Origin of the sequence: Paenibacillus sp. Marseille-P2973 (genome assembly GCF_018101095.1) — a bacterium.
GTDB classification, from domain to species: domain Bacteria; phylum Bacillota; class Bacilli; order Paenibacillales; family Paenibacillaceae; genus Fontibacillus; species Fontibacillus vini.
This window is the reverse complement of record NZ_JAGQEH010000001.1, coordinates 421,925-537,267: the sequence shown is the minus strand read 5'-3', so window position 1 is coordinate 537,267 and position 115,343 is coordinate 421,925. Positions and strand designations below refer to the sequence as shown.

General features: G+C 50.3%; 91 protein-coding genes and 1 pseudogene (1 of these 92 cut by a window edge). 78 read left to right on the top strand and 14 right to left on the bottom strand.

Annotated elements, in window-relative coordinates:
- The 7 genes and pseudogenes from KB559_RS02430 to KB559_RS02400 form a co-directional block, all read left to right on the top strand.
- A protein-coding gene (locus tag KB559_RS02430) for a sn-glycerol-1-phosphate dehydrogenase (RefSeq protein ID WP_211019984.1) crosses the window boundary here: on the top strand, window positions 1-151 show its 3' end. Its footprint begins 980 nt before the window's first position; the window shows 151 of its 1,131 coding nt (coding positions 981-1,131); its start codon lies off the left edge, out of view; its stop codon occupies window positions 149-151.
- 260 nt (window positions 152-411) lie between these two features.
- Window positions 412-1,742, top strand: a pseudogene (locus KB559_RS02425) (ABC transporter substrate-binding protein).
- Window positions 1,743-1,810: 68 nt separating this feature from the next.
- Window positions 1,811-3,880, top strand: coding sequence for an alpha-glucuronidase family glycosyl hydrolase (locus KB559_RS02420; protein WP_211019983.1), 2,070 nt, complete (start codon window positions 1,811-1,813; stop codon window positions 3,878-3,880).
- A 140-nt stretch (window positions 3,881-4,020) separates the two neighbouring features.
- Window positions 4,021-4,995: a carbohydrate ABC transporter permease gene (locus KB559_RS02415; RefSeq protein ID WP_211019982.1), complete on the top strand. Its 975-nt coding sequence runs from the start codon at window positions 4,021-4,023 to the stop codon at window positions 4,993-4,995.
- On the top strand, window positions 4,992-5,837 hold the full coding sequence (locus tag KB559_RS02410; RefSeq protein ID WP_211019981.1) for a carbohydrate ABC transporter permease: 846 nt from the start codon (window positions 4,992-4,994) through the stop codon (window positions 5,835-5,837). Before KB559_RS02415 ends, KB559_RS02410 begins: the two co-directional genes overlap by 4 nt.
- 105 nt (window positions 5,838-5,942) lie before the next feature.
- On the top strand, window positions 5,943-7,682 hold the full coding sequence (locus KB559_RS02405; protein WP_211019980.1) for a sensor histidine kinase: 1,740 nt from the start codon (window positions 5,943-5,945) through the stop codon (window positions 7,680-7,682).
- Between the two features lie 96 nt (window positions 7,683-7,778).
- Window positions 7,779-9,395: a response regulator transcription factor gene (locus KB559_RS02400; protein ID WP_211019979.1), complete on the top strand. Its 1,617-nt coding sequence runs from the start codon at window positions 7,779-7,781 to the stop codon at window positions 9,393-9,395.
- Between the two features lie 82 nt (window positions 9,396-9,477).
- On the opposite strand, the gene KB559_RS02395 is transcribed toward KB559_RS02400, so the two are convergent.
- Window positions 9,478-10,395: an ArsR/SmtB family transcription factor gene (locus tag KB559_RS02395; RefSeq protein ID WP_211019978.1), complete on the bottom strand. Its 918-nt coding sequence runs from the start codon at window positions 10,393-10,395 to the stop codon at window positions 9,478-9,480.
- A gap of 374 nt (window positions 10,396-10,769) precedes the next feature.
- Here KB559_RS02395 and arfA point away from each other — a divergent pair, with 374 nt between their 5' ends.
- The 11 genes from arfA (at window position 10,770) to KB559_RS02340 (ending at window position 26,644) form a co-directional block, all read left to right on the top strand.
- A complete protein-coding gene (arfA, locus tag KB559_RS02390) occupies window positions 10,770-12,296 on the top strand; it encodes an arabinosylfuranosidase ArfA (RefSeq protein WP_211019977.1) in 1,527 nt (508 codons plus the stop codon).
- Window positions 12,297-12,496: 200 nt separating this feature from the next.
- Window positions 12,497-13,891, top strand: a complete 1,395-nt coding sequence (locus KB559_RS02385) for an ABC transporter substrate-binding protein (protein ID WP_211019976.1) — start codon at window positions 12,497-12,499, stop codon at window positions 13,889-13,891.
- 115 nt (window positions 13,892-14,006) lie between these two features.
- Entirely contained in the window at window positions 14,007-14,894 is an 888-nt protein-coding gene (locus KB559_RS02380) for a carbohydrate ABC transporter permease (protein WP_211019975.1), read from the top strand.
- Between the two features lie 25 nt (window positions 14,895-14,919).
- Window positions 14,920-15,762, top strand: a complete 843-nt coding sequence (locus KB559_RS02375) for a carbohydrate ABC transporter permease (RefSeq protein ID WP_211019974.1) — start codon at window positions 14,920-14,922, stop codon at window positions 15,760-15,762.
- A gap of 68 nt (window positions 15,763-15,830) precedes the next feature.
- Window positions 15,831-17,234 carry an arabinan endo-1,5-alpha-L-arabinosidase gene (locus tag KB559_RS02370; protein ID WP_211020243.1) on the top strand — a complete coding sequence of 468 codons (1,404 nt, stop codon included), beginning with the start codon at window positions 15,831-15,833 and terminating at the stop codon, window positions 17,232-17,234.
- Window positions 17,235-17,265: 31 nt separating this feature from the next.
- Window positions 17,266-18,747 (top strand): alpha-N-arabinofuranosidase, encoded by a 1,482-nt coding sequence (locus KB559_RS02365; RefSeq protein WP_211019973.1) that lies wholly within the window; start codon window positions 17,266-17,268, stop codon window positions 18,745-18,747.
- A gap of 65 nt (window positions 18,748-18,812) precedes the next feature.
- Complete coding sequence (locus tag KB559_RS02360; RefSeq protein ID WP_211019972.1) at window positions 18,813-19,778, top strand: glycoside hydrolase family 43 protein; 966 nt, start codon at window positions 18,813-18,815, stop codon at window positions 19,776-19,778.
- 167 nt (window positions 19,779-19,945) lie between these two features.
- Window positions 19,946-21,037: an ArsR/SmtB family transcription factor gene (locus KB559_RS02355; protein WP_211019971.1), complete on the top strand. Its 1,092-nt coding sequence runs from the start codon at window positions 19,946-19,948 to the stop codon at window positions 21,035-21,037.
- A 64-nt stretch (window positions 21,038-21,101) separates the two neighbouring features.
- The gene (locus KB559_RS02350; protein WP_211019970.1) at window positions 21,102-22,916 is read left to right on the top strand and encodes an ABC transporter ATP-binding protein; all 1,815 of its coding nucleotides are present in this window, start codon (window positions 21,102-21,104) and stop codon (window positions 22,914-22,916) included.
- Window positions 22,913-24,817 (top strand): ABC transporter ATP-binding protein, encoded by a 1,905-nt coding sequence (locus KB559_RS02345; protein WP_211019969.1) that lies wholly within the window; start codon window positions 22,913-22,915, stop codon window positions 24,815-24,817. Before KB559_RS02350 ends, KB559_RS02345 begins: the two co-directional genes overlap by 4 nt.
- A 279-nt stretch (window positions 24,818-25,096) precedes the next feature.
- The gene (locus KB559_RS02340; RefSeq protein ID WP_211019968.1) at window positions 25,097-26,644 is read left to right on the top strand and encodes a response regulator transcription factor; all 1,548 of its coding nucleotides are present in this window, start codon (window positions 25,097-25,099) and stop codon (window positions 26,642-26,644) included.
- Between the two features lie 910 nt (window positions 26,645-27,554).
- On the opposite strand, the gene KB559_RS02335 is transcribed toward KB559_RS02340, so the two are convergent.
- Entirely contained in the window at window positions 27,555-28,457 is a 903-nt protein-coding gene (locus KB559_RS02335) for an AraC family transcriptional regulator (protein ID WP_211019967.1), read from the bottom strand.
- A gap of 138 nt (window positions 28,458-28,595) precedes the next feature.
- Here KB559_RS02335 and yicI point away from each other — a divergent pair, with 138 nt between their 5' ends.
- From yicI to KB559_RS02305, 6 genes are all read left to right on the top strand, one after another.
- Complete coding sequence (gene yicI / locus KB559_RS02330; RefSeq protein WP_211019966.1) at window positions 28,596-30,914, top strand: alpha-xylosidase; 2,319 nt, start codon at window positions 28,596-28,598, stop codon at window positions 30,912-30,914.
- A gap of 155 nt (window positions 30,915-31,069) precedes the next feature.
- The gene (locus KB559_RS02325) at window positions 31,070-32,848 is read left to right on the top strand and encodes a cache domain-containing sensor histidine kinase (protein WP_211019965.1); all 1,779 of its coding nucleotides are present in this window, start codon (window positions 31,070-31,072) and stop codon (window positions 32,846-32,848) included.
- Window positions 32,849-32,941: 93 nt separating this feature from the next.
- Entirely contained in the window at window positions 32,942-33,922 is a 981-nt protein-coding gene (locus tag KB559_RS02320) for an ABC transporter permease (protein ID WP_211019964.1), read from the top strand.
- 16 nt (window positions 33,923-33,938) lie between these two features.
- Window positions 33,939-34,844, top strand: a complete 906-nt coding sequence (locus tag KB559_RS02315) for a carbohydrate ABC transporter permease (RefSeq protein ID WP_211019963.1) — start codon at window positions 33,939-33,941, stop codon at window positions 34,842-34,844.
- A 258-nt stretch (window positions 34,845-35,102) separates the two neighbouring features.
- Window positions 35,103-36,836 carry an ABC transporter substrate-binding protein gene (locus KB559_RS02310; RefSeq protein ID WP_211019962.1) on the top strand — a complete coding sequence of 578 codons (1,734 nt, stop codon included), beginning with the start codon at window positions 35,103-35,105 and terminating at the stop codon, window positions 36,834-36,836.
- A 94-nt stretch (window positions 36,837-36,930) separates the two neighbouring features.
- Window positions 36,931-39,300, top strand: coding sequence for a glycoside hydrolase family 95 protein (locus tag KB559_RS02305; RefSeq protein WP_211019961.1), 2,370 nt, complete (start codon window positions 36,931-36,933; stop codon window positions 39,298-39,300).
- A gap of 71 nt (window positions 39,301-39,371) precedes the next feature.
- Here the strand turns inward: KB559_RS02305 and KB559_RS02300 are convergent, their stop codons facing one another.
- Window positions 39,372-40,208 (bottom strand): AraC family transcriptional regulator, encoded by an 837-nt coding sequence (locus KB559_RS02300; protein WP_211019960.1) that lies wholly within the window; start codon window positions 40,206-40,208, stop codon window positions 39,372-39,374.
- 124 nt (window positions 40,209-40,332) lie between these two features.
- On the opposite strand from KB559_RS02300, the gene KB559_RS02295 reads away from it, so the two are divergent.
- The 3 genes from KB559_RS02295 to KB559_RS02285 all read left to right on the top strand — a co-directional run bounded on the left by KB559_RS02295 (window position 40,333) and on the right by KB559_RS02285 (window position 47,473).
- Window positions 40,333-42,366, top strand: a complete 2,034-nt coding sequence (locus KB559_RS02295) for a beta-galactosidase (protein ID WP_211019959.1) — start codon at window positions 40,333-40,335, stop codon at window positions 42,364-42,366.
- Window positions 42,367-42,573: 207 nt separating this feature from the next.
- On the top strand, window positions 42,574-46,377 hold the full coding sequence (locus KB559_RS02290; protein WP_211019958.1) for a glycoside hydrolase family 9 protein: 3,804 nt from the start codon (window positions 42,574-42,576) through the stop codon (window positions 46,375-46,377).
- Between the two features lie 124 nt (window positions 46,378-46,501).
- Complete coding sequence (locus KB559_RS02285; RefSeq protein ID WP_211019957.1) at window positions 46,502-47,473, top strand: phosphotransferase family protein; 972 nt, start codon at window positions 46,502-46,504, stop codon at window positions 47,471-47,473.
- A gap of 295 nt (window positions 47,474-47,768) precedes the next feature.
- Here KB559_RS02285 and KB559_RS02280 read toward each other — a convergent pair whose 3' ends face one another.
- The gene (locus tag KB559_RS02280) at window positions 47,769-48,842 is read right to left on the bottom strand and encodes a M42 family metallopeptidase (RefSeq protein WP_211019956.1); all 1,074 of its coding nucleotides are present in this window, start codon (window positions 48,840-48,842) and stop codon (window positions 47,769-47,771) included.
- Window positions 48,843-49,309: 467 nt separating this feature from the next.
- Here KB559_RS02280 and spoVAC point away from each other — a divergent pair, with 467 nt between their 5' ends.
- The 19 genes from spoVAC to KB559_RS02185 all read left to right on the top strand — a co-directional run bounded on the left by spoVAC (window position 49,310) and on the right by KB559_RS02185 (window position 66,725).
- Window positions 49,310-49,816, top strand: a complete 507-nt coding sequence (spoVAC, locus tag KB559_RS02275) for a stage V sporulation protein AC (protein WP_211019955.1) — start codon at window positions 49,310-49,312, stop codon at window positions 49,814-49,816.
- Window positions 49,816-50,841, top strand: coding sequence for a stage V sporulation protein AD (spoVAD, locus tag KB559_RS02270; protein WP_211019954.1), 1,026 nt, complete (start codon window positions 49,816-49,818; stop codon window positions 50,839-50,841). Before spoVAC ends, spoVAD begins: the two co-directional genes overlap by 1 nt.
- Window positions 50,838-51,188, top strand: a complete 351-nt coding sequence (spoVAE, locus tag KB559_RS02265; protein WP_211019953.1) for a stage V sporulation protein AE — start codon at window positions 50,838-50,840, stop codon at window positions 51,186-51,188. Before spoVAD ends, spoVAE begins: the two co-directional genes overlap by 4 nt.
- 231 nt (window positions 51,189-51,419) lie before the next feature.
- Complete coding sequence (locus tag KB559_RS02260) at window positions 51,420-52,376, top strand: AAA family ATPase (protein ID WP_211020242.1); 957 nt, start codon at window positions 51,420-51,422, stop codon at window positions 52,374-52,376.
- A gap of 3 nt (window positions 52,377-52,379) precedes the next feature.
- Window positions 52,380-53,630 carry a DUF58 domain-containing protein gene (locus KB559_RS02255; protein ID WP_211019952.1) on the top strand — a complete coding sequence of 417 codons (1,251 nt, stop codon included), beginning with the start codon at window positions 52,380-52,382 and terminating at the stop codon, window positions 53,628-53,630.
- Window positions 53,627-55,900, top strand: coding sequence for a transglutaminase TgpA family protein (locus KB559_RS02250; RefSeq protein WP_211019951.1), 2,274 nt, complete (start codon window positions 53,627-53,629; stop codon window positions 55,898-55,900). The genes KB559_RS02255 and KB559_RS02250 overlap by 4 nt, the downstream gene beginning before the upstream one ends.
- 150 nt (window positions 55,901-56,050) lie before the next feature.
- The gene (locus tag KB559_RS02245) at window positions 56,051-56,578 is read left to right on the top strand and encodes a YqeG family HAD IIIA-type phosphatase (protein ID WP_211019950.1); all 528 of its coding nucleotides are present in this window, start codon (window positions 56,051-56,053) and stop codon (window positions 56,576-56,578) included.
- Window positions 56,575-57,702: a ribosome biogenesis GTPase YqeH gene (gene yqeH / locus KB559_RS02240; RefSeq protein ID WP_211019949.1), complete on the top strand. Its 1,128-nt coding sequence runs from the start codon at window positions 56,575-56,577 to the stop codon at window positions 57,700-57,702. Before KB559_RS02245 ends, yqeH begins: the two co-directional genes overlap by 4 nt.
- A gap of 41 nt (window positions 57,703-57,743) precedes the next feature.
- Window positions 57,744-58,610, top strand: coding sequence for a shikimate dehydrogenase (aroE, locus tag KB559_RS02235; RefSeq protein WP_211019948.1), 867 nt, complete (start codon window positions 57,744-57,746; stop codon window positions 58,608-58,610).
- A gap of 67 nt (window positions 58,611-58,677) precedes the next feature.
- On the top strand, window positions 58,678-58,968 hold the full coding sequence (gene yhbY, locus KB559_RS02230) for a ribosome assembly RNA-binding protein YhbY (RefSeq protein ID WP_211019947.1): 291 nt from the start codon (window positions 58,678-58,680) through the stop codon (window positions 58,966-58,968).
- 38 nt (window positions 58,969-59,006) lie between these two features.
- The gene (locus tag KB559_RS02225) at window positions 59,007-59,600 is read left to right on the top strand and encodes a nicotinate-nucleotide adenylyltransferase (protein WP_211019946.1); all 594 of its coding nucleotides are present in this window, start codon (window positions 59,007-59,009) and stop codon (window positions 59,598-59,600) included.
- Window positions 59,584-60,165, top strand: a complete 582-nt coding sequence (gene yqeK / locus KB559_RS02220; protein WP_211019945.1) for a bis(5'-nucleosyl)-tetraphosphatase (symmetrical) YqeK — start codon at window positions 59,584-59,586, stop codon at window positions 60,163-60,165. Before KB559_RS02225 ends, yqeK begins: the two co-directional genes overlap by 17 nt.
- A 33-nt stretch (window positions 60,166-60,198) precedes the next feature.
- Window positions 60,199-60,546, top strand: a complete 348-nt coding sequence (gene rsfS, locus KB559_RS02215) for a ribosome silencing factor (RefSeq protein WP_211019944.1) — start codon at window positions 60,199-60,201, stop codon at window positions 60,544-60,546.
- Window positions 60,543-61,481 (top strand): CvfB family protein, encoded by a 939-nt coding sequence (locus KB559_RS02210; protein WP_211019943.1) that lies wholly within the window; start codon window positions 60,543-60,545, stop codon window positions 61,479-61,481. Before rsfS ends, KB559_RS02210 begins: the two co-directional genes overlap by 4 nt.
- Window positions 61,482-61,516: 35 nt before the next feature.
- Window positions 61,517-62,290: a class I SAM-dependent DNA methyltransferase gene (locus KB559_RS02205; RefSeq protein WP_211019942.1), complete on the top strand. Its 774-nt coding sequence runs from the start codon at window positions 61,517-61,519 to the stop codon at window positions 62,288-62,290.
- Window positions 62,291-62,471: 181 nt separating this feature from the next.
- Entirely contained in the window at window positions 62,472-63,140 is a 669-nt protein-coding gene (locus KB559_RS02200; RefSeq protein ID WP_211019941.1) for an SGNH/GDSL hydrolase family protein, read from the top strand.
- A gap of 260 nt (window positions 63,141-63,400) precedes the next feature.
- The gene (gene rnjA, locus KB559_RS02195; RefSeq protein ID WP_211019940.1) at window positions 63,401-65,116 is read left to right on the top strand and encodes a ribonuclease J1; all 1,716 of its coding nucleotides are present in this window, start codon (window positions 63,401-63,403) and stop codon (window positions 65,114-65,116) included.
- 168 nt (window positions 65,117-65,284) lie between these two features.
- The gene (locus KB559_RS02190; RefSeq protein WP_211019939.1) at window positions 65,285-65,815 is read left to right on the top strand and encodes a hypothetical protein; all 531 of its coding nucleotides are present in this window, start codon (window positions 65,285-65,287) and stop codon (window positions 65,813-65,815) included.
- Between the two features lie 13 nt (window positions 65,816-65,828).
- On the top strand, window positions 65,829-66,725 hold the full coding sequence (locus KB559_RS02185; protein WP_211019938.1) for a sugar kinase: 897 nt from the start codon (window positions 65,829-65,831) through the stop codon (window positions 66,723-66,725).
- Between the two features lie 123 nt (window positions 66,726-66,848).
- Here the strand turns inward: KB559_RS02185 and kduD are convergent, their stop codons facing one another.
- Genes kduD through kduI form a run of 3 tightly spaced genes read right to left on the bottom strand, consistent with a single transcriptional unit; the run spans window position 66,849 to window position 69,254 of the window.
- Window positions 66,849-67,601 (bottom strand): 2-dehydro-3-deoxy-D-gluconate 5-dehydrogenase KduD, encoded by a 753-nt coding sequence (kduD, locus tag KB559_RS02180; RefSeq protein ID WP_211019937.1) that lies wholly within the window; start codon window positions 67,599-67,601, stop codon window positions 66,849-66,851.
- A gap of 37 nt (window positions 67,602-67,638) precedes the next feature.
- Window positions 67,639-68,388, bottom strand: coding sequence for a DeoR/GlpR family DNA-binding transcription regulator (locus tag KB559_RS02175; protein WP_211019936.1), 750 nt, complete (start codon window positions 68,386-68,388; stop codon window positions 67,639-67,641).
- A gap of 32 nt (window positions 68,389-68,420) precedes the next feature.
- Entirely contained in the window at window positions 68,421-69,254 is an 834-nt protein-coding gene (kduI, locus tag KB559_RS02170; RefSeq protein WP_211019935.1) for a 5-dehydro-4-deoxy-D-glucuronate isomerase, read from the bottom strand.
- Between the two features lie 211 nt (window positions 69,255-69,465).
- On the opposite strand from kduI, the gene KB559_RS02165 reads away from it, so the two are divergent.
- On the top strand, window positions 69,466-71,163 hold the full coding sequence (locus KB559_RS02165) for a hypothetical protein (RefSeq protein WP_247681500.1): 1,698 nt from the start codon (window positions 69,466-69,468) through the stop codon (window positions 71,161-71,163).
- Between the two features lie 45 nt (window positions 71,164-71,208).
- Window positions 71,209-71,874 (top strand): bifunctional 2-keto-4-hydroxyglutarate aldolase/2-keto-3-deoxy-6-phosphogluconate aldolase, encoded by a 666-nt coding sequence (locus tag KB559_RS02160; protein ID WP_211019934.1) that lies wholly within the window; start codon window positions 71,209-71,211, stop codon window positions 71,872-71,874.
- 79 nt (window positions 71,875-71,953) lie between these two features.
- Here the strand turns inward: KB559_RS02160 and KB559_RS02155 are convergent, their stop codons facing one another.
- The 4 genes from KB559_RS02155 to KB559_RS02140 all read right to left on the bottom strand — a co-directional run bounded on the left by KB559_RS02155 (window position 71,954) and on the right by KB559_RS02140 (window position 75,983).
- Window positions 71,954-73,057, bottom strand: a complete 1,104-nt coding sequence (locus KB559_RS02155) for a Gfo/Idh/MocA family protein (RefSeq protein ID WP_211019933.1) — start codon at window positions 73,055-73,057, stop codon at window positions 71,954-71,956.
- Between the two features lie 16 nt (window positions 73,058-73,073).
- A complete protein-coding gene (locus tag KB559_RS02150) occupies window positions 73,074-73,817 on the bottom strand; it encodes a ThuA domain-containing protein (RefSeq protein WP_211019932.1) in 744 nt (247 codons plus the stop codon).
- A gap of 36 nt (window positions 73,818-73,853) precedes the next feature.
- Complete coding sequence (locus KB559_RS02145) at window positions 73,854-75,023, bottom strand: Gfo/Idh/MocA family protein (protein ID WP_211019931.1); 1,170 nt, start codon at window positions 75,021-75,023, stop codon at window positions 73,854-73,856.
- A gap of 132 nt (window positions 75,024-75,155) precedes the next feature.
- Window positions 75,156-75,983, bottom strand: a complete 828-nt coding sequence (locus KB559_RS02140) for an AraC family transcriptional regulator (RefSeq protein ID WP_211019930.1) — start codon at window positions 75,981-75,983, stop codon at window positions 75,156-75,158.
- A gap of 190 nt (window positions 75,984-76,173) precedes the next feature.
- Here KB559_RS02140 and KB559_RS02135 point away from each other — a divergent pair, with 190 nt between their 5' ends.
- The 21 genes from KB559_RS02135 to KB559_RS02035 all read left to right on the top strand — a co-directional run bounded on the left by KB559_RS02135 (window position 76,174) and on the right by KB559_RS02035 (window position 106,292).
- Entirely contained in the window at window positions 76,174-77,229 is a 1,056-nt protein-coding gene (locus KB559_RS02135; protein WP_247681499.1) for an ABC transporter ATP-binding protein, read from the top strand.
- Window positions 77,230-78,036: an ABC transporter permease gene (locus KB559_RS02130; RefSeq protein WP_244861665.1), complete on the top strand. Its 807-nt coding sequence runs from the start codon at window positions 77,230-77,232 to the stop codon at window positions 78,034-78,036.
- Window positions 78,037-78,040: 4 nt separating this feature from the next.
- Window positions 78,041-78,862 carry an ABC transporter permease gene (locus KB559_RS02125; RefSeq protein WP_247681498.1) on the top strand — a complete coding sequence of 274 codons (822 nt, stop codon included), beginning with the start codon at window positions 78,041-78,043 and terminating at the stop codon, window positions 78,860-78,862.
- Window positions 78,863-78,981: 119 nt separating this feature from the next.
- Window positions 78,982-80,019, top strand: coding sequence for a LacI family DNA-binding transcriptional regulator (locus KB559_RS02120; protein WP_211020236.1), 1,038 nt, complete (start codon window positions 78,982-78,984; stop codon window positions 80,017-80,019).
- Between the two features lie 277 nt (window positions 80,020-80,296).
- Window positions 80,297-81,658, top strand: coding sequence for an ABC transporter substrate-binding protein (locus KB559_RS02115; protein ID WP_211019929.1), 1,362 nt, complete (start codon window positions 80,297-80,299; stop codon window positions 81,656-81,658).
- A 139-nt stretch (window positions 81,659-81,797) separates the two neighbouring features.
- Window positions 81,798-84,704 carry an extracellular solute-binding protein gene (locus tag KB559_RS02110; RefSeq protein WP_247681551.1) on the top strand — a complete coding sequence of 969 codons (2,907 nt, stop codon included), beginning with the start codon at window positions 81,798-81,800 and terminating at the stop codon, window positions 84,702-84,704.
- A 12-nt stretch (window positions 84,705-84,716) separates the two neighbouring features.
- On the top strand, window positions 84,717-85,625 hold the full coding sequence (locus tag KB559_RS02105; protein WP_211019927.1) for a carbohydrate ABC transporter permease: 909 nt from the start codon (window positions 84,717-84,719) through the stop codon (window positions 85,623-85,625).
- 20 nt (window positions 85,626-85,645) lie between these two features.
- Entirely contained in the window at window positions 85,646-86,548 is a 903-nt protein-coding gene (locus KB559_RS02100; protein ID WP_211020235.1) for a carbohydrate ABC transporter permease, read from the top strand.
- A gap of 13 nt (window positions 86,549-86,561) precedes the next feature.
- Window positions 86,562-88,088: an NHL repeat-containing protein gene (locus KB559_RS02095; protein ID WP_211019926.1), complete on the top strand. Its 1,527-nt coding sequence runs from the start codon at window positions 86,562-86,564 to the stop codon at window positions 88,086-88,088.
- Complete coding sequence (locus KB559_RS02090) at window positions 88,075-88,695, top strand: Yip1 family protein (protein ID WP_211019925.1); 621 nt, start codon at window positions 88,075-88,077, stop codon at window positions 88,693-88,695. The genes KB559_RS02095 and KB559_RS02090 overlap by 14 nt, the downstream gene beginning before the upstream one ends.
- A gap of 11 nt (window positions 88,696-88,706) precedes the next feature.
- Window positions 88,707-91,280 (top strand): DUF5696 domain-containing protein, encoded by a 2,574-nt coding sequence (locus KB559_RS02085; RefSeq protein ID WP_211019924.1) that lies wholly within the window; start codon window positions 88,707-88,709, stop codon window positions 91,278-91,280.
- Window positions 91,277-92,176 (top strand): carbohydrate ABC transporter permease, encoded by a 900-nt coding sequence (locus tag KB559_RS02080; protein ID WP_211019923.1) that lies wholly within the window; start codon window positions 91,277-91,279, stop codon window positions 92,174-92,176. Before KB559_RS02085 ends, KB559_RS02080 begins: the two co-directional genes overlap by 4 nt.
- A gap of 15 nt (window positions 92,177-92,191) precedes the next feature.
- Window positions 92,192-93,187 carry a carbohydrate ABC transporter permease gene (locus KB559_RS02075; protein WP_211019922.1) on the top strand — a complete coding sequence of 332 codons (996 nt, stop codon included), beginning with the start codon at window positions 92,192-92,194 and terminating at the stop codon, window positions 93,185-93,187.
- Window positions 93,188-93,190: 3 nt separating this feature from the next.
- Window positions 93,191-94,243, top strand: coding sequence for a glycosyl hydrolase (locus tag KB559_RS02070; protein ID WP_211019921.1), 1,053 nt, complete (start codon window positions 93,191-93,193; stop codon window positions 94,241-94,243).
- Window positions 94,244-94,479: 236 nt separating this feature from the next.
- Window positions 94,480-95,451, top strand: coding sequence for a glycosyl hydrolase (locus KB559_RS02065; RefSeq protein ID WP_211019920.1), 972 nt, complete (start codon window positions 94,480-94,482; stop codon window positions 95,449-95,451).
- Window positions 95,452-95,583: 132 nt separating this feature from the next.
- A complete protein-coding gene (locus KB559_RS02060; RefSeq protein WP_211019919.1) occupies window positions 95,584-97,392 on the top strand; it encodes a sensor histidine kinase in 1,809 nt (602 codons plus the stop codon).
- Window positions 97,370-98,920, top strand: a complete 1,551-nt coding sequence (locus KB559_RS02055) for a response regulator transcription factor (protein ID WP_211019918.1) — start codon at window positions 97,370-97,372, stop codon at window positions 98,918-98,920. Before KB559_RS02060 ends, KB559_RS02055 begins: the two co-directional genes overlap by 23 nt.
- Window positions 98,921-99,140: 220 nt before the next feature.
- Window positions 99,141-102,377, top strand: a complete 3,237-nt coding sequence (locus KB559_RS02050) for a glycosyl hydrolase (protein WP_211019917.1) — start codon at window positions 99,141-99,143, stop codon at window positions 102,375-102,377.
- 190 nt (window positions 102,378-102,567) lie between these two features.
- A complete protein-coding gene (locus KB559_RS02045; RefSeq protein ID WP_211019916.1) occupies window positions 102,568-103,527 on the top strand; it encodes an ABC transporter permease in 960 nt (319 codons plus the stop codon).
- Window positions 103,528-103,554: 27 nt separating this feature from the next.
- Window positions 103,555-104,484 (top strand): carbohydrate ABC transporter permease, encoded by a 930-nt coding sequence (locus KB559_RS02040; RefSeq protein ID WP_211019915.1) that lies wholly within the window; start codon window positions 103,555-103,557, stop codon window positions 104,482-104,484.
- Window positions 104,485-104,588: 104 nt separating this feature from the next.
- Window positions 104,589-106,292: an ABC transporter substrate-binding protein gene (locus tag KB559_RS02035; protein WP_211019914.1), complete on the top strand. Its 1,704-nt coding sequence runs from the start codon at window positions 104,589-104,591 to the stop codon at window positions 106,290-106,292.
- 79 nt (window positions 106,293-106,371) lie between these two features.
- Here KB559_RS02035 and KB559_RS02030 read toward each other — a convergent pair whose 3' ends face one another.
- The 3 genes from KB559_RS02030 to KB559_RS02020 all read right to left on the bottom strand — a co-directional run bounded on the left by KB559_RS02030 (window position 106,372) and on the right by KB559_RS02020 (window position 108,436).
- Window positions 106,372-106,935, bottom strand: coding sequence for a DUF2812 domain-containing protein (locus tag KB559_RS02030; RefSeq protein ID WP_211019913.1), 564 nt, complete (start codon window positions 106,933-106,935; stop codon window positions 106,372-106,374).
- Window positions 106,932-107,252: a PadR family transcriptional regulator gene (locus tag KB559_RS02025; protein WP_211019912.1), complete on the bottom strand. Its 321-nt coding sequence runs from the start codon at window positions 107,250-107,252 to the stop codon at window positions 106,932-106,934. Before KB559_RS02025 ends, KB559_RS02030 begins: the two co-directional genes overlap by 4 nt.
- Window positions 107,253-107,437: 185 nt before the next feature.
- Window positions 107,438-108,436, bottom strand: coding sequence for a hypothetical protein (locus tag KB559_RS02020; protein ID WP_211019911.1), 999 nt, complete (start codon window positions 108,434-108,436; stop codon window positions 107,438-107,440).
- Window positions 108,437-108,594: 158 nt separating this feature from the next.
- Between KB559_RS02020 and KB559_RS02015 the strand changes: the two genes are divergently transcribed.
- From KB559_RS02015 to KB559_RS01975, 9 genes are all read left to right on the top strand, one after another.
- On the top strand, window positions 108,595-108,828 hold the full coding sequence (locus tag KB559_RS02015; RefSeq protein ID WP_211019910.1) for a hypothetical protein: 234 nt from the start codon (window positions 108,595-108,597) through the stop codon (window positions 108,826-108,828).
- Window positions 108,829-108,930: 102 nt separating this feature from the next.
- Window positions 108,931-109,353 (top strand): hypothetical protein, encoded by a 423-nt coding sequence (locus KB559_RS02010; RefSeq protein WP_211019909.1) that lies wholly within the window; start codon window positions 108,931-108,933, stop codon window positions 109,351-109,353.
- Between the two features lie 92 nt (window positions 109,354-109,445).
- On the top strand, window positions 109,446-110,243 hold the full coding sequence (locus tag KB559_RS02005) for a helix-turn-helix transcriptional regulator (RefSeq protein WP_211019908.1): 798 nt from the start codon (window positions 109,446-109,448) through the stop codon (window positions 110,241-110,243).
- 100 nt (window positions 110,244-110,343) lie between these two features.
- The gene (locus KB559_RS02000; protein WP_211019907.1) at window positions 110,344-111,363 is read left to right on the top strand and encodes a S66 family peptidase; all 1,020 of its coding nucleotides are present in this window, start codon (window positions 110,344-110,346) and stop codon (window positions 111,361-111,363) included.
- 524 nt (window positions 111,364-111,887) lie between these two features.
- Window positions 111,888-112,367, top strand: a complete 480-nt coding sequence (locus KB559_RS01995) for a GNAT family N-acetyltransferase (RefSeq protein WP_211019906.1) — start codon at window positions 111,888-111,890, stop codon at window positions 112,365-112,367.
- 18 nt (window positions 112,368-112,385) lie between these two features.
- The gene (locus KB559_RS01990) at window positions 112,386-112,904 is read left to right on the top strand and encodes a phage tail protein (RefSeq protein ID WP_211019905.1); all 519 of its coding nucleotides are present in this window, start codon (window positions 112,386-112,388) and stop codon (window positions 112,902-112,904) included.
- A gap of 20 nt (window positions 112,905-112,924) precedes the next feature.
- Window positions 112,925-113,419, top strand: a complete 495-nt coding sequence (locus KB559_RS01985) for a phage tail protein (RefSeq protein ID WP_211019904.1) — start codon at window positions 112,925-112,927, stop codon at window positions 113,417-113,419.
- A gap of 10 nt (window positions 113,420-113,429) precedes the next feature.
- On the top strand, window positions 113,430-113,951 hold the full coding sequence (locus KB559_RS01980) for a phage tail protein (RefSeq protein WP_211019903.1): 522 nt from the start codon (window positions 113,430-113,432) through the stop codon (window positions 113,949-113,951).
- Window positions 113,952-114,052: 101 nt separating this feature from the next.
- A partial coding sequence (locus KB559_RS01975) for a DNRLRE domain-containing protein (protein WP_211019902.1) occupies window positions 114,053-115,343 on the top strand: 1,291 nt, incomplete at its 3' end.

Genomic DNA, 115,343 nt, shown 5'->3' with positions numbered 1-115,343 from the left:
TGAAATCCGCGAACTGCTCCGGCAGGCCGGCGGCCCGTCCAGCCTGGAGGAGCTCGGCATCGACGGCGAGCTGTTCGGGCGCAGCCTGAACGAAGCTCATCTTGTGCGAATGAATCGGCACACGCTGCTGCGTGCGCTGAACGAAGCCTAGAAAACGCATAACAAAGAAGCCACCCCGTAGGAGCTGGTCTAGCCCCCATTTGGCGGACATCAATAAAAAGCCCTAGGCAACAAGCTGACTTCGGTACTCAACCGGAGTCAGCTTATTTAGTTTACGCTTTGCTCGATTGCACGCTTGCATTTTCGTGAGATTTTAAAATAAATCGTGCATCATCCACATATAAACTCTATTTCCAAGATGGTACGATAACGAATGAGCAAGATAATTAGAGTTCAAGTAGGAGGGTTAAAATGATTAAATGGAAGCGTTCTCTTTCCCTTTTGGCGGCGACAGCTTTGATTGGAATCCTGGCTGCCTGCGGAGGAAACGGAGAGACAAAGAACAGTGCTGATTCCGCTGGAAAACCCGCTAACAATACGTCTACAGAACAGCAGGCGCCAAGTGATGAACCTGTAAAATTGCGCATTATGTGGTGGGGGTCACAACCGCGGCACGAGGCTACCTTGGCTGCGTTGGATTTGTACACCAAGAACAATCCGAACATTACTTTCGAACCGGAGTATTCGGGGATGGACGGATATTTGGACAAACTTTCCACTCAGGCTGCCGCTAAAAACGCACCGGATATCGTTCAGCTGGATCCGGGCTGGATCCCGGACTGGATGTCCCGTGGTCAATTGCTGGATCTGGCTCCCGAAGTGGATGTAAGCAAATTCGACGAGAAGTTGGTGTCCGCCGGCCAGCTTGACGGCAAACAGTATGCCATGCCTCTGGGTTCGGTAGCATTTGGGATGGTATATGACAAGGCCGCTATGGATAAGCTCGGAATCAAAAATCCGCAAAATGGCTGGACTTGGGATGAGTTTTTCGCTCTGGCCAAAGAATCCAAATCCAAACTGCCGAAAGGCCAATATTTTCTCTGGACTATGGCGGTAATTACTTCATGTACTCGGCTTATCAATACGCCAAGGGCAAAGGACAGGTGATCACGGATGAAGGCCATTTTAACGTGGATCAAGCGACTTTCGTGGAATGGGCAGCCAAATTCGAAGAGCTTCGTAAGGAAGGATTGGTTCCGCCTGCAGATGTGAATGCCTCCGACAAAGAACACGATCCGCAAATGGATTTGATGGCCGCAGGCAAAGTGTTGATGCGTTACAGCTTCTCCAACAACCTGGGGACTTGGGATAGCATCAAGCCGGGGGCGTATGCACTCGTAACCATGCCGCGTGCCGAGGAAGCGGGCGGATGGCTGAAGCCATCCATGTTCTTGGGAGTGACGAACAACTCCAAACATGCCGTGGAAGCGAAGAAATTCGTGGATTGGTTCGTGAATAGTCAAGAAGCGGGAGATATACTGCAAACGTTCCGCGGGCTGCCGGCTAACAAGGAAATTGCCACCGCTCTGGAAGCGAACATGAGCGATTTGGATAAGGTTGGTCTGGGACTTCTGCGCGCGACGGAGCCGGACGGACAAAAATGGTCGGCCGGTGCGGGCGGATGGACGAATTTTATCGATAAAGACTGGGTACTTGTCCGAGATCAGCTGATGTTTGGCAAAGTGTCGCCGGAACAAGCCTTTGAACAGTTAAAGGAAGCTTCGCAATCCTACGAAAAATAAATTAATGATTGCGGCCCGGGACAGTTTTGCCCCGGGCCTTATATTTTTCATCATGAGGAGGACTATGAATGAGCCGTTATTTTGAGTACCGTCCGGGTGATGGTTATGAGGCTTGGCTGCAGTACCGCCGAACGGATCAGGGGACTAAATTCGAACAGTATGCGCCCTATTGTCATATCGCTGCCGTGATTCAAGATGAAGTGATGCGGACGGCCGTGAACGAGCTGTCACAAGGTCTGGAAGCCATTACAGGCCATTCGGTTGCCGTTACGGAAACTTTGGGAGAGTCTTCAGGCATCCTATTGGGTATCTTTGGAGCAAGCCAAGCGATTGACGAGGCTATCCATGCCGATGCTGCCCGTTCCGTCAAAACCGAGGGCTATGCGATTCAAATCGACGACGGGGCGGAGCAAATAGCGATCGGCGCAGCGGACTCCGCAGGCTTGTTGTATGGAGTGTTCCATTTGCTGCGGATTATGGCGACGGGCGGCGACGTGAAGTCTTTGAATCGGGTCGAAAATCCGGTCAATTCGCTGCGCATGATCAATCAATGGGATAATATGGATGGCAGTGTGGAACGGGGGTATGCCGGGTCGTCGATCTTTTATCAGGATAACCGGGTTGCCAAGGAGCATCAACGAATTCAGGATTATGCCCGGTTGCTGGCTTCTTGCGGAATCAACGCTATTGCGATCAACAATGTCAATGTTCATCGGGTGGAGAGCCGCCTCCTGACCGATTTCCTGCCGGATGTGACTAAACTGGCAGCGATCTTTCGTCAATATGCCATCAAGCTCTACCTAAGCATTAATTACGCCAGTACTATGGAATTGGGAGGCCTCTCAACCGCGGACCCGCTGAATCCGTCCGTCCGTGAATGGTGGCGTGAAGCCGCAGCGAAAGTTTATGAAGCAATTCCGGATTTCGGCGGATTTTTGGTGAAGGCCGACTCGGAGCATCGCCCGGGACCGTTTACCTACGGACGGGATCATGCCGACGGCGCCAATATGCTGGCCGAGGCCGTGAAGCCGTATGGCGGTGTCGTGATCTGGCGGTGCTTCGTGTATAACTGCAAACAGGACTGGCGCGATCGCTCCACCGACCGGGCAAGAGCTGCCTATGATCATTTCCGGCCGTTGGATGGGCGTTTCTTGGATAATGTTATTCTGCAGATCAAGAACGGACCGATTGATTTTCAGGTTCGGGAACCCGTCTCTCCGCTGATCGGGGCCATGCCGCATACCAATCAAATGATCGAGTTCCAGATTGCCCAGGAATATACCGGACAGCAAAGACATGTCTGTTATCTGGTTCCCCAATGGAAAGAGGTTCTGGACTTCGACACATACCTTCAAGAGGAAGGTACCCCCGTTAAACGCATTGTGGATGGTACGGTGCACGGAAATCCCTGCAACGGCTTTGCCGCTGTTTCCAATATCGGAAGCGACGCCAATTGGACCGGTCACTTGTTGGCACAGGCCAACCTGTTCGGTTACGGCCGATTGGCCTGGAATCCGGAGCTGTCCGCAGAGGAAATTGCGAAGGAATGGATTAGGCTAACTTTTGGCAGCCGGGAACCGCTATTCCAAACCATTTATGATATCCTCATGAATTCGTGGGAGATTTATGAATCTTATACTACTCCGCTGGGGGTCGGTTTTATGGTCAATCCGGACCATCATTACGGACCAAACGTAGAGGGATATGAATACTCGCCATGGGGGACCTACCACTATGCGGACAACCATGGTATAGGGGTAGACCGGACGACGGCCACCGGAACCGGATATACTGCGCAATATGCAAATGCCAACAAGCAGAGGTATGAATCGCTGGCGACTTGTCCGGATGAACTGCTGCTTTTCTTCCATCATGTTCCGTATACCCATAAGCTTCATTCCGGCAAAACCGTAATTCAGCATATTTATGATACTCACTTTGAAGGAGCGGAACGGGCAGGCCAGTTGCTGGCGGTTTGGGAGCGGATGCGGGAGCAGTTGGACGAACAAGCATACCGGCAAGTGGCGGACCGTCTTGAGGAACAGGCTGAGCATGCCAAGGAGTGGCGTGACCGAATCAACACGTATTTTTATCGAAGGAGCGGAATTCCCGACGAACTGGGAAGAACGATTTATTAATGGAGCAAGTAAAAAAGGGGCGAGTTGATCGCCCTTTTTTTCGTTATATTTTGAAAGAAATCGAGCATTGCCCTCATTTAGCAGGAATTGTGCCGGCGGTATACTTGATCTATACCATATTGACACACGAGGTGACTGTCATGAATCGTACCACAGCGGCTATAATCCCAGCTTCCCCGGAAACGAAGAAGCCGAAGAAGACGAAGCCTTCGTTTCTAAGCCGATGGAACGCTCCCTTAGCGGGCTATTTGTTTATTTCGCCCTGGCTGATCGGGTTTCTTGCGCTGACTGCTTATCCTTTGTTCCTTTCGTTATATTATTCTTTTACCGATTACACGCTAATGAAACCGATGGAGTGGATCGGAACTCGGAATTACGAGCGTATCTTTACCTCGGATCCGAAGTTCGTGGATTCCGTGAAGGTTACCTTCACGTATGTGCTTGCCTCTGTGCCTTTGAAGCTGATCGCCGCCCTGTTAGTAGCAATGGTTCTTAATAAGGCGATAAAAGGAATCGGTGTTTACCGTACGGCGATTTACTTTCCTTCCCTGATCGGTGGCAGTATCGGAGTTTCCCTGCTCTGGAGGAACATTTTCGGAGTAGACGGGATCTTCAACAAGATAATCGGGGTTTTCGGCTTTGAAGGAAAGGGCTGGATCACTAGCCCCGACACGGCCCTTGGCACGCTAATCCTGCTAACGGTTTGGCAATTCGGTTCGACCATGGTCATTTTCCTGGCGGGGCTGAAGCAGATCCCGAATGATTTGTACGAGGCCTCCGCGGTTGACGGTGCCAACAAGGTTACTCAATTTTTCAAGATCACCATGCCGATGCTTTCGCCGATTCTTTACTTCAACCTGATAATGGGCGTAATCGGAGCTTTTCAAATGTTTACTTCGGCTTTCGTCATCACCAACGGCGGACCGATGAACGCGACTTATGTGTATGCCTTGTATTTATATGAAAGGGCTTTCAGTAGATATGAGTTGGGATACGCATCCGCGCTGGCCTGGATTATGCTGGTGATGATCGTACTGGCTACGATTCTAATCTTTTACACGTCAAAATACTGGGTATTCTATGAATCCGACACGGGAAGGGAGAAACGGAAATGACACAACGCAAATGGAAACCGGCACTCCGGCATCTTTTCATGATCCTTTTCAGCTTGATTATGGTGTATCCGGTTCTCTGGTGGGTCGGAGCCTCGCTGAAACATAGCACGGAGCTCGGCTCGCCGGGCATCTTCCCGTCCGTACCGCAATGGAGTAACTACGTCAAAGGCTGGAACTCTATTCCGGGTCACACCTTTACGGACTTTTATCTCAATACTTTCGGGCTGGAGATAGCGGTCATCGCTACAACACTGATATCTTGTACATTGGTAGCCTTTGGTTTTGCAAGACTGGATTTTCCGCTCAAGGGCTTCTGGTTCTCGATTCTGATGCTGACCTTGATGATGCCCGGACAGGTGCTGATTATTCCGCAATACACTTTGTTTCACCAACTGGGATGGGTTAATACGTATTTGCCGTTCATTATTCCCCATATGCTTGCGGGTGGGGCGGGAGGCACCTTCTTCGTCTTTCTGCTGATTCAATTCATCCGCGGGCTTCCAAAAGAACTGGACGAATCCGCCAAAATCGACGGATGCTCCTGGTTCGGGATTTACTGGCGGGTTATTATTCCGCTGACGCTGCCGGCTATTATAACCGTAATGATATTTTGTTTCCTCTGGAACTGGGATGATTTCTTGGGGCATCTCCTTTATATCAACTCGGTGGAAAAATATACGGTCGGCTTGGCTCTCAGAATGATAAACGACTCTCAATCCGCCCAGGAATGGGGACAATTACTCGCCATGTCGCTGGTTTCTGTCCTTCCGGCAACGTTTATTTTCATGTTCTTGCAAAAGTATTTCGTGGAAGGCATTGCAACTACAGGCATAAAAGGATAAAATTTAAATTTAAAAAACATTTATCGGTGACGGTAAAGCGACGATTTCTTCGCCGTTTTACCGTTTATTTCGCCTGAATCGCCAAGGGGAAGGAAGGGAACACGTTTGACCAATCCTTTTAAAAAATTCAGGATCGATCGCCTGTTTTTTAACAGCTATGCAACAGTCCTTGTTATAGTGATCGCTGTCACCGCGTGGACAAGTTACAGCAATTCGTCGAAAGCGCTTGTACAGACGACCTCCCATTATCAGCAGCAACTACTGGATGAGCTGAATAATGAGATTACAACGCGATTGGTCATGATCGAACAGATTTCCCTGTCCAGTTCCCGCGACAACGAGATGACCCATTATCTTCTGAACCGGCAGGATGAGTTCGAACGGCACCGTAGTCGAGTCGGAGTTGAAAGCGCTCTCGGGAATCTCACGTATGCGATCCCTCTAATACAAGGGATCGATCTCTATATGAACAATCCGATCCCGAGCGAGAGGCAAAGTTATATTCAATTCAGGGATATTAACGATTTGACGCGACAGGTATATGCCCAGTGTCTGGATAAAAATGATTTCTGCTGGTCGAAAGAGTATAACCTTTCCAGCCAGCAAGGGGAAATCCCCGTTTTGAGCTTCGCCCGAAAAATTGTTTATAACGATGACTATTTAGGTACGCTCGTCATTCACATCAAGGCGAATGAAATCCGGAGATTGCTGACCGGCAATACGGCTGGGTCCAACCGTATTTTGGCGGACAGTGAAGGTCAACAAATCATGAAAATAGGCGATCCTTTGGAGCAGAACAACTGGTCTCAGTGGGTTGATCTCAAAAGCGACAAATCCGGCTATGTCCATATCAAGGGGACAGGACCATCCGGGAATACCCTTCTTGTCTATTCCAGGATGGACAACTCCATATGGACGCTGATTGAATTCACTTCATGGAACGAGATCACGTCAAGCAGTTTGAAGCTGGCTGAATGGATCGGCCTCATCGGTCTGGCTGCCGTGCTTCTGGTATTGTTCCTGACCCTCTTGATCAGCAGGCAATTTACCAAGCCGATCAAACAACTTGTAACCGCGATGCGCCAGTATTCCTTAGGCGGTGAAAAAGTAGATCTCCCGAGTGACTATCAGAACGAATTCGGATATCTATTTGCCGGATACCGCAAGCAAAACGAGCGGATCGATGAACTTTACATTTCGTTGGAGCGCCGCCATGAACAACAAAAAAAGGCCGAGATCGAAGCGCTCCAGGCCAATATCAACCCGCATTTCCTCTATAATATGCTGGATCAGCTGAACTGGATGGCGATTGAGGCTGGACAGGAGGAGCTGAGCCGCATATTGGAGTTGATGGGACGCATGTTTCGGATCGGCTTGTCAAACGGAAACAGCTTTATTAAGATATCGGATGAACTTCTACATATTCAATGCTATTTGGAAATACAGCAGTTGCGTTGGGGGGACGGCCTCAATTACGTAATAGAAACGGAGCCTGAGCTGGAGGAATTGTTCGTTCCTAAGCTTATTTTGCAGCCGTTCGTCGAAAATTCCATCGTACATGGGTTTAATAAGCTGGACAGCGGCATCATTTCGATTCTAATAGAACAGTCGGGGAATGCACTGCGGGTCGTTATTGACGATAACGGCTCCGGCTTGAGGCAGGCGGAAGACAAGCAGCCAAGGCGTCATACCGGCGGATACGGCATTCGTAATGTAAGAGAGAGAATCGCCGGCTATTTCGGAGAACCGTTCGGAGTAACGCTGAAGGAACGGGAAGAAGGCGGAACACGGGTGGAAATTATGCTTCCTCTCCTGACGGAGCCCCCTTCAAAGGCGGACTTTTAGTCGGATGGAATCCTTAAGCGTTTAACTTGCCGGGTTGGATGGCGGCCCGTTCAGTTGCCAAATTCTGCGCAGTTTAAGGAGGTTGAAGACGGAACTATGTGGAAAATTGCTATCATAGATGATGAACGTCAGGTCCTGCATGGGATGAAACGTGCAATTCCATGGGATAAGCTGGAGGCAGAGTGGGTCGGAGAAGCTTTGAATGGCGAGGATGGTCTCACGATGATTCGTGCTTCTCATCCGGATATCATAATCACCGATATTTATATGCCGCGCATGAATGGCTTGGAGATGATCGAACAGCTTCGGAAAGAAGGATTTGAGGGGAAAATAATTATTTTAAGCGGCTATTCGGATTTCGAGTATGCTAGGCAGGCTCTAAGATTCCATGCTAGCGATTACGTCTCCAAACCGATCAGTATGCCGACTTTGAAGAATATACTTACCCGAGTGATTCAGGAGCTGGGAGAAGAAGAAGGGAAAAGAAAGAGACAGGGTGAGCTTGAAACCAAAATGTCGCTGTATGAGCCTCTCATTGAGAAGGAATGGGTCCGGTCCGTGGCGATCGGAACTTTGGATCAAGCCTATTGGGGGGACGATCATCTTCCTCCGCCTTACCGCTATTGGCTGAACCGAAAGCATATCGCGATCGGCATAGAATTGATTCGCAATAAACAGGCTTGCCGTATGTCTGTTTCCGACTGGAATCTGTTTCGTTTTGCGGTCAGCAACATTGCCTGCGAAATTGCGCGCAAGCTTTTTCCGGACGTGGAGTTTACCGAGCTTCACAGCACCCGTTCCTTATTGATCCTTCATCCTGAGGAGGAGGACGGTGAGCCGTTCGTGAAGAAATTGGAGGAGCTTGGAACCATGCTGGCCGAGAGTATCGGCAGCTATTTGAAGCTGGAGCTGCGGATAGGAATTGGAGGCTTGAAGCGGGCCTGGACGAAAATTTCCGAATCCACAGAGGAAGCCTTCCGGGCCCTGGATCAAAGTGCGGAGAGATTGGCTTCGGTTTATGAGGTTTATCGCTACCGGGAGAATCTGGGAAGCGAACAGGACAACGTGTCTCTTTTTCCGGTCAAACTGTCGTTTAAGCTGGCCAATGCGATTAAATCGTCACAAGAAGCTGAAGCCCATCAGCTTTTGGATGAATATATGTGCTTAATGGTGGAACAAAAAGGCGTATCCCCGGCGGTTGTTCAAATGCTTGCGAGCGAGCTGTGGGGTATCATCACCTACTCGCTTTACGAAACCGGATTTTTGATGGATGAGCTGTTTACGAACGACCAGACTGCCAAAGAAATCGGTGCCTTGTACGTGCCGGATCAACTGACCCAATGGCTGAAAGACAAAATCACCAGAATCTGCAGCAGCAAACAATGGAAAGGGAAGAGCAAGCATCGGCAGGTCGTCGATTTTATGACGAGTTATATTCATGAGCATTATGCGGAAGAGCTGACCCTTGCCGAGCTTTCGGATAAAGTTTTTGTATCCCGGAACCATTTGGCTATTATTTTTAAGAATATGACCGGAGAAACCTTTAATAACTACTTGACCCGGGTGAGGATTGAAAAGGCCAGGGAATTGCTGCTGGCAGGGAACATGCTTGTCTATGAAGTGGCGGAAAGGGTCGGTTATAAGAATATTCCTTACTTTAGCACACTGTTCAAAAAAGTAACCGGTATGAATCCGACGGAGCTGACCAAATAAACACCGGAGCAGTTTGGAAATCTTCCTAACAATAACCCCCGGCAGGAAACCTGTCGGGGGTTATTTTCATAGATAGGCGGATTTAATCTTCATGCACATTGTACAGCACGCGGGCCAGCAGGTCCTGGCTGTAATTGCCGAAATTTTTGCCGAAGATCGTCAGTCCGCGTTTGTTGAACGATTTGTCGGTCACCGCGATGCGGAACGTAAGCTCGCTCTTGTAATCCAGTTGAATCTGGTCGAGAGTGACGTCGGATATTCTGCAGCCGTCAATGAAGCTTCCTTCATTATTGATTCGGATCAGTTTAAGCATCCCGTACTGATTGAGATGCGGCGGCCACCAGTCCGGGTTGAACGTTCCCCGCGCGTCCCCGAAATCTCCGGGGCTGGTCCAGTAGCCGATCTCGATTCCGTTGACGTAGAAGTAGATGTCGGATGGATAGTTATCGCAAAACCCGGGTGCTTCCGAGCCAAGTTCCATAGAGAACTGTACTTCTCTGAAGGTTTGATTCGGCTTCAGGTAATTGGGGATCCGATATTCGAGAAACCCTTCGGCGAGCCAAATGATTTCCGAATCGATCCGCTGCGGATCGGCAAAATACCGGGGATCGTCAAAATCGCCGATGATGCTGTCTTTGGTCGCAAGACCGCAGGTAGGCACCGCTTGATAGTTGCTGTAATGGCCAACCTGGATTTCCACCTCGTACAGGTTCTCCACATCTTTACTTCTAAGATCTACCATCAATTTATCTTTGTTCAGATAACAAATTTTCTGGATGCCGTGTTTCCCGACGGAGGTATTGATCTCGATCAGACCGCTTTCCTCCAGTTTCTTGATATGCATGGTAATCGCGCCGTTGCTGAGATTCAGCTTCGTGGCGAGGTCGTTCAGGTTCAAGGCTTGATTCTTGGCAAGCAATTCGAGGATTTGTATTCTGATTTCAGAACTTAAAGCTTTAAATATATCGATCCCGCTCATCAAATCCTTGATGTAGATCATATAACATAACCCTCTTCCAATAGGAAATATTTGAAAAATCCTTTTATTTTAGATAATTATAAACTAACTTAGTCGATTAATAAAGCATTAAATCTATAAATGTAAATTTATTTAAAAATATAGATAAATATTGCACAATTTTGATGATATGTTTTATATAAATGTGAAACTAATAATCCGGTTTTTGACCTAATTTTGAATAAAACCACTGAATTATAGGGGTTTTTGAGGTGTTATTAAATTCTATTTAGAAAAACATAAAAAGATTTAGGTTTATATATTTACAAGGTAGTTCTTATATGTTATTTTATATCTGTAAGCGGATTCATTCAAGTTATTTCGAAACAGTTTAGGATTTATTAAAACGGAAGGTGATGGACTTGTCATCAGCATCAGCAGCGCTTAAAGCAAAAATGATTGTGGACAAATCGTTCAAGATCTCCGAAGTCGATCCAAGAATTTACGGTTCTTTTATTGAGCATCTGGGGAGGGCCGTTTACGGAGGGATCTATGAAGCTTCTCATCCGGCAGCGGACAGCAAGGGATTCCGCACCGACGTAAAACAATTGATACAGGAATTGAATGTACCTATTATACGCTACCCGGGCGGAAACTTCGTATCCGGATATAACTGGGAAGACGGCGTAGGCCCGGTGAAGGACCGGCCCAAACGGCTGGACTTGGCTTGGCGGACCGTGGAGCCGAACGAAGTTGGCACCAACGAATTCGCGCAGTGGGCACGGGAAATCGGTTCGGAAGTCATGATGGCCGTCAACCTGGGAACCCGGGGAGTGGATGCAGCAAGAAACCTTCTGGAGTATTGCAACCATCCGGGAGGCAGCTATTGGAGCGATTTGCGCCGCAGCCACGGTTACGAGCAGCCGCACCGCATCAAGACCTGGTGCCTGGGGAATGAAATGGACGGTCCCTGGCAGATCGGACAGAAGACACCGCAAGAATATGGAAGATTAGCTTATGAAACTGGCAAGGCCATGCGTCTGGTAGATCCGGATATCGAACTCGTATCCTGCGGCAGTTCAAGCACCGGGATGCCGACGTTCCCGGAATGGGAAGCGGTTACGCTGGACCATACCTATGAAGTTGCCGACTACGTTTCGTTACACCAGTATTACGGCAACCGGGACAATGATTCAGCGAATTTTCTGGCCAGATCGATGGACATGGAGCACTTTATCCGGACGGTCACCGCGACCTGCGATTATGTCAAAGCAAAGAAACGCAGTAAGAAGACGATGTATCTCAGCTTTGATGAATGGAATGTCTGGTACCATTCCAACGACGCGGATACGAAGATCGAACCTTGGAGCATCGGGCCGCCGCAATTGGAGGACATCTATAACTTTGAAGACGCTCTGTTGGTAGGCAGCATGCTGATTACGATGCTCCGCCATGCCGACCGGGTGAAGATGGCCTGTATGGCCCAACTGGTCAATGTCATTGCGCCGATCATGACGGAAAACGGGGGAAGAGCCTGGAAGCAGACAATTTTCTATCCTTACTTGCATGCTTCCCGGTATGGCCGCGGCACCTCGCTGCAGCCGATCGTCCATTCGCCGAAATATGATGCGCAGGATTATACCGATGTACCTTATCTCGACAGTGCGGTCGTATACAGGGAAGCGGAGGAGGAAATCACGATCTTCGCCGTCAACCGGCATCTCCAGGAAGCGATGGATCTGGAATGTGATATCCGCGGCTTTGAAAACTACCGCATGGTGGAACATATCGTGCTGGAGCATGAAGATTTGAAAGCGGTCAATACCGCAGCCGAGGAAAGGGTTAAACCGCATCATGGCGGAAACGCGGAATGCAAGGACGGGTTCGTAAACGCGAGGTTGTCCAAGGCATCCTGGAACGTCATTACTCTGCGCAAAGCTTAAGTAAGTATTGGCAGGGAAGGGGCGAAGGATCGCCCGTTCCCGCCCGATTGAACTTTATGAACACGGTTTCATTCGCAAGGTTGATATAGGCCGGACTAAAGTGCAGGCACTGCGACTGCTGCCACAGATAAGAACATTCGGTTGAATGGACTTTAGTTCTCTCTATATAGTTTCATCCGAACTCATAGGAGGGGTTAAAGGTGTTAAATAAAAAAGGATGGTTTACTCTTTTGTCTCTAGTACTCGTGTTGTCGGCCGTGCTTGCGGGCTGCGGCGGAAATAACGGCGGAGGGGAAGCAAGCGGCAACGGCGGGAAGTCCGGGAACTCGGGCAAATCCGGAGGAACGAAGGAATTGACGTTCATGTACCGCGGCGGTACGGACGAACAAAAAGCATACAGTGCCGTAGTCAAGAAATTCGAAGAGGATCACCCTGGCGTAAAGGTTAAGATCGTCGTTACGGCGGCAGACCAATATGCGACTAAACTGAAAGCGGCTATTACAGGCAATAAAGTGCCCGACGTATTCTATTTTGAATCCGGCGATACGAAGGCTTACGTCCATAACAACATTCTGATGGATCTTACGCCTTACGTTGAAAATAACCCGGAAATTAACCTTGATAATATGTGGAAATACGGTCTCGACCTGTATCGCTATGACGGAGATATGGCTGGACAAGGCAATCTTTACGGGATGCCGAAAGACGTAGGTCCGTTTGCGCTCGGCTATAACAAAACGATGTTCGAGAAATCGGGAATTCCGTTCCCGGATCCGGATAAACCGTACACTTGGGATGAATTTATTGAAGTATCGAAGCAATTGACGAAAGATACGAACGGCGACGGCAAGATAGACCAATACGCCACTGGCTTTAACGTCAACTGGGCGCTTCAATCCATGGTTTGGAGCAATGGAGCCGACTGGATCGATGAGACGAAAAAGAAAGTAACGATCGATGATCCAAAATTTGCGGAAGCGCTGCAATATTTTGCGGATATGCAAAACGTGCACAAAATCACTCCTTCCGCGGAAGACGCGCAAACACTGGACACTTACCAACGCTGGATGAAAGGCGAGTTGGCCTTCTTCCCAGTAGGTCCTTGGGATATGAGCACGTATGAAACATTGCCTTTCGAATATGATTTGATGCCTTACCCTGCAGGTTCTACGGGTAAATCTGCAACATGGACCGGTTCCCTCGGTATCGGCGTATCCGCTAAAACGAAACATCCTGAGGAAGCCGTCGCGCTCGTGAACTATCTGACAGCCTCCAAAGAGGGTATGGAAATGCTCGTGAAAGCTAAGGTGCAAATCCCTAACCTGATCGACATGGCCGAAGAATGGGCAGCCGATACTTCGACTAAGCCTGCCAACAAAAAAGAATTCCTCGACGTTGTAGGCGAATACGGCCGGGTTCTCCCAGGCCACTATACTTGGACCTCGGAATGGTATGACTTGTTCTTCACGGATATCCAACCGGTGCTCGACGGTAAAATTACCGCCGCGGACTATGTGAAGCAGGAACAGCCGAAGATGCAAAAATTGCTTGATAAAGCGATCGAAGCGGAAGAAAAAGCGAAAGCCAAGAAATAAGGACGGGACTTCAGCAGTGCATTAATCCAGGAGAAATGATGTTAGTTTCCGATGTTGCACAAACAAAGGAACTAACATCATTTTCATTCTGGTATCCGAATTAGAGGTGACTATCATGCAAACCAAATCAAATCTGTATCGGAAAGAAAAAATATACGGATGGTTATTTATTTTGCCCCCTGTCCTGGGCTTTTTGCTCTTTACTCTGTTTCCTGTAGCTTACTCTTTTTACGGCTCGCTAACGGACTGGGACGGACTTGGGCAAATGGATTTTATCGGGCTCAGCAATTTCAAGGAACTGCTTACGGACGAATTGTTTCATAAAGCGGCTTTCAATACGATCTTCATGATGCTCGGGATTCCGATCGGCCTGATTCTTGCCCTGCTTATTGCGCTGGGGTTGAACCGGGGCATTCCGGGGACGACGACATTCCGTGTCATTTACTATGTTCCGGTCATTTCGTCGCTAGCTGCCATTTCTATTATGTGGAGTTGGGCATATAACGGAGATTACGGCCTTGTGAACCAGTTTCTGGATATCTTCGGCATCGACGGACCGAACTGGCTGATGAACAAATACTCGGTGAAGCCGGCGCTGATTCTGATGACGGTATGGAAAGGGCTCGGTTATACGATGCTCTTGTATCTGGCAGCCCTGCAAAGCGTTCCTCGTTCCTACTACGAAGCCGCCGAACTTGATGGAGCCAGCGGATTTAAGGCGTTCCTCCATATCACCTGGCCGATGGTTAAGCCGGTTACTTTCTTTATCGTCGTGACGAACATTATCGGCGGATCGCAGATTTTTACGGAAATCAACATTATGACGAATACGGGAGGTCCGGAATACTCGTCCGCTTCCGTCGTGTTCTATATCTGGCAGAAAGCCTTCGATAACTTCCAAATGGGATACGCTTCCGCGATGGCCGTCGTATTGGGCATATTCATATTTATCGTGACTCTGATTCAATTCAAAATGAACGAAAAATCATCCTACGAGGCGTGATTGAAAGGGAAAGGAGAAAGTGAATATGTCTCATTCGTCAAGAACCAAGCTGACTAATACGATTATTTTCATCCTGCTTGCGATCGGAGCGGTCGCGATGATTGCTCCATTGATTTGGATGCTTTCGACCTCGATCAAACAGAAAATCGATGTGTTCGCTTTGCCGCCCGTGTGGATTCCGGAGAATCCCCAATGGGGCAAATATGCGGAAATCTGGACGGCCGGACCCCTGCTGAGCGGGATTAAAAACAGCGTCATCATTGCGCTTTCCGTTACGGTGGTAGGCACGTTTACCTCCAGTTTGGCCGCATTCTCGTTTTCGAAGCTGAAGTTTCCGGGCAAACACATGATTTTCTTCTTGCTCTTGTCAGCCTTGATGATTCCTTATCCGGCCGTCATGATTCCGCAATTCATGATGTTCTCGAAGATCGGCTGGGTGGATACGCTGCTTCCCCTGATTGTACCTGGGCTGTTCGGCAACATCGTGATGATCTTTTTCCTGCGGCAGTATTTGATCAGCGTTCCGGATGAAGTGCTTGAGGCGGCCAAAATCGATGGCAGCTCCTACTTCAGATTGTTCTCCACGATTACGTTCCCGCTTATTAAGCCGGCTGTTGCCGCTCAGCTTATTTTGTGGTTCATGGGCATCTGGAACGATTATCTGGCACCGATCATTTACTTGACTTCACCGGAAAAGCAAACCCTGCAGCTCGTCATTGCTAACTTTAACGCACAGTATGCGATTCAGACGGATTACCCGCTGATTATGGCCGCATCCGTCATTGCGCTGCTGCCGGTGTTGATCATTTTCCTTGTCTTCCAGAAGCAAATTATCGAATCCGTGGCGATTTCCGGGGTGAAGGGATAAAGAAAGTGACTGAAACGAAAGAGAGCGTTGTGATGAACCTATTAAAAAAACGGGTGGTGCTGCCGGGTATGTTGATGTTGATGATGATGGGTACGGTAGGATGCTCGGGGGATCGGACGCCGGAACTCGTGTTTCCGGATAACCCCTCCGCGACTGCAATGTATGACACGACGGTGCTTCATAATGAACCAAAATGGACGGTAAACAATGCGCACGACCCCGGCATTATCAAAACGGATCAGGGGTATTATGTTTTCTCAACGGACGTTAAGGTGGGCGGGGAGCCGAAGCCCGGCGTCATGGTCCGGAAATCGGACGATTTGATTCACTGGAAATGGGTTGACTATGCATTGCCCGGCATCCCCGAAACCGCGTTGGAATGGACGGGAGCTACCAATTTGTGGGCACCGGATGTCTTTAAGCATGGAGAAGTCTATCGCCTCTATTATTCCGCCTCCACATTTGGCAGCAGGCAGTCTATGATCGGCATGGCGACTTCAAACTCGATCGAAGGGCCTTGGAGTGATCAAGGGGCTGTCATTCAAACGAAAAGCGATGACGCGCTGAACGCGATCGATCCGAACATAGTCACCGATGCGGAAGGCCGGATGTGGATGGTGTACGGCTCGTTTTTCGGAGGTATTCATATTATCGAGCTGGATCCGGATACGGGCAAACCGAAGGAAGAAGGCTTCGGAAAGCTGATCGCTGCCCGCGACATGGTTACCGAGGACGGAGCGGTTGAAGGGCCGTATATCGTTTATAACGAGAAATTCAAAAAGTACTATTTATTCGTGTCTTACGATTCGTTATTCGAGGATTATAACGTGCGCGTAGCGCGTGCGGATTCCATTACGGGACCGTATGTCGACTTTAACGGCAGAGATATGACGGATACGTCGTTCGAACCGCAATTTGAGGTGGGCAACAAAATATTGGGCGGGTACAAGTTCGGCGAGGATGAAGGCTGGATCGCGCCGGGTCATAACTCCGTTTTAAATGACGGGGGCGACTACTTTATCGTTCATCATGCCAGGGGAGAAACCGACAAGAACTGGTCCTATCTGCATGTCCGCAAAATCCTGTGGACGGAAGACGGCTGGCCGGTCGTCTCGCCGGAGCGTTATGCGGGAGAGAAGGAGCAGGATATTCCGCAAAGTATGCTGGCCGGAGAATGGGAACGGCTCGAAATCGATCCGTTTATCGACGGGCAGGAGCAGTCCGGCAAGCTGCTTTTGAAGGACAAAGGAAAGCTTGAAGGCAGCCGGGGAGAGGGATCCTGGAGTTTTGACGGGAAAATGACGCTGACTTTAAGCTGGGACGATTTGGCCGAAGGTGAAGGTCGCACAGAAACGGTTCAGGTGCTGCCTGCATGGGATTGGGAAAAAGGCGTAGGTACCTTGGTGTTTACCGGCTTGAATGAACGAGGTATGGCCGTTTGGGGAAAACAAACTTCTCGGCAAAGTAAATAAACATACGGGTGGAGAGGGAGAGTTGTAAACCATGGTGAGAATGGCCATTAACGCCAGAGAGAGAAAAGGAACCATCAGCCGTTACTTGTACGGACAATTTGCCGAACATCTCGGCAGATGTATCTACGAGGGAATCTGGGTAGGTCCCGATTCACCGATTCCGAATACGGAAGGGTATCGGACCGATGTGCTGGAGGCGCTGAAAAACTTAAATATACCGGTATTACGCTGGCCGGGCGGCTGTTTTGCGGATGAATACCACTGGATGGACGGCATTGGCCCGAAATCACAGCGGGCTCGAATGATCAACAATCATTGGGGCGGAGTGGAGGAAAATAATCATTTCGGCACGCATGAATTTTTGCGCCTGTGCGAATTGCTGGATACGGAGCCCTATATCAGCGGCAACGTCGGCAGCGGTACGGTGCGAGAAATGCAGCAGTGGGTAGAATATATGACCTTTGAAGGCGAGTCGCCGATGGCCGGTCTGCGCAAGGAGAACGGGCAGGAGCAGCCTTGGAAGCTGCCTTTCTTCGGCGTCGGCAATGAGAACTGGGGCTGCGGAGGCAATATGCATCCCGAATACTACGCCGATCTTTACCGTCGATATTCCTCCTATGTCCGGAATTATGGAGACAATCAAGTATATAAAATTGCCTGCGGACCGAATACGGATGATTACCATTGGACGGAAGTCCTGATGCGGGAAGCGCATTGGTTAATGAACGGGCTCAGCCTGCATTATTACACCATTCCTTCGGGGAATTGGTTCGCCAGCAAGGGCTCCGCGACCGAATTCGGTGTGGACGAGTGGTTCTCTACGATGAAGAATACCTTGTTCATGGAGGAGCTGATCGTCAAGCATTCCAAAATTATGGATAAATACGATCCCGAAGGCAAAGTCGGCCTGATCGTGGACGAATGGGGTGGCTGGTACGATGTGGAACCGGGTACCAATCCGGGCTTCCTGTATCAGCAAAATACGCTGCGCGATGCCCTTATTGCCGGCGTAAACCTCAATATTTTTCACAAATACAGCAAACGGGTGAAAATGGCGAACATCGCGCAGGTGGTCAATGTCCTGCAGGCGATGGTGCTGACGGAAGGCGATAAAATGCTGCTGACGCCTACCTATCATGTGTTTGATATGTACAAGGTCCATCAGGATGCGGAGCTTCTGGACGTGGAGTTTGAAAGCCCGATGTACAAACACGGGTCGCAGTTGATTCCACAACTCAGCGTTTCGGCTTCAATCGATAAGGAAGGACGCATTCATTTATCGGTCTGCAATCTTCATCATGCGGTCAGCGCTTCGGTAAGCTGTCACCTTGAAGGCGCGGAAGGCAAAGAGATAAGCGGAACCTTGCTTACGCATTCATCGCTGAATGTCCACAATACCTTCCATCAGCCTGAAGTGGTGAAACCGGCGAAATTTACAGGCGCAAAGCTGGAGGACGGCCAGGTTCATATGGAGCTGCCTCCCGCTTCGGTAGTTGTTCTGACGTTGAAATAAGGAATCATTATTTCGTTTAAAAGTACAGCTGGAGCTTGGATTACTAGTTAAAAGGAGAAACCGACATGAACACAAATAGAGAATATATGAACCCGATTGTGGAGCAGCGTGCAGATCCTTGGGTTTACAAACATAGTGACGGCTATTATTACTATACCGCCTCGGTGCCGGAATATGACCGGATCGAAGTGAGACGTTCGACTACGATTCAAGGGTTAAAGGATGCGCTTCCCGTAACGGTATGGCGTAAATATGAAACCGGCCCGCTCAGCGCGAACATCTGGGCGCCGGAGATCCATTATATTCAAGGGAAATGGTATATCTATTTTGCGGCGGCCAGAACGACCGAAACGCAGGACGGTTTGTTCGACCACCGGATGTATGTCCTTGAGAATGATGCCGTAAATCCGCTAGAAGGCGAATGGGTGGAGAAAGGCCAGGTACGGACACGTTGGGAATCGTTCGCCCTGGACGCAACGACGTTCGAGCACCGCGGAGACCTCTATTATGTTTGGGCGCAAAAGGATCCCGAAATCGAAGGGAACTCGAATTTGTACATTTCAAAGATGAGCAATCCTTGGACGCTGACCGGAGAACAGGTGATGATTTCGACCCCGGAATTTGACTGGGAGATCATCGGGTTCCGGGTTAATGAGGGGGCAGCCGTGCTGAAGCGGAACGGACGCATCTTCATCAGCTATTCGGCAAGCGCAACGGATTACAACTACTGCATGGGGCTGTTGGAAGCGGATGAATCGGCGGATCTGCTTGATCCTTCCGTGTGGAAAAAAGCGCCGCAGCCCGTGTTTCAAACGAGCGAAGAGAACGGACAGTACGGGCCCGGGCATAACAGCTTCACCGTCTCCGAGGACGGTCAGGACGTCATCGTTTATCACGCGCGGAATTACAAGGAGATTAAGGGAGACCCTCTATATGACCCGAACCGTCATACCCGGGCCCAGGTGTTTGGCTGGAAAGAGGATGGCACTCCGGACTTCGGCTCGCCCGTAAAGGATGGAGTATTGCTTTAGGATATGAAATGCAGGAAGGATCGTTTGGCGGTTGCCGAACGGTCCTTTTTTTGTTCGAATCAGATATTGACAAAGCGGGCGGGAAGGATTATTTTAACATTAAGTAATTATTAAATCTTGATCGAAATGAATCTTTATTTAATTTTTAATAAAGTGGAGGCGTTGAATTGAAAGTCCCTTTGAAGAAAAATATCAGCTTCGCCTACAATGAGGCGTTTGAATTGATCGTCATGATGGGCATGATTGCCTGCGAGCCCCAGATGGTCAAGACGGCCGAAGAGTACCGCATCGAGCTCGATCCGTTGAACAAAGAAATATTTACGGATGCCGTGAACAAAATGTCTCCGCATATGCTCCGGGAATTGCAGTTTTTCTTCGGGTATGACTTTTTTCATAAGGCATTGGATTATGCCTTCTATGAATCAATTACTTCTTCGCGCCAGCCATTAAGCGCGGCATCCTGGATTGGGCGGCTGGAGAAGACTGAGGCGTCGGAAATCGCAGCGAACATGGTCTACGGCGTCTATTATGACAAAATGGAGGAGCTGCTCCAAGGACGCAAATGGGAAGAGATTCGAAAGGATAGGCTCGGGCTGATCGAGCGCGTTAAGGTCACACTGCCGCTCGATGAAGTGAAGGAAGCTCAGGAGCCGTTACTGGAGTGTCTAAGGCATCCGGAAGAAACAAAGCGGCGCTATATGATGCTGATCTCTCAATTTCATCGGGATGTCTTTGCCGGTTGGTCCGAGGTAATCCGCGAGGAAAGCGAACGGGCACTGGTCCGTTATGAAGCGTTTTTCAAAGGGGATCCCGAGCGGTTTATCCGGGAAATTCATAAAAGCGAGCCGGAGATTTTTCAAGTACCGTCAACCATCCATATCAGCTTCGTTTCACAGGTCGGCAATCACCATATTTGGCCCTTTGAGGCATCCCATTTTTGGGTCATATTCGGCGTTTTCAACGACCGTGTTTTTGGGCCTGCTGCGGATCGGGAGAAGGCGGAGCTGTTTTTTAAGGCGCTATCGGATAAGCGGCGGATCGATTTCATCATGCTGCTCCGGGAACGGCCGAGGTATGGCAGCGAGCTTGCGGCGGAGCTGGGCATTACCCCGGCCGCGGTGATCTATCATGCGAACTTCTTTTTCTTTTTGGACCTGGTGGAATTCAGACGCAGCGATCATCGGTTATATTACCATCTCAACAAGGAAAGGCTCAGAGAGCTTCTGGCGTTGACGGCGAAAGTCATGCTGGATGAGTGAACGAATGGACAACAAGGGGGAACTTCTATAGGAAGATAGGGCTGGAGAAGAAGGGGAGAACGAGTTGGAAAAAGAAAATAGGCACGATGAAATCAAAAGGGAGCATGCAATCTCGGTATCCGATGCGCTGAAGCGGCTGATCTCGCTTGGAAGACCGTATTTAGGCAGGTACATCACGTTATGTATTCTAGCCGGAATTCTGTCGGTCTCCGGTGTGTTTCTCGCCGAAAGTCTGCGCAGGATTATCAATGCAGCCGTCGATAAGGAAATGTCCGGTCTGATCTCAGGGCTGGTTTTCGCACTTATTGTAGTCGTTACTGACGCGTTGGGCAATTTTATAAGCACGTATTTATCCGGGACGTTGGAAATCCGCTCGACCGCCAGTTTGCAAGCGACGATTTTGTCTAAGCTTATGCGCTCGAAAACCAGAGAGTTGGAACGATTTCACTCCGCCGATTTAATCGGACGGATTCAGGATGCAGCACCGGCGGCGCAAACCGGAATTAACGAGAAGACGATCCAATTGTTCGGCAATGTGCTTCAGGTTGTGTTTTTATTGTCTTATTTGCTGTCACTCCAATATATCCTGACCTTGGGAACGCTGTTGATCTGCATTTTACTGCCGCTGGTGATGGTTCCGTTCAGCCGCCGGCTCCGTAATCTGCATATCGAAAGAGAAAAGGCCGTTGCCGCACAGCAATCCTTTGTCCAGGATGCCCTTCAGGGGGCGGAAGTCGTGCGCGCTTTTTCGCTTGCTCCCCGGCTTGGTTCGCAGTTCCGGCAGCGTCTCGAGGGTCTTACAGCCCTTCATACCCGGGTAACCCGGCTTGAAGCGATCGGATATAATATGCCTTTCGCCGTGGTCCTGGGCGGGCTGCTGTATGTGCTTTCTTTTGGAGGTTATCTGGTTATCCAAGGGCGGCTGGACGTCGGAGCGGTGGCGGCTTTTCTGATCACCTTTGATCAGATCACCCAGCCGGTGTCCCGGCTTGCCAATCTATGGACCGAGCTTCAGTCGGCATTGGCTCAGGGAAGCAGAGTGTTCGAAATTACGGATATGGAGGAAGAAAAGGCAACCGTACGGGACGACGGCAAGAAATATGGGGAAATGGGGACGGTTTCCTTCGAAAAGGTCTCCTTCGGTTACGGAAGTAGTGACCTCGTTCTATCAGGAGTATCGTTCACGATTGAGCAAGGGAAGGTAACTGCATTTGCCGGACCGAGCGGAAGCGGGAAAAGCACGATTCTGAACCTGCTTATGGCGGTATACGAACCGCTGGCCGGAAACATCGACTGCGATATGGGCTCGATGGCGGACATTCCTCCGGGAGAGTGGCGCAGCCGCATTGCTTACGTCTCGCAGGAGCCCTATCTGTTCTCAGGGACTATTCGGGAGAATATCGCCTGGGGGCGGGCGGATGCCGATGTATCCGCAGTGAAGGAAGCGGCTCGTTCAGCAGGAATTCATTCCTTTATCGAGGGATTGCCGCAGGGTTACGAGACCCGGATCGGGGAACGGGGCTTGACCTTGTCCGGCGGGGAACGGCAGCGACTTGCGATTGCCCGCGCCTTTGTCAGGGAGCCGGAGATGCTGATCCTCGACGAGCCGACTGCCGCGCTCGACAGCCAGCATGAAGAGATGATCCAGCAGGCGCTCGGCAAGCTGATGCAGGGCCGAACCACCGTTGTTGTCGCGCATCGTCTGTCCACGATCCGGGATGCCAACGTGATTTATTATTTGGAGAACGGCTCCATCGTGGAAGCGGGGAACCATGAGTCGCTGATGGCCGAAGACGGAAAATACCGGGCGATGGTAGAAAAAAGCGTGCATCATTCCGAGAATCCCCACGAACTGGCGATAGAAGGAGGTTACCTATGATCACCGATGATAAAGTGAAATCGCCCGCTAACCCGTCATCCACGGTCTGGTCCGCCTTCCGTCGTTTGGTCGGCTATGCCGGCTTGTACCGGGCCGGGTTTATGGCCGCCATTGTGTTGCTTGCCGCCAAGCTGGTCGTCGATATCGGCTTCGCCACGGTACAAAAGCTGTTCATCGATACGATCACAAGCTCCGATACGGACGCATTGACCCGGGTTACGGTCATATGCGGGATCGCCTGCGCCATTATAATAGTCTGTCTTATTTTTCAGCACTATTTCCGCTTTACGGTTCACTTCCGCATGGCCTGGGATTTGCGGTCCAGACTATTCGACCGGAGCAATCGCCTATCGTTTCAGGAAGTTCAATCGATGCATTCCGGCGATCTTTCCTCCCGGAACAATAAAGACGTAAATTCGGCAATGAGCATGGTGAGCAGCGTCGTGTATGAGTTGTTTTATAATTTGCTGCTTACCCTGGTATCGTTCATTTATCTCGCCCGTTCGGATGTATGGATCGCTTTGCTTGCGCTGGGCTCGGGGCCGGTCGTGTTTTTTTGCAGCCGATTTTTTGACCGGAAGCTGCGAAACCTGTCCGTTGATATATTTGCCCGGGAGGCCGGCTTGAGAGCGCTGCTTCAGGAAGTGGTGCAAGGCATGACGGTGGTTCGGGCGTTCGGCATGGAAGACGCCATACTTAACCGTTATGTGAAGGAGCGGGCCGAGCTAGGAATTTTGCAGCGGAAAAGAACAGTGCTTGTCGGCCTTTTGTGGCAAACCTCCGCTTTTATCAACAATGTGGTCATGGTTGTGTGTGCGGGGATGATCGCTTATTCCGCGCTTGGAGGCGGGATGTCGGCGGGCGGCGTGCTGGCGTTCGTCATCTTAATCGGCAGGGTACAGTGGCCCTTCGTCCACATGTCCCAAACCTGGGGCGCGGTTCAGGAGGCTTTGGGTGCTTCGGACCGCGTATTTGAAATTCTGGATAAGGAAACGGAAAACGAATCCGGCGGGGAACGGGCGGTACAGAGGGAGGAGCGGCAAAAGCGGGAAGGGCTGCAAGAGCGGCAAGAGCGACAAGAGCGGGGAGAACGGCAAGCTCCGTACTTCCGGAATGCGTCGACGGGGGATCACAATCAACCGGCGCTCATGCTCAAGGATGTTCATTTTGCGCATAAAATTTCTGCCGATGACCCGCAGCAAGCCCTGTTTGAGGGTTTGAATTTGCAGGTCAATTCCGGGGAAACGGTCGCTGTCGTTGGACCAAGCGGTTCAGGAAAATCGACGCTGGTTCGTCTCTGCTGCGGACTCTACCAGCCTGATCAAGGGAGCGTCTCCCTCCATGGCGTTTGCCTGCGGGAGAGTCTGGATCAGGGCCGCGGACTTGCGACCTATGTGCCCCAAATTCCTTACCTTTTTGCGGGAACGATCGGCGATAATATCGCCTTTGGTACGGAAGGTAAGTCCGAGGAAGAAATCCGGATGGCCGCCGGATTGGCCGGGGCCGATGATTTCATTATGAAGCTTCCAGATGGATATGCCACCCATATTGGTGAACATGGGGCATCGCTTTCCGGTGGTCAGAAGCAGCGCATCGCCATTGCAAGAGCTTTTTTGCGCGAGGCACCGCTGTTGCTTCTGGATGAAGCTACTTCGGCGCTTGATAACGAAGCCGAAAGTCTTGTGCAGCGTTCGCTTGACGTATTGATGCAAAAACGCACTACCCTGGTCATTGCCCACAGACTGTCTACGGTTCTGGATGCAGATCGGATTCTGGTTATGGAAAAGGGCCGGATCGTGGAGGAGGGAACCCATAAATCTCTCCTAGAGCAGCAAGGCTTGTATGCAAAATTGTACCGGATTCAATTTCAGGAGAGCGACATGCCAAAAGAGGCGGTGTAAGCTGGCTTGCTTTGAGTTTCAGGTGATATCAAGAATCTTCCAAATCGTGATCTGCGATTTGGAAGATTTTTTTGTTATCCTCATATCATCAAAATAGTGCAATAAATGAACATAATTATGTTTGTGAGAATTTAAAATTTATTTATAATTATTTGTAAACGCTTTAATTCTTTCCGTAGGGGAAGGATATTATTTGTGTTTAATAAAGTGTTATACACACCATTGAAAATCGCTGGATGGGAATTGTAATGAAATCTTTTCCGGCAGGGGGAATAAATGATGATTAAAGTGCTTATTGTAGACGATGAACCTAAGCTGAGAGAAGGACTACGCACATTTATCGACTGGAACGCTTACGGTTATGTCGTCGTAGACACGGCGGCCAACGGCAACGAAGCGCTCGAGAAATATAACACTCATGAACCCGATTTGGTAATCGCCGATATTCGGATGCCGGGAATGGACGGATTGCAGTTGATTCAGCGGCTGCGTTCGCTTGATCCTATGCTTCATATTTTAATTTTAAGTGGATACGCGGATTTTGATTACGCTAAGAAGGCTATCTCGCAACGGGCAGACGGTTATTTGCTGAAGCCGGTCGACGAAGATGAATTGATAGATTATCTACAGAAAATTCAGCAGCAGATTACTCAGGAACGGCTTGCCGAGCTTTGGCAAAGCACCACTAAGGATTGGGGCAGGGAGGCGTTTATTCAATCGCTCCTGTCGGGTAATGAGGAAGAGAAAGCGGTGCTGGAAGGCAAAGCTGAGGAATTGGGTCTGCTATGGAGATGCTATCAGGTCTTGCTGATTAATCTGCATACGGAGAACGATTCGGATATGGAACCCTCCGTTCAAATGAGAAGAAAGATGACCGAGCTGTTTGAACACACGGATCGAGGCTACGTATTTAGCTACCATGCGCAGATCGGTATTCTACTAAAAGATCCGGTTTTGGGCGTGGAAATGGATGGAGTTTACGGCAGTATCCGGGATGCAGCTTCCGATACGGGCGTAGAATTCACCGCGGCCTTAGGGCCAAAGGTATGCAGCTTAATGGAAGTGGTTGATTCTTATGGAGTGGCCAGTGAGCTTAACAAAAACCACTTTATTCATGGCAACGGCAAGCTTCTGAGCCGGGATTCGGTTCAGGAAACTTTCCTTGGAGAAGTGTCCGTTGAGCCAGGGACGGAACCGCTGAACGAACAGCTTTATTATGCTGTGGAGGTGGGCAATCGCGAGACGGTGAAAGCGCTGGTCCGCCGTACAGGGGAATGCCTTGTGTCTGAGGGCTATGGCGAAGGGGAAATTAAACGTCGTTTTGTTGAGATTCTGACCTCGATTCACGCAAAAGGGATCAAGCAATCGCCGGAGCTGCAGAGCCGCAGTAAGGAATTTTCGGACTATTTGTCCGATATTTACAAGGCCTGGACGCTTGAGGGTGTGTATGAGAAGACGGAGTTTTTCCTGGAACAGATGATGAGCGGACTGGGCGAGGGAGGAAAACACCGGGAAGTAAAAATCATGCTGGATCTGATTCACCGTAATTTCAGCGACAACTTGAAGCTGGAAACTTTGTCCGGCATTTTTAACTATAATAGCGCGTATCTCGGCAAATTGTTCAAGAACGCTACAGGCGAATACTTTAACACCTACCTCGATAAAGTGCGGATCGAGAAGGCGAAGTCCCTTCTTGAGGAAGGGTTGAAAGTCTACCAAGTGGCCGAGAAGGTCGGTTATACGAACGTGGATTATTTCCATAGCAAGTTCCGGAAGTATGTGGGGACTTCCCCCTCCGCCTACCGCAAAACCACCAACCACGCTTAGCGGAAATTCAAAAACCGGCTTTTGATCACGAAGCGGTTGCTATGTAGTTGATTCGGCGTCGAATCTGGGGATGCAGCCAGGGCCTTCCGGTGCTCACGTAGGCTTCTCCTACGCTCCGCTCCTCAGTCCCTGGCTTTACCCCACCTTCTCGGTGCTGAAAACCCGGTTTTTGAATCTCGATTGGGAGGGTAGATCAAAAACCGGCTGGTGATCACGAAGCGGGGTAGAATGGTCGTTGAGGCATGGCATTAGTATATGTGGAGCTAATTGCGAAACGATAAGAAGCTGCTGATTGGATATTTCCAATCAGCAGCTTCTCTTTTTGACTAGTTGGTTGTTTTCATTGGATAATTCCAATGGAATTTAGGCAAACCGTCTCATTTTCGCTAATTCGAGTCTCGTCATTGGATATTTCCAATCAACACGGGGGGAATCGGCTAATTGTGTAGTTTTTCATTGGAAATATCCAATAAGTTCGTTCTGCATTTGCAGCTCAGCAATTTTAGTTAGTTGAAGTTAAATTTTCACATGAAAATGTGACTAATAACGGATGTATTAAAGCGCTTACAAAAGGCGGTATGATAGGTTTGTTAATAATAGACACGAAAAGCTCGGCTTAGCGACGAGGCATCATGTAGGACGGTATTCAGGGGCAACGAGGATATAACACAGGACGACAATCAGGCGGCGACGGATTCTGAAGTTAGTTGGATTGCGATTCTAGCAACAACGATTAGTTGATCAACTAAATCTGGGCGCCGGCGACGGTGGAGGGGAGAGGGAGGTCTGATGGGGCCCCTGCACTCCGATGTCTCGTCCCGAAATCCAAATCTCAGAACTTCAGAGCCCTAGCAAGTATGAATCTCCGGCAAAAAAGGAATATTAGCTGAAGGCGTTTGAGCCGGTCAATCTAGGCTTCGATCCGGCTTTGGAGTTTTTTTCGGAATTCCGAAGGTGAGCAGTTCATGGTCTTGCGGAATACCCGGATAAAGTAGCTGATATTGTCGTAACCGACCTCTAGCGCAACATCGGAAATTTTTCGTTCCGGTTGCCGCAGCAGTTCGACGGCCTGTCGAATCCGGTAGGAGTTAATATAGTCCATCGGAGTTTGCCGGGTCATGGATTTGAAGAAACGGCAGAACTGGCCTTCGCTCATCGGAACGAGCGCAGCGAGCTCAGACAGGCGGATCGGGTGCTCATAATTGTGCTGAATATAGTGAATCACGGTTTTGAGGCGCTCGATTTTTGAAGACTCGCTCCGGTTGCTTGCGGTCCGGTTGCAAGTTTTACCTTCCGCGATAATCTCCGCCAACATAAGGTAGAGATGACCCTTAACCGAGCCTTCGTAGCCGGGGGATTGCGCGCTGCAGCCTTTCATGATGGACACAATATGGTCCAGCAGGCTGACCTCAAAGCTTTCGGCATGCCGGATATGTCTCGGAAAAGTCGCTTTTCTTTCCTGCAAAGGAAGGATCAGATTTTCTTGCACGGCGTCGTAATGAGCGCTGGCCAGCAATTGCGTGTCGAAGACCAGTGAGAAAAAAGAGCAGCCTGTCTCTCCGCTGGCATGAGCGGCGTGAATGTCGCCACCATCGACGAATACGGCTTCTCCGGCCTTGACGGTAAAATAATCGGTATCGACCTGGAACACCGTCTCGCCGTCTATGCAGTAGAATATTTCGGGTTCTTCATGCCAGTGGCAGTCAATAACGTGCTCGCCGGGGCCATAACTGTACCAGTAGGTTCCAAATGGAAGATGCTCACTACCGTGCGATTTGCTTTCTTTCAGAGAGCGTCGGAGTGCTTGATCCATGAAAGTCACCTCATCAATATAGTGTTATAATATCATCGAATTATGTTAGAATATTTCCTTTTCAATCAGTATAATGCAAGTGTAAGCAGTTTAATAGTGATAATTATGAAAAGTGAATCGAAAGGCGGTATATAACAGATGAAATTTACCGATGGCAACTGGCTGATTCGTGATGGATACACGCTTTCCACTGCGGTTCAAGCATACGATTTTATGGAACAGAATCATACACTGACAGCTTCAGCTTCGACTACTCCGCTTCGCGGACGCGGCGATATGATTAATACAACGCTTCTTACCGTACATTTCCACTCCCCGCTTCCTGGCGTAATCGGCGTCAAGCTTGTGCATTTTGCCGGTACTGTGGATCATGGGCCTAACTTTGAATTGGCTAAGGGCGGCGATCATGCAGTAATTACCGAAAACGATGAGTATGCCGAACTCAAAAGCGGCAATCTCAGCGTACGCATTAACAAAGGTGCGCAGTGGTCGGTGGATTTCTATCGCGGAACTCAGCGCCTTACAGGTAGTGCGTTTAAATCGATGGCACACGTGACCGAAGCCGGCGGAAACACCTTCATGCGCGAAGAGCTCGACTTAAGCGTTGGTGAACTCGTTTACGGTTTGGGCGAACGTTTTACGTCCTTTATCAAGAACGGACAGGTTGTCGACATTTGGAACAAAGACGGCGGCACAAGCTCCGAACAATCCTATAAGAACATTCCGTTTTATGTAACTAATAAAGGCTACGGTGTATTGGTAAATGACCCGGGCGGCGTTTCCTTTGAAGTAGCTTCTGAAAAAGTGAAAAAAGTTCAATTCAGCGTACCAGGCGAATCGATTGAATATTTCGTTATCGACGGACCTGAGCCGAAGGATGTACTTGATAAATACACCGCATTGACCGGCAAACCTGCGTTGCCGCCGGCATGGTCGTTCGGTCTGTGGCTCACGACTTCGTTTACCACCGATTATGACGAAGCTACGGTCAATTCCTTTGTTGACGGCATGGCCGAAAGAGACCTTCCGCTGCATGTCTTCCATTTCGACTGCTTCTGGATGCGCGAGTTCCATTGGACGGATTTCAAATGGGATGAGCGGGTATTCCCGGATCCTGTCGGCATGCTGAAACGTTTGAAGGAAAAAGGCCTGAAAATTTGCGTATGGATTAACCCTTACATCGGTCAGCGTTCCCGTTTGTTCGAAGAAGGCAAGCAAAACGGCTACCTCGTGAAGAAGCCGAACGGCGATGTATGGCAATGGAATTTGTGGCAGCCGGGAATGGCTCTGGTTGACTTTACGAACCCGGAAGCTTGCGAGTGGTATGCCGGCTACCTGCGTGAACTCGTTGATATGGGCGTCGACAGCTTCAAGACCGACTTCGGCGAGCGGATTCCTACCGACGTCGTTTACCATGACGGCTCCGATCCGGTCAAAATGCACAACTACTACACTTACCTTTACAATAAAGTGGTATTTGAAGTCCTGGAAGAGAAGCTTGGCAAGAACGAAGCGGCGCTGTTTGCCCGTTCGGCTACCGTCGGCGGACAGAAATTCCCTGTACACTGGGGCGGGGATTGCTATGCGGATTATGAATCGATGGCGGAAAGCCTTCGCGGCGGTCTGTCGCTCGGATTGTCCGGCTTCGGCTTCTGGAGCCATGATATCGGCGGTTTCGAAAACACCGCTCCGGTTCATGTGTTCAAGCGCTGGCTCGCATTCGGCCTGATGTCCAGCCATAGCCGTCTGCACGGAAGCAGCTCGTACCGGGTGCCTTGGGCTTATGATGATGAAGCGGTTGACGTTACCCGTTTCTTCACCAAGCTGAAATGCAGCCTGATGCCATACCTGTTCGATACAGCTGTTTATGCTACGGAAAAAGGTGTTCCGACCATGCGCGCCATGTTCCTGGAATTCCCGAATGACCCGGCTACCGAGACGCTGGATCGTCAATATATGTTGGGCGATTCCTTGCTGGTTGCTCCGGTATTCAGCGAAACCGGGGAAGTTACCTACTTCATGCCGGAAGGCACTTGGACCCACCTGCTCACAGGCAAAACTGTCGAAGGTGGTAAATGGCAAAAAGAAACTTACGATTTCTTCGGCCTGCCGTTGTTTGTCCGCCAGAACTCCATCCTGGCAAAAGGCGCTAACAACAGCCGTCCGGATTATGACTTCGCAGACGGCGTAGAGCTCGGATTGTACCAGCTGCAAGAAGGCGTTACTGTAACGCGCACGGTCCGCAACATGAAGGGTGAAACCGAACTGACCGTTACCGCGGTTCGCCAAGGCTCCAAAGTAACTCTCGGCGCTCAAGGTGCCGGAAAAGCATTCAAAGTTTCGCTGCACGGCATGGGTGAAGTGGCTTCCGTTCAAGGCGGGGAGCTTACTAATGAAGGAACGGTTTCGGTGACTTCCTTCTCCGGCAAGACGGAATTGCAGATTTCCCTGAAATAACCGTGTTGCCCCTGACGGAGCAATAAACTAATATTAAGCTAATGCGTCCGCCGTGCGGACGCGGCCCGAATGATCCCCGCTTGTCAAAGAGTCGGGGATATTCGGTTTTTACGGAGATCTCCGTTATGGTAACCCGAGGTCAGGGAGGGGCAGACATGTTTAGAAAAGTCGTACAAGTCACGAACAACTTCAAGCTCAAGCACAAGCTCATTATTTCCTACATTCTCGTTGTCATGATTCCCGTCATGATTGTTGGCGGAGGAGTGGTTAGCTATTTCCGTTCCCAGGCGATGGACCGGGCGATTGATCAGGCGACCAATAATGTTGAGAAGACTAAATCTCAACTTGGCAACTTGCTGCGCATACCGATGGATGTGTCGAACACCTTATTGCTTGACAAGGATCTGGAGAGAATGGTCACTACCCGTTATGAAAGCGTGCTGGAATTAACAAAGGCTTACCTGAATTATGACGAGTTTACGAGATTCAAACGTACTTACCGGGAGATTGCCGGCGTACGTTTTTATTACGACAACCAGACCTTAATCAATAACCTGGAACTGATCCCGATCGATGAAAATACTAGTAAAACGCATTGGTATCAGCAGGCGATGTCCACAAAAAGCTTGATCTGGACTTATATCGATGATAATGAACCCATTCCGGTACGAAAGCTTAGTCTCATAAGACAACTGCCTTTTCCGGAACGCCGGACAAGCGGAGTACTAATGGTCTCTCTCGATCAGAATGAATTAAATCGTATGTTGCTCCAGGAACCGTTTGAAACGCTGATTGCGGATGAAGCGGGAAACGTAGTAGCCGCCAAGGACTCCAGCTTTGTCGGTAAAACGCTTGAAAGTCTCGATTTCGGCGTTGACCTGAGTCAATTGGAAAAAGGGACTCACAAGCTCAACATTAAAGGCGAACCTTCCTATATGATCGTGGATGAACTTATTCCGGAAAATAGCATCAACGGGCTAAGAGTCGTATCCGTTTTCAGTACGGAATCTATCGTCAAGGATGCGAACAAGGTCAGTTTGATCGGTTTGGTCATCATTCTGCTTGTTTTGCTGATCGCCCTTGCGTTTGTTTATATTGTTTCATTTCTGACTTCCAATCGGTTGCTGCGGCTTAGCCGACATTTGAACCGCTTGGCCCTTGGCGATTTAAATGTAGTCTCCCGAATCGACGGAAATGACGAGATCGGCCAGTTATCACGGCAGTTTAACTACATGGTCGAAAGCATTCGCAGCCTGATGAATCAGGTTGTGGAGAAAACGGAGCAGAATACGGCGCTGGAGATCGCTCAACGTGAGATCAAGCTGAAAATGATGGCCAGCCAAATTAACCCGCACTTCCTTTTTAATGCCCTGGAGTCGATTCGGATGAATGCTCATATGAAGGGTGAAAAGGAAATTGCGAATGTCGTCCGCTTGCTGGGTCGTTTAATGCGCAAAAATCTTGAAGTCGGCAGAGAGAGTACGCCTATTAAGGAAGAGATCGAAATGGTGCGTTCCTATTTGGAAATCCAGAAATTCCGTTATGAGGATCGATTGAAATACGAGTTGAATATTGATCCGCAAGCGCAGGAGATCCGGATTCCTCCATTAATCATTCAACCTTTGGTAGAGAATGCGGTAGTTCACGGGGTAGAGGATAAGGAAGACGGCGTGGAAGTAAATGTCGATATTCAATTTAATGGCGAACTTCTAGTCATTCGAATACGAGATAACGGTTTAGGGATGACTCCGCAGCGGCTTGACGAGGTGATCCATTCGATTTCAAGTCCGGACGAATCCGAGAACAACCGGATCGGGCTGCGCAACGTCCACCAAAGACTAGTACTGTCCTATGGAGAAGAGCATGGGCTGAAAATCTTCAGTGAATATGGCCGCGGAACGGAGTTTTCCTTTACGATTCCGGTTAATGTCTAATTTTTATATGGTTTTCTCTCAAATCTATCGGGTATTTCCAATCCCCTCGTTCCTTTATCATAAAGGTATAGCAGAGAAGGGGGGATTGGACAGATGGAAACGCTCTCAGAAAAACCTGGAACTAGAAATGTAAGCGTAACCCCTAAGCCGCCAAAAAAGCGGAAGCAAGGAATGTGGCAAAGTATAGTTCAACAAAAATATTTATACCTGATGTCCTTGCCATTCGTAATTTGGTTGTTTGTATTTAATTATTTACCGATCTGGGGCTGGACGATGGCATTCCAGAACTATAAACCGTCCAAGTCTTTTTCAGAACAAAAATGGGTTGGAATGAAAAACTTTGTGGACTTGTTCCAAGACGAAAGATTCTATCTGGTATTAAGAAACACATTAGCCATGAGTCTTATGGGATTGATCTTTGGATTTATCGTACCGATCTTTTTCGCGGTATTCCTGAACGAGCTCAGGGGAAGTATTTTCAAACGTACGGTTCAAACGGTGTCTTATCTGCCGCACTTTGTATCCTGGGTCGTCGTCGGAGGTATCATTACCAAAATGCTCTCGATTGACGGCGGGATCGTTAACGAACTTCTACTGTCATTGCATATTATTAACGAGCCGATACAATTCATGGCTGAAGGGAAATGGTTTTGGGGTATTGTAACCGCTTCCGACATATGGAAAGAGACCGGCTGGAACGCCATTATCTACCTGGCTGCGATCACAGGGATTGACAAAGAACTCTACGAGGCTTCCCGCGTGGATGGAGCGGGACGTTTCAGACAAATATGGAATATTACGCTTCCGGGCATTCGCACTACGATATCCGTACTGCTGATTATGTCGATTGGTCACCTGATCGGTATCGGCTTCGAGAAACAGTTCCAGTTGCAAAATGCGCTGGTAAAAGATTATTCCGAAGTATTGGATTTGTATGCTTTGAATTATGGTATAAACATCAGTCGCTTCTCCTACGGGACGGCGATCAGTATGTTCACCTCCGTCGTAAGCATTATTCTCTTGCTCACGGCAAACGGCATCATGAAGAAAACGACGAAAGAAAGCATCATGTAGAGGGGGAGGGGACAAAATGGCGACAAACTCAAAAGCGTTTAACGCTACAAGATCCGATAAAGTATTCGACACTGTCAACGTAATCGTTATGGCCATTATCTTGATCATTACTTTATATCCTTTCCTGAACGTGCTTGCGATTTCGTTGAACGATTCGACAGACACGGTCCGTGGCGGCATCTATCTTTGGCCGCGGGAATTCACTTTGGAAAACTATAAAACGATCTTTGGATACACCGGCCTGATTCAAGGTTTTAAAGTTACGATTCTTCGTACGGTATCCGGTACAGTGTTAGGCTTGATTAGTGCCTCAATGCTGGCGTATACGTTAAGCCGACCGGATTTTAAATCCCGGAAATTTGTTTCCACGTTTCTTGCACTGACGATGTATTTCTCCGGAGGACTTGTACCGACTTATATGTTGATGCGGCATCTGGATCTGATCGGAACGTTCTGGATATACATTTTGCCTGGTATTGTCAGCGCATTTAACGTATTCATCATCCGTTCCTTCATTGACGGGCTTCCATACGCTCTGCAAGAGTCGGCCAAATTGGACGGTGCCAATGACTTTACGATTTATTACAAAGTTATTCTTCCACTCTGTAAGCCGGTGCTTGCGACCATCGCCTTGTTCCTTGCAGTCGGACAGTGGAATTCCTGGTTTGATACCTATCTGTACAACGGGAATAAACCTCACTTGACTACCTTGCAGTACGAATTGATGAAGGTTCTGGCCAGCACGAACCAAGGTTCGGCGATGACGAATGCGAACGACTTGGCGAATCAGATGGCTCAGATTTCACCGGAATCGATTAAAATGGCGATTACCATTGTCGTAACACTTCCGATCTTGATTGTTTATCCGTTCTTACAGCGGTACTTTGTATCCGGTATGACGTTGGGCGCAGTTAAAGCTTAACCTTCCATAACGGAACAGCAGTAACAAGCATGAACAGTTTCGCCGTGCCGGCAGCAACCGGTACGGCGGGCTGAATCGGAAAATCTTTTTTTAAGCTTTCGTTGAAAGCCCTTACTTAAAATGCTCAGGCAAGAGATGACTTGTCTATTCAAATGAACGCGCTCTTATTAACAAAGTTTAGTTGTTTTGGTTTGGTATTTACAGGTTTTACCTGTTATACAATATAGCTTTATTATTTATTACAAGGGGGAACTAGAAATGAGTTGGAAGAGTCCTAAGGCCTTTGCTGCGATCTTGTTGGCAAGCACATTACTCGTCGGCGGTTGCGGAAATTCCGGTAACGACAAGAACAACGCGGCTGGTAACACTGGCAATTCGGGTAACACACAAAATGAACAAAAGGCTGAAGATACGAGCCCAGTCACTTTCACTTTCTTCGGCGCTGATGCCAGCCCGAACTGGAACAACATGAAGGATGATGTGGGTAAAGTCATCACTGAAAAAACCGGCGTAACGCTGGATGCAGAATATGACGTAGGCAGCGGCGGCGGACAAAGCAAAATCGCTTTGATGGCTGCGAGTGGCGACGTTCCGGACATCATTTTTGCAAAGAATGAAATCGGTAAGCTGATTGACGCCGGACTTGTTCTGGATTTGACCGATTTGATTGAAGAGCATGCTCCAAACATTAAAAAGGTTATCGGCGAAAATATGAATCGTCTGAAATACAGCAACGAAGATCCAGCGATTTATCAAATTACGACGAATGTCGGGGTTGATCAACAGAACTTTGATGCTGGCGGCGGTTTTGAAATCCAGCAGCGCGTGTTGAAAGAGCTTGGCTACCCGAAAGTTCGTACCGTTCAAGACTTTGAAAACGTTTTGAAACAATATATGGAAAAGAACCCGACTACGGACGGTCAGCCAAACATCCCGCTCACTTTGAACGCGGATGACTGGAGAATTATGATCACCGTAACGAACCCGGCGTTCATTGCTACGGGAGCACCGGATGACGGCGAGTACTTTGTTGATCCACAAACCTATGAAGCAAAATTGCACTACAAACGTCCTGAAGAGAAAGAATATTTCCGTTGGTTGAACCATATGTACAATGAAGGTCTGCTCGACAAAGATACTTTCGTACAAAAAGACGACCAATACAAAGCGAAAATTGCCAGCGGCCGCGTTCTTGGTCTGATCGACCAAGAGTGGGGATACCAAGATGCAGAGAACGCTCTGAAAACAGCTGGAAAAGACGAATCCACTTACGCTCACTTCCCAGTAACTCTGTCGGAAGACTATGAAGATCACTCCTTCCAAACTGCAGGTCTGGACGGATACGGTATCGCTATTACTACGGAATGTAAAGATCCGGTTCGCGCGATCAAATTCATTGACTGGCTTGCTTCCGATGAAGGTCAAGTGCTCAGAATGTGGGGCGTTGAAGGCAAGCATTATACTGTAGATGAGAATGGAACACGTGTAGTTCCTGCCGACATTCAAGACAGAAAAGTAAATGATTCGACCAACTTTACTAAAGAATCCGGTATCGGTCAGTATAGAGTTCTGGCGCCATTCTATGGCGACGGCGTGAAGGATTCCACAGGCAACTACTATACAACTAACTTCCCGGATCAAATCGTTGCTGGTTACACTGAAGCTGAAAAAGAAACATTGAAAGCTTACAACGCTACGACTTGGAAAGATCTGTTCCCGGCTGAAGATGCATTCCCTGCTAAAGAATGGGGCGCGCTGTACAACATGCCAGTTCCTACAGACGGTGACTATCAAGTGATTTTCCAAAAAACACAAGACATCATCCGCAAGCGTATTCCGGAAGCAGTTCTTGCTAAAACGACTGATTTCGACAAGGTTTACGACGCATTCCTGGTTGAATTGGATAAAGCCGGTGCGGAAAAAATGGAAGCTGAATACACTGAGCTTGTGAAGAAGAGAGTATCTTTGTTCACTGGCAAAGAAGTTAAGTAATCAGCTATTATAAGAACTAAATAGGTTGAACAGGAAAAAGGCCCGCAGTTTGCTCGGGCCTTTTTCTCTAAGTTATGGATGGGAGGCAGTAGAGATGCCGGATATGAACAAAGAGAAGTCATTATGGAGATTGTGGTATAATCAGCCCGCTTCCCGCTGGGAAGAGGCTCTGCCAGTCGGAAACGGGCGGATTGGCGGTATGGTTTACGGGGGAGACCGTACGGAAGTGATAGCGCTTAATGAGGATACTTTATGGTCGGGATTTCCGCGCGACACCCAAAACTACGACGCTCTCCGGCATTTGGGCCAGGCAAGGGAACTGATATTTTCCGGGAAATATAAAGAGGCGGAAGCATTGATCAACTCGAAGATGCTGGGCCGGCGGACCGAGTCTTACCAGCCTTTAGGTAACCTGAAAGTGGAGCACCATGGAGATATGACATCTGCCGGATACTATAGAGGACTTGACCTGGAAAAAGGAGTGGCTGAGGTCCGTTATTCCCGCGGAGAAGCCGTCTTTACGCGGGAGGTGTTCGTTAGTGCGGCGGATCAAGTTTTAGCGCTCAGATATGATTCTCCTTCGGAGGATTTACTGGATTTAACGATTTCGCTGGATTCGCCTTTAAGATACACAACGAGCGAAACGGCGGAAGGAAACGGGCTGAAAATGAACGGTAGGGCACCTAGCCATATTGCCGACAATTATAGGGGGGATCACCCTCAATCTGTTTTGTATGAGGAAGGGATGGGCCTTTCTTTTGAAGCGCAAATCCGTATATATCATGATGGAGGAACCCTTGTGCACGAATCCGGCCGGGCGCAAGTAAGCGGTGCGAAATCAGTGACCGTGCTACTAGCGGCGGCTACTGACTTCGCCGGGTACGACGTGATGCCGGGAAACGGTTCGGCGGAGATAGTGAGCGGGAAGTGCACGGCTGCCCTCGATGCGGCCGAGCAGCTTGGATTCAATGAACTTCGCAAGCGGCATATCGCAGATCACGAGAGCCTGTTCAGACGGGTGGACTTAAAGTTAGATGGAGAGGACGTAACCTCTTTACCCACAGATGAACGTCTCGTACGCTATCAATCCGGGAAGAGTGATCCCGGGCTTGAAGCTTTGTATTTTCAGTACGGAAGATACTTGCTGATGGCCAGTTCCAGACCCGGCACACAGCCGGCTCATCTGCAGGGTATTTGGAATCCGCATATGCAGCCGCCTTGGAACAGCAACTATACGACGAATATAAACACGGAAATGAACTACTGGCCTGCAGAAGTTTGTAATTTAAGCGAGTGTCATGAACCTTTGTTTGATCTTATCGGCGATCTTAGCAAAACCGGTGCAAGAACCGCAAGGATTCATTACGGAACCGGAGGGTGGACCGCGCATCACAATGTGGATTTGTGGCGGACATCCACACCGAGTGACGGAGATGCCAGTTGGGCGTTCTGGCCGATGGGCGGAGTATGGCTTAGCCGTCATCTTTGGGAACATTATGTCTTCACTCAGGATGAACATTTTTTGCGGGAAACCGCTTATCCCCTTTTGAAAGGGGCGGCTGAATTTTGTCTAGGTTGGCTAGTTCCGGGACCAAACGGAGAATTGACTACAGCCCCTTCCACCTCGCCGGAGAACAAGTTTCTGACGGCGGACGGCGAGCCATGCAGCATATCGGCCGGCTCCACTATGGATTTGTTCCTGATCCGCGAGCTGTTCAACCATTGTATTCTGGCTTCCGAAATTGTTGGTGCCGATCGGGAATGGTCTCGACTTCTGGAAGAAACGATGGAGACAATGGCGAAACCGCAAATCGGGCCGGATGGCCGGCTGCGGGAATGGAGCGAGGATTTTGTGGAAGCGGAACCGGGGCACCGGCATGTATCGCATCTTTACGGCTTGTATCCGGGAAATGCCATTACACCGGATGGAACGCCGGAGTTGGCGGAAGCGGTCCGCAAATCGCTGGACAGCCGGATCAGCCAAGGGGGCGGGCATACCGGCTGGAGCTGTGCATGGCTGATCAACTTGTACGCCAGACTGGGAGACGGGGAAACGGCATACCGTTTTGTAAATACATTGTTGTCCCGTTCGACCTATCCTAATCTTTTTGACGATCATCCACCGTTCCAGATTGACGGCAACTTCGGCGGAACTTCAGGCATCGCCGAAATGCTGCTTCAGAGCCATAACAACGGTATCGAGCTTTTACCTGCCCTGCCGAAGGCTTGGTCGTCTTCGGGCAGCGTCAGCGGACTCCGGGCCAGAGGCGGCTACACCGTTAGCGCCGCATGGCTGAACGGCCGTCTTACGGAAGCCGGCATCACCGCTTCCCGCAGCGGTTGGTGTACTCTGCGTTACAAAGAGGCAATTTCGGTTGTTAAGTCGGACGGATCGCTTGTTCCGGTCGAAGATGGCCGTTTCTATGCGGAGCAAGGCAGCACATATCTGATTTCCGTGCAATAATTCTCGTCCATTCATGGGCAAGCAAGGCTGTCCAGGGATCCGCCACATTCCGGTCCCAAAGGACAGCCTTTTTAATGCAATCTTCGAAATTGTTGCGGAGTCAGGTTCGTATGCTTGCGGAACGTGGCCACGAAATGGCTGGTGTCGCGAAATCCGGTTTCCCCAGCGATGCTTGCGACGGTGAGTTCCGGGTTCCCGGCGAGCCGCTCCTTGGCTTTGTGAATGCGCATCTGGACGAGGTAGGCATACGGGGAAAGTCCAAAAGTAAGCTGGAACAGCTTGCTCAAATGGCGGCTGGAAATACCGAGTACTTCGGCCAGACTGTCCAGACCGATATCAGGATCGCGATAATGGTTTTCCATCCACTGCAGCAGGGGGGCGAGCTTTTCCACATTGCGGGTTACGGAAACGCTGCTGGCTTGTCCGAATTTGCTCAAAAGACCAAGGAACCGGTAAGTTTTAGTGGATATCTCCAGACCGAACAGATCGTTTCCGGTATCCAGCTGCTCAAGCATCGAGCCGAGCAGGGGAGCCAGCGGCGAATCCGGATCCCAGCGAAAAAAGGCGGGTTCACGGATAGCAAATGCGTTCAGGATCGGACCCGTCGCTTCTCCGCCGAACGTGATGTACAGTGTACTCCACACAGTTCCGTGGGATATCGCCTCGTAAGCATGCGGCATTCCGGGAGGGAGAAGCAGCCCCGTGAACGGCTCAAGCACGATAGTCTCATTTCCATAGGACAATTTGCCTTCGCCCGCTTCGGTTTGAATCCAGTGGTAGAAGGGGTAGCCTTCGGGGCGGATGATCTTCTCCTGATTCGGATTATAGCCGATGCTTTCGACGATCAGGGGGAGATGAGGAGTTCCGGAAGGGGAAAAGACGAACCGCCGGGATGCTGGCGTTTGCATGAGATTATGACCTCCTTGTAGTTCCATATTATTATATTTGAAGTCGGAAATATTATATATGAAGGGCTAAGATTTACTTTTACAATGGTAATATAATTATATCACTTTAAAGGATGTGTTCGCAGTGATTAACGATAAGCTGCCGAAAATATGGTATGGCGGGGACTACAATCCCGAGCAATGGGACGCGGAGATTTGGAAAGAGGACGAGCGGATGTTCAAGCTCGCAGGTATTGATGTAGCGACCGTCAACGTGTTCTCTTGGGCGCTGAACCAGCCGGATGAAGATACTTATGATTTTGCCCAACTTGATGAGACGATGGACCGCTTGTACAAGAGCGGTGTGTATACTTGCCTGGCAACGAGCACGGGTGCCCACCCGGCATGGATGGCGAGAAAGTATCCCGATGTCACGCGCGTGGACGTTCAGGGAAGAAAGCGGAAATTTGGCGGACGCCATAACTCCTGCCCGAATTCGCCGACTTATCGCAAATATTCCGTCCGCATGGCCGGTAAATTGGCGGAGAGATACAAGGACCATCCCGGCCTGCTGATTTGGCACGTATCCAACGAATACGGCGGATATTGCTACTGTGACAATTGCGCAGCCGGATTCCGCAAATGGCTCGAGGAGCGTTACGGCAATCTGGATGCTTTGAACAAGGCATGGAATACCCGTTTCTGGGGCCACACGTTCTACGATTGGGAGGAGATCGTACCTCCGAGTGAACTGAGCGAAGAATGGAACGGCAACCGCACCAACTTCCAGGGGATCTCGCTGGATTACCGCCGCTTTATGTCTTACAGCTTGCTGGAATGCTATAAACTGGAGTATGAAGAGATCAAAAAACATACCCCGGACATTCCGGTGACAACGAACCTGATGGGCTTCTATCCGGAGCTTGACTATTTTGAATGGGCTAAATATCTGGACATCGTATCTTGGGACAATTATCCTTCCCTGGATACCCCGGTCAGCTTTACGGCAATGACGCACGATCTGATGCGCGGATTGAAAAGCGGGGATCCGTTCATGCTGATGGAGCAAACGCCGAGCCAGCAAAACTGGCAAGCCTACAATTCCCTGAAGCGGCCGGGCGTTATGCGCTTATGGAGTTACCAGGCCGTTGCCCGCGGGGCGGATACGGTGCTGTTCTTCCAGCTTCGCCGTTCGATCGGAGCGTGCGAGAAGTATCACGGCGCCGTGATCGAGCATGTCGGGCATGAACATACCCGTGTCTTCCGCGAATGCGCCGAGCTAGGCCGCGAGCTGGAACAGCTTGGTGATACGCTCCTGGACGCTCGCACGGAGGCTAAAATTGCGATTGTTTATGATTGGGAAAATCGTTGGGCGACTGAACTGTCCAGCGGCCCGACGATCGCCTTGAATTATGTGAATGAGGTTCACAAATATTATGACGCTTTGTTCCAGATGCATGTGGAGAGCGATATGGTATCGGTGGAAGAGGACCTGAGCAAATATGAAATCGTCATAGCACCGGTCATGTACATGGTGAAACCGGGCTTCGCGCAAAAAGTAGAGCAGTTTGTCGCAAAGGGTGGCACGTTTATTACCACTTTCTTCAGCGGCATCGTGAACGAGAACGATATCGTAACGACCGGAGGATACCCCGGTGAACTGCGGAAGGTGCTTGGGATTTGGGCGGAAGAGATCGATGCGCTGTTCCCGGAGCAGAAGAATCAGATCGTGATGAAGCAGGCTTGGGGCCAGCTGGAAGGACAGTTCGAATGCGGATTGCTTTGCGATCTCATTCATTCCGAAGGTGCTGAAGTACTGGCCGAATATGGCTCCGATTTCTATAAGGGGATGCCTGTCCTGACGAAGAACAGCTTTGGTTCCGGCCACGCCTATTATGTGGCGAGCAGCCCGGAGGCATCTTTCCTTGAAGGATTCCTTGCTAATTTGTGCGATGAGAAGGGCATCAAGCCTTTACTGCATGCTCCTGCGGGCATAGAAGTAGCTCGCCGGGTGAAGGGCGATAAGGAGTTCCTGTTCCTGCTCAATCACAATGCGGAGAGTGCCGAGGTAGAAATCGGCTCCGAAGGGAAGAAAGACCTGCTGGCAGGCAAGAACGTGAAGGATTCCGTCACTGTTCCTGGCCGCGGAGTTATCATTCTTGAAGATCAAAGAAAATAAATAACGAAGAGGAGGGGGTAATCCCCTCCTTTTTTATTTTTTCTTTAATAACAAGCTTAAGATATTGATTTAAGTCCTATATAGCGAAAAAGTTATATGAAAAATTATGCAATTATGTATGTATTATTATTCCAGCAACATTGTTAGCATCTAATTGACTAAAAAATGAAAGGGGATACAATATTGAGGCAAACACAGAAAAGAAAAATGTCCAAATTAGCATTCTCCAAGTCATTAGCTGTTTTCTCGTTAGTTTTTGTAACCGCTTTTACGATGGTGCTGCCAGCATCTTTTGTGTCGGCAGAGAAGGCGAGCAACACAATCAATTATCTGCCTCCCGCAGGCGAAAATTGGAACAAGCTTCGTGATATCGAGATTAAGGATTATGGCTGGGGCTATGGGACAACGGTTACCGAAGAAGTATATCTGGAAAAGGACACCCGAAAGTTTGAAACTCATGACTGGTGGGGGGAGCATTTAGTGCCTGCTGGTTGGCAGTCCTTTGACTTCAGCCCTTATTACGAGAACGGTACATTGGAGTTCGATATTGTCGGTAAAGATGGCGGAGAAACCTTCAACATCGGGTTTCGGGATGTCGTTCATGAAAGATCCGATGGCAATGGCGGGTTCCACAAGGATGATGACGCAAACCCCGAAGAAACAAATATCGATGCGCTTGTTAACGTTAGCGATTACATAAGTGTTACGACAGAATGGCAGCACGCATCGATTCCGCTCAAAAACATTTTTAACAGCAATCCTCTTTTTGACGAAAGCAAAATCCAATTGTTCAAAATGACCGGAAAGGATAATACACCTATTACTTTCTGGATTACGAATATCAAAGTAACCTCGCCGGACGTAGAGAGAAGTTATGCACCGGTCAAAGTCAATCAGGTCGGGTATTTGAACTACGGTGAGAAGTATGCGAATATTAGCGGTTACTATAATGAGTTGTCCGCTGATGTTGGAACTCCATTTCAAGTGAAGAGAGTTGCGGACGATAGTGTTGCTTTTTCCGGAATACTGACTCTCGTGGCTGCTTATGATGAATTGTCCGGCGAAAAAGTATTCAAGGCCGATTTCTCCCCTTTGAACGAGGCTGGTGAATATTACGTTACCGTGGATGGCGTTGCCGAACCGTCCGTACCTTTCGAGATCGGCCCTGACGTTTATGACGAGTTGTTTAATGATGTTCAAAAGTTCTTTTACTTTCAAAGAGCAAACGTGGATCTCCTTCCGGAGCATGCGGGGATTTTCTCGCGCACCGGTCTCCATAAAAATGATATCAGCCTGCCCCTGCAATCCAACCCTAGTGTGACGAAGGACGTGTATGGCGGATGGTGGGACGCGGGTGATATGGGGAAATATGTTACCGCGGCTTCGACTGCGGTATCAGACCTGTTGTGGGCCTATGAAAGTTTCCCGGGCCAATTTACGGATAACCAATTGAACATTCCGGAAAGCGGGAACGGTATCCCGGATCTGATTGACGAAATTAAAGTGGAAACCGACTTCTTCCTGAAGATGCAAGAAGAGCAGTCCGGCGGATTTTATGCTTATGTTATTCGTGAACCCGCTCCGGGCCGTTTTATCATCGATGGCGGCGGACCGGAAAGTATCCTGCCGACTTCACAAACTGCGACAACTGTAGGTGCCTTGGCACATGCATACATCGTATTTAAAGATGTGCCCGGTTTGGAAGTCTATGCGAATGGGTTGCTTGCTTCTGCGGTTAGAGGCTGGGAGTATCTTGAAGCACATCCCGAGTTTATTGCTCAACCCAAAGATCCCAAAGGAGACAACGGCCCCTATTATGATGATAACGATTTGAATGACCGTTTCTATGCGGCAGCAGCTTTATATAGAGCGACTGGTGAAAATAAATACAGTGATTACGTTTTGGCGAACTATGAAGCATTCGAATCCAAATTCGAAACGACGGATTTCTCTCATGGTATCGGGAGTATGGAACAGATAGGTTTTTATCACTATTTGAGCAGTCCTTCCCCAAGTGAAGAAGTGAAGGCATGGTTTGTTCCAAGGTACCAGGAATGGAGAAACACAGTCATCGATACCGCTGTAAATGGTGCAGTATGGCGCAATTCGACGGACAAAGCTTTTTATTGGGGCGCCAATTCAAATGTGGCCAGTGTAGCGGTCAGTCTGGATATTGGGAGCCGAATCATCGGTGAGTATGATGAGCGTATGATCCAGGTTGCCAGCGGCAACTTAAACTACCTGCTTGGCATTAACCCCCTGCAGCTCAGCTTTATAACGGGATACGGAGAGAATCGGGTTCATATTACTCATCATGAAATCTATATGAGAGATTTTATTAAGGAGATGCCGAATGGCTATATGCCAGGCGGACCGAATAATCAAAGCGGAAAACTCAATTTCCCAGCTAAAGCTTACAATCAAGCGACTGTGGACTGGGAGAGCAATGAGCAAGCTTTGAACTACAACTCACCGCTGATCTATTTAACTGCATTGCTGACAGATGTTGAAAATAAGAGCTTCGCTGAAAGCATTCAACTTGATAGCACAGGAGGAAAATTGTCCGTTGGTGAAACGGTCAAAGTGTCTGCATCCGTAACGCCGAATGATGCTTCGTTCAAGAAATTGCAGGTTGTTTCCGCTGACGAGAATACGGCTAAGGTCAGCAGTATCACATACAATGAGGAGACGGGAATTACCTCTTTTCAAGTGACTGCGATTAACAACGGTCGGACAGATATTACGGTTCGTTCTTTTGATGGACGAATTCAAGCGACGTATCAGGTGGAGGTATTTTCCAATAGCGGTTCCTTGCCAGGATCCGGTTCCGGTTCTTCGTCAGGAGGATCACTGACTACGCCTGCACCGGTAACCGAGTCCGGGGATAAGCAGGGGGTTACGGTATCTCCGACACGCGAGAGTCTGGAGAAAGCCGTGAGCTTGGCAGACAACGGGAAAATTACAATCCCGATCCAAACTGCAAACGATGTGAAGCGTGTCACTGTGGAGCTGCCAGGCGAATGGATTAGCGCGTTGGATTCCGCAACGATCAAGTCAATATCTGTCGAGAGTCTTGGCACCACGATTGAATTGGATCTGGCCTATTTGAAAGGATTGTTGGGGAAAGATCTTCAGAAGCTAGCGATCGGTATGGCAGTTGTTCCAAATGAGAAGCTGCCTGAGGACACTCGCAAGTTTGCAGGAAACAACCTTGTTTACGATTTTTCATTGAGTATTGGCAATTCCCAGATTCAATGGGCGGGACATCCGGTGACGGTAAAAATTCCATATAAGTTGCAATTAGGGGAAAATGCAAACCAAGTTGTTATATATAATGTAGATAACGGTCCGGAAGTCGTCAAAAACAGTCTGTTTGACCAAGCATCGGGGAAGGTTGTCTTCCAGCCAAAACATTTCAGTAAATATACGGCTGTTCATACGAAAGTCAGTTTTAAAGATATCGATGGATTGTCCGCCTCAACTAGTGATTCCATCCGTGCGATTGCTGCCAGGGGAGTCATTAACGGCAAAGCACCTGGACAATACGATCCGCAAGGGAAACTGACAAGAGCGGAATTCGTTCAAATGCTGGTGAATTATTTCGATATTTCCGATCCTGCTGCTGTCAGCAAATTTACCGACGTTAAAGAAGGCTCTTGGTACTACAGAACGGTAGCATCGGCTGAGAAACTCGGGATCGTGCAAGGCAAAACCGATGGCACGTTTGGTATGCACGATGTATTGTCCAGACAGGATATGGCTACTCTTTTCTATCGTACACTTCAGGTAACAGGGCATACCCTGCAATCTAGTGAACCTCCGGTTTCGGCCTACACCGATGAAGCCGTTATTTCCGAATATGCGAAGACAGCTGTGGAATCATTGAAACAAGCTAAAGTGCTGGTTACAGATTCAGGCGGAAGCTACAGGCCAGCGTCATCTGTCAATCGTGCGGAAGCTGCAATCTTAGTTTTTAATTTATTGAAGATTATGAATCAAGGGTTATCATAAACGTTGAAGATGATTCCTGTGCAACACAGGAATCATCTTTATTTTCCATTGGTAGCTGTAATCGTTGTAAGATAACAGTAACGAATTTTTCATTAGTATTGAAAAAAACATTGGAGGATACCGTATGGAGAATATGATCAAGCGTCAATTGACTCGAGATGAGTTGGCGGCTTTAATTGCAAAAGCCTTCGGTGAACAAGCGAAAATCGCTGAAGTTCTCGAATTAAAGGACGGCTGGTTCAACTCTGCTTATGATCTCACTTTGAACGACGGTTCGCGGGCGGTTCTGAAGGTTGCTCCCCATGCAGGGGCCGGAATGATGCGCTATGAACGCAATGTAATGAAAACTGAGGTCGAGGTGCTGCGTTTATTGAAGGAAACCGGTAATATTCCGGTACCTGAAGTTTATTATTATGAAGCAGAAGAAGGCGGCAATGAGTGCTTTCTGATGGAATACCTCCCCGGCACCCCGTACAATAAGATCAAGGAACAACTATTGCCGGAAGAGCGAGGGCAGATTGAAGAAGAGCTCGGGAGATTGAGCAGATACATAAATGAGATTCAAAGTGACCGGTTTGGCTACTATGCCCTGGAAGAACAGCAGGGAAGTGATTGGCTGACGGTATTTTCAGACATGGTTTCCGGCTTGCTAGCCGATGCGAAGGACAAAGACATTGAGCTGCCGGCAAATGAAGAGCAAATAAAGTCTGCAATTGCTCTCCGTAAATCCAGTTTGGAGGAAGTCACCGTTCCGCGTTTGGTTCATTGGGATTTATGGGACGGCAATGTGTTTGTGGATTCCGGCCGGATTACCGGAATTATTGATTGCGAGAGGGCATTATGGGGCGACCCGCTCATGGAATACTATTTCCGGACATTAGCCGGGGATCATTCCGCTTTTTTGAAGGGATACGGGAAGGAAGCTTTTACGAATCTTGAAAAAGAGCGGCTGGAGCTTTATGACCTGTATCTTGCCCTAATTCTACATATTGAATGTACCTATCGCCAGTATAGCGATGAGAACCATCGCCGCTGGGCTTCGGAGAATTTGCAGCAGTGTTGGGAGAGCATAGCGGGTACATCGAGTGAGAAATAAGGGGCTTTTAGGGCTTTATTTGCGCGGATGTTCCCCATTCCGGGAAAATAGGGTCCATTCCGGGTCTTATTTTGCAGATGGACCGCCTAAAAGGTCGGTTTTAATCAGGATGGAGGTTATTAGGGGACAAAAAGGCTCCTATTGGCAAGTTAAACCCCGAAAACCTGATAATAGAGCCCAAAATGTCCCCTATTGGGTTGATTAGCATTCCATACTACTAGTACATAGTTCATATTTACTAAAAAAGAGCTATCCACAGGCCGAAACTGGCCAGGCGGTTAGCTCTTTTGTATAATTAGCTGTTTTCCAAAATCGTATTTAACGTCGTGCGGTCGAGACCTTTCACCAGCTTGATCAGCAATTCCTTGGCCGCCTCGTAATCGTCCGTATGAATGATTGAGGACGAAGTGTGAATGTAACGGGAACATATGCCGATCACCGTGGAAGGAACGCCGATTCCGCTTAAATGCACCTGTCCGGCATCCGTACCGCCTGGGGAAACGAAATATTGGTACTTGATTTTGTGCGTGTCAGCGGTGTCCTGAATGTATTCCACCATGCCCCGGTGAGTGAGCATCGTCGGATCATAAATCCGCAGCAGGGCTCCTTGCCCCAATTGCCCGAACGCCTTCTTGTCGCCGGTCATGTCGTTAGCGGCGCTGGCGTCGAGGCCAAAGAAAATGTCAGGCTGAATCAGGTTAGCCGAGGTACGCGCTCCGCGAAGGCCGAGCTCTTCCTGTACAGTGGCGCCGCAATACAGCGTATTCGGCAGCTTCTCGCCATGCAGCGCCTCCATCAGCTCGATGGCAAGGCCGACGCCATAACGGTTGTCCCACGCCTTGGCCATAATCTTCTTCGGATTGACCATCGGCGTAAATTCGCAAATCGGGACGATCTGCTGTCCAGGCCGAACGCCGGCCTCTTCGGCTTCCGCACGGCTGTCGGCTCCGATATCAAGATACATTGTTTTGATATCGACAGGCTTGCTGCGCTGGGCCTCGTCCAGCAGATGCGTCGGAATCGATCCGACTACACCGACGATCCGGCCCTGCGGGGTAATGATTTGCAGGCGCTGCGCCAAAACGGCCTGACTCCACCAGCCGCCGATTGGCTGAAAATGCACCATGCCGTTATCGGTAATGCCGGTGGTCATAAAACCGACTTCATCCATATGTCCGGCCACCATGACTTTCGGGCCTTGATCGTCACCGCGGAGGATGCCGAACAGGCTTCCTAATCGATCCTGCACGAATTCATTGGTATAAGCGGATAGCTGCTCTTTAAACCAGGCCCGGAGCTCTCGCTCAAATCCTGGGGCAGCGGGAAATTCGGTCAAGTGTTTAAACAGTTCCATTGTTTTATTGTTCATAAATCGTACTCTCCTTTCCGTCCTTATTTAGTATGTACCACCTGTGAAAGAATGTCTATGATCCGCTAAACGGTCTCCGTATTTCCGCTTCGAATTCCACTCTTTGAATGGCACCGGAATACCGTAAAACTCATATACTGCAGCAAAGCATTTGTTCGTGAACCGAGGAGGCAAGGGGGCAAGTCATAATGGAGCGATATTCCAAGGATTGGCTGATGATTATGCTACTGTTCATTCTGCTGGTCATTATTCTTCAATATCTGTAAGAGGTTGTTCAAAAAATCATCTTATAATCAAGACTTAAACAGCGTTTTCCCGCCAACGGATTACGCTGTTTTTTTGTTGTGCTCGAAGATAACCGCTATTTGCGGCTATGGATGATTTACCAAACATAACAAGCGGCATGATGACAAATAATGAGTATACCGCGTAAGGAAATGTTTGAATGCATGAAGGAGGGATGGCGCTTGCCAGCCAAAACCAAATCGAGATCCGGTGCCCGGGTGAAGCTGAATACGATGTCGCTGACCGAACAGGATTATAAGGAAATCGCCAAAAAACATAAACCCAAGACGAATATTTTCGGAAACTGCCTGAAGGCGTTTCTTGTCGGGGGGCTGATCTGCCTGATCGGGCAGTGCATCCAGCAATTGTTCATGTCTTATGGCGGGATGACCTCCAAAGAGGCGAGCAGCCCGACGGTCGCCGTGCTGATTATCATTTCCGTGATCCTCACCTCGTTCGGGGTTTACGATAAAATCGCGCAATGGGCAGGCGCAGGCTCGGCCGTGCCGGTTACGGGATTCGCGAACTCCATGTGCTCCTCGGCGCTGGAATCCAAGGCGGAAGGTCTGGTGCTCGGCGTAGGGGCCAACATGTTCAAACTTGCGGGATCGGTCATTGTATTCGGTGTAGTCGCGGCTTTTTTAGTCGGCGTAGTTCACGTTATCTTCGGCTTGGGAGGCGCACACTAATGGTGCTGACCGGTTCGCAAACCTGGGAATTCAAATCGAAGCCGGCGATTATCGGGGCGGCGACCGTCGTCGGCCCGGAAGAAGGACAAGGCCCGCTGTCGGCCGATTTCGACTTTGTGTATGACAACTTGGAGATCGACGAGAAGACTTGGGAAAAGGCGGAGCGCAAGCTGCTGGAACACGCATCCGCCCTAGCCCTTGTGCATGCGGGGATTTCCCGGGAAGAGCTCCAGTTTTTTATCGGCGGTGATTTGATGAATCAGATCATCAGCGCGACGTTTGCAGCGCGGAAGATAGGCGCTCCTTACTTGGGCGTATTTGGAGCCTGCTCAACCTCGATGGAGAGCCTGGCTTTGGCCGCTTTGATCGTGGATGCCGGGGGCGCTCATCATGCGCTGGCGGGAACGGCAAGCCACAACTGTACGGCAGAGAAGCAGTTTCGCTATCCCACGGAATACGGTTCGCAAAAGCCGCCGACCGCCCAATACACGATCACCGGCTCGGGCGCGGCGGTCGTATCCTCGAAAGGATCAGGCCCGCGCATCACTCATGCCACGATCGGGAGGATACAGGATCTGGGAGTGAAAGACCCGTTCAATATGGGCGAAGCCATGGCGCCGGCGGCCGCGGACACGCTGGTCGCTCATTTCAATGATACGGGCCGCAGTCCAGAGGATTATGATTTAATCGTTACCGGTGACTTGGCATCAGTAGGGCACGCTATTGTAAAGGATGTGCTGGAGAAGGATGGCGTATCCATGAAAGGGACGACCTTCAATGATTGCGGCCTGATGATCTTTGACAGGGAGAAACAGCCCTACGTGATAGCGGGGGGCAGCGGATGCGGTTGCTCGGCGGTTGTGACTTACGGACATATTTTGAAGAAAATCAAAAAAGGGGAGCTGAACCGGGTGTTGATTGCGGCGACCGGGGCGCTGCTGTCCCCGCTGTCCTACCAGCAGGGAGAGAGCATTCCGTGCATCGCGCATGCGGTAGCTCTTGAAAAGGAGGAAAGCATAGGATGATATTTCTCTGGGCGTTTGTCATAGGAGGATTGTTTTGCGTAGTCGGTCAGATCATGTTTGACGTATTCAAACTGACCCCCGCTCATACGATGAGTTCACTCGTCGTGATTGGTGCGGTCATGGATGCCTTCGGTTGGTATGATCCGCTTGTCAAATTTGCCGGCGCAGGGGCTTCCGTACCGATAACCAGCTTCGGCAATTCCTTGGTACATGGCGCGTTGACCGAGTTACAGCGTGACGGATGGATCGGCGTAATCACCGGGATTTTTGACGTGACCAGCGCGGGGATCTCCGCGGCGATCATATTTTCATTCCTGGCTGCGCTTGTTGTACGTCCGAAAGGATAACTCAATTGAATCGAATAGGGATGAACAAATTGAACAAATATCTTCAAAAACCTTTGGTCTCCGGACTGAAGGTTTTTTCTGTTTTCAGGAAATATCCGAATCATAAAAAAAACAACACTCATCCCGAAAAGTGCCGAGTATACTTCACCGACTAACTTCATGTACAATAGAAAGAAATAGATGAATACAACACGATGAAACAGGATGATCAAATGTCTGGAGGGAAAAAACGTGCCCGTAAATGAGCAATCGATACGAACATTGACCGCCGTAAAAGACAATTTGGAATCATGCATTCTCGGAAAATCATTTGAAATCAACCTGCTCTTAACCGCTTTGCTCGCCGGCGGCCACGTACTGATCGAGGATGTGCCAGGAACCGGCAAAACCCAGTTGATTAAGGCATTAGCCAAATCGATGGACGGCGAGTACCGGCGCATTCAATGCAATCCGGATATTCTCCCCAGCGATATTACCGGCGTATCCGTATTTCACCCTCATGAGGAACGATTTGTGTTCCGTCCCGGACCGGTTATGACTCACATTCTGCTGGCCGACGAAATTAACCGGGCTACGACCAAAACGCAATCCGCCCTTCTCGAAGTCATGGAGGAGCGCAGCGTCACCGCGGATGGCGTGACTTATCCGCTGCCGCATCCTTTTATGCTTTGCGCCACTCAGAACCCGATCGATTTTGAAGGGACTTATTTGCTGCCCGAGGCGCAGCTTGACCGGTTTATGCTGAAGATCGGGATGGGATACCCGGATGCGGCTACCGAAAAAAATATGCTCCACACTCACAGCCTGGGACAGCCCGTAGACCAACTGCGTCCGGTGACGAGCATGGAGGAAATCGCCGCGATTCAGCACGAAATCCGCGACGTATATATCAGCGATCTGCTCAGCGATTATTTGCTGGAAATCGTGCGGCGCACCCGTGAGCATGAAGCCGTGCTCCTCGGAGCTTCTCCGCGCGCCTCTCTCGCTTTTATGGCTGCTGCGAAAGCGTTCGCATTTATAGATGGACGTCATTTTGTTCTGCCTGACGATTTGAAAGTTCTGGCTCCTTACGTGCTCGGCCACCGGATATTGCTTCGTCCCGAATCCCGGCTGGACAGCATGAATTCCAAACAAGTGCTTCAGCAGATTTTGCGGCAGGTTCAGGTGCCGATATCTGCGGGACGGTAAATGATGCGGGCCGTGCTGGAGATGTTCAAATCCGGGTTGTCCTCATTAAACTTTTGGAAAGTGGCATCATTATGGCTTATATGTCTATTCTATGTTTTGTTCCAAGGCGGAAAAACGTCGATAATGCTGTTCACGATGATATCGCTGCTGGCCCTTTACTGGGTGGCGGGCGGTATGGGAGGAATCAAACGAATCAGGGGCTCGAGAAGCCTTTCGCAGAATGAAGACCGCCCGGGCCTGCTGAAAGCCGGGGAACAGGTTCAAATCAGGCTTCAGATCCAACCGCCGCGGTTTATGCCGCTCCCTTATATCATCGTCAGGGAACATTTGCAGCGTCATAACGGAGACTCCTGGATATTCGAAGACAGTCTGGTTCCTCACTTTAATAAGGACAGCATTCTGACCTACCAAACTCCTCCTCTGGAGAGGGGGAAATACGTATTTTCCGGGACGGAATGCCATTCTGAAGACATCTTCGGATTGATGAAGCATAAAGGGGTGTTTGAGACCGGCGGAGAGTTCCGTATCCTTCCGCGCACCGTCTTCATTCCGAATTGGCAGTTGCATAGCCGGAATTCACGGCTGGCCGGACCGGAAACCGCAGTTTCCATGTCGCGGCGGGAAACGACCCAAATCAACGGGGTCCGTGATTACATATACGGAGACCGGATTTCCCGGATCCACTGGAACGCTACCGCGAAAACAGGAGCCTGGAAATCGAAGGAATTCGAGCACGAATCGCTCCCGAAAACCATATTGGTGCTGGATGCGCATACGCTCAGTTACACGCAGCCGTCGCAGTTCGAGCTCGCGGTATCGACCGCAGCCTCGCTGCTGGAATACGGATCAAGGGAAAGGATCAGCATGGGCTTGTGTACCCTGGGCAAAACCGTTCGTGCATTCGCGCCGGCGGAGGGCTACCTGGAACGGCAGCAAATGCTTCATCATCTGGTTGATATCCATGCGGATGGATATGGAGGATATAAGGAGAAGCTGGAAGGGAAACGGCAATACTTTCCGTCCGGGGCGTTTTTTATTCTGATCAGTCCGCTGACCGACGATAAAATGCTCGGCATTATGCGCTGGGCCAAATCGCGTCATATGACGCCTTACCAGATTCATACGGGGATTCCGGGGCAGACCGTATACCGGCAGGGATCCCTGAAGACGGTCCTTCAGGAACGAGGAATGAAAGGGGTTACAGTATCTTCGCTGAGCGATCTTCCGGCAGCGCTGGGGGGTGGCAGAATATGAAACGATCACACAATCGGTCCCTTTTTTCCTGGTACCGCCTATTTTCGGTCTTGTGGCTTTTAGTTATCGCTATGCAATGGATCGATTATACGGAGCCTTTATGGTTCGATGAGACGACGGCGCTTGTTACCGTAACGCTTTTGTCGGTGGCTGCCATAGAACTACTGCCCTTGAAAGCGACCTGGCGCTGGATCATCAAAGCGATCGTCGTTATGGCGGGCTGGCGCATCGTTCTCATCGCTTATGATGTGTATTTGCCTTCAGGCCGGCTGGTCCCGGATCAGCTTTATGGTATGGCGCAACAATTCACGCCTTATATTTGGTTTTCGCTGGCGGCCTGGGTATTTTTTGAGCTGGCATTGGAGCTGCTGAACGGAAAGAAACGAATCTTGTTGTTTTTGGCTGGAGATCTGATTGCCTTTGCGATTTTGGACTCTTTTACTTCCTATTATTTATGGCAAAATGTAGCCTGGACGGTGTTTGCCGGCCTCGGTTGGCTGGCGAGCCTTCATTTCCGGTCCTTCCAGCTTAAATATCCGCACGGATGGAATCGTCTGCGGCATCAGCCGCTTAGGATCGCCGCCAACATTGTCGCGATCTTTGCCTGCGTATTGCTGATCGGCGTCAGTATGCCATCGGTCTCGCCTGTTCTGACGGACCCATATACCGCTTGGAAAAATCGGGGGGGACCAGGCGGCAATGCCGCTGCGACCCCCGTTTCTTCCACTGATTCGGGATCGGTCACGATTATCGCCCCGCAGGAGGTCATTTCCGGCTATAGCCGAGACGACAAAGAGCTCGGAGGCGGCTTTGAATTCAGTTATGGCCCCGTGATGACGGTCGATACGTCAGTAAGATCTTATTGGCGCGGCGAGACTCGCCGGAATTATACCGGCAAGGGCTGGATGGATCTGAGCGAAGAAGGACGTGATTTTAACCGGATTCAAGGCGTCTCCACCGGCGAGCTTCCAGGTGAGGAGATACCTCCGAAAGTTGAAATCATGCAAGTAGAGCAGACGATTACGATGCAAAACGAGGAGATTTATCCGGTATTGTTCGGCGGCTATACCATGGGCACTGTGGAACTGCTGGATGAGGAGGAGCAGCAAACCGGGGGAACAATGATGTGGGCGCCCAAAGAAGCCGAGCTTCACTGGGAGATGAACCATCAGGCTTTGACCAGAAGTTCTCAACCTATAGGACGCCTCTATCCGAAAAAGTATAAAGTAGTGGCGAATATCCCGGTTATTCCTTTGGAAGAGCTTCGCGAGGCCAGTTTCGAGACCCTGTATCCTGCGGATAAGGAAAATGCATATTTGCAAATCCCTTCCGGTTTTCCGGACCGCGTCCGCGAATTGGCGCTGCAGGTCACCGCTGAAGGTACGACGCCCTACAGGAAAATGGAGCTCCTGCAGGACTATTTGAGACAAAATTATGAGTATACCAACCAGCCGGATTTATCTTTGAAAAAAAGTGAAGATTTCGTGGATTCCTTTCTCTTCGAAATCAAACAGGGTTACTGCGATTATTATTCCACTGCAATGGTCATGATGGCCCGCTCACTTGGCATTCCGGCGAGATGGGTCAAGGGATACTCACCCGGAACACAGCCCAACCCCGAGTATATGCAGCGGTTCCCGGAGACGGGGATGGACTACCGGGTCAACAATGCGGATGCGCATTCGTGGACAGAGCTATATTTCGGAGACTATGGCTGGGTTCCGTTTGAAGCCACTCCCGGCTTCAGTGCGCCGGTGTTGTATAAGCAGGACGGAAGTGTAATGACATTAGCTGATTCTTCCGACCTCGACGGAGCATCCCGGGATAACGGCAAGGGAATGCTGGAGAGCATGAGTCCCGAGACGATCCGGAATTTGATTATTATCTGCATTGCGGTAATTCTGCTATGGGCTGTTTATCAGCTGCGTTCGGTGCTTTACTTTGCCTTTTTCCGGCTTCGTCTGGGTCGGCCTTTGACGCTGGGCGAGAAGGCGGTTCTGCAGACGCAGCATTTAATACGCAGGCTGCGACGCAGAGGATTTAACCGGAGCGGCGATGAAACGTTACGGGAGTCGGTCGACCGCTGGAAAGAGAAGCAGCCTGAACTGGCTGCGACCCTGGACACCTTGCTGAGTGAATTCGAACGGGCAAGCTACAGTCCGGAATCATTTTCTCCGCAACAATGGAGAATCGTTCGGGAGCAATCCCGCAAATTGATGCGGATGACCCGAAAGAGAAAGAAGCGGGATCGATACGCGGTAATGCGATAATAAAATGAATTTGTGAACACTTCCGATTGTCACTAGCACGACAATGATCCCCGGTGGTTGCACCGGGGACCTTTTCTTTTTTAAAATATAAATATAAAGCAAGGGTAGAATATGGTATAGTTTTTCGTATGAAACCGAGGTGAACGTAAATTGTTTGAAAGATTTTTGCCCAAATTGCGAGTCAACAATGTCTTTGATATCGACCTCCAAGGCTTGTACGAACAAGGGTACCGGGGAATCATCACGGATCTGGACAATACGCTGGTCGGTGCCAAAGCGCCGTTAGCCACGCCCGAACTGGTAGAATGGTTCGAAAAAGTTAAGAAGGCCGGGTTTAAACTTGTGATCGTGTCAAACAATAATTTGGACAGGGTGTCGGTATTTGCGACTCCTTTGAATATTGAGTTCGTGCATAAGGCGAGAAAACCGGCGGGGTCTTCATTCCGGAAGGGGATGGAGATGATGGGCCTCAGACCGGAAGAGACGATCGTGGTCGGCGATCAAATGATGACCGATATTTTAGGTGGGAACCGTCAAGGGTTGTTCACCGTTCTGGTGCTTCCGATCTCCGCAGCGGATGAAGGTTTCGGTACACGCATCAACCGAAGACTGGAGCGGATCGTGAAGCACCGTCTGGGGAAATCGGGATTATGGCTTGAGGAGGAAAAACAGAAATGACAGATAAGCGGAGCGAAGAGCGCGAATTCCGCTGCAGCGGCTGCGGGATTAAACTGCAGAGCGAAGAGCAGAACAAACCGGGGTATACCCCGCAGCAGGCGCTAACGCGGGAGCCGGTCATTTGCCAGCGCTGCTTCCGCATTAAAAACTATAATGAGTCGTCATCGGTTACCGTGGAGCAGGACGAGTTCCTGCGGCTGCTGAGCCAGATCGGCGGAAAAGAAGCGCTGGTCATTCATATTGTCGATATCTTTGATTTTCACGGCAGCGTGATTTCGGGATTACAGCGGTTTATAGGCAATAATCCGGTGCTGCTTGCGGTCAACAAAATCGATTTGCTGCCTAAAGTGACCAATTGGAACAAAGTCCGGAACTGGGTGCAAAAAGAAGCGAAGGATCTTGGTCTTAAGGTGGAGGACGTCGTCCTGTGCAGCGCGAAGCAAAACAGCGGTTTCGATCGCTTGCTGGAAGCGCTGGAGCAGCATAGAGGCGACCGGGATGTATACGTGGTCGGCTCGACGAATGTCGGCAAATCCACGCTCATCAACCGGCTGATCCGGGATTACAGCGATCTGGATCAGGAGCTGACGGTGTCAAGATACCCGGGCACGACGCTGGATATGGTGCATATTCCGCTGGATGACGGAAGATCGATTATCGATACGCCGGGAATCATGTATCCGTCGAGATACAGCGAGCTCGTAAGCCCGCAGGATTTAGGCATCATTCTGCCGGACAAGCCGCTCAAGCCGGCCGTTTACCAGTTGAACGAAGGCCAAACTATCTTCTTCGGCGGGTTTGGGCGGTTTGATTTTGTACAGGGAGAACGCCAATCGTTCACTTGTTTTGTCAGCGGACGAATTCCGCTGCACCGAACCAAATTGGAGCGTGCGGACGAATTGTTTGCGGATCATGCCGGTGAAATGCTGGCTCCGCCGAGCAAGGAGAGCTTGGATAAGCTTCCGGACTGGACGCGGCATGAATTCCGCATCGCCAAAGGCAGCCGGACCGACCTGTTTATATCAGGACTCGGCTGGATCAAAGTCAATAACGAGGCGGGTGCCGTTGTAGCGGTTCATGCGCCGAAGGGGATTAAAGTTTTAGTCCGGCCGTCGCTGATCTAGCCGGAATTTTCGTTTACGGAACGGGTCAAAGGGGGAGAACTATGAATGTCGTGGGGAAAGAGCGGGAGGAGCTGAAATTGCCTCTGCTGCTGGGCGTCGTGGGAGATCCGATCATCCAGTCCAAATCTCCGTCCATGCACCGGGCTGCACTCCAGGCTTCCGGTATCGAAGGGACTTATGTGCCGCTTCATGTAAAGGGTGACCGTCTCGAGGATGCGATCAAAGGGGTGCGTGCGCTCGGATTTCGCGGCGTGAACGTAACGGTGCCCCACAAAGTCGAGGTCATGAAATATCTCGACGAGGTGGATAAAGGAGCCCGTGCGATCGGTGCTGTCAACACCATCGTCAATGACGGAGGCGTCCTGAAAGGCTATAATACGGATGGCATCGGCTATATCCGTTCCCTGAAAGAGGAAGCTGCACCGGATTTGGCCGGGAAGCGGGTGCTGGTGCTCGGTTCCGGCGGCGCGGCGCGCGGGATCGTGTACGCCTTGCTGCATGAGTCGCCCGCCCGGGTAACCGTGGCGAACCGCACGGCGGAGAAAGCGCGTGAGCTGGCCGCGGAATGGAGCCATCTCGGTGCGCTCCAGGGCTGCGGCATGGAAGAGATCGGCGGCTTGATGCCGGAGATCGATATTTTGATCAATACGACCTCCGTAGGCATGTATCCGCATCCCGGCCAAATGCCGCTGGATGAGGCGCTGCTGCCTTCCGGCATCGTCGTCAGCGATCTCATCTATAATCCGCTGCGCACGGAACTGCTCCTTCAGGCGGAGCGGAAGGGCTGCACGATTCATAATGGAATCGGCATGTTCGTCTATCAAGGCGGCTATGCCTTCGAATATTGGACCGGCATGCCGGCTCCGGTAGACGCGATGCGCGCTGCGGTCTTGAGCAGTTTGGTTTAGCCGGCGGGCGTTGAAGTGTTAATATATAAAAACAACTATTTTACATTTAGAGGAGTTATGAAATTACATGCTTACAGGAAAACAAAAGCGTTATTTACGGAGCCAGGCTCACCATCTTCAACCGATTTTTCAGGTTGGCAAGGGGGGCACGAACGATCAGATCGTCCGGCATATTTCCGAAGCGCTGGAGCGCCGGGAACTGATTAAAGTATCGGTGCTGAACAACAATCTGGACGATCCGCGCGAAATCGCCGAAGAATTGGCGGAAGGCGCCGGAGCGGAACTGGTTCAACTGATCGGCAGAACGATCGTATTGTATAAAGAATCGCGCGAATACAAGCAGATCGAGCTTCCCTAACAAATGACCGCAATGGAACCGGGGAGGAGGAAACTGTCATGAAAAGAATCGGCATCATGGGAGGCGCGTTTGATCCGATCCATCTCGGGCATCTGCTGGCGGCGGAGGCCGCCCGGGAACAGCATGCCCTGGAAGAGGTCTGGTTCATGCCGTCCCATATTCCTCCCCACAAACACCAGGCCGGTGTGAGCGGGGAGCAGAGGCTCGCCATGGTGGAAGCCGCAACCCATAGCCATCCCGCTTTTAAGCCGCTTGATATAGAACTGCGGCGCGGCGGGGTATCCTATACGGTAGATACGATCAAGGCCCTGCGGAAACAGCATCCTGAGCTGGAGCTGTTTTTTATCATTGGAGCCGACATGGTCAATTATCTTCCAAAATGGGAAGGGATCGAGGAACTGACGGGAATGCTCACGTTTATCGGGTTGCAGCGCCCGGGAAGCTTCCTTGAACTTGATGCGCTGCCTCCATATATTCAGGAGTCGGTGCTTCTGGCGGATATGCCGCTCGTCGACATTTCGTCCAGCCTGATCCGCAAGCGGATCGCGAATGGGTTGTCGGTGCGTTACATGGTGCCCGAAGCGGTGTATGAATATATCGTAAGGAGCGGATTGTATGGAATACACCCGTGAACAGCTGATCGAAATCGTCTCCGGCCAAATGCCTGCCAAACGGTGGAAGCATGTCGAAGGCGTGATGGAGACGGCGGTCATTCTGGCGGAGCGGTTCGGCGGCGATAAGGAGAAGGCGGATCTGGCCGCGTTGCTGCATGATTTGGCCAAATTCTGGCCGGTCGAGCGCCAGGAAGCCATGATCCGTGACAACGGGCTCAATCCCGAGTTGCTGGAGCATGACAAGCAGCTTATGCATGCCGAGATCGGCGCGTTCGTTGCGCAGCGGGACTACGGGATCGAGGATCCGGAGGTGCTGGACGCGGTCCGCTACCATACCTCGGGCAGAGTAGGCATGACGAAGCTCGACAAAATCGTCTGCCTGGCCGACTATATCGAGCCGGGCCGGGAGTTTCCCGGCGTAGAACAGATTCGTGATCTGGCTGAACATAGCTTGGAGGAGGCGTTGGTCGCAGGGTTCGATTCGACGATTTCCTTCCTGCTGGAGAAGGGAAAAGTGATTTTCCCGCTGACCGTCCTTGCCCGTAACGGCCTGATCCAGGAAATCAAAGGTTCAAAACAATAAAACAATTATCATTTTCCATAGGAGGATATATGAATGCCGGTATCACCAACTGAATTGCTAAGCATCGCGGTGGCAGCCGCGGAAGATAAAAAAGCTATGAATCTTGTGGCGCTGGACCTGAAAGGCATTTCGCTGATTGCCGATTATTTCGTGATTTGTCACGGGAACTCGGACACACAGGTGCAGGCGATCGCTACTGAGGTTCGCAAACGTACGCAGGAAGCGGGCGTGCAAATCCGCGGCATCGAGGGAATGAACTCCGCCCGCTGGGTCCTCATGGATCTGGGGGATGTCGTAGTACACATATTCCACCGGGATGAGCGGGAATATTACAACATTGAGCGGCTTTGGTCTGACGCCAAGGTAGTGGAGAACGTATGAGCCTGATCGCGGGAACGATCGTATCTCTTCCCGTAGACCGGGAAGTTTCGCCTTACGGTTATTTTCTCAGCGGAGGGACGCAAGACGTGCTGCTCCACTACTCCGAACTGACAAGCAAGATTCAGCCCGGGGAGACGGTCGAAGTATTCTTCTTCTATGATACGGAAGACCGGTTGGCCGCAACGATGAAAAAGCCGTATCTCACGTTGGGCGAGCTCGCTCTGCTTGAAGTGGCTGACGTTCATCCCCGTCTTGGCTGCTTCCTGGAGATGGGATTAGGCCGGCAACTGCTGCTTCCGATCCGGGAGCTGCCGGAGCTGAAAGAACTGCATCCCCAAGTGGGAGACCGGGTCTATGTCCTTATGGAGCACGACAAACAGGGACGCCTGAAGGCCAAACTGGCCGGCGAGCAGGAGCTGGTTCAGCATGCTTTTCACGCTCCATCTTCCTGGAACAATCAGTGGATGGAAGCGATCGTATACAAGCCGTTGCAGATGGGGACGTTCGTAATCGTTGAAGGCGGGGTTCTCGGTTTCGGTGCGATCGGCATGATCCACTCCTCGGAACGAAATCGGATGCTTCGTTTGGGTGAGCGGGTTAAGGTGCGTATTGCGCATGTCCGTGAGGACGGGCGCGTCAACCTGTCGATGGCGCCTCGCAAGGAAATCGGCCGTGACGAAGATTCCGAGCGTATCTTGGCTTACCTGGAGAGCCGGCCTGGCGGCGGCATGCCATTCTCGGATGCCACTGCGCCCGATCTCATCAAGCAGCGCTTCGGGATCAGCAAATCAGCGTTCAAACGTGCGCTTGGCAAGCTGATGAAGGACGGGAAAATTACACAGAGCGAAAACTGGACTTACCTGACCTCCGCTTTGAAGAATAAAGGGGAATCGCAATCGAAAGATGATTCCCAAGCAGAGACTAAGCCAGAATAATCAGAACGTGCGGAAACGAAAGTGCGGTGACAACCATGGTATCTTATCGAAAATTTGCCTATGTTTACGATGAATTGATGGAAGATATGCCGTATCCCGAGTGGATCCGATTCGCCCGCATGGCCTGGGAGAAGCACGGTATGCCAACATCGGTCGTCGATCTCGGCTGCGGTACGGGCAGCATTTCGATTCCCCTCGTAAATGCCGGATTTCAGGTAACCGGTATCGATCTTTCGGCGGACATGCTGTCGGTTGCCCGGCGCAAAATGGAAGGAACCTCGCAAGGCGTCCGATTGTTCCGTGACGGGAGCATCCGCTGGGTTCAACAGGATATGACGGAATGGGAAATGCCCGAGCCGGTCGATTCGGTGATTTCATTTTGCGATTGCCTGAACTATCTGCTAGAGAAAGATGACATCGTCAGTACCTTCCGCAGAACCTATGAGGGGTTGAAGCCGGGCGGTACCTTCCTGTTTGATGTCCATCATCCGAACACGCTTCGCCGGTATGAAGAAGAACAGCCGTTCATCTGGGACGAATCCTCCGTAGCTTATATCTGGACCTGCGAACGGGATGACGCACGGGATGAAATAGAACATCATTTAACGATTTTTGCCCGTGAGGAAGAGAACGGACCTGGCTTGTACCGGCGATTTGAGGAAACTCATGTCCAGCGTGCTTATGATCCGGATTGGATGACCAGCGAGCTGCTTAAGTGCGGGTTCCGGGACGTCTCCTGTTATGCCGACTTCGAGTGGGTGGAAGCGAAGGATGATGCGGCCAGACTGTTTTTTGTAGCGATAAAATAGTGCGGACACAAAATAAGAGAAGGCTCTGCCCCGATGAGGCGGAGCCTTCTTTGCTGCGGCCGGAATTTGCAGTGTTAGATAATTAAGTTGCTCTACCGCAATTTGGCTGCGAAAAACGGAATTCTCTTATATAATTAAAGAACTTGTACTAACAAGTTCATCGAAAAGGGGATTTTAATTTATGCAAAAGAATAACAAGGTGATTTTATTTCAGGGAGATTCGATTACCGACGGTAACCGGGATCGGGGAACCGACCTCAATCATGTATTGGGACATAGTTACGCTTATATGATCGCGGGTAAGCTTGGCCATACCTGCGCCGAACAAAATCCGTTGTTTATAAACCGGGGCGTGAGCGGTGACCGTGTCTCGGATTTGTACGCGCGCTGGAATGAAGACGCGATCAGCCTGAAGCCCGATGTGCTCAGTATCCTGATCGGCGTGAATGACGCTTGGAGAATCATGTCCGAAGAACCGAGCGGGGTTACAGACCGATTTGAAAGGGCTTACCGGCATCTGCTGACCGAAACCAAGGAGGTTCTGCCTCAGTCCAAACTGGTATTGTGCGAGCCGTTTATTCTTAAAACGGGAGCAACCGTGGCCAAATGGGAGCAATGGACCGACCTGATTTCCGCTTATCAATCCATCGTCCGTGAATTGGCCCGGGAATTCGACGCGGTTCACGTTCCGCTTCAGGATGCCTTCGACGCCGCTGCCGGACGCAGGGAGGAAGCTTACTGGCTTTGGGACGGAGTACACCCTACGGCGGCAGGTCATCATCTTATCGCCGAGCGTTGGCTGGAAGTAGTAAGTGATAGCGGGTTGCTGCAGCAACTTGGGTTGAATTAGCGCCGTAAATCAGGATCGGAGCGGGGCCAGGTCCTTGAAAAAATCTGATTTTATGAAGGTGTTTTAATCAGTAGGCAATTGGGTAAATTCTCGAAATAAGCGCATTTTAGCTGGCGTTCGGCCTTGTTCCGGCGTCAGCTTGTTTCTGTGCATTAAGGTTAATGTGGTCTCTTCTAAAAATTAATTAGTTATTGCGATTAGATTTCAGTATAATTATGTTTAGATCAGTCTGCATTATTCTAGAGAGGATTAACCGCATAATGAATGAAGCAAATACCAAACCAGTAGCTACGGCAAAGCCTAACCGGCGCCCTAAGCCTTCGCCGCCCCCGGTACGGATCTATTCCCTCGGCGGAATCGGCGAAATCGGCAAGAACATGTACGGCATCGAATACAAGAACGAGATTGTAATTATTGACGCAGGATTGAAATTCCCGGACTCCAAATTGTCCGGTATCGATTATATTATCCCGGACATTACCTACTTGATCGAGAACCAACACAAAATCAAGGGTTTGTTTCTGACTCACGGGCATGAGGACCACATCGGTGCGCTTCCTTTTGTGCTCCGCCAATTGTCCGTTCCGGTTTACGGCGGTCCACTGACGATCGGTCTGGTCCGTGCCAAGCTGGAGGAATACCGGATGCTTGGGGAAGTCAAGCTGCATGTGTTCGAGGAAAATGATCGGTACGATTTTCAACAGCTTTCGGTGCATTTTTTCCGGACGACCCACAGCATTCCCGACGCGTTCGGCATCGTAGTGGACACGCCCTACGGAGCCGTCGTTCATACGGGCGATTTTAAATTCGATTTTACTCCGGAGGACAAGCCGGCCGATTTGTTCAAGATGGCCAGCATTGGGGGCGAAGGCGTACTTGCCTTGCTCGCGGACAGCACCAACAGCGAGAAGGAAGGCTTCACCCCTTCTGAACGCCGGGTAGGCGGCGCCATTCTGGATACTTTCCGGCAATGCGACGGAAGAATCCTGTTCGCCACGTTCGCGTCGAACGTCCACCGGCTGCAGCAGGTTGTCGAAGCAGCCATGCAGTGCAACCGGAAAATCGCGGTTATCGGCCGCAGTATGGAAAAAGTATTTTCGATTGGACAAGATTTGGGCTATATCCGTATTCCGGAAGGCATGCTGATCGATGTTAAGCATATCGACCGGTATGAAGACAGCCAAATCCTGATCGTATGTACCGGAAGCCAGGGCGAGCCTAACGCGGCGCTCAGCCGGATCGCTTCAGGCGCCCACCGCTCGGTTCAGATTTATCCAGGCGATACGGTGATCTTCTCTTCGTCTCCGATTCCAGGAAATACGCAAAACGTCAACCGGAGCATCGATATGCTGATGCGGGCCGGGGCGCATGTGATTTACGGTTCTATATTTGACATCCATACCTCGGGACACGGAAATCGTGAGGATTTGAAGCTGATGCTCAGCTTTATTCGTCCCAAGTTCTTTATTCCGATTCACGGAGAGTATCGGATGCTGCTCAGCCACAAGAAACTGGCGCTGCAAACCGGCCTGACGGAAGACCGGACCTTTGTGCTTAATATCGGCGATACGCTCTCTATCTATCGCAACCGGGCCAAGCGCGGCAGAACAATTCCATCGGGTGAAGTATTTATCAGCAACGGCGAAATGCGGGCCCGCGAGGATGAATTGATGGAAGAACGGCTGGAGCTTGCGCAGGAAGGCATTGTCATCGTCGTGATGACCTTGGATAAGAAGACCGGGCAAATCTTGGCCGGACCGGATATCGTGACCCGCGGCTTCGTGTACATGCAGGATGCAAGACCGCTGCTGAGACGGGCGGAAGCGGTGCTCAAGCGAGGCCTTACCAAACAGGCTGAACGAGAGGCCTATGACCGGGCGGTCTGGATCAGAAGCATTCATCGGATGATGCGGAAGTACTTCATGAAAGAAGTCGGAAGAGCACCACACATTATGCCTTCGATTTTGGAGGTATAATTAGAAACGAATAGTTTGGAAGGCGGCCTTAAGGGCCGCCTTTCTTAATATAATCCGAGGGGATTAACGCCTCGAACTTCCACTTTTTAAAAGGTTTTCATGGAAATATGGAGAATATTATTAAGTATCCAGATGTATTTTTCATTTTTTTATGGGGGGAGGTCCGGAGTGAGAAGATCGTTATTCATTTTCTTAACTTTATTTACTATATTTCTTTCAGGGTGTAATTCCAGTGATAGAAGCCTCGCCGATGTTGTTAGGGATATTCGGAAGACTATTCCTAATTTCACCATTCCAACCTTGCATGGTTATGAGGTGAACGCTGTTTTCGATGTGTCTCTGCCTCAATCTGATACGTCGGCCTTTATTATTAATTACACAGAGCGCAAAGGAAAGAAGTTGAAATCCGAGTTTGGCCCCGAAGACAGCATTCAGGCTCTTTATGGGCCCTATGAAGGGGATGGATTGCTGGATATTGGGATTAGTGAGCCCGTATCCGGAAAATCAACAACAGAATATGAGAACACTCGGATCGTAAACGGCCTGACAATACAATATAATCGTTCAGTGCCATTCAATGCCATCATGATTTCTACGGAATATAACGGCCTATCCTACCTGGCTTCGTCGAGGTCGATAACTAACCAACAGGATGAGGAACAATTCTTGGAGTTATTCACTAAAGCGCTCAAGGAATAAGGAGAGAACAGGAATGAATGAACTTAAGTCAAAGAATGGTACCCCGTCTGTAATTACTTTCGGGGAAAGTATGGCATTGCTGATCGCGGAGGGCGGTAAAGGGCTGGAGTATGCGAGATCGCTGGAGCCTTCGTTCGGCGGGGCGGAGAGCAATGTGGCGATCGGGCTGGCCCGGCTGGGGCATGCCTCGGGATGGTGCGGGCGGCTGGGAAATGACCCGTTCGGACAACGGATCATGAAATCGATCCGCGGCGAAGGCGTGGACGTATCCCGTGCGAAGCTGACCGAAGAAGCCCCCACAGGGCTGATGATTCGTGAGAATGTGGCAGGGAAGAGCTCGGTCTACTATTACCGCAAGCAATCCGCCGCGAGCCGGATGGCTCCAGAGCATCTGGACGAGGAATACATAGCTGCCGCCAAAATCTTGCATGTTACAGGGATCACGCCGGCGCTGAGCGCATCTTGCGCAGACACAGTAGCGGCCGCAATGGATATGGCCAAGCGCCATGGCGTCAAGGTCAGCTTTGATCCGAACCTGCGGTTGAAGTTATGGGGAGTGGAGGAAGCCAGGAAGGTGCTTTTGCCGCTGGCTATGAAAGCGGATTATTTCTTGCCGGGAGCAAGCGTCATTAAGGGCGGAGAGAACGAGACTTACTTGTACGAAAAAGGAAAACTGACGGCGGTCCCTTACTTCAAAGCGGAGCACATCGTTGATACGGTTGGCGCAGGCGACGGATTTTGCGCCGGCTTCCTGGCGGGTCTGCTCCGGGCGTATAGCCTTGAGGAATCGGTCCGTCTGGGCAACCTGATCGGATCTCAGGTCATTCAGGCCGTCGGAGATTGGGAAGGCTTGCCGAGCGCAGCGGAGATCGAAAGGCTGCTGGCCGGGAAGGGGCACGTGGAGCGGTAGATACCCTCCATAACTGCCTACTTCAGTAATACTAATAAAGTTAAAAAATAAGCCCGTTCGGGAGATCAACCTCCGAACGGGCTTATTTGTGTGCTTAGTTGTGCTTAGTTTAGCTGTACTCAGTTATCTCGCCATCCAGCCGCCGTCGACGCAGAGGATATGACCGTTCACATAATCGGCTGCAGCGGATGCCAGGAAGACGGCGGGGCCTTTAACATCCTCCTGCGTTCCCCAACGTGCGGCAGGAATCCGATCGGTGATCGAGGCGGTTCTGTTCTCGTCGGCACGGATCGGAGCCGTATTGTCCGTTGACATATATCCCGGGGCGATCCCGTTGACCTGGATGCCGCTTGATGCCCACTCATTGGCGAAGGCTTTGGTCAGCCCGGCGACTCCATGCTTCGAGGCCGTGTAACCCGGAACATTGATACCGCCCTGGTAGGAGAGCATCGAACAGATGTTGATGATTTTACCGCATCCCCGCTCGATCATATGTCTGCCGGCGATCTGCGAGAGCAGGAATACGGTGTTCAAGTTAATGTCGATGACATCGAACCAGTCTTTCTCGCTATGGTCCTTGGCCGGCGTACGGCGGATGATACCGGCATTGTTGACGAGAATATCGATATACCCGGTCAACTTGAGGGCTTCGTCAAAGGTTGCCTGCAGCTTATCGTGATTGCTGAGATCGACCTCGATGACGGATGCTTTTCTGCCGAGCGCCGTAATCCGGTCCGCGGTTTCCTGGCTTGAACTATAAGAAGCGCACACGACGTCGGCGCCCGCTTCCGCCAAGCCGATCGCGATGCCTTGGCCGAGTCCGCCGGACGAGCCGGTAACAAGGGCTGTTTTTCCCGAAAGATCGAATAATTTCATAGTAAGAACACTCCTTAGAATAAGTGGAGAATCGTCGTTATTCCACAATAATGCCCGCATCCGAATAGGTACGGCCTATCTCGGCGGGAAGTGCGCCGTCCGTTATGATCCGCGTGATTTCGTTCAGGGATGCAAAGGTACGAAGCGCGGTTTGTCCGAATTTATGATGATTGATCACGGCGATCACTTCGCGGGCCGTATCGATCAAAGCCCGCTTGAATTCAATCAGATCGCCGGTGTAGATGGATAGTCCGTGTTCCGGATGGATTCCGGTCGCCGAAATAAACGCTTTTTGAATGTTCAATTGCTTCACGTAAGCCGTTGCCTCCGGACCGGCCAGCATATTGCGGACGCGATACCCGCCCGGAACGACGAGACGGATATGGTCCTTGGCGGCAAGTTCGCTGATAATATAAACGTCGTTCGTAATGACGGTCATAGGCCGGTTATCGAGACGGCGGGCAATCTCCAGCGTGGTGCTGCCGCCGTCGAGCGCAATGATGTCGCCTTCCTGGATATGGGCCAGCGCTTTGCGGGCGATGTCGGCTTTCTCCTCCGCATGCTTGACCAGGGGTTCCTTGGCGGGGAGAATACCGAACTGGTCTCCTTGGGCAAGAACCGCTCCGCCATGCACGCGAATGATCAACCCTTGCTCCTCAAGCCGGGTGAGATCCTCACGGATCGTTTTGCCCGTAACCCCGAGCCTGTCGCTTAGTTCCGCTACCGTGACCTCTTTGTTCGTCAGCAGAACCTCCATAATTTTTTCGTATCGTCGTATCGAGCTCATATCTTGTCCACGCTTCCGTTTAGTTTTACCTCTTATTTTAAATGTTTCATAGGGACGGCGTCCATATCGGCATAAGCTTTGTTATCTCCGGCCATGCCCCAAATAAACGTATAATTGCTGGTGCCCACTCCGCTGTGAATCGACCAGCTCGGCGAAATGACGGCTTGTTCGTTTCTCATCACGATATGACGCGTTTCGTCAGGCTCGCCCATCAGGTGGAAGACCACGGCTTCCTCAGGCAAGTCGAAATACATGTAAGCTTCCATCCGGCGCGGATGAACGTGGGCAGGCATCGTATTCCACATGTTGCCGGTTTTGAGCTGCGTCATTCCCATCACCAGCTGCGAGCTTTGAAGCCCGTTCTCGTGAATGAAGCGATGGATCGTCCGGTCGTTGGAATTTTCGATAGAGCCCAGTGCACCGGATTCCGCTTCGGCGAGCGTTGTTTTTGCGGTTGGGAATTCCTTATGGGCAGGCGCCGAATTCAGATAGAATTTGGCCGGATTCGCAGCGTCCTTGCTTTTGAACAGAACCTCTTTCGAGCCCATTCCTACATACAGGCAATCCTTTGTGTTCAATTCATAGTCCGTACCGTCTACGGAGATGATGCCGGGGCCGCCGACATTGATCGCTCCGAGTTCGCGCCGCTCCAGGAAGTAGGACACCCCCAGTTCTTTCAAATCGACTTCCAGCTTCACAGCTTCGTTTACCGGCGCCGCTCCGCCGACAATCATGCGGTCCTCATGGGTAAGCACCAGCTCAAGCTGGTCTGGGGTGAACAGTTTGGGAATATGAAATTCCTGACGAAGCCGTTCTGTGTCGAACCGCTTAACTTCGTTGGGATGAGAGGCGTAACGTCTTTCCATAAATAAATCTCCTCTTTTCGTTTATTTAGGTTTATAATGTTTATATAGGTTTACATTAATCCTTTTTCGTTCATTTTGCAAGCTATCCTCTTTTACAGTCGGTAGGGAATCGAAAAATGTTGTAATAAATGCGGTTTCGCCTTTAAATTGCCGAATTACGTGTCCCGGACAAACATGCTAGGATATTAATCAACGAGGGGATAGGGATGAAATGAAGAAAAGGAAGGGGGAGAAAATGAACGCATATACAACAAGAATGAATGCGATCGTCCGGTCTGTAGCGGAAAAAGCATGGAGAGAGCCCTTGCTTACCAGCGGGTTATGGTTTCATGGGGACGTGCGCAATAACTTTTACTATGCTTCCTACCTGTTCGCCGCTTCGACAGATCCGCTATATGAAGAAGAACTGCTATTTGACCGGCAGGAAGCCAAGCGGTTGGCGGAGCATGTCCTGGTCCGGGTGCTCCGGCTTCAACAGAGGGATCCGGACCGTCCGATGTACGGCCATTGGCCGCTGAATTTGGACCCGGTACCGGAAACGGCGGCCCCCCATGAGCTGCCGGTGGAATTGATGGGCAGCCTGATGGCTTATTTCCACCGCAAGTACGAACGGCAGATGAGCGGACATCTTGCGGCGGAGTTTGAGTCGGCGCTGGGCCACGTGTATCGCGGCGGATTTTATCGCAAGCCGCTTACTGTCCGTAATCATCATGAGGCCAAATATACGGCGGCGAAGCTGATTTTCGGACAGCTTTATGGCGACGAGGAGCTTCTGGAGGACGGTAAAAACTGTTTGGCCTCGACCTTGGAGCGCCTTCGCAAGGAAGGTATGGCCGAGTACGGATGCCTGCCTTGGTTCTGGCACTGGATTCAGGCTTTCACCTGCGCTTTGGAATTTGCTGCCGATCCGCAGGTAAAGCGCGACCTTGAGGAGCTGCTTGACGAATTATGGACGCTGCGAGCTTCTTATTATTTGAAGGGAGCTTGGGCAGGAGCTCATTCGCGGGGGTGGCCGCATGATGCTCCAAGCGATGCCAATGTGCTGCATGATTATGTCCAGTTTGGCGATTTTGAGCTTCCGGCAGACATGCCCCGGACGGAATATGCCGGTTTTCTGTTCCGGGAAGCGCCGGAAAGAGCAAGAAGTCTGGCATTAAACCGGACGGAGCCGGCGGAGGTGAGCCGTGCACTTTGGAAAGTCACGGATGAAGGATTTCGGCAGCTTCACTCCTATGCTTACGTGACGAAGCATTATGCCGCCGGCGGCCTATGGGAGCGTGTCCGGGAATTCGACAATGAGCAGTTGCGCTGGATGTTCAGTATTCCGGTTCGCCGGGGCGGTCAGGGAAATCAGCTCTATTTTTTCCATCCGGGCGAAGGGTATGATCCTTCCGGGCGGGATCCGCGCCATCAAAGTCCGTGGATGGAAGTCCTCTACCGTAAAAATGTGGTAATATCATTGTATCCGCTTCCAGCCGAAGCCATTGAACAGGATGCTCCGGAAGGTAATGAAGTTGTCGGTGTCTTGCCTGAAGGCGAATGGATTTACGAAGCGGAAGCGTTATTCGGAAAAGTGGACGAGGTGCTGTTTGCCGTTTATTTGAACGGAAGCTACGAAATCCGTCCGATGTCCGGGTACAACCTTGCTGTTTGCCGCGGTTCCCGGATCGGCGTTGTCGTCGAGGCCGTCTCCCTAGAGGACGTCAAGACTAAAGGAATCAACAGCTTGACGGATTTTGCGGCGTTGATGGCGGGACGAACTCCCGTTTTTGCCGATGAAGGGGGACTAACCGTTGAATATACGGGACTCCTTCATGAAGAGAACCTTCGCTTAGCGAAGTTGGCGGAAGGAAAGGCGGAGTCCAGCGTCAACGGAACCGAAATTACATTTCAGCAATATACCGTGTGAATCATTTCAATCATCCAACCATCCTATGAGGAAAGAGGAGTCCATATGAAAAAATTACAGTTGGTGCAGAAAATCGCCGAGGAAGGTGTCGTTGCCGTGCTGCGCGGCGAAACGCCCGAGCAAGTGGTAGAGATGGCTGAACAGGCGATTGCCGGCGGCATTAAAGTGATCGAAGTGACGATGACCGTGCCTTTCGCGCTGCGGGCCATTGAGATGCTATCCGCCAAATATTCGTGGGATTCGAAAGATCCCGCCAGCTACGCCATCATCGGCGTAGGAACGGTGCTTGATCCCGAGACCGCTCGGGCGGCAATTCTAAGCGGTGCGCAATTCGTCGTAGGTCCTTGTCTCAACCGGGATACCGTCATGCTCTGCAACCGTTACCGGATCCCGGTCATGCCGGGAGTTATGACCATCAAGGAAATTCAGGAAGCGCTGGAGCTCGGAGCGGATATCGTCAAGCTGTTCCCGGGCAACCTCTACGATCCGTCCATGATCAAAGCGATCAAGGGGCCGTTGCCGCAGGCCAACATTATGCCGACCGGCGGCGTGTCGCTGGACAATCTCGGCGATTGGATCAAGGCCGGCGCGGTTGCCGTAGGCATCGGCTCGGACCTGACGAATGAGGCATTGAAGCAAAAGGATTTCTCCATCATCGCTCAAAAGGCGGCTGCTTATAAAGAGGCGTATTTGCAGGCCAAAGCCCGCTAATGTCAGCGCAAATTCAAAAAAGACGGTCGAAGCCATCGGCTTCACCGTCTTTTTATTGTATTCGCACCGATCCCCTTTATTAATCCAGCGTGTACGGCTTAAGGCCTGCCGGAAGCGCAGCAGGGCGCGTGCATCGGCTCTTCATTTCATGATAGTGACCGGAATCGGAAGAATGATGAAACGCCCACATGGCTTCAAGCACATGGTAAGCGAGCTCGCCATTTGCCCGGTGCTTGCGGCCGTGCAGCAGCGCGTACGCCATATCGGCGGGGCCGATGCCGCGGCTGTTGTCCTCGTAGCCCGGCAGCAGCGGCTGCTCGGTCCAGTCCGCTTCGCCGGTCCGGCGATATTTGACCGGCCCGCCGAACGTGTTCGGATCTGGCACCAGCAGCGAACCTTCGGTGCCGTGGATCTCGATCGGCGGCAGGCTGCTGCCGCCGAAAATGTCGAAGCTGGTGATCAGGCTGGCGATCGCACCGCTTTCGAACTCCAGCGTTCCGGCGACATGCGTCGGAACTTCAACGGGAACCCGCGAGCCGTACTTTTTCTCGCTGGTGATGGTCCGCTCCGGCAAAGCCTTGCCGGTGATGCCGGCAATTCGGGCGATAGGCCCGAGCAATTGCACGAGTGCGGTCAAATAGTAGGGGCCCATATCAAACATGGGGCCGCCGCCCGGCGCGTAGTAGAACTCGGGATCGGGGTGCCAATGCTCGTGGCCCCGGCTCATCATAAACGCCGTGGCCGAGACCGGACGCCCGATTACGCCGTCTTCGATCAGCCCGAGCGCGGTCTGAATGCCGGCTCCGAAGAATGTTTCGGGCGCGCTCCCTACCAACAGGCCTCTGGCCTGAGCTTCCTCCAATACCTGCCGTCCTTCCTCGAGGGAGACAGTTAGCGGCTTTTCCACATACACATGCTTACCGGCCCGCAGCGCCTGCAAGCTGACTTCGGCGTGCACGGCAGGGATCGTCAGGTTGATGACGATGCCGATCTCCGGATCGGCTAACAGTTCCTCGGTGGTACAAGCGCGGGGGATGCCGTACAGTGCCGCTTGCTCCCGGGCCCGGTTCAAATCCAGGTCCGCGCAGGCCACGAGATCCAGCACCTCGAATTTAGGACAATTTTCCATATAGATGCCGCTGATTTTTCCGCAGCCGATAATACCGACTTTGATTTTCTCCATAACCGGTTCCATCCCTTTATGCGTCATATTGGCTGTCGCCCATCCCGCTGTAGCTGAACCCGCCGGCGGATGAGTCTTTCCCTTGCTGTGACATAGCGCGTTGTTTGCCATCTGCCGCCCATAGCATGCCTCGTGTCATGAGCTCCTTGACCGTCGGCAGCGCAACGATATCTGCGTGATGGCCGAGCGAGTTGTAGTACACGCGTCCGTGGCCCCAGCGTTTCGTCCACACGACCGGCATATCGACCGCTTTGTTGAACCGGTGAGGGCCGTCGACGACCGGAAAACGGGTCGTGGCAAGGACTTCGACCGCGGGGTCGACATGCAGATAATACTGCTCGGTCTTCACGGCAAAATCTTCGATGCCGTCGACCAGCGGGCTGGAGCTTTGTTTGATTTCCACCTGGTAATCCACTCCGTCGTTTCCGGGATGAGCTACCCATTGTCCGCCTGTCATGAACTGCCAGTCCACATTGTTACGGAACGAATCGCACATGCCTCCATGACAACCGGCGAGACCGGTCCCAGCCTGTACGGCTGCCGACACATTATTGACAAGCTCCTGCGAAATTTCACCCATCGTCCAGACCGGAACGATCAAATCCAGGCCTAGCAATTTTTCGGCATCCGCATAAGCTTCCAGCGTGTCCGAGACTTCAACGTCAAAGCGGTGCTCCCGCAGAACCCCGGCGAAAATGTCCGCCACCTGCTCCGGTTCATGGCCGTCCCAGCCTCCCCAGACGATTAACGCTTTTTTCATGATGATCGGGTCTCCTTCATATATCGGATTTCATTCTTATTCCATCTCTGATAAGTCCACCCAACGGCGTTCGCTCACCGAGCGTTCCACCGCCTCCAGCACGGCCTGACATTTCACCCCATCGCGGAAATTCGGTTCAGGCTGGCGGCCTTCCGATATCGCTGCTCCGAGTTCCAGCACCTCGTGGATAAAGGTGTGCTCAAAACCGATCGTATGTCCCGGCGGCCACCAGGCTTCCGCATAGGCATGGGCAGGGTCCGTCGCCAAAACGCGCCGGAATCCCTGCACGTCTTCGTCGTCCGAGGTGAAATAGACTTCGAGCTCATTCATCCGTTCGAAATCGAACTTGACGCTGCCGAGGCTTCCGTTGATCTCGAACGAATTGGTCGAGCGATGTCCGGCGGCAAACCTCGTCGCTTCGAAGCTGCCGAGCGCCCCGTTCTCGAACCGGGCCAGGAACAGGGTGGCATCATCTACCGTTACCGGACCTTTGGGGGCGTCTTTACCCTTGCCGCCCTTGGCGCTGAGTCCGGTCATCTCGTCGGCAAGCGGCCGTTCCTTGATAAAGGTCTCGCTCATGCCGATCACCTCGCGAATGTCGCCGACGAGATAGTGGGCAAGATCGATGAGATGCGCGCCAAGGTCGCCGTGCGAACCGGAACCGGCGATCTCTTTTTGCAGCCGCCATACCAGCGGGAATTCGGGGTCCAGAATCCAGTCCTGGAGGAACCAGGCTCTGAAATGATAGATTTGCCCCAAGCGGCCGCTTTCGACCAGCTTTTTGACCAACTGGACCGCCGGTGAAAACCGGTAGTTAAACCCGACCATATGACGCACGCCAGCGTCCTCAGCCGCCTGCAGCATTTCACGGGAATCGCCTAATGTAAGCGCTAACGGTTTTTCGCAAAAAATGTGCTTTCCCGCCTTGGCCGCAGCCAGTGCAATCTCTTTGTGGACGTCGCTTGGCGCATTGATGTCGATCAGGTCGATGTCGTCCCGGGCAACAAGCTCCTTCCAGTCCGTGACGTATTCTCTCCAGCCCAATTGCTCGGCCGCAAGACTGACGGCTTTCTCGTCTCTGCCGCACAGCACCGACATTTCGGGCTTCACGGCTTCAGGAAAAAACATGGGCAGCGTGCGATAGGCATTGCTGTGGGCTTTTCCCATAAACTTATAACCGACCATTCCGATGCGTAGTTGCTTCATAGAATCCCTCCATCAAAGATTTCAAATTTGAAATGATGAATGTAAGTCCATTATAGAAAGAAGCCAGCGAAATCTCTCGCCAGTTTATGCCGTTATATAGTCAAAAAATGCACTTTTTATCTCAGAGATCAACTAATTCTTTCTTCTGCGAACCTCGGAAGGCGGGCAGCCTTGAAGCTCCCGATATACCCGGTTAAAGGTGCGGACGCTGCCAAAACCGCAGTCCAATGCGATGTCCGTAATGCTGGCATCACTGATTTCCAGCCGTCTCGTAGCGTTTAGCACGCGAATCGTATTGAGGTAGGTTCTGAAGTTCATACCGATCGATTTTTTGAACATGCGACAAAAATAGGACGGCTCCATTCCGAACTGGACGCACATCGCTTCGACAGAAAGATCCTCTTGATAATGCTCTTCAATGAACGACAATATCCGTTGAATTCTTATTTTCCTGGTGGCGATCCGTTCTTGCGATTCCCGCTCCAGGGCATGAACAGGCAGGTGTCTTTGCATTATGGCGCACAGTTCCAGCAAGCTCGCTTGTATGAGCAGCCGGTGCCCGGGCTTGGCTTCCTTTTTTTCTCGCAGAATACGGTTCAGTATCGCCTTTACCGTTTGCAATCCGGGCTGATCGGCGGGAATAAAGGGAGATTCAAAACGAAAATCGCCGGGCCAACTCACGGATTTTCCGACCAGCTCCGGGTGAAAAATGACGACGATCATGTTGGAGGCAAGATCCTTGCTATCAAAGTAATGAATGTCGTTGCTGCCGAAAATAGCCATATCGCCCTGCTTCAGCAGGCGCTTGTCCTCATTTGCTCCAACCAGAATGCTGCCCGACTCCACGTAAACGAATTCGACCTCGGCATGAAAATGGGGATAAAAGGAGAGATCGGTGCTTTGATGGATCACCATAGGCAGCTCCTGATCGAGTTTCCAGTTCTGATAAAAAGTTTTCATAAGGCGGCTCCCTTACTGCGGGTTTTCCCCACATCATAGCGGGAAGTGCAATTTTTGTCTAATTCATGCCGATTTCATATTCTAAGAAATCTAGTGATAGATTTCCTAATTAATGGGGTAGGAAGCAGGAATATTTTGCTATATAGTTATTTAGATTAAGAAAATTCTTACGGGGAGGAAGTGGACAGCCTTGAGCTTAATCGAGACAAGGGGACTGCAAAAAGTGTTCCGCCAGGCGGTAAAAGATCCCGGATTGGCCGGCGCGGTAAAACATTTATTTACCCAGCGTTATAGAGACAAGTATGCGGTGGAAGGGATTGACCTGAAGATCGAGGAAGGGGAGACGGTAGCGTACGTCGGCCCGAACGGAGCGGGAAAATCGACAACGATCAAAATGCTGAGCGGGGTATTGGTACCTTCCGGCGGAGAGATCATCGTTGACGGACGGGTTCCTTACAAGCAGAGGATGGAGAACGCCCAGCGGATCGGTGCAGTATTTGGCCAGCGGACGCAGCTATGGTGGGATATCCCGGTCCGGGAATCGCTCAGCTTGCTAAGAGATATTTATCAGGTGCCGACGGACCAGTTCAAGAAAAACTTGGATGTCTTCACGGAACTGCTAGGCATGGATTCGTTCCTGCATTTATCGGCCCGGAAACTCTCGCTCGGGCAACGCATGCGGGCCGACCTGGCCGCAGCGCTGCTGCACGATCCGAAGATCGTCTACCTTGACGAGCCTACGATCGGGCTGGACGTCGCGGTAAAGCACCGGATCCGCGATTTTATCAAGGAAATGAACCGGAGCAAGGGGACGACGATGCTGCTGACCACGCATGATCTCGGGGATATCGAGGATCTGTGCGAGCGGCTGGTCATTATCGATCAGGGCCGGATCATTTATGACGGCAAGCTTCAGGAGGTCAAGGACGAGTTTGCCAGAGAACGGACAATACATATGCAATTAAGTTCGCCGATCCCGGATGCGGAAGAGTTGTTCCGCGGGTTGCCGGAAATCCAGGTGAAACGGTCCGGAGATTCGCTGGAAGCTAGTTCGGATACGGATTTATCCATCCGTTTCGACCGCTTCCGCTGCACGGCAAGCGATATCGTCAAGCGGGTGATGAGCCGCGGAGAAGTGGTCGATTTCCGCATTGACGAGCCGAGCATCGAAGAGATCATCCGCCGCGTCTACGACGGCAAACTGGATTCAGCCGCCCTGTCCGCAGCGGGGAAGGGGAGTGCTTGATTGATCGCACCGGCCTTCAAAAAATATGTTTCTTTGGCGCGTTGCTCCATGCAGAACACGCTTGCTTACCGGCTCTCATTTATACTGAATTTTCTCGCTAGCTTTATCGGGCTGATCGCCATGTATTGTCTTTGGCAAGCCATTTACACGGGCCAGGACCAGCTTTCCGGCTTCACTTGGAGTCAGATGCAGGCCTACCTGCTGGTAACCTTTTTCGTCAATTCCATGCTTTCTTATTACTCGGAATCCAGCATTACGAGCAAAATCATCGACGGCAGCGTCATGATGGACCTGCTGCGTCCGATCCAGTTCCAGAAAGCCCGTCTCGCAGAAACGCTTGGTTCCTGCGTGTTGGAGGGATTGCTCAGTTGCATTTTGATCGGGCTTGCGGCGATTTTCACGTTCGGTATTTCCTTGCCGCACGATGCAGGCACCCTTCTGTTGTTCGCGTTCAGCATCGTGTCCTCGATTCTGTTAAAGTTCAGCATCGTTTACTTGTCGGCCCTGCTTTGCTTCTGGACTACGAGCAGCTTCGGCATATACTGGGCTAGGACATCCATTACGAACCTGCTGTCGGGAGCGCTTGTGCCGCTGGCATTTTTCCCGGGTTGGCTGCAATCGACCGCCATGGTGCTGCCGTTCCAAGGCATCGTCAATACGCCAGTCACCATCGGCCTCGGTATGACGGCGGGAACCGATGCGCTTCAACTGATCGCTATCCAATGGGTATGGATCGTTCTGCTCTGGCTGCTCGGCAAATGGATGTGGTCCCGGGCCGTCCGACAAATTACGATTCATGGGGGGTAACGGAATGGAGAGTAATATACGGGTGAAAAATTCGCCCCGGCGAATTTTGTATCTATACTGGCGTTTGTACAGCCAGCAGTTAAAAGCGATGATGGAATACTCCGCCGATTTCTATATCATGATCGGTGCCGCGGCGATGACCCAGATTACGGGGTTTTTGTTCCTGTGGGTCGTATTCTCCCGAATTCCGGATATTCAAGGCTGGGGACTTTGGGAGGTTGCTTTTATGTATGCCGCCATTTATGTGTCGGAGGGGGTAGGCTCTCTATTCTTCGAGGGGACCTGGCGGATGCTCCGGCTGGTCAATATGGGCGAACTGGACCGTTATCTGGTGCGGCCGGTTCCGATCGTGCTGCAAATTTTTTGTACGGGGATCGGCATGAACGGATTAGGAAATATTCTAATCGGCGGAAGCATTATCGCTATTTCTTTGTCCCATATCGACATCGCCTGGAACCTTCAGACCATCGTTATGGCCGTTTTGCTGTTTGCTTCCGCGATGACGATCCGGGTGGCTATCAATCTGGCGGCGAACTGCTCCGCCTTCTGGATCCGCAGCAGCGGGAACGCCTTCCCGATCATGGTCCATAATTTGGGCGAGTTCGCCAAATATCCGATCACGATTTTCTCGCTGGGCCTGCAGCTCTTTATTTCGATCATCGTGCCGTTTGCATTCGTCAGTTTCTTTCCGGCGGCCGCCATGTTCGGTAAGGAGCCTTGGAGCTATTGGGGCTGGTTCAGTCCGCTGGTAGCGGCCTATTTCGTCGGTCTGGCCTTGCTGATTCTGCGAATCGGCCTGCGGCGGTATGAGAGTGCGGGAAACTGATAGAAACATTGTGAAATCTGTATTTTTCTTTATGTTCCATCCATGTTATTATGGAATCAACCTAACGAAAGCTAACAGGCTTGCAGTTGGTGAATAAATATGTCGTCAAGTAGGTTGATATAATGAAAAAAGTAACTATACAAGAAATCGCAGATTTTTCCGGTGTTTCCAAGTTTGCCGTTTCACGCGCGCTCTCGGGGAAGTCGGGAGTCAGTGCCCAGACGAGAGAGATGATTTTGAAGGCCGCGGGTCAGCTTGGATACTTTAAGGATACAGGCAAATCGGTCATGCTCCAAAGCTCTCCGACCTACACGGAAGGGGAAGCCCATTCCGGCGCTATTCTTGTGCTGTTTCCCAATGTCCGCTACCAGGACGCGGATTCACTTTATTGGGGACCGGTTTTTAACGGAATCTCCGCGCGACTGAATCAGAGAGGGGCGGATATTCTTACGCTCACGGAGCCTTCCGGCGAGCATATGTTTTCCTTGCTCAACCCGAAGGCTATCGGCGGTATCGTCACGATCGGAGCCGTATCGACACAGATTTTGCTAGACATCAAAAAGCTGGAAATTCCCGTAGTTATGGTGGATCATCAGGATCCGGCCTTTCAGGCGGATGCCGTGTTTGCCGATAATTTTCACTGTATGAGGGAAATGATGGTCAAACTGATCAGCAAAGGATATAAGAACTTTCAGTTTGTCGGGCTTATCGGATATGCTCAAAGCTTCTACGAACGCTGGATCGGATTCAAGTCGGTGCTTGATGATCATAACCTGAAACAGGAACAGATTGCCGAGCTGATTGGTCCAGAAATCGCGCATATCCACGAAGCGATTCCCAAGGTCGTGGCATCTTACGAATTACCCGAGGTATTTGTTTGCACGAATGACACGACAGCTCTATTTGTTATGGAAGCATTGCAAAAGCTGGGGATCGATGTTCCCGGCCATGTTCAGATCACCGGATTCGATAACACCGACGAATCATTGCCGTTACTTGCTACCGTGGATGTTAGCAAGGAGCTTCTCGGCATGCGTGCAGTAGACAAGCTTTTATGGCGTATGGCTAATCCTCAATCTAATTTCGAGAAGCTGCTCATCCAGGGAGAAGTTATTTTAAAAGATAATTCCGTATTTAACAAAGATCAAGAAATATAAGCAAAACTAAAATAGAAGAAAGCCCTAACGACATGTTGTCGTTGGGGCTTTCTTTTTATTCTCACGGACATGTTAGCATAAAATCACTTCTGTTATCATAATTATTTATTGACGAATTAGTTGGTTGGTTGTATATTATTTTCCAAACGGCAATAACAAAATGAGGTGATTATCAATAACTTGTTTTTATTATGTTATTTTTGTTATTCGTTTGGTTTGAAATGTAAGAGGGGTTTCATGAAGGTAGAATCTATAGAACAAATGGGAGGTTTTCACAATGAAGAAATTGAAAGGGCTTTCTTTGCTGTTGTTCTGCTTTGTTTTTCTGCTTTCCGCTTGCGGCGGCGGCAATAATACGTCACAGAGTCAGCCGGCGCCGTCTCCCGAATCAACCAACACGACTCCGCAGAATACGGCCGAGCCTGAACCGTCGGAGGAGCCTCCGGTCGATTTGGGCGGACGAATCATTAAGGTTGCGGCATGGTGGGATTTAAAGCCGGCCGGTGCAACCGCTGGCGATAAGGCGCGCCTTGAAAAAATTGCCGAGGTCGAAAAAAAATATAACTGCAAATTTGAATTCGTGAACATTCCGTTTGAGGAATACATGAACAAATTTACGACGAGCGTTCTGGCCGGTGAGCCGTTCGCCGATATCGTGCAGATGGAATATAAATCGGCGTTACCTGCCATTTTGAAAGGGCAATTGCTTCAGATCAGCGAGTTTACGACAGAGAAAAACAATATTAACAACGAGGGCAATCTGCAAACCAAATACCCTGCGATTGCAGGCGGGGAGTATGCCTTCGACAATCCGATCTCCCTTGGGCCCGGGATCCACTATAACCGGGAATTGTTCAAAAAGCTGGGCCTTCCGGATCTTCAGGAGATCTACAGTAAAGGAGAATGGAACTGGGATAAATTTTTGGAAATCGCCAAACAGGCAACCAAGGATACGGACAATGACGGAAAAACCGATGTTTGGGGATTTTCCGGGTGGGCCATTGACGCTGTGAAGCATTTTACGGCGGCCAACGGCGGAGTGACCGTGGATTCCCAAAACGCAAAAGAAATGTTGTCCGATCCGCGTACCATTGAAGCTGCGGAATTCGTGAACCGTTTATATAATGTCGACAAAGTCGTTCGGGTTAAAACAGGCAATAAAACAAATTGGGAAGAAACAAACACGTTTAAAGACGGCAATGTGGCGATGTTCCCTGCAGCGGAATGGATGCTCGGCGACTTGACCTTCGACATCGGGATCGTACCTTTCCCGAACGGGCCGCAAGGATCATCGGAACAAACCTATGCGAATACATCAGCATCCGCCAAATTCATCCCTAAAGGCGTGAAGGATGCGGCCGCCGTATACCAAGCTTATGAAGAAACGTTCGATTTCCCGCCGACCGAGGAATATCCGGGGCAGGATTATCTGGAAAGCATGTACGGCAATCAGGAAGACATCGATATGATTCTCCAGCACATTAAGGGAACAGGCGTCATTACCTTGGACGAAGCCTATCCGGATTATCCAACGAATACTTTTGTGGAAGACATTATCGTGAACAATCAATCCGTCACCGCTACAGCCGAAAAATACAAGCAGCAGGCGCAGGCATCCGTCGATAAACTCGGTAAATAAACGGTTCGCGTCGGCTAGCTGAATAGACAGGCAAGAAGGGGACGTAATGATTAATCGCGTCCCCTTCTTGTTCACACGGGTTGTGCGAGGAGGATGGACATTGACTGGGATACGGAAATGGAGAACAAGATGGGGCTGGATGCTCATCGCCGTTGCCGCCGTGGTGCTGATCTTATGGTTCTCCGGCAGTTTTGGCGGCGGGTCCGCCTCAAAGGGTAACAGTGAAATGGGATCAGAGCTCCCTGTGGTCAAGCTGGCCGCCGGGGTGAAGGGGAGTACGGCCGAACCTTCGTATGGTGAGTATTTAGCCGGGTTCGAAGGTAAGTCTCGTCCCGATCATGAAATAGTCATCGAAGCTGCGGACTATTCCCGCGAGGATGGAGCGGAAGTCAAGAAGCTCCAGGACTACGAAGGAAACAAGGGGATTTCGGTATATACCGGGGAACAGGGCGAACTTGAATGGAAGGTGAACATCCCTGAGGGAGGCCTCTATAATTTGTCCCTGCTTTACTATCCGGTCGAAGGTAAAAGCTCCTCCATCGAACGGCAGCTGAAAATCGACGGCAGCATCCCGTTTGAAGAAGCGGGTTACCTGCAATTTGACCGGATCTGGGACAACGAGAAGGCGGAGATCGAACAGGATAATCAGGGCAACGATCTCAGACCGAAACAGGCAGAACGGCCGGGTTGGCGGGAAGTTCTTCTGGAGGATTCCGACGGTTTTATTACGGAGCCGCTGCAGTTTTATTTAGAAAAGGGAGAGCATACGTTGACGCTGTCCGCATCCCGGGAGCCGATGGTTATTCGCAGCTTAAAGCTGTTCAGATATGCGGAGGCACTCCCGTATGAACAGGTGTTGCAGCAGTACCAAGCGGAAGGATTAAAAGAAACCGAAGGACAGCTGGTGATCGTTCAGGGGGAAGCCGCGACGGCGAAATCCTCTCCGACCCTGTATCCGTTAAGCGAACGTTCAAGCCCGAGTGTAAGCCCTTACAATTCGTCAAAGGTCCGGATTAATACGATCGGCGGCTATAACTGGCGGTTGCCCGGGCAATGGATCGAGTGGGAGATCGACGTTCCTGAAACGGGGCTGTACCACATCGGATTCCGCACCCAACAAAATTTCGTGCGCGGGATTTACTCGACACGAAAGCTGACCATAGACGGACAAGTACCGTTCGAGGAGATGAACCGGGCGCCGTTTCGTTATAAGAGCGGCTACCGCATCGATGTCATGGGCGGGGACGATCCGTATTTGTTCAAGCTGGAAGAGGGCAAGCACGTGCTGCGTATGGAAGTAAGCTTGGGAGAATTTGCTCCTTTGATCCAGCAGGTCGAAGACAGCTTGCTTAATCTGAATGCGATGTACCGCAAAATATTGATGATTACCGGCACCAAACCGGACGAATTCCGCGATTATCGCGTAGAACAGCGAATTCCCGAACTGCTGGAGCTGTTTCAGGCGGAAAGCGAACGGCTGCGCGCGATTGCCGACAGGCTGGTGGAGTTGTCCGGACAGTCGAGCGATCAGGAAGCCTTGCTAAATACGATGGCGGTGCAATTGGATGAGATGGTGAAGGACCCGGATACGATACCGCGGAGACTGGCGGCTTACAAAACAAATACCGGGGGCTTAGGCACCTGGTTGCAGCAAGCAAGGGAGCAGCCGCTGGAAATCGACGAAATTTACATTGCGTCGCCGGGAAAGAAACTGCCGGGCGGCGGAATGAGCGCAGGGGACAAAATCGTCCATGAATTATCAACCTTCGGCGCATCGTTCTTCATTGATTACAACCAAATCGGCAACGTGTCGGCCAAGAAAGATCAAAGGTCGGTAACGGTATGGATCGGCAGCGGCCGGGACCAGGCGAATGCGATTAAAGCGATGATTGATGAAACGTTCACGCCGGAGACTGGGATTAATGTCAATTTGAAGCTGGTCAATATGGGAACGATTCTGCCGGCGACGCTGGCCGGTCAAGGGCCTGACGTCGCGATGCAAATCGGCAATGACCTGCCCGTCAATTTCGCGATGCGGAACGCGGCAGCCGACCTGACGCAGCTAAGCGGTTACGACGAAGTGGCCGCCCGCTTCCGGGAAAGCGCGATCGTACCTTATGAATATCGCGGCGGGGTATATGCGCTGCCGGAAACGCAGACGTTCAACATGTTGTTTTACCGCAAGGATGTGCTGGCCGAGCTTGGACTCGAAGTACCGGAAACCTGGGACGATGTCGCGAACCTGCTGGCCGTGTTGAACAAAAACCATATGGCCTTCGGTCTGCCGGTCGTAGCTCAGGCGCCGAACCAGTGGACGACATTACCGCCTAATTCGATGTATGCCACCTTGCTGATGCAAAACGGCGGGCAGTTCTATAGGAATAACGACACGGAATCGGATCTCGATTCCAAAACAGGGATAGAAGCTTTCAAGCAATGGACTGAATATTACACCGATTACAAGCTGGAGCGGGAATACGATTTCCCGAATCGGTTCCGTACCGGGCAGATGCCGATCGGAATCGCGGACTACACCACCTATAACCAGTTGTCCGTCTTCGCTCCGGAAATTCGCGGGTTATGGGGCTTCGCTCCGGTACCGGGAACGGCACAAGAAGACGGCAGCGTGGACCGCACGGTCCCTTCGGGAGGCAGCGGGGTGTTAATGCTGGAGAACGCCAAGGATAAAGAAGCTGCTTGGGAATTTCTGAAATGGTGGACGAGTGACGAGACGCAAACGAGCTTCGGCCGGGAGATGGAAGGGCTGATGGGAGCGGCCGCCCGTTATCCGACCGCCAACATCAAAGCGCTCGAACAACTGCCTTGGCCCGTGGAGGATTACAAGAACCTGGAAGAGCAGTTCAAATGGGTAGAAGGCATTCCGGAAGTGCCCGGCGGGTACTCCACGGGAAGAAATCTGTTTAACGCGTTTTACAGGTCGGTGATCAGCGGGATCGAGCCCCGAGAAGCGATTATGGATTCCGTCCAGTATATCCACGACGAAATCCGCAACAAGCAAGAAGAATTCGGCCAGCCGCAGAAGTAGGGGGGAAGCAAGATGCACAATACCTGGTGGGCCATGAAGTGGCACGAGATCAAAGCCAGCAAGCATTCCTACATTCTGCTGGCGCCTTACATGATTTTGTTCATGCTGTTTACGGTGCTTCCGGTTCTTATATCCATTATTCTGAGCTTTACTTATTTCAACATGTTGGAATTTCCGCGTTTTGTAGGATGGCAAAATTACACCCGTCTGTTTCTGGAAGACGACATCTTCCTAACCGCGATGAAAAACACGCTTCTGTTCGCGGCGATCACAGGGCCCGTCAGTTACCTGGCCTGTTTCGTGTTCGCCTGGATCATCAACGAGCTTAGTCCGAAGCTGAGGGCGTTTCTGACACTGGTTTTTTACGCTCCGTCCATTTCGGGCAACGTCTATTTTATTTGGCTGATGATCTTCTCGGGAGACCGTTACGGGATCGCCAACGGGCTTTTGATCAAGCTGGGCTTCATCCTGGAGCCGATTCAATGGCTCAAAACGGAAGCCTACATCTTGCCGATTATTATTCTCGTCCAGTTGTGGCTCAGCTTGGGAACCGGGTTCCTCGCATTCATCGCCGGGCTGCAAACGGTAGACAAAACGCTGTATGAGGCAGGCGCAGTTGACGGCATTCGCAACCGCTGGCAGGAGCTGTGGCATATTACGCTCCCATCCATGCGGCCGCAGCTGATGTTCGGCGCTGTGATTCAGCTCACGACCTCGTTTGCCGTCGCCGATGTTTCAATCGCGCTGGCCGGCTTCCCGAGCGTCAACTACGCGGCCGAGACGATTGTTACTCACCTGATCGACTACGGGACGACCCGGTTTGAAATGGGCTTTGCGTCCGCGATCGCGACCGTGCTGTTCATTATTATGGTCGGAACGAACCTGATCGTCCAAAAACTTCTGCAAAAGGTGGGTGAGTAAACGTGAAGGTAGAAACGAAAATGACCGGCACAAGAGCGCTGAGCCGTCCGTTTCCGCTCAAGTTCAAATTGCGGCTGGGGAAGAAGCGGGTCAACCGTTCATTTGCCGGAACTTTCTTTCTGTTCCTGCTGCTCTCGGTGTTCGGCGCATTCATGGCGCTCCCGCTCGTTTATGCGATCAATAACGCATTCAAGCCGCTCGATGAAATCTTTCTGTTTCCTCCGACGCTGTTTGTCCGCAACCCGACATGGAACAACTTTCTCGACCTGATGAACCTGCTGGGTCAGTCCTGGGTCCCGTTTTCCCGCTATATCTTCAATACAGTATTCATTACCGGCGCCGGAATTCTCGGCCATGTCATTCTTGCATCGGCTGCGGCCTATCCGCTGGCCAAGCATAAATTTCCCGGCAAATCGATTCTGTTCACGATCGTAGTGCTGTCGCTTATGTTTACTCCGGTCGTAACACAGACGCCAAACTACATGATCCTATCGTGGCTCGGCATGATCGATACGTATTGGGCGGTCATCGTTCCGGCATTTGCCTTCTCACTCGGCTTGTATTTAATGAAGCAGTTCATGGAGCAAATTCCGGATGCGCTGCTGGAGGCGGCCAAAATCGACGGTGCCAGCGAATACCGCATATTTTGGTCGGTGGTCATGCCAAACGTCAAACCGGCGTGGCTGACCCTGATTATTCTGTTGTTCCAGATGCTGTGGGGAAGCGACGGAAACGGATTCATTTACAGCGAGCAGCTCAAATCGCTTCATTACGCTGCCAACCAGATTATTCTGGGCGGGATCGCCCGAGCCGGAGCGGGTGCGGCGGTGGCACTCATCCTGATGAGCGTTCCAATCACCCTGTTCGTGTTCGCGCAAAGCCGGATCATCGAAACGATGGCTACGTCGGGCATGAAGGATTAAGGGAGGGGAGTTCATGACAGCAAAAAAATGGATTATTTGCGCCGCAGCGATCTCCCTGATACTGACTTCCGTGATGCCGGGTGCTTCTTCACGGGCTTCTGCCGCACCCGAGTCCACCGCAACCGCCAGTACACCGGCGGTCCCGATCATCGGGTCATCCGCCCAGGCTCCTTACGAGAGCTACAATTATAACTTCTGGGAGGAAGCGACACCGATGCCTGCGGCCTACCTGCCCGAACGATACATTACAGGCAGGGAGCTCGGGGTCGGCGATTTTCTGGAACCGGCCGATATGCATATCTCTAAATCCGGCACGGTGTATGTGCTGGATACCGGCAATCAGCGGATCGTGCAGTTCCGTGAAGACGGGACGGAGGTTAAGGTCATTTCTTCTTTTAATAATGAAGGTACAGAGGATGGGTTCTCTAATCCTTCCGGCATTTTTACGGATCACGAAGAACAAATTTATGTGGCGGATACGGGCAACAAGCGGATTGTTATTTTAAGCCCGGGAGGAGAGCTTGTTCGGATCATTCAAAATCCGCAGTCGGATGTTCTTCCGGCGGGCTTTCAGTTTCAGCCGCTCAAGGTGACGGTCGACGAGGCGAAGCGGGTGTTTGTCGTAGCTAACGGTGTCTATGAAGGCATCATGCAATTTGACGAAAAAGGAACGTTCATCGGCTACGTGGGGACGATCAAGGTCAAGCGGAATTATGTCGATTATTTTTGGCGGCTCGTCTCCACCAAAGCGCAGCGGGCGCAGATGGCTTTGTTCGTACCGACGGAATTCTCCAACCAGGATATCGATCATAAAGGCTTCGTATACGCGACCAATATCGATGTTGGGTCCAAGGAGCCGATCAAACGGCTGAATCCGTCCGGCGAGGACGTATTGAAGCGGTATGGCTATTACGATGTTTCGGGCGATATTTATTACCGGAGAACGACCGGGCCTTCCAAATTCGTCGACATCAAAGTGTTGGGTGACGGCATGTACAGCGCGCTCGACTCCACGCAAGGCCGGGTGTTCACTTATGACGAATCCGGAAATCTCCTATATATTTTCGGAGGGCTCGGCAATCAGCTCGGGATGTTCAAAACGCCGGTTGCCGTCGAGCATATTGGAGAAAGGCAGCTTGTGCTTGACCGGGGCAAAGGCAATATCGTCGTGTTCGTACCGACGGAATTCGGGTCCAATGTGAACCGGGCGGTCCGGCTCCATTACCAGGGCGAGGATACCGAAGCGGAAGACTATTGGAACCGGGTTCTTGAACTGAATTCGAATTATGACATCGCTTACACCGGGATCGGCAAAGCTAAGCTGATGCGCAAGGAGAATAAGGAAGCCCTTGCCTACTTCAAGCTTGGCATGGACCGGAAAAACTACTCAGTTGCCTACAAAAGATACCGCAGAGAAGTGATGAAGGAGCATTTCGGCACGGTACTGACACTGCTATTGGCAGCCGCAGCCGCCTTTGTCGTATATAAAGCAGCGAGACACTGGAAGCAAAGGAGGGAGAGTGGCCATGAAGCGGGATGATTTTAAATTTCCTCTCCATGTCATCGTTCATCCGTTCGACGGGTTTTGGGATATGAAATATGAACAAAAGGGCAGGCTGCGTGTGGCGATGATCATCCTGTTTCTGCTTGTGGTCGCCATGATTTTGCAGAAGCAGTTTGCCGGGTTTCTGGTGAACTTCAACGATCCTCGGCGGCTGAACAGCATAAGCGAGCTCGTTTTTGTCCTGTTCCCGTTCCTGCTCTGGAGCATCGCCAACTGGTCGGTCACGACGCTAATGGGTGGCGAGGGAAGATTCAAGGACATCGTGATGGCGACCTCTTACGCGCTTGTTCCGATGGTTCTGATTTACCCGCCGATGACGCTGGTAAGCCGATTTATGGTACAGGAGGAAACATCCTTTTACTACTTGCTGAATACGGTTGCCGTCCTCTGGTTTCTCGGTCTCCTGTTCGTCGGCATCATGACCGTTCATCAATTTACGCCCGCCAAGACAGTGCTGACATGTGTATTAACCGTAATCGTCATGGGCATCATCGTCTTCCTGGGAACGCTCATTTTCAGCATGCTGCAGCAAATTTACGATTTTCTTCTCAATATTTATAGAGAGCTTATTTTTCGGGTATAGGAGGCGGGCAGATGAACAAACGAAAAGGGATCCTGACAATATTCGCCTGTGCCGTCATTATCGCTGTCGCCGGAGGATTTATGCTATGGAACCAAGGCGCTCCCGCGGTAAATCCTGCCGATTACCGGCCAAAGGCGGAGGCGCCCGAGCCCGGGAAAGAGCTGAGCAAGCTGCAGGATGACTCCGCAGGCGTTCCGGGAATGATTTTGGTCGCGCAGAACGAGGCATTGTCATTGTATTACAACGAACAAACGGCCGAGGTGTCCGTCATGGAACGGGAAAGCGGCGAAATTTGGCATAGCAATCCTTCGGACCGTGAGGAAGACGCCATCGCCTCCCCTTTTGAAAAGGAAGTGATGGCCTCCCAGTTTGCGGTCTCCTTCCGCGATGAAATCGGTACGCTTGAAACTTATTGGAGCAATCCGTGGAGTGTGGCGAACAACAATTTCTCGGCGGCAGGAATACGGAACGGAATCCGGGTGACGTACACGCTCGGCGACGTTTCACTAGGGATTGACGCCATGCCTAAATATATTACCAAGACAAGGCTTCAGGAAAAGGTGCTGAGCAAGCTGGAGGAATCGCTCGCCAGGTACGTGGAGACCCGTTACTATCCGGTGAAAGACAATCCGGAGCTGCTGGAACGGCTCGACGACCAAGTGAAGAAACCGCTCGTTCTGAAAAAAATGCTGGCCGCCTTCCAAGAAGCCGGGTACACGGAAGAAGACCTGGCCGCGGATAACGAGGCGAACGGGTACGGGGCCGGCGGCGGTGCTGAGAAGCCGAATTTCACGGTGCCGTTGGAGTACCGGCTGGACGGGGACTCTCTGGTCGTGTCGGTACCGGTCGGTCAGGTTACGGAAAGCGCGAAGCACCGGATCCGCAGTATCGATCTGCTCCGTTTCTTCGGGGCGGCGGGAACGAAGGAAGCGGGGTACATGCTGGTGCCTGACGGCAGCGGCGCCCTGATTCGGCTCAATAACGGCAAGGTCAAGGAAGAGCAGTACGTGCAGCGGGTGTACGGGGATGACCCGAACGACAACAGCTGGAGCCGGGGGCAAGTCGCCCGGAAGGCCACCATGCCGGTATACGGCATGAAGGCCGGCGATACGGCATGGTTCGCGGTAATCGAAGAAGGCGATGCGATTGCGAGCATCGCGGCGGATATCAGCGGCAAGCAAAACTCGTACAACTATGTGTTCAGCAGCTTTGCCGTGCGCGGTGAAGATGAGCTGGAGCTATACACCGGAGACCAGATTCAGGAGATTCAACTGCTAAGCGACAAGATCTATTCAGGAGATTTGGCGGTTCGTTACCGGTTTCTGACTGGAGAGGACGCAAGTTATTCCGGCATGGCGCAAGTTTACCGGGAATCACTGGTCGCGCAGAACAAGCTTCACCCGCTGGAGGAAGGAACCAACCTTCCCTTCTACTTGGATGTGCTCGGAAGCATCGACAAGCAGAAATCTGCTCTCGGCGTGCCTTATGATGCCGTGATATCGATGACCAGCTTTGAGGAAGCCGGGGAAATGGCGCAGCAGCTGGAGGGTGACGGTATCGCCAATGTACGGATGCGTTATCTGGGCTGGTTCGGCAAAGGCGTCCATCACAAGCCGCCGGTTAAGGCGAAGGCGGACCGGGTGTTAGGAAGAGTGACTGATCTGAAGGAGCTGTCAGCCCGGCTTAAGGAGCAGGGAGGCGGACTTTATCCGGATGTTGCTTTTCAAAGAGTGTACCGAGATGACGGGAATTTCAATCCTTCGTCGGATGCGGCCCGTTTCGTAACCCGGGAAGTGGCGGAGCTGTATCCGTATGACCGGAATATGAACCGGATGGATCCGTATTACGGGACCTACAACCTCCTGTCGCCGGCGAAGCTTCCGTACTATGTCGACGAGTTTGCGAAAAGTTACGATAAATACGGGATCGAGGCGTTGTCGCTTCGGGATCTCGGCGCTGTTCTCAGTTCGGATTATCGGGTGCAGCGGGTCGTATTTCGTGAAGATGCCAAGTCGATCGTAAGCGACCAGCTTCGGAAGTTAAGCGACTCTTTTCCGGATCTGATGTTCGCAGACGCGAGCGCCTACAGCTGGCCTTATGCCAAGCATGTCATTGACGTTCCGGCTTCGAGCAGCCGGTTCAGCTTGAGCGATGAGGAAATCCCTTTTTATCAAATGGTCGTTCACGGGTTTATTGATTATGCCGGTGAGGCGCTGAATCTCGGGGATCAACAGGAAGTACGCAGACAGATGCTGAGCTCGGTTGAGCTGGGGACCTCTCCGCATTTCCTTTGGTCATATGAGCCTTCTTCTACGCTGAAGTTCACGCGTTTTGATTACATGTATTCAACGGAATACCAAGCCTGGTATGACGAAGCGGTGTCCTATTATAAGGAAGTCAATGAAGTGCTCGGTCCCTTGCGGAACGTTCCGATTGCGGAACATATCCGGCATCGGGAGGGCGTTGTGGAAGTGAGATACGAAGGCGGGGCGTCGGTCATCATTAACTACACGGATCAGGCGGTAACGATTAACGGCGTACGGGTGGAAGCTCAGCATTTTGCGGCAGGGGGTGATGGGGCATGAGACTGAAATTAACGCTTACGCAAAAACGCTCCATGCTCGGTCTGCTGTTCATCGCGCCTTGGCTGATCGGATTTATTTTCCTGTTCGCGGGGCCGCTGGCCCAATCGATCTCTTTCAGCTTCAATAAGCTGACGGTATCGCCGGGCGGGTATGAGCTGCAAAATGTCGGCTGGAGCAACTTTACCGATGCGCTGTTCGTGGATGCGAATTTCAACCGGATTTTAACGGAATCGATATTAGGCATGATCGTGGACGTGCCGCTGATCTTATTCTTCAGTCTGTTCTCGGCCGTACTGCTGAACCAAAAATTCCGGGGCCGGGGAATTGCACGTGCCATCTTCTTCCTACCCGTTATTCTTGCATCGGGGGCGGTCGCGGCGGCGGAAAGTTCAGGCCTCATTAATCTCGTCGGCAATGCGGAGGTTGCGGAACAACTGGGGCAGGCTTCCTCCCAGTTCAATATCCGTTCCATGGTCATGATTTTGTTCGAGGCGGGGTTTCCGATCAGCTTTATCGATTACATTGTGGAAGCGGTTATGCGGATTTATGAAATTATCAGCAATTCGGGCGTGCAGATTCTGATCTTTCTGGCGGCGCTGCAATCGGTTCCCGGCTCCATGTACGAGGTAGCCAAAATCGAGGGCGCAACGGCTTATGAGACGTTTTGGAAGGTGACATTCCCGATGGTCAGTCCGCTGATTTTGACGAACATCATTTATACGATTATCGATTCGTTCTCGGATAGTCCGGTAACGAAAATGATCTACGAAACGGCGTTCAAGACGCAAAACTTCGGATTAAGCGCCGCCATGGCCTGGCTGTACACGATTATTGTCAGCATATTGCTGCTCGTGATGGGTTATATCGTATCGAGAAAGACGTTTTATCACAACTAGGAAGGGGCGCTAGGCATGCAACCGATTTGGAACCCCGCAGACGCGGCCGCCCATAACCGAATCAACCGGGTGAAAAATAAAACGCTGAATGGGCTTTGGTCGATTTGCCGGTTTTTGCTCATCATCGGGATCATGTTTATTATCGTTTACCCGATTCTGATGAAGTTTTCGGTCTCCTTCAAGGCGAAGGAGGATATTTACAATCCGACGATTTACATGATTCCGGTGCATTTCACGCTGGATAACTTCAAGCTGGCTCTGGATTTGCTGGATTACTGGCCGTTGCTGCTGAATACGATGACCTACGTGGTTATCACCATGGTGCTGACGACGATGTCGACCGCGCTGGCCGGCTATGGGTTCGCCAGGTTCAAGTTTCCGGGGAGCAACCTGTTGTTCGGGCTCGTCGTGCTGACGATTCTCATTCCGATGAGCACCTTGATGGTGCCGATGTACCTGCATTTCCGGAACTTTGACGTGCTTGGTCTTGTTCACCTGTTTACGGGTAAGGATGGCGTCAATTTGCTGAACAGCTTCTGGCCGTCCGTGATCACTTCCGCAACGGGGACAGGGTTAAAGGCAGGGTTGTTCATTTATATTTTCCGTCAGTTTTTCAGAGGACTGCCGAAGGAAATCGAGGAGGCGGCGCTCATCGACGGGGCGGGCGGAATCAAGACTTTCTTTACGATTATGCTGCCGAATGCGCTCCCTCCGCTTATCACCGTGACCTTGTTCTCTTTCGTGTGGCAGTATAACGACACGTTCTATACGTCGCTGTTTATGAGCGACAGCGCCTTGATGCCGCTGAAAATCGCTTCGTTTCCGGCGGACGCAGGTCAATACCTTTCTGCTTTGGCGGGATTGGGCGCTTCGGGCAAAATGGATCCGAACTACGTGGCTCTTGTCGTGGACACGGGGATATTGCTGGCTATCCTGCCGTTGATAGTTCTGTATTTGTTCGTTCAGCGACATTTCGTGGAAAGTGTAGAGAGAACGGGGGTAGTGGGATAGCTTATGGAAGAAATCAATCGGCAATATTTGCAGAACTCGTCTGGCTTAGACTTTCAGGTCGAACCGGTATTGGTTAATCCTGAGGCCTCCAGGACAGCACAGGGGCTGATGAAATATTTGTGCAGTATCTATGGCCGCTACATGCTGACAGGCCAACAAATCGGTGTGTTATCGACACCGGAACTGGATATGATTCATGAAGCCACTGGCAAATATCCGGCTGTAGCCGGATTCGACTTCATGAATTATTCGCCATCCCGAGTGGAGCGAGGAGCGGAATGCCGGGACACGGACCTGGCGATCGAATGGTGGAAGCGGGGCGGAATCGTAACCTTTTGCTGGCATTGGAACGCTCCGAAGGATCTTGTCGATTTGCCGCCCGACCGGTCGTGGGGCAGAGGATTCTATACGGAAGCGACGACCTTTGATGTAGCGAAGGCGATGAGCGATCCTGATAGTGAAGATTACCGGCTGATCCTGCGGGATATCGATGCCATCGCCGCGCAGCTTGCCCTGCTGCAAGAAGCGGGGGTTCCCGTGCTGTGGAGGCCGCTGCACGAAGCTTCGGGCGGCTGGTTCTGGTGGGGCGCCAAGGGGCCGGAGCCGTGTATCGCCCTGTGGAAGCTGATGTACGAGCGGCTGACCCGTCATCATGGGCTGAATCATTTGATCTGGGTGTGGAACGGTCAGCATGCCGATTGGTACCCGGGAGACGAATACGTAGATATCCTTGGCGAAGATATTTATCCGCCTAAGCATGACTACTCGTCCCAGAAGGAGCGCTTTCTGTCCGCCGCCTCATACTCAAAAAGGAATAAAATCATCGCCCTGACGGAGAACGGCGTCGTTCCCGACCCGGATCGGATGGCTAAAGACTGCACGCCGTGGGCGTGGAACTGCACCTGGTACGGAGAGTTCGTGTTTAGGGAAGAGGACGGCCGCCGCGTGTATTCCGGGGAATACACCGAGCTTGAGCAGTTGCGGAAGACATATCATCATCCCTGGACGATTACTCTGGATGGGCTGCCCGACTGGGAGGTATGGATCGGGAGTTAAGGAAATGTTGCGCACAGATAAAAACAAGGACATAACAAAATAACGAGAGAGCAAGATAGTTGTTAATTTGATTTTTGACGCGCCAATATAGAGAAAAGTTGACTGGCTAATGATCTTGGTGTTATATTTGTTTTGTTTGTTATGACAAATGTAATAACAAAAATAACAAATATGTATTATAAAAAAATAAACAACGTCTCATTTTAGTCATTGAGCGTAACGAAAGGGTAGATTCCATGCAAACGATCCATACTGTACCTTGCAATCCCAAAGCATCCGATGAAGTAAAGGCCGTTCTGAACTATTTAAGCGAAATATCCGGAAAGGGCATCATTACGGGACAGCATACGCAGACCATAGCTCAGGATGAACTTCATTTCATTCGCGAAGTGACGGGGAAATCGCCGGCGCTGCTCGGCTTTGAATTGCTTGGTTATTCACCGAACATCAATTATGACGACAGTGGGGAAGAGTGCCTGCTGGAGGTTGCCGAGAACAAGGATACGCTGCAGAAAGCGTGGGAATGGGCGGAAAATGAAAACGGACTGATCACCTTTACCTGGCACTGGTTCTCTCCGCTTGGCGGCCGGGATAAAAGCTTCTATGCGGAGCATACGGATTTTGACGCTACTAAAGCGATTATCGAAGGAACGGAGGAGTATAAGGCGTTTATCTCCGATATGGACGAAATGGCCGAGATTCTGAAAGAGTTCCGCGATAAGCACATTCCGATTTTGTGGCGTCCGTTCCATGAATCCGAAGGCACCTGGTTCTGGTGGGGCAGCAAAGGTCCGGAAGCGGCTAGACAGTTATACCGCATCATGTATGACCGGTATACGAATGTTCATGATCTGAACAACCTGATCTGGGTTTGGAATTCTCCGCTCGTTGAAGGATATGTCGGAGACGAGGTTGCTGACATCATCTCTCGGGATTTGTATCCGCCGGCTCATCAGCATACGGATTTACGGGCGGAATATGAGGAATTGATCGCGATCACCCCGACCCGCAAACTTGTTGCACTCGGCGAAATAGGACCGATCCCGAGCGTAGCCCGGTTGTCGGAATCGCGAATTCCGTGGCTGTGGTTCATGACCTGGTCCAATGATTTCGGAAAGACCGAGTTGTTTACGACAAAAGAGGAACTTTATAACGCTTATCATAACGATTACGCCATCACACTGGATAAATTGCCTAAGCTTTATTAACAGACTTCTCCTGTTTTTAATTTTTTTTTCGGACGGTATAATTGAATTCTATATTGTTGTCATGGAATACCGGTGGCCCCTTTTTATGAAAGGGGTCGTTTTTATGGAAGTTCCAAAACAGGGGGCCAGAACATGATGTTTGTCAGAATGCTGAATGACATAAAACTCAGAAAGAAATTGTCTCTTATCTTTATCACGGTTGCGGTAGTTCCACTTCTGGCCAGCGGAATTTACTTAACCGGCAAGCTGCGTGAAGTTATGATCATGGATGCCTTCGAACAAGCCGTGGACAATGTTGACCGTGTTCGGAAAAGAACGGAGGAGGTAATCAAGGTGCCGCTTGATATCTCGTACCAGCTTTCCAACGATAGCCGTATGAAATCCGTAGCTAGCCGAAGGTACGGCAGTTACATCGAGGTCATTCAGACGTACCGGCAATACACCGACATACGGGATTACGTACGGCTATATAAAGAGGTTAAAGCTATTAGACTCTACACGGATAACCCGACGATGCTGAACAACTGGGAGTTCATGCCGCCTGACGCCAAGACAGAGCAGGAGGAGTGGTACAAAACGGCGTTAAGCAAAAAAGGGCTGGCCGGTTGGGGATTTATTCAGGATGAACGCGATCAGACGTATTATTTAAGTCTGGCTCGAAAAATCAGCCTCGATGAACCTGGTCAGGAAAGCGTGCTTGTCATTAATGTAAATACCTCGTTATTGAATTCCATCCTTTCTCAAGAATCGTTTACGACGATGATCGTGGACGACCAAAACAATATTGTAGCCGCTAACCGGCCGAATATGTACGGCAGAAATCTTGCTGAAGTGCATGCCGGAGACAATATACTGACGCAACAGGCCGGCAGCTTTGATGCCGTTATGGATGGCGAGCCATCCAAAGTGGTCATCTCCAGCCTGGTCCCGGAGAGCAGTTGGAATGGGCTGCGGGTCATTTCGGTATTCTCGGTGTCCGATATCGCCCGGGATGCGAATAAAGTGATTAGGCTGGCCATCATGGTTCTTGGAGGCTGTCTGATTATAGCGGTATTGCTTGTCTCCGCCTCGGCATCTCTTATTACGAGCAGATTGCTGCGACTAAGCAAACAAATGTCCAGAGTAGGCACCGGTCCCGGTTCCTGGGATGCGTATCTTGACCTGGACGGCAAAGATGAAATCGGTCAGCTCTCCCGGCAATTCAACTCGCTTGTCCAACGAATTAGCCAGTTGATGCTGGAAGTGGAAGAGAGTAATCAGCAAAAACGGCTGGTGGAATCCAGGCAAAACGAGATCAAGTTCAAGATGCTGGCCAGTCAAATCAATCCGCATTTCCTGTTCAACACCCTGGAATCGATTCGAATGGAGGCCCATATCCGGGGCGAGGAGGATTTAGCCCAAGCCGTCTGGCAGCTAAGCAGCTTGCTTCGCAGCAGCTTAGAGGTCGGAAGCGGTAAGATCCGGCTCTCCGAGGAGCTTGCGATGGTGCAGTGCTACTTGGAACTCCAAAAGTTCCGATATGAAGACAGGCTTCTCTACGATATAGCGCTTGCTCCGGGCACCGGAGAAATCGAAATCCCGCCTTTGATTCTCCAGCCGCTTGTGGAGAATTCGATTTTTCACGGATTGGATGGGAAAGAGGAGGGGCCTATGCTGATCACCATTCGAACGGAGGCCAGAGGAGACGATGAGGTGTTCGTGGAGATTGAGGATGATGGGGCTGGTATTCCTCAGCAGAAGATGGAGGACTTACAGAACAAGTTAAAGGAACCGGAGGAAAGCGGAGGGAGGATCGGGCTCAGAAATGTGCATGATCGATTAAGGCTTACCTACGGCAATGATTCGGGACTCTCGATTAAAAGTAAAGAAGGGGAAGGAACCCGGATCACATTTAGCATACCAAGGGGGAATGATTCCAATGTTCTCAGTACTGATTGTTGATGACGAACCAAAACTGCGCCTTGGATTGCAGACTTTGATTCCATGGAAGGAGCTGGGCTACGAGATTGTTGGCACCGCGTCGAATGGAAAGGAAGCTCTTGCGTTCCTTGAGAAGCAGAATCCCGATGTGCTGCTGGTCGATATCCGTATGCCCGGCATGGATGGGCTTCAGCTCCTTCAAGAAATTCGCAACCGTGGTATGAACAACCGTGCGATCGTTCTTAGCGGATATGCAGATTTTGAATATGCACGCCAGTCGCTTAAGAACGGGGCTGAGGATTACCTGCTTAAACCGGTAAATAAAGAGGAGCTCTCTTCTCTTCTTCAAAAGTTGCATGTCCGCCTTACCGAGGAACGTGCGGAGAAGAAGGTGCAGCAGGAATCCCATTCCCGGGAATGGGTCGTATATTCTCTTCTCTCCGGTGCCCATGATTTGGAAAGCGGTTCCTTTAAGGATTTGGCCGATTCCCTTGGCATGGATTGGCCGAAATATCAGATTGTACTGATCTCCTTTCCGGGTCTGCATCAGGAAGAGGATGAGCGGATTCGCAATTTCCGGGAACGTTTGGTCGTTGCATATGCCTCGGATGGTCAAGGTGTTGTTCTTAATTTTGCTCCTTATACCGTGCTGCTTCTTAGCAAACCGCCAGTCGGCGAGTTCGGCCGGGCGGATCTGTACAGGGAGCTGCTGAGACTGTCTGCTGAAATCCGCGGTGAGATGGAAGCGGCGGCAGGAGAAACGGTTCCATCGCTTCTCGAAATCCCGCAATCGTTCCGCACGGCCCGATCGCTGCTGGAACACCGGTTTTTTTATGACAAAGGCAGGCTGTTGACGCCTGAACTTCCGGAAAGCTATAGACATGCAACCGCAGGCTTGCTTGATATGTCACCCGAGGACGGGGAAGAAGCGGCATTTCGTCTCTTTTACTCGGTAGATGTTGGACATGCGGAAGCGATCCAGTCCATCCTGGATGGGGTGGCTGCCCAAATGGTTGCCGAAGGAAAGGATGAAACGGAGATTCGGGAACGATTTTTTTACTTGGCCAATGAAACGGTTCGAAAAACTTCTCCAAGCCTTTGGCAGGAATCGGATTATTCCGGGGATCCAACCCAATTTCTTGCGGGGATTTACAGTCAGCGCAGCATTCGGGATCTAGTCGACTATGTAGCGGCCGTTCTGGAAAGACTTGCCCGCTGTTCGGACTATTCCAGCAGGGATAACGAAATGAAGCGGATGCTCGATTTCATAGACCGGCATTACAACGAGAACCTGAGGTTGGAAATCTTGTCCGGCTTGTTCAATTACAGCAGATCCTACCTCGGCCAGCTCTTTAAAAACCACACCGGGGAATATTTTAATACCTATCTGGACCATGTCCGGGTTAAAAAAGCCAAGGAGCTGCTTGCTCGCGGGATGAAGGTGTATGAGGTTGCTGAAAAAGTCGGGTATCCGAACGTCAATTATTTTCACAGCAAATTCAAAAAAATCGATGGTCAATCGCCTTCCGCCTATCAAAAGAAATCTTAATCAAGATGCGTTACCCCCTTGTTCAGATTATGGCCAGATGCCGGCAAGGGGTCCTTTTCCCAGAATGAAAACATATGATTATTTCTGAAATCACTGTAGATTGTGAATTGAAAATGTATGAATTAATGATATGTTTCTATTTCTTTGTATCCTTTAAAGTTGGGTTTGAAAGCGTTTTATAATGGTTTCCAAATCATGCTGAGAAGTTGGGAGGAGCTTAATGACTACGCAGATAGTTAGAAGGATTTCAGTTATTTTATGTGTCGCTTTGCTGTTGTCTATGATGGGAACGTTGGATTCGGTTCGATTGTTAGCAGTTGCTTCTTCTGAGGTGCCGGATGTTAATATCACGCCGCCGCCCGCAGATCCCCTGAGTGTCACTACAGTCACGTATGCCGATGCTCAGTTGGAAGGGTACGGCATTGAGAAGCGCGGTCCAGTTGGTGAAGATAGTGATCCTTTGTATGACGGGGAAGGTTATATTTCATATTTTTTCGGTGAAGATGAAAGCGCTTCAGAACCGGCGGGCAACGCGACATTTCCGGTGAACGTTGCTGAAGCGGGTCTGTATAAGCTAAGTATCGGCTACTACATTCCTGAAGGTTACGGGGATAAGGTAACAAGTATCCAGATCAATGGAGCGGGCGCCGGAGAATTGACGCTGGAGTCACCTTCGCCCGGAACTGTGCGGGCTGAAAAGCTGGCCAGCAAAGTGCTCCTTAACGCCGGCAGCAATACCATCAAAATTATGCGCGGTTGGGGATATTATGGTATTGAACATATCAAGATTGAACCGGCCAATTCACCCGCATCAGGCAGCATGCTTGAGGCAGAGGACGGAATAATGACCGGGGATGTATCGATAGGCACCTCTGGTGAAGGGTACTCCGGGGAAGGGTACGCAGCGTTCCAGCAATCGGGGTCGCTTAAACTGATCTACAAGGCATCTTCGGCAGGCATGTATGATATCGTTATCGGCTATAGCTCTCCGAACGGCGACAAGAAGACGAGCATGGTGATTAACGGGGAAACCTCGGAGGTTACTTTCGCCGAGACCAAGGAATTCATCGAAGTCTCCGCCGGCAAAGCTCTTCTGAATGAGGGTGATAACACCATTGAATTTTTGCCGAACTGGGGGTGGTACAACATTGACTACGTCAAGTTGACGCCAACCGCTAAACCGGAGGGGCATGATGTGACAGGTACATTGAACAATCCGGAGTCATCGCCGGAGACCAGATCGCTGATGAACTACTTACTCAGCCAGTACGGGCGGAATATCATTTCCGGACAGCAGACGCTTGAGGATGTGGAGTGGATTAATCAACAGACCGGAAAATACCCGGCGATATTCTCCACGGACTTGATCGATTACTCTCCATCTCGTGTTGAAAACGGAGCTACCTCTACAGAGACTGAGAAGATGATTGAATGGTACAAACGCGGCGGGATCGTTGCTTTGTGCTGGCATTGGAATGCGCCGAAGGGAATCGGCGGTAATGAGCCGGGTTACGAATGGTGGAGAGGGTTCTATACCGAGTTTACGACCTTTGATGTTGAATATGCGCTCAGTAATCCGGAATCGGAGGATTACGGGCTGCTGATCCGGGATATCGATTCCATCGCAGCTCAGTTGAAGCGGTTGAAAGATAACAACGTACCGGTGTTATGGAGACCTCTGCATGAAGCGGAGGGAGGCTGGTTTTGGTGGGGCGCCAAAGGTCCTGAACCTACGAAACAGCTCTACAGGCTGATGTACGATCGGTTGACCAACCATCATAAATTAAACAATCTGATCTGGGTATGGAACTCCGAAAATAAGGATTGGTATCCGGGCGACGATGTAGTAGACATCGTAAGTGTGGATATCTATAATCCGGCAGGGGATTACAATCCGAGCATTGCAAAATATGAGGGGCTTGTCTCCTTGGTAAATGATAAGAAGATGGTTGGTTTAGCCGAGAATGGTCCGATACCGGATCCGGATTTGCTGCAGGCATATGGCGCAGACTGGAGCTTTTTCAGTACTTGGACCGGCGACTTTATCAGAGATGGTAAAACGAATACGTTGGAACATTTGCAAAAGGTATATCACCACGATAACGTTATTACGCTCGACGAGCTTCCGAGTGATTTGTACTCCAAAGATAATGGAGAAAGTGGAGGAAATGGGGGTAATACAGGCAATACAGGCAACACAGGTAATACAGGCAATGCTGGAAATACAGGCGTTTCGGGGAAACCTGAAAATATAGGAAGCATAGGAGATACCGGCAACCAGGGGATTCAGCGTGTCGAGGTGGATGGCTCGAAGCTTACCCAAGCGCTCGACAGATTAAAGGAGCAACCCGCGGAGTTGCAAGTTTTTGAAATTGAAGTAAAAGGCGGCGATACGGCTGAGGTCATCATTCCGGCAGGATCTCTCGCCGAGGCGGCACGCCGTATGCCTAATGCGACGATCCTGATAAAGTCGGATTCCTTTACTTACAGCCTTCCGGTCAAGCTCATCGATGTTGATTCAGTAACGAAACAGTTAGGCACTGAGGTTGCAAAAACATCAATATCCGTCAAAATCAAAAGGGATTCGGAAATCCATATGGATATCCTCAATAAGGCAAAGTCCTCGAATGCCCAGTTGGCTGGTGATGTGTTCGAGTTTAGCATTACGGCTGAGTCCGGTAACGGATCTGTAGAAATCAACAGCTTCGGAAACACCTATGTAACCCGAACGATTACGATCCCGCCGGCGGCCGGGGACAATCTGACGGCGGTGTCGATTGATCCGGTAACCAAGGAAATGTCGTTTGTACCGGCGGTATTTGCAACACGGAACGGAAAGACCGTCGTGACGATCAAGCATAACCAAAACGGTCGCTATACCGTGGTCAAGCTGAACCGAACGTTCGCCGATCTTGAAGGGCACTGGGCGAAGGGCGATATCGAGCTAATGTCCAACAAACTGGTGATTAACGGGACAGGTGACGGGACATTTGTACCGGACCAATCGATCACGCGCGCCGAATTCGCTGTGCTCATCAGCAGAGCACTCGGCCTGCCTACTGAATCTGTAACTGGAGACTTCTCCGATGTTTCGGAAACGGACTGGTATGCTGGAGCGGTCCAAGCCGCGAGTGAAATGGGAATCATCCAAGGTTTGGGAGATGGCACTTTTCAACCGAATGCTCTAATAACTCGTGAGCAGGCGGCTGCAATGATACTTCGTGCGGCGGCTATTTCAGGTAAGGCCCCGGCAGCAACAGGCATTACGTTGGAACAATTCAGCGACAGTTCATCCGTTAGTTCCTGGGCGACACATAGCATTAAACAAGCGGTAGTTTCGGGACTAATTCAAGGAGAAACCGCAGACCGATTTGCACCGAAAAGTAAGGTGAACCGTGCCCAAACAGCCGTTATCCTTAAACGTTTGCTGGTTTATATGAACTTCATGAATGCTTGAGTCACCGATCCCCCCCTGTACGGCATCTACATGCTGCCGACAGGGGGGATTTTAATTTCCCCTTGTTTTGCAAACGATGATAGTTTCAGAAAACACTGTGGATTTTGGAATGAATTTGTGCGAAATCCAAGATATATTTCTCTCTTAATAATTGCTATAGGATTAGAAATGAGAGGAGGGAAACAAACAGATGAAAGCGATAACAGTAGAGAACCAAACTAGCGGCGGATTGAGTAAAAAATCGCAGAGATGGAAAGTGTTCAAAAATCAGAGATTCCTTTATATGATGTCGATTCCTTTCGTAATCTGGGTATTCATTTTTCAATATTTACCGCTCTGGGGATGGACGATGGCATTTCAAAACTATAAACCCGGTAAAGGTTTTTTTAGTCAGAAATGGGTTGGACTCGAGCATTTTCAAACCTTGTTTAAGGACGACCACTTCTACCTTGTGCTTAGAAATACGTTAGCAATGAGCTTTATGGGACTTGTGGCCGGTTTAGTATTCCCGATACTGTTCGCATTGTTGCTAAATGAAGTGAGAGTGCAGGTTTTGAAGCGGTTTGTGCAGACGGTCTCGTATTTGCCGCACTTTGTATCCTGGGTTGTAGCGGCGGGGATCGTAACCAAAATGCTGTCTACGGATGGCGGTGTGGTGAACAGCGTGCTGATGGGCTTGCATCTTATCGATCAACCGATTCAATTTATGTCGAAGGGTCATATGTTTTGGGGGATCGTAACCGGAGCCGACGTATGGAAGGAGACAGGCTGGAACGCCATCATATATTTGGCCGCCATTTCGGGCATCGGGCCTGAACTCTATGAAGCTGCCAGGGTCGATGGAGCAAGCCGGCTCAAACAAATCTGGCATATTACGCTTCCGGGCATCCGTCCGACAATCATCGTACTGTTGATTATGTCCATCGGCCATTTGATCGGAATCGGATTTGAGAAGCAGTTCTTGCTTGGCAACCATTTGGTGAGCGACTATTCCGAGGTACTCGATTTATATGCGTTAAATTACGGATTATCCATGGGACGATATTCCTTTGGTACAGCGATCAGTATCTTCAATTCAGTCATCAGCGTAATTTTGTTGTTTGTAGCGAATGGGATGTTCAAAAAATTCGCAAACGAAAGCATCATGTAAAAGCATCGTGCAAGGAGGGATTTTGATATGGAGGCAGCCGAATCGGCCACATCCGCCAAAAGAATGAGATTTGCATCCAAGTCTCCTCAAGACTGGATATTCGATTTCATCGTATACCTGCTCATCGGGATCATTACTATTTTAACGCTATATCCGTTCCTGAATGTGCTTGCCATTTCGTTCAATGATTCCGTAGATACGGTTCGGGGCGGCATTACGATATATCCGAGAGAATTCACTCTGGAAAATTACAAGGTAATCTTCAGCTACAGCGGGTTGATCACCGGCTTCAAGATTTCAGTGCTCCGTACGTTAGTCGGCACGCTGGCCGGCCTGATCAGCGGCTCGATGGTGGCCTATACGCTGGCTCGGATAGATTTTCAAGGAAGACGCTTTATCTCGACGTTCCTGGCCATCACGATGTATGTCTCCGGCGGGTTGATTCCGGGATTTATTCTCATCAAGGACTTGAACTTGATCAATACGTTCGCGGTGTATATTTTGCCGGGGCTCGTAAGCGCATTCAACATTTTCGTTATCCGTTCGTTTATCGACGGGATTCCCTACGCGCTTCAGGAATCGGCCAAGCTGGATGGAGCTAACGACTTTACGATTTACTGGCGGGTCATTCTCCCCCTTTGCAAGCCTGCGCTCGCAACGGTTGCGTTGTTTCTCGCCGTCGGGCAATGGAATTCATGGTTCGATACGTATCTGTTTAACGGTTCCAACGAGAAGTTGACGACCTTGCAGTATGAGCTGATGAAAGTCTTGCAGAGCACGATGACGAATGCCAACAACGTACGGGGTGAAAATATGTCGCAGCTCATGGCGCAAGTTTCTCCCGATTCAGTAAAAATGGCGATCACCATCGTGGCGACGGTCCCTATTCTGATCGTCTATCCTTTCTTGCAGAAGTATTTTGTTAAAGGGATGACGCTTGGAGCTGTAAAGAGCTAAATTACAGAATGCATTGGTAAAAACTGTCGAGTTCTGAGGTTCGGTATGTCCAGGTAAGCCTGTACTATACATGATATTATTAAACAGGGGAGTGTAATGTCATTATGAAGAAGCAAGTAAAGAGAACGGCAGCCTCGTTACTGACGGCGGGCCTGCTGCTGAGTATGCTCGCAGGCTGCGGCGGGAACAATGCTGCGAACGGGGGAGACCCGGCGAAGTCGACGAATTCGGGCGGTAACGGATCAAGTCCTGTTACGCTAACTTATTTTTCCGAGGATGCGAGTTCCAACTGGAATGACATGCAGGATCGAATCGGCAAAGTACTTACGGAGAAAACAGGCGTCGTATTGGATGCCGAGTTTGCAGTAGGAGATCCCGTGCAGAAGGTATCGATCATGGCGGCGACCGGAGAGGTTCCCGATCTCATCGCAGCCAAGGCGGATCTTGGCAAGCTGGTGGATGTAGGCGCGGTTATGGACTTGACCGATTTGATTGAGGAGCATGCTCCGAATATCAAAAAAATGCTGGGCGACAAAATCGTTCGCGCTAAATATAGTCTGGACGACCAGTCCATCTATGCGATTCCGACATGGTCTTCCATCGACGAGCGGAAATTCAAAGCTGAATATGGATTCCAGCTCCAGCATCGCGTTGTAAAAGAAGCGGGTTATCCGGAAATTCGCACGTTGGAAGATTACGAGAAGGTAATCAAGGATTATTTGGCTAAGCATCCGACGGATGAAAATGGAAACAAAAACATCGGTTTGACGCTTAATGCGGATGACTGGCATATGTATCAGGTGACGAATATGGGCTTCTTTACAACTGGCGCGCCGGATGACGGCGAATATTACGTCGACCAAGAAACCTTTGATGTGACTTACCATTTCCGCCGTCCGGAGGAGCGTGAATATTTCCGTTGGCTGAACCATATGAACGCCAGCGGTTTGCTGGATAATGAGAGCTTTGTTCAAAAGACCGACCAATTTAAAGCTAAAGTTGCTTCCGGACGGGTACTCGGCCTGATCGATCCGGCTTGGGATTATGGCGAGGCGCAGCAGGCTCTGAAGTCTGCCGGCAAATTTGATCAGACGTATGGTCACTATCCGGTTACAGTATCCAAAGAGTACAAAGACGCGAGTTTCTGGCCGGCTGGTTTTGACGGAGGATACGGTATTGCGATTTCCAGCAAATGCAAGGATCCTGTAGCGGCAATTAAATTCCTGGACTACCTGGCTTCGGAAGAAGGACAAATCCTCATGAACTGGGGTGTCGAAGGCGAAGACTACGTTGTTGAGGATGGAAAAAGAGTCGTTCCGAAAGATGTACAAGAGAAAATGGACAACGAAGGCAATGCTTATATGAAGGAATCGGGTCTCGGCTTGTACTGGAACCTCTCGGTCCATTACGGTGACGGAATCAAGGATTCCACCGGTAACTATTTTACGAAGAGCAACAGCGAATCCCTTACTGCTTCTTACAGCGCGCCTGAAAAAGAAGCTTTGGCAGCTTACAAGATCGAACACTGGAAAGACCTGTTCCCGAGTGAGGAAGAGTTTCCGGAAAGAAAGGCAGGCGCAGTTTACAATATCGCATTGCCGAGCGACAGCAAGGCAACGATTCTTATGGCCAAAATGAAGGACATCACCTGGAAACGGGTTCCGGAAGCCATCATGGCGAAACCGGAAGAGTTTGATAAAATCTGGGACGCTTATATGGCGGATTTGGATAAAGCGGGCGTGAAAGAGATGGAAGAAGCTTACGGCAAATTCGTCAAAGACCGTGTCAAACTCTGGAGCGGCAAATAGAATATACGCAACATAGTCGCAAAATAGCTGGAGGCAATAGACTCCAGCTATTTTGTTTGCGCTTAGTAATTATAGTTCCTTATTCTCGAATCCGACGTTCCTTGAGTAAAGCTTTTAAAGATTTTCGCACAGGTCGAGTCACTAAAGGAAACAAGGCTGCAACGATAGTGAATATGATGCCATATCCAAGAAACGGCTGGAAGAAGCCGGATGTATGGGTCGCAAAAAAACTAACTGCCTGCCCAAAATAGACGACTGCGAGAATCGCCAGCACTAAGGTCAATACCGAGCTTAGGGTGGTTATTCTTTTGTAATGGATGATCCTTGAATCGATATCCGAAAATAAATCGAAGTTGCCTTCCGACGCTTTCCGTCGAAAATACACCCAGCGTAAATAGGAGCCGACATGCTCGATGCCCATATCTTCTAAAAATGAAATATAGGCAATGCTTTCCGCATGGGAAGGAAGATTATTGAGTAGCTCAAGCCGATAGATATATTCGCCTGGGGTTCCTTCTTCAAAAACGTATTTGCAAAAGCCGACGTCGGTCAGAATCATGCCTTTTGCCGCCATTTGATTAAGCCATTGCTCCTCTTTCTCAAACGCCCCGATGCTAAATACCTTATGAACGGTATGCTTCATAAATCCGCCCTCCCTATAATTTTGGCTCCGTTTTCGATCAATTCCTTCAGCCGCGAGTATTCGTTTTGAACGACTTGCTTCCCGGCCGCCGTAATTACGTATTCCTTCTTCCTGGAATTGGTTTCTCCGGGTAAAGACTGAATCCATCCGCGTTCCAAAAGGGTACTCAACGCCCCGTAAAGCGTTCCCGCCGCCAACGTCAGCCGGTCGCCGCTTAGTTTGGATACGTTCTGCATAATTCCATAACCATGCATGGGCTCATAGAGGGACAGGAGGATGTAATAAACCGCTTCGGTGAGTGCCGTGCTTTCTGGCATAAACCCCACTCCTTTATTATATCGTCGACCGATATATCTGTTTACGATATATTATATCGGATGCCGATATAATTGCAAGGGGCAAAAACACATCAAAAAAGCAGACCACCCAACTACGTTGAGCGGTCTGCTGATTGCTTCGGTTGTTACTGCCAAGATTGCAACGGATTCGAGACTTCAATCCATCAAGGCGCGGTATACCGCCCGTAACTGATTTCCAGTTCTTCGAGGTTCCCCTCGTTTTCCGCCAGGAAAAAGGTATTGAGTCCTTCAGATCCCCACCAGGATAAGCCGAGCAGGAGACCTTGCCTGGTTTCAGCGGCGAAGAGCAGCGGAAACATGTCAGGCGACACCTCGCCGCCGTCATCCACACGCCAGACGGAATAGTCGTCCTCGGCAATGGCAGGATAATCCTGAAATAAGAAGTCGTCTCCGGTAAACAAGACGATGCTGAATAGCCGGTCCTTAGCCTTATTTTCAAATTTAACGAGATATAGTTTTTGATCTGATCCGATGTCGGCTAGACTCCACATATCGGTTACGCCCCGGTCTTTCATGAGGGAGATGTTATCCTTGAGCGTTTCCTCCGTTTCAAGCTCCTTATCTGTCATTGTCTGCTCGGGGGAAGAAATTTTAATCAATGATTTCAGGTCAAAGTCCTGCTCATTCACCACATAGTAGGTCTCGTTGCCAGCAGCCTTTCCGTTGATTACATCGAAAATATAACCCTCCAGGTGGGCGAAATTGTTGGCGGTGTCCCGGCCGTTGCTTTGCTCGCTGCCTTTTTGCCATTTCACAAATTTTACACTGTAAGTTTTTCCGCCTTCACCGATTATTTTTCCGTAATCCGGCATGGAAGTGTCCAGGCCGGCATTCTGCCCCGTCACGATGATTTGGCTGCCGTCCGAATTCGTAAACCCGAACAAAGTGCTTAATTTGTCTATGTCCGCGAGATGTTGCTCTCCTTCAGGGTGTTCGCCAGGTGTATTAGTCTCGGCGATTGCATTTGTGTTCGTATCAAAATTCGCATCCGCACCGGTTCCGTTATCTACTGACTGCGTTTCCGCCGGAGGCTTTATATTCTGATCTTTCTGGACGCCCGAGTCGTCAGACTTGTCAGAACAGCCTATGAGCAGTGATGCCAGCAGGGATGTGAGCAAGATCGCCAAAATCCATTTTTTCATATTCAGGTTATCTCCTCTCCGATCTATATAGATTAAACGCTCTTGAAGAGAAATTTATCACTAATATTGTTTTAAATTCTGAAATCCTAGTATAATATTCCTAGAATTCTCGCAGCTGGGTTGAAAATCGAAAGATTAATGAAACGTAAGGAGACATCATGGGAAACTATCGGATTTGTGATTTTTGCGGTAATTTATATGAAAGATCGGAGAGCCGGATGTGCCAAAGCTGCGAAACGACCTACAAGAAAATACGCAGTATCGTTGAGGCCCGGCCGGACACGATCGTATTGGACATTTCCAACCAAACCGGAATCAGCGTCAGCAGAATCCTCTCTTTTGTGAAAAACGGCTATTTTAGCATGAGAGAAGGAACAATAGAAGTTAAGTAAACGATGGAACGAATCCGTGGTTGTCTATATAATTATAGGCAATTCCGGATTTATTTTTTTGGGATCGCAAAATGATAGTCTTAAGGAGGTTAGGAGCTTATCATGAGAAAACCGATTATCGGGTTGCTTCTATTAGTTTGCATGGCTTTTGGGCTTGGAGGATGCTTCAATCCAGGGGGATCTTCAGAGGAATTTGCTGTTGTAGTCAAGGAGATGGATGCGCAAAATCCACAGTTTTCTTTCGGAAACGGCGAAGAGGCCTACAGAATGGGTTATAACAAAAAAGACATGCCCGTTTTCGTGGATACCGATAAAGCTTTTAAACAGTTTACCAAAGACTACAAAGATGCGATCGACGCGGTTGAACAGCAGTTTGATCTTTCATCTATCAGTAAGACCAACTGGAAGCCTTATTTCACCTATGGCTGGCAGTTGATCACCGATGACGAGGCCCTGAGGAAGCAAGCGTCCGAGATCTCGGCATTCTTCGATTATTACGAGAACAGTTTCAAGAAAAGCTATTAAATTCACATCGCAACCTGTAGTTGACACATTGCCAGCCTTACTTGATAGCCGAAAATAGGTCGTTATTATAAGATGTGCGTGAGGTGATGACGATGAACTTTGCGGAAAAACTGCAAAGCTACAGAAAACAAAAGGGAATGTCCCAGGAAAATTTGGCGGAGGTAATTGGTGTATCCAGGCAAGCCGTATCCAAGTGGGAATCGGGGCAGTCGTATCCTGAGATGGATAAGATGATCGCATTAAGTGAACTTTTTCACGTAACGATAGATCATCTGGTCAAGGATATTCCGGGTGTTGTCGAGGAAACCCCATCCCAGGTCCCGGGAATTGTCCCGGCAGGTTGGCGTCCTTATTTTCATTTTGAGTACAAAAGTAAAGCAAAGTTATTCGGAATCCCGCTCGTTCATATTCATTTAGGACGCGGTATTAAAGTCGCCAAGGGAATCATTGCTGTCGGCAATATTTCAATTGGGGCCTTGTCGATTGGAATCCTTGCGCTGGGCGGCCTGAGTATCGGGGTGCTTGCCGGGGGCCTTATCAGTCTGGCGGCGCTGGCAATTGGCTTGCTGCTGGGAGTTGGGGGAGTCGCGACCGGCCTTCTGGCCATCGGCGGGCTTGCGCTAGGAATTCTGACGATTGGCGGTTTGTCGATCGGTATGTTCTCATTAGGCGGCGGCGCCATCGCTTCGCACATCGCTATAGGAGGATATGCGAGCGGGCACATTGCCATTGGCGATACGGTAAACGGAGCCTACACGCTTGTCGTTCAGGATCAAGATTTCAGCAGTATCCGGGCCGAGCAGGTGAGGCAGTTAATCAACCAGGAATATCCGCATTTATGGAAGCCGTTGGCTGAGCGGATTATCGATTTTTTTAGCAGCGCGAACTGACCATTCTGTACTATTTTCCGGCACCCACTACCTGATATATCCCTTGTAGTGTATTATTTGTAGAAATAACTTTCATGAAAAGAACAGGATGGTGATTGAAATGATTCGATATCCTATTTTAAGAGAAGGAGCAACAACAATCGGGGTAACAGCACCTTCTTCCGGAGTGGAAGAGAACCTGCATGATTTAGTCAACCGTGCCTGTGATCGGCTTAAGTTAAGAGGCTACAGCGTGGTTTGCGGCGAAACGGTGTGGACCCAGCATAAGGCCAAATCAGCGCCAGCTGAAACTCGTGCCAAGGAATTCAACGAAATGATGCAAGATGAAAACATCGACCTGATTATTCCTCCCTGGGGCGGAGAATTGTTAATCGAAATTTTGGAATATATCGATTTTGAACACTTGAAAAGCAAGTGGATTTTGGGTTATTCGGATCTCAGTGTGCTGCTGCTGGCCGTCACTCTGAAAACGGGTCTCGCTACGGCGCATGGAACGAATCTGATCGACTTAAGGGGCGAGTACAGCGATGATACGACTGCTATGTGGCAATCGGTATTATCAACTAAGCCAGGGGAATCTATCGAACAGCATTCATCGCCGCTATATCAAAAAGAATGGAACCACGAAGCCGAGTCCCCGTTTGTTTTCCATTTAACGGAGCAAACTTGCTGGAAGGTTGCATCGGGATCGGGTGCAAAATTACAAGGCCGCCTGCTGGGAGGCTGTATCGATATGATCCGGCATTTGATCGGTACCCCTTTTGGGGACGTGCGGCATTTTCAAAGTGCTCATATCCATAATGAACCGGTCATTTGGTACCTGGAAAACTGCGAAATGTCAACCACGGACATACGCAGATCACTGGTTCAGATGAAACTCGCCGGGTGGTTCGATCATTGTTCCGGGATTATGTTCGGCAGAAGCGGCGTAAATCGGCCTGTTGAAAATTATACTTTAGAAGATATATATGAGGAGTTGTCCCGGGAATTAGGAATTCCGGTGATTTATGATATCGATTGCGGCCATGTTCCCCCGCAGGTTACGTTTATAAACGGTGCATATGCCGAGGTTGAGGTTAATGAAGGAAAAGGGACGGTTAAACAGTGTTTTAGACCTTAAATACTCGGCCAGGGGGATGAAATGAAACTAGATTCTTTTCGCAGGAAGGCGGTTTTCGTCTCGATCTTAGCAATGGCCTGTATATCCATAGCAAGTTGTACTAAATCGGATCCTTATGTCATTTTCGCGGAAACGAACGCTCTTACCGACGAAACGCGAACGTCTCTTGAGCAAAGACTTGGCGACAATGAGATTGAGTTCAGAACAGATGAGCTTGGTAATGTTCATATAAAGAAGTCGGATATCAATAAAGCTGTAATGTGCTGCAGCTAATACCTCGGATATATCCATTATTAAAGTTGAGAAAAAAGTAGGGCCAGGCGTTATATGTCTGGCCCTATTTGCGTTCCAGAGGCATGGGTTGTTAGCACCATTGACAAAACTAATTATTTTTATGAATTAAGGAAGGAATATCCAAATAAATGTAGAATTACTAACGTAAAATAGTGATTTTTGTCGTAGACAGGAAATTTATCAATTCAAGTCAGCAAACGGCTAATCCAAATCCATACGAAAGGCTTAGTATGATAGAAACAAGACTGGCAGGGATCGAAGACGAATTGTTCTTATACCACTTGTATGCTTCGACGAGAAGAGACGAGATTTTGCTATGGGGCTGGGAAGAGACGCAGATTGAGCAGTTTCTGGATATGCAGTGGAGGTTGCAAAAGGGTTCGTACTTGCTGCAATATCCCGATGCGGAGCAATTCATTATCTCTTACGAAGGAAAGCCGGCTGGGCGTATTATCCTTAATCGGACAACGGGTGTAATCAGCTTGGTTGATATTTCAATGCTTCCAGGCTTTCGAAGCCGTGGAATTGGAGAATCGCTGATCAGGCAGCTGCAGCAGGCGGCTATAGCGAAATCACAAACAATTGAGCTTCAAGTTATGTCAAATAACCGTGCCCGGCGGCTTTATGAAAGGCTGGGCTTTAAGCTAACCGGTAGTTCGGATGACCTGTACTTGAAAATGAGTTGGTATCCGTATCCATCCGGACAATGAGGGAGAGGGGATTTGGAAATGAGTGAGCCCTATATTGGAGAAATCCGCATGTTTGCGGGGAACTTTGCGCCTGCCGGTTGGGCCTTTTGTGACGGAAGTCTGTTATCCATTAGCGAATATGACCTCTTGTTTATGCTTTTGGGCACAACCTACGGAGGTGACGGACGGAATACTTTCGCTCTCCCTGATTTAAGAGGGCGAATTCCTCTGCATACCGGTCAAAATCCTGTTACAAGAACCTTGTATGCGCTAGGACAGCTTGGAGGCTCTGAAACGGCTACTTTAACTACCGGACAACTTCCTGCTCATACGCATATGGTTTCCGCAAATGCTGGAGCCAGTGAGTCGGTTAGCCCGCAAAATAACGTTTGGGGATCAAGCAACGCAAGGCCCTATGTGGTCGGCGAACCGAACGGAACCATGAATCCAGCCGGGATTACTCCTTCCGGCGGAAATCAGGCGCATGACAATGTGATGCCGATTTTAACGACCACCTTTATTATCTCATTATTTGGTGTTTATCCGATGCAGGGTTAAAAATTTTGAGGAGGATTATTATGTCTGAACCTTTCCTAGGTGAAATTCGCTCGTTTTCTTTCGGGATTGTCCCTAAAGGCTGGGCCGCATGCAATGGACAGACTCTCCCGATTCATCAGAACCAGGCTTTATATTCCTTACTGGGTACCATTTACGGCGGTGACGGGGTTACTACGTTTGCCCTGCCGGATCTTAGAGGTAGAGTGCCCGTTCACCCGGGCAATGGTGTACAGCTTGGACAATCCGCAGGCGAAGAGCATCATACATTAACGGTCCAAGAAATGCCTCAACATACGCATTTCGTATTCGGAGCTGGTACTTCGTCCTCAAACAAAGCGGCGAATAATGTTTGGGGGACTGCCCCCTCGTCTATGTATGCGGCTGAGGCAACTACACAAATGAGCTCTAACGCTCTATCCACGACGGGACAAAGCCAGCCTCATAACAATATGCAGCCTTATAATGTGTTGTCTTTTTGTATTGCCATTAACGGAATTTACCCGTCAAGGAATTAGGAGGAGCAGCATGGACCAGTTTCTTGGAGAAATTCGTTTGTTTGCCGGAAATTTTGAGCCTAAAGGCTGGGCGTTTTGTAACGGTCAATTGCTCCCGCTTACCCGATATACGGCTTTGTTCTCCCTGTTGGGGACGCAATACGGAGGTGACGGAAAAACCACCTTTGCCCTTCCGAATTTCCAGGGCCGGGCTCCGATTCACCAGGGACGAGGTCCCGGATTGCGCGATTACAGGGTTGGTGAACCGGCAGGTTCAGCTGCCGTCACGCTGCTGGAAACTCAAATTCCTTCACATTCGCATGTTCCGAACAGCCAATCCGTATCTAATGGAGTCGCTACCCCCACAGGGGCGATCTGGACTAACTCTGCCGGATTAAGCGGGCAAAAAATCTACGGAACTGCTCCGGATACGCCCATGAGTCCAAGAGCAATTCAACCACAAGGCGGCACCCAGCCGCACAATAATAGACAGCCGTATCTTGGACTTAATTTTATTATTGCACTGGAGGGGATTTTCCCTCCCAGATCGTAATCTGATTTATATTCTATTTTCAACTCACTGACCTGACTTCTATAAGGATTTCAGGTCATTTTACTTTTAAACTATTATTTAAATATGGGGGGATATCTTTTATGTACAGAAAGACATTATCCGTTGTCCTGGCGGTATTACTGCTTGCCGGAGTCGTATCTCCGGCGCTGCTAAGTACAACGGCACATGCCTCTACGAGAAATTTGGAAGTGGAAGCGGATCTTCTTGCCGTAGGGAATAGTTATGTCGGGACGGATGACACTGCCCAACAATTATATGTGGGCACAACAGATCCTTTTGGTCCAGTAGAACCTGCTAGAGCAGCCCTTCGTTTTAACCTCGGGTCGATCCCAGGAACAGTTACTAAATACGAGCTTCAGCTTACTTTAGTAGCGGACGTTGATCCTCTTAATGGGAATGAATTTTACATCGATGTTTGGGGTTCTCCCAATAACACGATGATGGATGACGATCTGGTATTTCCCACCTTTCAACTGGATGGACCCCCTGTACATGTAAATTACAACGAGATTCCAAATCCCGGGGAAGATCAGAAACTGTCCATAGACGTAACCTCTATTGTTAATGTACAGACAGACGCAAACGATCGGAATGTTACTTTTGTGCTGACAGGGAATGAGTCCTTAACTGATACTGTGAAAATGATGATTTACTCTAAAGAAATAGACAATGCCTACAAGCGTCCGCAGCTGATTGTTACCTATGAGGAAAATCAGCCTCCGACGGGCTCGGTTGAAATCGCTGGAGGGATGCTTTATACCAATACAACCAGTGTGAATTTGAATTTGACGAACAGTGATCCCAACGGTGATTCTGTTGAAATGAGATTATCTAACGATGGGGTCGATTGGTCGGACTGGGAGGCGGCTGCAGCAACGAGATCTTGGACGCTGACCACCGGAGACGGACTTAAAACAGTCTATTATCAGCTTCGCGACAGCTCGAATGCAGAATCCGTGATCTATCAAGACTCCATAACGCTGGATACCATTCCTCCTATAATAACGGGGGTTACCCAAGGCGGATTGTATAATACCGACATCACAATAACGTCCGATGAAGGGACAGCTACATTAAATGGTATACCGTTTGTTTTGGGCGGTAAAGTAAGTACGGACGGTAATTATACGCTTGTGGTCAGGGATTCGGCCGGCAATATAACGACGGTATCTTTTACTGTTGATAAAACACCTCCAGCCGTTTCCGGTGTCGTGAACGGGGTGAGTTATAATACGGATCGAACGATTACGTTTACAGAGGGGAATGCTCTGTTAAACGACCAGCCGTATACTTCGGGCACTACGATAAGTGCAGAAGGCAGCTACACGCTTGTCGTGAGTGATGCCGCCGGCAATGCGACGACTGTTAGCT

What these genes read in the sequence shown, in the direction of transcription:
- KB559_RS02370 (WP_211020243.1), top strand. Translation starts at nt 15,831, where the DNA reads ATGTTGATGTTGATGATGATGGGTACGGTAGGATGCTCGGGGGATCGG.
- KB559_RS01985 (WP_211019904.1), top strand. Translation starts at nt 112,925, where the DNA reads ATGTCTGAACCTTTCCTAGGTGAAATTCGCTCGTTTTCTTTCGGGATT.
- KB559_RS02110 (WP_247681551.1), top strand. Translation starts at nt 81,798, where the DNA reads ATGCTCATCGCCGTTGCCGCCGTGGTGCTGATCTTATGGTTCTCCGGC.
- KB559_RS02225 (WP_211019946.1), top strand. Translation starts at nt 59,007, where the DNA reads ATGAAAAGAATCGGCATCATGGGAGGCGCGTTTGATCCGATCCATCTC.
- yqeK (WP_211019945.1), top strand. Translation starts at nt 59,584, where the DNA reads ATGGAATACACCCGTGAACAGCTGATCGAAATCGTCTCCGGCCAAATG.
- KB559_RS02365 (WP_211019973.1), top strand. Translation starts at nt 17,266, where the DNA reads ATGGTGAGAATGGCCATTAACGCCAGAGAGAGAAAAGGAACCATCAGC.
- KB559_RS02055 (WP_211019918.1), top strand. Translation starts at nt 97,370, where the DNA reads ATGTTCTCAGTACTGATTGTTGATGACGAACCAAAACTGCGCCTTGGA.
- KB559_RS02255 (WP_211019952.1), top strand. Translation starts at nt 52,380, where the DNA reads ATGCGGGCCGTGCTGGAGATGTTCAAATCCGGGTTGTCCTCATTAAAC.
- kduD (WP_211019937.1), bottom strand. Translation starts at nt 67,601, where the DNA reads ATGAAATTATTCGATCTTTCGGGAAAAACAGCCCTTGTTACCGGCTCG.
- spoVAD (WP_211019954.1), top strand. Translation starts at nt 49,816, where the DNA reads ATGGTGCTGACCGGTTCGCAAACCTGGGAATTCAAATCGAAGCCGGCG.
- KB559_RS02400 (WP_211019979.1), top strand. Translation starts at nt 7,779, where the DNA reads ATGTGGAAAATTGCTATCATAGATGATGAACGTCAGGTCCTGCATGGG.
- KB559_RS02410 (WP_211019981.1), top strand. Translation starts at nt 4,992, where the DNA reads ATGACACAACGCAAATGGAAACCGGCACTCCGGCATCTTTTCATGATC.
- KB559_RS02165 (WP_247681500.1), top strand. Translation starts at nt 69,466, where the DNA reads ATGAAGAAAAGGAAGGGGGAGAAAATGAACGCATATACAACAAGAATG.
- rsfS (WP_211019944.1), top strand. Translation starts at nt 60,199, where the DNA reads ATGCCGGTATCACCAACTGAATTGCTAAGCATCGCGGTGGCAGCCGCG.
- KB559_RS02050 (WP_211019917.1), top strand. Translation starts at nt 99,141, where the DNA reads ATGACTACGCAGATAGTTAGAAGGATTTCAGTTATTTTATGTGTCGCT.
- KB559_RS02140 (WP_211019930.1), bottom strand. Translation starts at nt 75,983, where the DNA reads ATGAAAACTTTTTATCAGAACTGGAAACTCGATCAGGAGCTGCCTATG.
- KB559_RS02045 (WP_211019916.1), top strand. Translation starts at nt 102,568, where the DNA reads ATGAAAGCGATAACAGTAGAGAACCAAACTAGCGGCGGATTGAGTAAA.
- KB559_RS02020 (WP_211019911.1), bottom strand. Translation starts at nt 108,436, where the DNA reads ATGAAAAAATGGATTTTGGCGATCTTGCTCACATCCCTGCTGGCATCA.
- KB559_RS02340 (WP_211019968.1), top strand. Translation starts at nt 25,097, where the DNA reads ATGATTAAAGTGCTTATTGTAGACGATGAACCTAAGCTGAGAGAAGGA.
- KB559_RS02210 (WP_211019943.1), top strand. Translation starts at nt 60,543, where the DNA reads ATGAGCCTGATCGCGGGAACGATCGTATCTCTTCCCGTAGACCGGGAA.
- spoVAE (WP_211019953.1), top strand. Translation starts at nt 50,838, where the DNA reads ATGATATTTCTCTGGGCGTTTGTCATAGGAGGATTGTTTTGCGTAGTC.
- KB559_RS02290 (WP_211019958.1), top strand. Translation starts at nt 42,574, where the DNA reads ATGTCCAAATTAGCATTCTCCAAGTCATTAGCTGTTTTCTCGTTAGTT.
- KB559_RS02085 (WP_211019924.1), top strand. Translation starts at nt 88,707, where the DNA reads ATGAACAAACGAAAAGGGATCCTGACAATATTCGCCTGTGCCGTCATT.
- KB559_RS02360 (WP_211019972.1), top strand. Translation starts at nt 18,813, where the DNA reads ATGAACACAAATAGAGAATATATGAACCCGATTGTGGAGCAGCGTGCA.
- KB559_RS02415 (WP_211019982.1), top strand. Translation starts at nt 4,021, where the DNA reads ATGAATCGTACCACAGCGGCTATAATCCCAGCTTCCCCGGAAACGAAG.
- KB559_RS02325 (WP_211019965.1), top strand. Translation starts at nt 31,070, where the DNA reads ATGTTTAGAAAAGTCGTACAAGTCACGAACAACTTCAAGCTCAAGCAC.
- KB559_RS02075 (WP_211019922.1), top strand. Translation starts at nt 92,192, where the DNA reads ATGCAACCGATTTGGAACCCCGCAGACGCGGCCGCCCATAACCGAATC.
- KB559_RS01990 (WP_211019905.1), top strand. Translation starts at nt 112,386, where the DNA reads ATGAGTGAGCCCTATATTGGAGAAATCCGCATGTTTGCGGGGAACTTT.
- KB559_RS02155 (WP_211019933.1), bottom strand. Translation starts at nt 73,057, where the DNA reads ATGGAGAAAATCAAAGTCGGTATTATCGGCTGCGGAAAAATCAGCGGC.
- KB559_RS02335 (WP_211019967.1), bottom strand. Translation starts at nt 28,457, where the DNA reads ATGGATCAAGCACTCCGACGCTCTCTGAAAGAAAGCAAATCGCACGGT.
- KB559_RS01980 (WP_211019903.1), top strand. Translation starts at nt 113,430, where the DNA reads ATGGACCAGTTTCTTGGAGAAATTCGTTTGTTTGCCGGAAATTTTGAG.
- KB559_RS02070 (WP_211019921.1), top strand. Translation starts at nt 93,191, where the DNA reads ATGGAAGAAATCAATCGGCAATATTTGCAGAACTCGTCTGGCTTAGAC.
- KB559_RS02025 (WP_211019912.1), bottom strand. Translation starts at nt 107,252, where the DNA reads ATGCCAGAAAGCACGGCACTCACCGAAGCGGTTTATTACATCCTCCTG.
- KB559_RS02395 (WP_211019978.1), bottom strand. Translation starts at nt 10,395, where the DNA reads ATGATCTACATCAAGGATTTGATGAGCGGGATCGATATATTTAAAGCT.
- KB559_RS02125 (WP_247681498.1), top strand. Translation starts at nt 78,041, where the DNA reads ATGGAGAGTAATATACGGGTGAAAAATTCGCCCCGGCGAATTTTGTAT.
- KB559_RS02300 (WP_211019960.1), bottom strand. Translation starts at nt 40,208, where the DNA reads ATGCAAACGCCAGCATCCCGGCGGTTCGTCTTTTCCCCTTCCGGAACT.
- KB559_RS02060 (WP_211019919.1), top strand. Translation starts at nt 95,584, where the DNA reads ATGATGTTTGTCAGAATGCTGAATGACATAAAACTCAGAAAGAAATTG.
- aroE (WP_211019948.1), top strand. Translation starts at nt 57,744, where the DNA reads ATGAATGTCGTGGGGAAAGAGCGGGAGGAGCTGAAATTGCCTCTGCTG.
- KB559_RS02005 (WP_211019908.1), top strand. Translation starts at nt 109,446, where the DNA reads ATGAACTTTGCGGAAAAACTGCAAAGCTACAGAAAACAAAAGGGAATG.
- KB559_RS02145 (WP_211019931.1), bottom strand. Translation starts at nt 75,023, where the DNA reads ATGAAGCAACTACGCATCGGAATGGTCGGTTATAAGTTTATGGGAAAA.
- KB559_RS02185 (WP_211019938.1), top strand. Translation starts at nt 65,829, where the DNA reads ATGAATGAACTTAAGTCAAAGAATGGTACCCCGTCTGTAATTACTTTC.
- KB559_RS02010 (WP_211019909.1), top strand. Translation starts at nt 108,931, where the DNA reads ATGAGAAAACCGATTATCGGGTTGCTTCTATTAGTTTGCATGGCTTTT.
- KB559_RS02345 (WP_211019969.1), top strand. Translation starts at nt 22,913, where the DNA reads ATGATCACCGATGATAAAGTGAAATCGCCCGCTAACCCGTCATCCACG.
- KB559_RS02150 (WP_211019932.1), bottom strand. Translation starts at nt 73,817, where the DNA reads ATGAAAAAAGCGTTAATCGTCTGGGGAGGCTGGGACGGCCATGAACCG.
- KB559_RS02040 (WP_211019915.1), top strand. Translation starts at nt 103,555, where the DNA reads ATGGAGGCAGCCGAATCGGCCACATCCGCCAAAAGAATGAGATTTGCA.
- KB559_RS02205 (WP_211019942.1), top strand. Translation starts at nt 61,517, where the DNA reads ATGGTATCTTATCGAAAATTTGCCTATGTTTACGATGAATTGATGGAA.
- KB559_RS02065 (WP_211019920.1), top strand. Translation starts at nt 94,480, where the DNA reads ATGCAAACGATCCATACTGTACCTTGCAATCCCAAAGCATCCGATGAA.
- KB559_RS02100 (WP_211020235.1), top strand. Translation starts at nt 85,646, where the DNA reads ATGACCGGCACAAGAGCGCTGAGCCGTCCGTTTCCGCTCAAGTTCAAA.
- rnjA (WP_211019940.1), top strand. Translation starts at nt 63,401, where the DNA reads ATGAATGAAGCAAATACCAAACCAGTAGCTACGGCAAAGCCTAACCGG.
- KB559_RS02200 (WP_211019941.1), top strand. Translation starts at nt 62,472, where the DNA reads ATGCAAAAGAATAACAAGGTGATTTTATTTCAGGGAGATTCGATTACC.
- KB559_RS02420 (WP_211019983.1), top strand. Translation starts at nt 1,811, where the DNA reads ATGAGCCGTTATTTTGAGTACCGTCCGGGTGATGGTTATGAGGCTTGG.
- KB559_RS02095 (WP_211019926.1), top strand. Translation starts at nt 86,562, where the DNA reads ATGACAGCAAAAAAATGGATTATTTGCGCCGCAGCGATCTCCCTGATA.
- KB559_RS02310 (WP_211019962.1), top strand. Translation starts at nt 35,103, where the DNA reads ATGAGTTGGAAGAGTCCTAAGGCCTTTGCTGCGATCTTGTTGGCAAGC.
- KB559_RS02285 (WP_211019957.1), top strand. Translation starts at nt 46,502, where the DNA reads ATGGAGAATATGATCAAGCGTCAATTGACTCGAGATGAGTTGGCGGCT.
- KB559_RS02035 (WP_211019914.1), top strand. Translation starts at nt 104,589, where the DNA reads ATGAAGAAGCAAGTAAAGAGAACGGCAGCCTCGTTACTGACGGCGGGC.
- KB559_RS02250 (WP_211019951.1), top strand. Translation starts at nt 53,627, where the DNA reads ATGAAACGATCACACAATCGGTCCCTTTTTTCCTGGTACCGCCTATTT.
- arfA (WP_211019977.1), top strand. Translation starts at nt 10,770, where the DNA reads ATGGACTTGTCATCAGCATCAGCAGCGCTTAAAGCAAAAATGATTGTG.
- yqeH (WP_211019949.1), top strand. Translation starts at nt 56,575, where the DNA reads ATGACAGATAAGCGGAGCGAAGAGCGCGAATTCCGCTGCAGCGGCTGC.
- kduI (WP_211019935.1), bottom strand. Translation starts at nt 69,254, where the DNA reads ATGGAAAGACGTTACGCCTCTCATCCCAACGAAGTTAAGCGGTTCGAC.
- yicI (WP_211019966.1), top strand. Translation starts at nt 28,596, where the DNA reads ATGAAATTTACCGATGGCAACTGGCTGATTCGTGATGGATACACGCTT.
- KB559_RS02320 (WP_211019964.1), top strand. Translation starts at nt 32,942, where the DNA reads ATGGAAACGCTCTCAGAAAAACCTGGAACTAGAAATGTAAGCGTAACC.
- yhbY (WP_211019947.1), top strand. Translation starts at nt 58,678, where the DNA reads ATGCTTACAGGAAAACAAAAGCGTTATTTACGGAGCCAGGCTCACCAT.
- KB559_RS02080 (WP_211019923.1), top strand. Translation starts at nt 91,277, where the DNA reads ATGAGACTGAAATTAACGCTTACGCAAAAACGCTCCATGCTCGGTCTG.
- KB559_RS02115 (WP_211019929.1), top strand. Translation starts at nt 80,297, where the DNA reads ATGAAGAAATTGAAAGGGCTTTCTTTGCTGTTGTTCTGCTTTGTTTTT.
- KB559_RS02090 (WP_211019925.1), top strand. Translation starts at nt 88,075, where the DNA reads ATGAAGCGGGATGATTTTAAATTTCCTCTCCATGTCATCGTTCATCCG.
- KB559_RS02000 (WP_211019907.1), top strand. Translation starts at nt 110,344, where the DNA reads ATGATTCGATATCCTATTTTAAGAGAAGGAGCAACAACAATCGGGGTA.
- KB559_RS02380 (WP_211019975.1), top strand. Translation starts at nt 14,007, where the DNA reads ATGCAAACCAAATCAAATCTGTATCGGAAAGAAAAAATATACGGATGG.
- KB559_RS01995 (WP_211019906.1), top strand. Translation starts at nt 111,888, where the DNA reads ATGATAGAAACAAGACTGGCAGGGATCGAAGACGAATTGTTCTTATAC.
- KB559_RS02315 (WP_211019963.1), top strand. Translation starts at nt 33,939, where the DNA reads ATGGCGACAAACTCAAAAGCGTTTAACGCTACAAGATCCGATAAAGTA.
- KB559_RS02015 (WP_211019910.1), top strand. Translation starts at nt 108,595, where the DNA reads ATGGGAAACTATCGGATTTGTGATTTTTGCGGTAATTTATATGAAAGA.
- KB559_RS02175 (WP_211019936.1), bottom strand. Translation starts at nt 68,388, where the DNA reads ATGAGCTCGATACGACGATACGAAAAAATTATGGAGGTTCTGCTGACG.
- KB559_RS02030 (WP_211019913.1), bottom strand. Translation starts at nt 106,935, where the DNA reads ATGAAGCATACCGTTCATAAGGTATTTAGCATCGGGGCGTTTGAGAAA.
- KB559_RS02305 (WP_211019961.1), top strand. Translation starts at nt 36,931, where the DNA reads ATGCCGGATATGAACAAAGAGAAGTCATTATGGAGATTGTGGTATAAT.
- KB559_RS02105 (WP_211019927.1), top strand. Translation starts at nt 84,717, where the DNA reads ATGCACAATACCTGGTGGGCCATGAAGTGGCACGAGATCAAAGCCAGC.
- KB559_RS02160 (WP_211019934.1), top strand. Translation starts at nt 71,209, where the DNA reads ATGAAAAAATTACAGTTGGTGCAGAAAATCGCCGAGGAAGGTGTCGTT.
- KB559_RS02280 (WP_211019956.1), bottom strand. Translation starts at nt 48,842, where the DNA reads ATGAACAATAAAACAATGGAACTGTTTAAACACTTGACCGAATTTCCC.
- KB559_RS02375 (WP_211019974.1), top strand. Translation starts at nt 14,920, where the DNA reads ATGTCTCATTCGTCAAGAACCAAGCTGACTAATACGATTATTTTCATC.